The sequence below is a fragment of the Streptomyces capitiformicae genome, assembly GCF_002214185.1.
GTDB classification, from domain to species: domain Bacteria; phylum Actinomycetota; class Actinomycetes; order Streptomycetales; family Streptomycetaceae; genus Streptomyces; species Streptomyces capitiformicae.
This window is the reverse complement of record NZ_CP022161.1, coordinates 7447750-7561659: the sequence shown is the minus strand read 5'-3', so window position 1 is coordinate 7561659 and position 113910 is coordinate 7447750. Positions and strand designations below refer to the sequence as shown.

The window sequence follows — 113910 nt, the reverse complement described above, 5'->3', positions numbered from 1 at the left end:
CCACGCGGCGGGCCTGGTCGGCGATCGCGGCCCGGACTCGGGCGTGGGATCCGCCGAAGCCGCCGCTCGCGGCGTCCAGCAGGACTCTGCCGTCCCGGGTCTCGATCCGGGCCCCGTGCCGACGGTGCACCACGGGTGTTCGTCGGCCGGCGGACACGCCGTCGTGGATGAGGTGCCGGTGCACGACGGCCACGGGATCAGCCGGGTCGGTCACCTCGGGGGCGGGTAAATCTACTGCTCTCATCTTCTCTTTCCCATCGGACGGGTACCAGGCGGGTGCCGGGCAGCACGATTCCCCGGACCGGGGCGGCGCGGCGCGCGGCTGGACGGAGCACGGTCGAAGGAGCGTGAAGAAGTGAAGGCGTGCGGTGTTGGGGAGGGGCCGAAGCGGCGGGCGGAGCCGGACCGCCCGCCGCGCGAGTTCACATCTCGCGGGACAGGGTCGCGTCGCGGCCGGCGCCCACCCCGATCACGGCCATGAGGACGCAGAGCGCCACCAGCACCGCGAGCGGCACGCCCCAGCCACCGGAAAGCTGGTACAGCGCCCCGACGCCGAACGGCCCCGCGGCAGCCAGCGCGTAGCCGACGCCCTGCGACATGCTCGACAGGCCGGCGGCGGTGTCCCCGTCGCCCGCGCGCAGACCGATGAGCGTCAGCGCCAGGCTGAACGCCGCGCCGCCGATGATGCCGAGGACCAGCGCCCACAGCCAGATCGTCCACAGCGGAGCGACGACGATGCCGACGAGTCCCACCGCGGTGCCCAGTGCGACGACGACGCAGAAGCCGCGCTGCCCCCGGCCGCCGCGGTCGATGAAGAAGGGGACGACCATGGATCCGGCGGCCTGGAGGAAGGTGATCGCGGACATCATGTATCCCGCCGCGGCCTCGCTCATGCCGCGGCTGACGCAGATCGCCGGCAGCCAGCCGAAGATGACGTAGGCCAGGAGCGCCTCCAGGCCGACGAAGGCGGTGACCAGCCAGGCCAGCCGGTTCCGCAGCAGCGGACCGATGGGCGCGCGCCCGTCCGCACGCGTCCGCACGCGGCGCAGACCGAACGGCAACCAGGCGACGACACCCACGACGACCGGCACGGCGAGCAGTCCGAGGGACCCGCGCCAGTCGGTGTCCACGACGCTCTGGAGCGGGATGACGGCACCGGCCGCGGCGGCGCCGCCGAACGTGAGGGCCATGGTGTAGGTGGCCATCATCAAGGGGACGCGGTCGGGGAACTCACGTTTGATCAGGCTGGGCAGGACGACGTTGGCGACGGCGATCGCGCCACCCACGACCACTGTACCGACGTACAGCAGAGCCGTCGGGTCGAGCAGCCGCAGCAGGATCCCGCCCAGCAGGACGGGCAGGCAGCCGAGCAGCACCCGGTCCTCGCCGAAGCGGTGACGCAGCGTGGGCCCCAGCCCTGCGAAGACTCCCAGGCACAGCACCGGCAGCATGGTGAGCAGTCCGGCTCCGGTCCCGGAGAGCCCGAGGTCCTCCTCAATTTGCGGGAGCAGCGGTCCCAGACTGGTGATCGCCGGACGGAGGTTGAGGGAGACGAGGATGATTCCGGCGATCAGACCGGCTTTGCGAGCGGTGTGCGGCCCGGTCGTCGGGACAACGGTCGCGATTCCAGGTGCGGAACTGGATTGCTGAGTCACCGGACTTCTTTCCTTCCCTCAACGGAGAGGGCGTGATCTCGGTCTGTTTGATTGCCGACTCACCAATCCTTGCGGGACACCCGGAATCTCCCATCCCGTGAATACGTGTACGGTGCAAGACGTCCCGTAAACACGTGACGGCCGGACGGGCGAGGTCCCGCGGCCCGATGGAACCAGATCCTGACCGGACACCGCGACGGCCCGCCCTCGCGGAGCCGACCCGCACGACATCCCCATGGCTCCGCGGCCACGCGTGGAGCGTTGAGGGGGGGCTGGCAAGCGTCAGAGCGGTCCAGAGAAGCGGCTAGCGCCTGTTGCGAAAGTGGCGCCTGCCGCGCGACGCCCGGCACGCTCCCCCACTGCCTCAAGGGCGTGGGAGGTGCCCCCACTCGCCGCACCGCCCGAAAGCCCGAGTACACCCCGTACGAGGGCGTCCGGGCGGCACGCGGAGAGCACACACCGACACTCCCATCAGCCGCTGCCGCGGCGGGCGCGCGGCCGCCCTTCAGGCGACGACGCCACGTTCGCAACAGGCCCGAGCCCCGCCCTGAGGACGGGGCTAGCACGCAAGATCAGTGGTCACCGGGCCCGGAGGCGAAGCAGGTTCGGTGCGGTGTCCGGGGAGGGCAGCAGGGGCACGCGGTAGTGCCGTCCTTCGGTGTGGGCCGGGGTCTGGTCGTCGTAGTGGGGGGAGATCGGGTTGCCGGAGGCGCCGTGACGCAGGACGTCCCACAACTGCAGGCCGGAGGTGGACAGTTCGGCTACGAAGCGCCAGGGCGCTCCGTCCACCACGGCGCCCGAGGGGGCGGACGAGGTCAGGCCGACCGTGTGGGAACTGCCGCCGACCGGGGTCGAGGAGGTGCCGAAGAGCGGGGCGAGGATGGGGACGGCCTTCGCCAGCGGGTGCTGGTCGGTGGTCCTGTGTACTCGGTCGTACCGCCACCGCGACGGGTCCTCGCCCAGTTCCGCGGCGATCCGCCGTGCCGTTTCGGTCAGCGCACGGCACACCGCGGCCGGCAGTTCCTCCTGGTCGCCGAGTGCCGCCCTGGCGTCCGGAGTGAGCATCAGATGATCAACCTGGAGTGCGGCGTCCGGCATGGCGGCGGCCAGTTCCTGCCCCAGCCGGTCGCCGATCCAGTGCTCCGTGAGCACCTGCATGAGCCGGAAGAACACCAGGGGCGCCGCCATCTGACCGTGGTCGTGTCCGTCCCATTCTTCGAGGAGGCGACGGCAGGTGACGGCGAGCGGTGTTTCCAAAGACTGTCCGTCCAGCGCGGCAAGAAGGGTGGGGAGCACGTGGCGGGCCCGCCCGTCCAGGACGTCGGACTGCCAGCGGGCGCACGCGGCCGCGGTGACGACCGCGTCCGTGGTGATCAGTTCCTCGATCCGCTCCGCCCGGTAGGGCGGCAGCCAGTCCACCCCCACGTCGAGCGGGGCGTCGGCGGGCAGCAGCCGGTGGTTGGCGGAGACGATGTATCCCTCGGGCGGGTCGACCACCTCTGGCAGGTCGTCGAAGGCGAGGAACTCCGCCCAGGAGCGGGCGACTTCGGCGTGTCCGGCCGGCACCCGCCCGCTGCTGCCCGGCTCCCGGGCCGGGACGTTCCCCGCCGTCTTCAGGGCGATCGTGCCGTCCTGGCACGCGACCACCAGGTTGAGCACCGGCACTCCGAACGTCCGCAGGGCGTCCCGGAGTTGCGGGTAGTCACGCGCGCGCCACATCCGCTGACACGCCTCGATCTCCGCGGAGGGCACCAGGCCGCTCCAGAACAGGCCGTAGCGGCCGTCGCCGTCCGAGCCGGGAGGGTCCAGTTCGACGTGGCGCGCGCCGCCCGCCGCCCGCACTCGAACGGGCTCCGCGCCGCGCACGGTGATCACGCTCTCCTCGGTCCACGCCTCATCCGGATCCGTGGCCGGCAGCGTGCACAGGTCCTGGGTGTCCACGGTGGAGTTGGTGATGCCCCAGGCCAGATGACGGTTGGCACCGGCGATCAGACCCGGCAGGCCAGGGACGGTGACCCCGTAGCCGACCGCGTCGTCCGCCTCGTCGTCCAGCCGCAGGCCCATCTGGTACCAGAGGCTGGGCTGGGTGAGGACGATGTGCGGATCGTTGGCCAGCAGCGGGTTCCCGGAGGCCGTGCGGGAGCCCGAGACGGCCCACGCGTTGGAGCCCAGGGGATGCTCACCGCACAGCAGCGCGTCGAGCCAGGCCCTCGAGGCCCGCGGCAGACCGGACGGAGCGGGGGTGTCCACCCTGGCCGGCGTCTTTCCCGGCAGGGCCGTGCGGATGGTCACCGCTCCGTCGGCGGGATACTTGGGTGTCGCGAAAGCCGACACGTACTCGGGGTGTTCCCGGGCCAGCCTGGCGCGGAACGCCTCGTTGGCGAGGTTCCGGCCGAGGTCGAACCCAAGGTGTTTGACGATGGCGATCGAGTCCCGCGGTGTCCAGGGCTCGGGACGGTAGCGCAGCAGCAGGAACTCCACTGGGAGCCCGCCGCGCCGTCGCATCCGCCGTACGGCCGCGTCGACCCCGGCGCCGAACGCCACCAGGTTGGCCCGGTGACCGTCGGAGAGCAGCGCCTCGGAGGCGCCGGCGAACCCGGTCGATCCCGAGCTTCCGCGCCCGCACGTCCTCGTCGACCACGGCGGCGCCGAAGATCTCGGCCAGCCGTCCCCGGGCCCGGCGCCGAAGCGCGTCCATCTGCCAGAGCCGGTCGGTCGCCTGGGCGTAGCCGACGGCGAAGTAGAGGTCGCGTTCCTCGGCGGCCGAGACGAACGGGATGCCACGTTCGTCACGGCGGTCCCGGTTGAGCTCGGGGCGCTTGAGGTAGCCGAGGCTGACAGCCGACCCGGTCACCACGAGCTCGCCGATCTCGCCCTCGGACACGGCTGCCAGAGAGTCGTCCAGCAGCAGGAACCCGGTGCCGGCGAGAGGGCGGCCGATCAGCGACTCGTCCTGGCCGAGCTGGTCCGAGGTGACGCGGTGGAAGGAGGAGTGCACCGTCGTCTCGGTGATGCCGTAGTGGTTGATCAGGCGGGGGGAGTCGTCGCCGTACTTCGCGAACCACGGCACCAGGTCCGAGAAGTACAGGGTCTCCCCGCCGAAGATCACCCAGCGCAGTGACAGCCGGTCGGCGAAGCGGGTCTCCTCCGCGACGAGGTGGTGGAAGGCGGTCGGGGTCTGGCACAGGACCGTGATCCGCTCGTCGCGCAGCAGCCGCCTGAACGCCGCCGAATCCTTCGCCGTCTGCGCCGGTACGACGACCACCCGGCCGCCGTGCAGGGGGGCGCCCCCTCCCACACCGAGAAGTCGAAGGCGAACGAGTGGAACAGCGTCCACACGTCGTTCGGACCGAAGTCGTACACCTCCTGGCTCGCCACGAGAAGGCTCAGCAGATTGCCGTGCGAGACCTGCACGCCCTTCGGCCGACCCGTCGTCCCCGACGTGAAGATGATGTACGCCCGCGTGTCCCGGCCGACCGCCGCGGACGTGAAGTCCTCGGCAGCCGGCAGCGGATCGTCCACGTACACCACCGGTACCCCGTCGGGCACCCGCCCCGCCAGCGATCTGGACGTGATCATCGCCGCCGGCTCGGCGTCCTCGACGATCGACTCCAGACGAGCGGCCGGCGTCTCCGGATCCAGCGGCACGTACGACGAGCCCGTCCGCACCACCGCCAGCGCGGCCGCCACCATCCACACCGAACGCTCCAGCAGCACCGCCACGGGACGGGCGGGATCCGCGCCCACAGAATGCAGCGCAACCGCCAGGCCACCGGCGATCTCGTGCAACTGGCGGTAGGTCCAGCTCCGTTCGCCGTCCTGAACCCTTCTCAAATTCATCGGGTAGGTCACGAATAGATCGGTAGGAACAGGCCGGCGCACCTCCACAGGGGAATCGTGTGGGGAGCACATGCGCTGCCGTCGGGACTGAAGTACTTCAGTCTTTGATCTCGCAGATGGCCGCACCGGAGGTCAGCGATGCGCCGACTTCGGCCGTCAAGCCCTTGATCACGCCTGCTTTGTGGGCGTTCAGCGGCTGTTCCATCTTCATGGCCTCCAGGACGACGACCAGGTCGCCCTCCTTGACCTCCTGGCCCTCCTCGACGGCGACCTTGACGATGGTGCCCTGCATCGGGGAGGCGAGGGTGTCTCCGGAGGCGACGGGGCCGGACTTCTTCGCTGCCCGGCGCTTGGGCTTGGCGCCCGCCGCCAGGCCCGTGCGGGCCAGGGACATGCCCAGCGAGGCGGGCAGGGAGACCTCCAGGCGCTTGCCGCTGACCTCGACTACGACCGTCTCGCGGCCCGACTCCTCCTCCGCCTCCGTGGCGTCGGCGGGGGCGGCGAAGGGCTTGATCTCGTTGACGAACTCGGTCTCGATCCAGCGCGTGTGGACCGTGAAAGGCCCGTCCTGGCCGTGGACTTCCGGGGCGAAGGCGGCGTCCTTGACCACCGCGCGGTGGAACGGGATCGCCGTGGCCATACCCTCGACCTGGAACTCCTCCAGGGCTCGGGCGGCGCGCTGCAACGCCTCCTTGCGGGTGCGCCCCGTCACGATCAGCTTGGCCAGCAGCGAGTCCCAGGCCGGGCCGATCACGCTGCCCGACTCCACGCCCGCGTCCAGGCGGACGCCGGGGCCGGAGGGCGTGGCGAAGGTCGTGACCGTGCCCGGCGCCGGGAGGAAGTGGCGGCCCGGGTCCTCGCCGTTGATGCGGAACTCGAAGGAATGGCCCCGCAGTTCGGGGTCGTCGTAGCCGAGCTTGTCACCGTCGGCGATGCGGAACATCTCCCGCACCAGATCGATGCCGGCGACCTCTTCGGTGACCGGGTGCTCCACCTGCAGACGGGTGTTGACCTCCAGGAAGGAGACCGTGCCGTCGTTGCCGACCAGGAACTCCACCGTGCCGGCGCCGACATAACCCGCTTCGCGAAGGATCGCCTTCGACGCGCGGTACAGCTCGGCGGTCTGTTCCTGCGTCAGGAACGGGGCGGGGGCCTCCTCGACCAGCTTCTGGTGACGGCGCTGCAGCGAGCAGTCACGCGTCGAGACGACGACCACGTTGCCGTGCTGGTCGGCGAGGCACTGCGTCTCCACGTGCCGCGGCTTGTCCAGGTACCGCTCGACGAAGCACTCACCGCGCCCGAAGGCCGCCACCGCCTCGCGGACGGCGGAGTCGTACAGCTCCGGCACTTCCTCCAGCGTCCGCGCCACCTTCAGACCGCGCCCACCCCCGCCGAACGCGGCCTTGATCGCGATCGGCAGCCCGTGCTGCTCGGCGAAGGCGACGACCTCTTCGGCACCGGACACCGGGTCCGGCGTACCCGCGACGAGCGGGGCGCCCGCGCGCTGCGCGATGTGCCGGGCCGCCACCTTGTCGCCCAGGTCGCGGATGGCCTGCGGGGGCGGGCCGATCCAGATCAGGCCCGCGTCCAGGACCGCCTGCGCGAAGTCGGCGTTCTCGGAGAGGAAGCCGTAGCCGGGATGGATCGCATCCGCCCCCGACTCCCGCGCGGCCTTCAGCACCTTGTCGATGTCGAGGTAGCTGCTCGCGGGGGTGTCACCACCCAGGGCGAACGCCTCATCCGCGGCGCGGACGTGCAGAGCGTCCCGGTCCGGGTCGGCGTACACGGCCACGCTCGCGATCCCGGCGTCCCGGCAGGCCCGGGCCACGCGGACAGCGATTTCGCCACGGTTGGCGATGAGCACCTTGCGCACGAGGGTTCCTCCATACGAAATGGACGGATCTGACGGCACCGACGGCCTCACCGCGCCTTTCGCCAGGACGCCCGCCTTTCTCGCGAAGGCACATCTGCACGGCGCGATCGTCGAACCGCCACGCACCGAGGCTAACCAGACCCGCTCGTCGAACAATCACTGACAGGAAATTCTCCGGTTTTCCGCTCCGAGACTCACCAGTTACCGGCCTCGATGCCCGCGAGCGGCCGATTACCGCACGATGCCCAGGTCGTTCTGCGCGCCCCGTAGGTTCCACATCCATGGGACACCCGATGGGAGTGACATTCACCGGAGTGACGGTTCTGTCCACCGGCGGAGAACACATCCACGGAATGACCGCGAACGCGTTCACCTCTGTCCCGCTCGACCCGCCGTCCGTGCTGTGCTGTGCTGTGTCGACCGGAGCGCTGTGATGCACAAGGCCATCAAGACCGCGGGGCATTTCGGGGTGTCCATCATGGAGGCCGGCCAGGAAGGCCTGGTCCGTTTCTTCGCGGACAAGACGCGCCCGCTGGGGCCCGGGCAGTTCGCCGACGTCGACTGGTCCCCGGGGCCGCGTACCGGCGCGCCGCTGCTGTCGGGCTCGCTGGCCTGGCTGGAGTGCGAACTGTCCACCGCCTACGACTTCGGGACCCACTCGATCTTCATCGGCGAGGTGGTCGGAGCGAGCCACGGCGGCGCCCGGGACGGGCTGCCGTTCTTCCGCGGCGGCTTCCGGCGCGCCGTCCCGCTCTCCGCCTGACACCGCGCCAAAGCGAACCGGAGAGCGGCTCCCGGTGGGCCGAGGCGCACGGCGACCGTGTGCTCTCGCTGCATGCCCCGCTCCGCACGTCACTCCCAGGTGCGCACGGACCTCTCGAATGCCGTGCTCTTCGACCATCCGCACGACCGTGTTACCGGGCATCCTGCGGCTCGAAGCCGTGGCGCAGGCCACGCACGCGGCGGCACCGGGGCACCCGCGGCCCGACGACCTGGTGGGCTGCCCGGTCCCGCAGGAACCTGCGCATCTGAGGCCCGGAAGGCCGGGGCGATCTCATCGCTCACCCCGGCCTTCCACGCCTTCGGCCGCTCTGCGTAAAGTCCGGTACTCATTCAGAAAACCGATTCGCGTGTATATGACAGCCGTCGCCGAAAGCACAACGCGCAAAATTCGGTAATTCTCCTCTCATCACTCGATCTCTCCGCAATCAGAGGCTCTCCATATCGCCAGTTACTCACCCCTCACCTTTGCGATTCACCACCTTTTGCCCGGGTTGACATGCCCTACCCCCGTAGGGTTCTCTCGGTTGCTGCGCCAATCAAGCAGCCACAATCGGCTTGATCATCTCGCAGGACGAATCGCTTTCCAGTGAAGCCGGAATTCCAACATGAGCGCCATCAGAGACGGGGAGAACAAATCAGCAATGAACTGTCCCGCGTGCCGAGCGGTTTCTTCCCATCGATTTCCGTGATCGGCCACCGGGCCCAGTTCATGCGTCGACATGCAGGTCCGTCACGCCTTCAAGCCTTGACCGCCCGCTTTCCGCCGCTGACGACCGGTCAGCGTTCTTGGCAACGCGCATTGGACGAGAGGACTTATGGACATCATCGGGAAGCCGCTCATACATGATCGCTTCGCCGCCGTGGCGGCGGACCGGCGCGATGCGACTGCGGTGGAACACGACGGACACCGGATCAGCTACGCGGAACTCGACAAGCGCGCGGATCGATTGGCTCATCGCCTGCGGGCTCTCGGGGCCGGACGCGAATCGGTGATCATGGTCCACCTTGAGCGTTCCATCGACCTCATCGTGTCGTTCCTCGCGACGCTCAAAGCAGGCGCCGCCTACCTCCCCGTGGAGCCCGGGATCCCCGACGACCGGCTCTCGGCCTACGTCAAGGGGACCGACTGCGCCCTCGTCATCACGCGCTCCGACCACGAACACCGGTTCGCCGCTCTCCCGGTGCGGCCCCTCAGGGCCGACGCCGACCTCGCCGCCGGATCACCCGTCGACCCGCCCCCCGTCGCCGTCGAGGCCTCGGACACCGCCTACGTCATCTACACCTCGGGCTCCTCCGGCTCTCCCAAGGCCGTGAAGGTGGGCCACGCCTCGCTCGGCTATCTCTTCCGGCACGTGAGCGAGCGGTACGGCATCGGCCCGAAGGACCGGGTGCTGCAGTTCGCCGCCCTGTCCTTCGACACCTCCATCGAGCAGATCCTCGTCACCCTGCTCAACGGCGCGACACTCGTCCTGCCCGAGTACAACTGGGCGCCGAGCGAACTGCCCGGCCGGCTCACGGCACTCGGTGTGACGGTCATGGACCTGACCCCGCCCTACTGGCGCGCCTTCCTCGCCGAACTCGCCCGGAACCCGGTCGAGTTGCCGGTACGGCTCACCATCGTGGGCGGCAGCGCGGTGCACGCCGAGGACTGCCGTACCGCACTGCGCCTGCTGCCCGGCTCCCGGCTGGTCAACGCCTACGGCCTCACCGAGACGACGATCACGTCATGCACGATGGACATCACCCCGGAAGTGCTGCCCGCACAGGGCCCGGCACCGGTCGGACAGCCACTGCCGCACACTGTCGTCCACGTACTGGACCAGGACCTCAAGCCGGTCCCGCCCGGGCGGCACGGAGAGATCTACATCGGCGGTCCCGGCGTCGCACAGGGCTACCTGGCCGGCATGGCGCCGGGCGAGAAGCGCTTCCTCACCCTTCCCGGATCGACGGCGGACTCGGCACGCGTGTACCGGACCGGCGACCTCGGCGGCTGGACTGCCGAAGGCAACCTCGAAGTCGTGGGACGGGCCGACCGGCAACTCAAGGTCCGCGGATTCCGTGTGGAGCCCGCCGAGATAGAGGCCGCACTGTCGGCGCACGAGTTCATCGACGACGTCGCGGTGACGGCCTTCAGCCACCGGGGCGAACCCCTGATCGCCGCCTACTTCACCGCGAACCGCGCGCCGCACCGGCTCGACCCGGGCGAGCTGCGCGCCTTCGCCGCCCACCACCTGCCCGCCTACATGGTTCCGGCCAGGTTCGTCCAGCTCGACGAGATGCCGACGACGACCAACGGCAAGATCGACCTCGCCGCGCTGCCCGAGCCGCAAGAGCCGGGCGGCGCGTCCCCGACCGGTGACGACGCTCCCGCCGCGCGTCTGGTCGAGCGCGCTGTCGCGGGCCTGTGGTGCCAGGTGCTCGGCATCGACTCCGTCGCGCCCGGCGACAACTTCTTCGACCGCGGCGGGAACTCGATTCTCGCGGCCGAACTCCTCGCGAAGGTGCGGGCCTCGCTCGGCATCCTGATCACCCAGGTGCGCCCGCTGATCCGGATTCTCCTCGACGACGCCACCCTGCGCGGCTTCGCGTCGGCGGTCGAAGCGGCCCGAGCCGGCACGCTCAGCACCGACACCGCGACCCACGCCGCCCTCAGGGCCGACACCGCCGTCGGGGTACCCATCCAGTCCTCGCCGACACCGCCCACGGCGTGGGCCGATCCTGCCCACGTCTTCCTCACCGGAGCCACCGGTTTCCTCGGCATCCACCTCCTGCACCGGCTGCTGACGACCACCGAGGCCACCGTCCACTGCCTGGTGCGGGCCGACGACGCCCACCAGGCGCGAGAGCGCATCCGGGACAACGCGCGGCACTACCTGGACGACGGCCTGGACGCGTACCACGCCTCCGGACGCATCCGTGCCGTCCCCGGCGACCTCGCCCGACCGCTTCTCGGCCTCTCGGAGGAGGAGTTCGACCACCTCGCCGAGGTCGTCGACGTCATTCACCACCCTGGCGGACTGGTCAACTTCATCTACCCCTACTCCCATATGCGTCCGGCGAACGTCGAGGGCACCCGGGAGATCATCCGCATGGCCGGCCGCTACCGGAACATCCCGGTCCACTACGTCTCCACCATGGCCGTGATCTCCGGGTTCGGCACCGCCGGAGTCCGGCACATCACCGAGGAGACGCCTCTCGCCCACTCCGACCGGTTGTCCGTCGGCTACGTCGAGAGCAAGTGGGTCGCCGAGGAACTGCTCAGGAACGCGGCGAAGGAGGGCCTGCCGGTCACCATCTACCGCGCCGCCGACATCTCCGGTGACCGGGCGAGGGGGGCGTGGAACACGGCGACCGAGATGTGCGCGATGAAGAAGTTCATCGTCGATACCGGGACGTCGCCCATCGCCGAACTCCCCCTGGACTACACCCCGGTCGACTGCTACGCGGCCGCTTTGCTGCACATCGCCGCGAGCAGACTGCCCTCGGGGGAGGTCTACCACCTGACCAACCCAGGGAAGGTGAACATCTCCCTGCTCGCCGAGCGGCTTCGCGCGCATGGCCACGCGATCCGCGAGATCCCGTGGGAAGAGTGGGTCGAAGGCATCGTGTCGACGGCGATCGAACAGCCCGACCATCCCATGACGCCGTTCGCTCCCCTCTTCATCGACCGATGCTCCACGGGCGAGATGAGCGTGGCCGAGATGTATCTCGAAACGACGTTTCCCACCTTCTCCCAGGACAACGTCCGCGCCGCGCTGAGCGGCAGCGGGATCGAGATCCCTCCCGTGGACGGTGATCTGCTCGACCGCTACATCCGGTACTTGACCTCCATCGACTTCCTGTGAGGTGGGCGTGTACATCAGGACACAGGCTCGTCCCGAGACGCCCTGGGAATCTCTGAACGTCCTGGCCGCCCCCACCGAGGGACCGGCCGCCTTCGGCGGCGACCTCGGCCCGCGGTCCCTGCTCACCGCCTACCGGCACGGGCTGTACCCCTTTCCGGCTGAAACCGCCGAGCACTGCATCGTCAACGAACTCACCTACGAGGCCGATGTCGCTGCCGGGCGGGTGAAGCTGATACCCGGCTACGACGACCCCTTCTCGATCGCGTGGTGCTCACCGGACCCGCGGCCCGTCATCCTCGTCCAGCAGGCCCGGATCCAGCGCAGTCTGCGCCGGCAGCTACGCAAGGAGACCGGATGGACGACGACGGCGGACGTCTGCTTCGAGCGGGTGGCCCGCCAGTGCCGTGCGGGCCGCACCGAGCGCTGGCTGACCGACGACCTGCTGAGGGGCCTGTGCCTGCTGCACGAACTCGGCCACGCCCACAGCGTCGAGGTCTGGGACGGTGACGAGCTGATCGGCGGCGTCCTCGGCGTGCGGGTCGGCGCCGTGTTCAGCGCCGACTCCCAGTTCACGCTGCGCAGCGGGGCCGGCAAGGCCGCCGTCGCCGACCTGACGCGCCGCTTCGCCGAGGCCGGGGGGCTCGCCGTCGACGTCCAGCGCGACGGCGACCACGTCCGGCTGCTGGGCGCGCAGCCGATGTCCAGGCGCCAGTACTTCGGCCTGCTCTCCGCCCGCGACGAGGGCCGCCCGCTGGCCACCGGGAGACTGCCCGCCCGTCGGCTCGCCGACTGAGCCCCGCCCACCACACCCGCGCTCCGTCACCGGGAGAGACCTCATGTCCAGCACGACCGCCAGCCACGACCTGCGTGTGATCAGCATCGCCGGGAGGCCGGACCTCGCAGAGGCGATGCTCACGATGGAGTCGTCGTGGCCGGCCTACATCCGCCCCGACCCGCTCCTCGTGGATTGGGCCTTCGACCGCCACGCCGAGCACCAACTCGTATTGGTCGACGAGGACGACCGCGTCGTCGCCCGGGCCGCCTCCGTACCTCTGGCCTGGGACGGCGACCCCGGCCGACTGCCCGACACCGGCTGGGACGAGGCGCTGCGCCAGAGCCTGTCGGACACCTACGCCGGCCGGGCGCTCACCACGCTGTGCGCGCTGGAGGTAGCCGTCATCCCCGGCTACCAGGCGCGGAACCTGTCCGGGCACACCCTTCGGGCCCTCTTCGACCACGCGCGCGGCAAAGGGTTCCGCAACCTGGTCGTTCCGGTCCGCCCCAACGGCAAGCACCGGCGACCGGAGCTGCCGCTGGCCGAATACGTCGCGCTGCGCCGGCCTGACGGGCTGCCCGAGGACCCCTGGCTGCGTGTCCACGCCAGGGCAGGCGGCGAGGTGCTGCAGGTGTGTCCGGCGTCCATGACCATTTCCGGAAGCCTCGCCCAGTGGCGCGAGTGGACTGGCCTCCCGCTGGACGTCGACGGTCCGGTGGAGGTGCCCGGCGCCCTGACACCCGTAACCGTGAGCGTCGAGCACGACTACGCCGTGTACGTCGAACCGAACGTCTGGGTCAGGCACCGGTTCACCGCCCCGCGTCCCTGACGCCTCTTCGGCCGGCCCCGAGCGACACCGACGACAAGACGACAAGGAGTCTCCCCCATGAGCAGCACAGCTTCCCCGGACGTCCTGGCCACCGAGAAAATGAACCTCCGCGCGGCCCTGATCGAGCGGATCGGCGGATACATGACCGCGCACGCCATCGGCGTGGCCGCGGAACTGGGACTCGCCGACCTGATCGGATCCGGGTCCCGTACCAGCGAGGAGTTGGCCGCCGAGACCCAGACCCACGAGCCGTCACTGCGGCGGCTGCTGCGTACGCTGGTCGCGGTCGGCATCGCCGCGGAGCCCGAGCCCGGCCGCTTCACACTGACCGACATCGGCGCCCAGCTGCGTTCCGACTCCCCGGACTCCCTCCACAAGTTCGCCAGGATGTTCTGCCACCCCATCTTCTTCACCTCCTGGCAGAGCCTCCACCATGCCGTCACCACGGGTGAGCGCGCCTTCAACCACGCGTACGGCACGGGCATCTACGACTGGCTCGCCCAGCATGAGGAGACCAGCACGCTGTTCAACGAGGCGATGAGCGAGGAGTCCAGGATCTCGGCCGGACAGCTTGCCGCGGCCTACGCCTTCCCGGCGGCCGGAACGGTGGTGGACATCGGCGGCGGTGACGGCACCCTGCTCACGGCGATCCTGCTCGCCCGGCCCGGACTGCGCGGAATCGTCTTCGACAGCCCCAGCGGAGTTGCGGAAGCCCCCGCCGCACTGAGCAAGGCGGGCCTCACGGACCGGTGCGCCGTACAGGCCGGTGACTTCTTCCAGTCCGTACCGGGCGACGGCGACCTCTACATCATCAAGAGTGTCTTCCAGGACTGGGGCGACGAGGAGGCCCGCGCGATCCTGCGCACCTGCCGTGCCCACATGCCCGACTCCGCCACGCTGCTGATCGTGGGCACGGTGCTGCCCGAGACCGCCGACACCTCCGCGCCGGTCGCGTTCTTCACCGATATCAACATGATGGTCATGGCCGGCGGCCGGGAGCGCACCGAGAGCGAGTTCCGGGCGCTGCTCGAAGAGACAGGATTCACCGTGCGGTCGGTCGGCCTCGGGCAGGCAGGACCGCTGTCGGTCATCGAGGCCGTTCCCACGGCCGCGGCATGACCGCCCGAGAAGCGCCGGAGCACCCGTCCGGCCACGACACGACACCCCCTCTGCGCCGGCCGGGGTACGCCGCCGGGCTGTTCCTCGGACAGGTGAACACGGATCTCCTCGCCCTGCCCGAGGGCGATCCACGGCGTCTTGATCCCGCCGAGGAACGGTTCCTGTCGCGCCTGCGCGAGTTCTGCGAGAAAGAGGTCGACAGCGCCGGCATCGAGCGCGCGGACCGCATCCCCGACCATGTGATCGAAGGGCTCAAGGACATCGGGGCGATGAGCATCAAGGTCCCCCGGCAGTACGGCGGCCTCGGGCTGTCCTCCCGCTGCTACCACCGTGCCCTGATGCTCACCAGCACGACACACCCCGCCCTCAGCGAACTGCTCGCCGGCCACCAGGCCATCGGGCTCGCCCAGCCGATCGCCCTGTTCGGGACCGAGGAGCAGAAACGACAGTTCCTGCCCCGGTGCGTCAGGGAGATCTCCGCCTTCGCCCTCACCGAGGCCGACATCGGCAACGACCCGTTCCGCATGCACACGAAGGCCGTCCACGACCCGGCCTCGGACAGCTATGTGCTCGACGGCGTGAAAACGTGGACCACCAACGCCGTCGTCGCCGACCTGCTCGTCGTCATGGCGCTGGTACCCGCCTCGGAGAACGGCGCCGGGGGGATGACCGCGTTCGTGGTCGAGGCGGACACCCCCGGAGTCACGGTCGAGCACCGCAGTGCCTTCCTCGGCCTGCGCGGCCTGGAGAACGGCTCTGTCCGCCTGCACCAGGTGGTCGTCCCCGCCCGCAACAGGATCGGCGCGGAGGGCGAGGGCCTCACGATCGCCCTTGCCGCGCAGGACACGGGGCGGCTCTCACTGCCTGCGGTGTGCGCCGCCGCGGCGAAGTGGAGCCTGAGTACAGCCCGGCAGTGGAGCGCGGCACGGGTGCAGTGGGGCCGGCCGATCGGGCAGCACGACGCGGTCGCCGGCAAGCTGTCCTTCATCGCGGCAACGGCGTTCGCGCTCGAAGCGATGGTCGAGGTCATCGGCCGGCAGGCGGAGCAGGGGGACACCGACGCCCGGCTGGATGCGGAGCTCGCCAAGCTGTTCGCGACGGAGCAGGCCTGGGTCGTCGCAGACGAACTCGTGCAGATCCGGGGCGGGCGTGGCTACGAGACCGCGGAGTCGGCGGCCGGACGCGGCGAGCGGGGAATCCCGGTCGAGCAGCTCCTTCGCGACGTCCGGATCGGTCGCATCTTCGACGGCTCCAGCGAGGCGCTTCGCGGCTTCCTCGCCCACGACCTGATCGCGGCGCACCGCTCCTCGGCGGGGCAGCGGGAAGCGGTCCCGACCGGCCGCCGGGCACGTGGCGACGGAAGTGTCCTGGACACCCACCTCGCATTCGTCGAACAGACCTCCCGGCGTCTGGCTCGTGAACTCGCCGCGATCGCCGAGGGGCCGACGACGGAGATCGACGAGCGTCAGCGTTTCCTGGGCAGGATCGTCGACATCGGCGCCGAGTTGTACGCGATGAGCGCGAGCTGCGTCTATGCCGAAGCCCTCGATGCCGTCGGCGCCTCCGCGGCCCGGCTCGCCGACGCCTTCTGCCGGCAGGCGCGCCTGAGGATCGTGCACCTCTTCGACCGGCTCGCCGACAACACCGACGAGCAGGACCGGGGCCTCGCGCACAGCGTGCTGGGCGGTGACCACACCTGGCTCGAGGACGGTGTGGTCGACCCTTCCACCGACGGGCCCTGGATCGCCGAACCGGAGCCGGGGCCGGCGAAGGTGCCCAGTCTGCGGCGGGTCCTCCGGGCCGCCGACTCCCTGACCGCCACCCCATCGATGTCCGACGGACCGACGAGGAGGGCTCAGTGAATTCCGTGACGGATGTCGTCGCGGCGGCGCGGCAGCAGATTGCGGGGCAGGCCGGGCCTAACGGTTTCGTCGACGCGTTGGAGCACGGCCGGGTGCCCAAGGAACGGCTGGGGTGGCTCGCCGGGGAACTGCACCATCTCGTCAGCAGCGATCGCCGCAGTTTCGCGCTGCTCGCCTCCCGCTTTCCCTCCGCTCCGGCCGGAGACCTGTACCTGGCCATGGCCGAAGGCGAGGCCCAGGCGCTGAGGCTGCTCATGGAGTTCGCCGCGGCGCTCAACCTGGAGGAGCGGGACGTCCGAGCTTACGAACCGCAGCCGCTCGCGCAGGCGTATCCGGCCTATCTGACGCAGTCCGCGCTGTACGGCGCGTCCAGCGACGTCGCGCTCGCCCTCTTGGCGAACGTGAGGGAGTCCGGCGCGACGTACACCCGCGTGGCCGAGGCGCTTGCGTCCCAGTACGGGTTCGAGGAGAGGGCGCTCGGGCATTTCCTGTTCTTCGCCGACACTCCGCAGACGCTGCTGGACCAGGCGACGGCAACGCTGGAGGAGGGGCTGGCCGGCGGGGACGATCCGGCCGCCGCCGTGCGCTGCGCGCGGACGGTGCATGCCCTCGAAGAAGCGTTCTGGAGCTGCCTGGCCCGCGGCCTCGACGACGGCTGAGCGGGTCGACTCCGCAGTCCCGCACGACATTTCCAGCGTTCCGGTCCGCAACACCACACCGACGTACACCCACACGGCCGGACTGCGACGGTCGAGGCGGGCTTCAGGCCGCCTCGACCGTCGCAGTCCGGCCTCATCAGGAGGCAGACAGTGATCCACTTCAGCGCAGTCCCCACCGAGACGATCGAGAGTACGGGCGGCCGGTGCATGTACGCACAGGTCGAGCGCCTGCGAGCGTCGGGTCCGGCCGTCGCCGTGCAACTGCCCGAAGGGGTCGGAGCGTGGTCGGTGTCCCGAGGAGATGTCGTCCGCAGGCTCCTGACGCACCCCGGCGTCTCGCGGGACCTGAAGAAGACGGTGCCGAGCTACCAGCCGGGTTCCGTCCCCTGGCTGTCCCCGTGGGTGGACCTGGACTCCATGGCCACGACGGACGGCCGTGAACACACGCGGCTCCGCAAGCTGATCACCCCGGCGTTCAGCCCTCGCCGGGTGGAGATGCTGCGGCCGCACATCGAGGCCGATGTCGCCATGCTGCTCGACGCGTTGGCCGCGCACCCCGGCGACGAGCCTGTCGACCTGCATCAGGAGTTCTCCTACTGCGTGCCGACCCAGGTGATCTGTGACCTGTTCGGCATTCCGGACGACCAACGGCCTGAGGTGCTGCGGGTGTTCCGCGCCGTGGCCAGGACTGACTTGACCGAAGAGGAGTCGATCGCCCTCTATCACGACCTCGAAGCGGCGATGCACCTCCTGATCGGCACCAAGCGGCGTACGCCGGGAGAGGACCTGACGAGTTTCCTGATCAACGCGCGCGAGGAAGGCGAGGAGTCGCTCGACGAGCACGAACTCGTGTCAACGTTGCTTCTGATGATCGGCGGCGGCAGCCAGACGACCATCAACCTCCTCGACCACACCATCCGCGAACTTCTCGTCCGCCCCGACCAGCTCGCCCTGTTGAAGGCCGACCCGGCCCGATGGGACGACGCGATCGAGGAGTCGCTGCGCGTGCACTGCCCGGTGATGCACCTGCCCATGCGCTGGGCCGCGGAGGACATAGACCTCGGCGAAGGGGTCGTCATCCGCGCCGGGGACGCCATCCTCATCTGCTACGGAGCCCACGGCCGGGACCCCCAGGTCCACGACGATCCCGCCACCTTCGACATCGACCGCGAGGACAAGGAGCACCTCGCCTTCGGACTCGGCCCTCACTTCTGCCCCGGCTCGCGTCTCGCCCGCCTCGAGGCCCGTATCGCGCTGCCCGCGCTGTTCGACCGTTTCCCGCGCCTGACCCTCGCCGTCGAGCCCGAGGACGTGCCCCCGGGACCCACCTTCATCGGCAACGACATCGCGGCCCTGCCCGTCTTCCTGCGGCACAGGTGACGCCCGCCCCGGCTCCGCACGGCGGGTGAACCACCGTCGTGCCACAACAGCGAAAGGTCCCCGCATGGCGATCGAAGCGAGCCTGACCGACCGGACGGCGCGGCTGCTGAACGAGGCCCGGTATCTGAACCTGGCCACCACCTGGGACGGAACCCCCTGGGTGGCCACCCTGGAGTACGTCTGGTTCCCCGGTCCGCTGCGCCTCGTCTTCGGCTCGACCACCGGATCCCGACACAGCCGTGACATCGACCGCGAGCCCCGCGTGAGCGGTTCGCTGTTCGTCACGGCGGGCGCGGCCGGAGTGGCCATCGCGCCCGTCGACGGGGCTCAGTTCACCGGCCTGTGCTCCGAAATCGGCCCCGACCTGCTGGAGGAGTACTACACGCCGTTCTACGAGACGGTGTTCCCCGACGCCGAACAGCGTGCGCAGTGGCAGTTGCCGCGAGAACTGCTGCGACCGCCCGCCGCGCACCGGCTCTACGTGGTCACCGTCGAGCGCTGGTGGCTGATCGACACCCGCACATGGGCCGACGACCGCATCGACCGCCGTATCGAGTTGCCTCTCGACGCGACGACACAGACCCGGCTGTCCACCCGTCCGAGCAGCAACCCCCTGACGCGCTGAGGAAAAGGGCGAACCGGTCGGGCCTGGCGTCGGGAGCGCGGTCCGGCCGGTTGCGTTCCTCGCGCGCGACAAGGAATGGCTTGAGGAGCCGACATCAGGCCGTACCACCAGTGGAGTCGGCAGGCGGTGTCGTCGGCGCTTTCTTTCAACCGGGTGCTCCGGGTTCTCGACGGCCGGGGCGTGGCCGTCGGTGGATACGTCACGGCCGGCGGCCTCACCTCTCCCCGTCGGGCTCCGGGACCTGCTTCCCCGGCGGTGTGAAGGCGGCGAGCACCGTGGCGGTGATGTGGGCGGCGGCGCGGTCGGGGGTGAGGTTGCCGGTGCGGACCTCGTCGGCCGCGCCCTTCATGATCGAGTGCAGGACGGTGATGAGCCACGGGATCGGCAGGTCGGTCCGGAAGGCGCCTTCGGCGCGACCGCGGGTGATCAGGGTCTCGACCCGGGCGGCCGGGCCGTTGTGCAGCTCGCGGATGCGGCCCGGGGGGAGTTCCCGCTGGGCGGCGACGAGCAGGGCGCGCGCCTGGTCCACCAGGTGCCAGCTCTCGTCGACGAGGCGCGCGAGGGCCAGCTGCGGATCGCCGGTCAGGTCGACGGCGTCCAGCGCCGCGTTGCCCTGGTCGATGGCCCGGGTCAGCGCGGCGTCGACGACCTCGGCGCGCGAGGCGAAGTGGGAGTACAACGTCACCCGGCCCACGCCCGCGGCAGAGGCGATCTCACTGAGGCTCGCGTCCGGGTTGTGACCCAGGCATTCGGTGGCGGCCTGGACGATCGCGTCGATGCTCCGGAGGGCGTCCGCGCGTTTGGCGGTGCTTCTCGTGCTCATGCCACCCACACTACTTCATTAACACGAACACTGCTGTTTGGGTTAGCTCTCTGTATGCGCTAACCTGAACATCACTGTTCGGTTTACTGAGGGGTTGACAGTCATGAGCGAGACGAGAACCGCAGACACATACGCACCGGGAGCGCCCCACCCTCTCCGCTGGCTCGCCCTGGGCCTGCTGGGGCTGGCCCAGCTCATGCTGATCCTCGACCTCACCGTGGTCGCCATTGCGCTCCCCCATATGGAGGCCGACCTGGATCTGGGCCGCGCCGCCGTGACCTGGGTGGTCAGCGGATACGCACTCACCTTCGGCAGCCTGATGCTGCTCGGCGGCCGGGCGACCGACCTGTTCGGCGCCAAGGGGGTGGCCCTGGCCGGGCTCACGGTCTTCACCGTGGCCTCCCTCACGGCCGGACTCGCGACCAGTGCGCCCATGCTGCTCACCTCCCGAGTCGCCCAAGGCGTCGGCGCGGCGATGCTGTCGCCCGCGGCCCTGTCCGTGGTGGTGCGGCTCTTCGACGGCGACGAGCGCAACCGGGCGCTCGGGGTCTGGTCGGCGCTCGGCGGCGGGGGCGCCGCCCTCGGCGTGCTGCTGGGCGGGGTCATCACGGCCGGGCCGGGCTGGACCTGGGTGTTCTTCATCAACGTCCCCGTCGGCCTGGTCATCCTCGTCGCGCTCATCCGGATCCTGCCGGACCTCCCCAAGGTGGCCTCCGGCTCCCTTGACGTGCCCGGCGCGGCCCTGGTCGCTGCGGCGACCGGCGCCCTGATCTACGCCCTGATCCGAGCCGGTGACCACGGCTGGCTCAACGGCGTCTCCCTCGCCCTGCTCGCCGTCTCCGTCGTGCTCTACGCGGCTTTCGCGGCGTGGCAGCGCCGGGCGTCGGCGCCCCTGATGGACCTCGGACTGGTCGGCCGCCGCCCAGTGGTGGCGGGCACCTTCGTGATCACCGTGACCACGGCCCTGATGGTGGCCGTCTTCTTCCTCGGCTCCTTCTACCTCCAGAACCAGGAGAACCACGGCGCCCTGGCGGCCGGTCTGCTGTTCCTGCCCGTGGCGCTGCTGACCATGGCCTGCGCCACCGTCGCCGGCCGCCTGATCGGCCGTCTGGGAGCCCGGGCCATGGCCGCGGTGGCGCTGGTGATCGCGGCCGCCGGCTTCCTCATGCCGGTGTTCTGGGCCGGCACCGTCGCCATGGTCGCCGGGGTCAGCGTCTCCTCGGCCGGACTGGGCGCCCTGTTCGTGGTCGCCTCGGCCACGGCGCTGAGCAGCGTCGCCCCGCACGAAGCAGGCGTGACCTCCGGAGTCGTCAGCACCTTCCACGAGTTCGGCGCTGCGGCCGGGGCCGCAGCCGTTTCCAGTGCCGCCGCCGCGAGCATCGCCGGCAGCAGCTCGGCGTCCGGCTTCGACGACGCGTTCCTCGTGGCCATGGGCGTCGCCGCGGTCTCCGCACTCGTCTCGATGTGGCTGATCCCGCCGAAGGGCGAGTAGGACGAGCGGGACGGCCGAAGTCTCGGCGCGCGGCGGAGACTCCGGCCGTCCCTGTGCGTGCCGGTCGGCCGTGGCGTAGCCACCGACGTCGCGTCACCCGTGGTGGTGCTCCGCCGAGCGGCTGTCCGCCTCGTGGTCATCGCCTTCGGGGGCGGTTCCGAGGCCCGCCGGAACGGTGAAACTCGCGGTGTGCACTGTGCCGCCGTGCTGGAAGTCGAGGAAGAGGCGGTAGGCGTGCGCGCGGTGGCGGTGGCGGTGGGGGTGGCGGTGGCGGTGAAGGAGATGGTCGGCCTGGGCTTCGTCCCGGCTTCGTCGTTGGGGTGGACGTGCAGGTAGGCGAGGTCTCCGGCGCGCAGGGCCACCAGGTGCCCGTAGGCGCCGAGGTAGGGCTGGAGGTCGGTCACCGGCTTGCCGTGCTTGCTCACCTCGAAGGTCAGGTCCTCGACCTCGCGGCCGGTATGCGCATCCGACGTGGGGTATAGACTCGACGAACATGAAGATACCCCTAGGGGGTATAGAACACCGGCTCCTGCTGCTCCCCCGACGGTTCCTGTCACTCCGGCGACACGGTGGCCGTCCAGAGATGGGCGTGGTTGGTCCGCTCGCGTCGCTCGTGGAGGTGGCTGGTGCCCTCGGTGCTCGGTCTGCTGGAGGCTCGGGAGAAGAAGGCCCAGGAGGAGGTGGCGCGGTTGCGGGCTGCGCTCGACGAGGCGGAAGCTGCGCTTCAGCGGCTGGTGGATGCCCGAGCAACGGTGGCCGAGGTGCTGGCCGAGCCGTCTTGTGTTGTCGCGGAGCCGGCGCGGAGCGCGGTGGTGGATCGGTGGTGCCGCACCGGGCCGAAGGCATGGACGCGTCGGTCGCCGACGACGCAGATCAGCCTGGGTGCGCTGGCTGCGAGTGACGCAGTTTCAGCGTCTCTTAAAGGTAGTGCGGGAGCGCGGCGGCAACGGCACCCTGCGAGGCCGGCCGTGGTCGCTGCCGCTGACCGAGCGAGTGCTGGTGGTCGCGGTGTACTACCGCACCAACCTCACCATGCGGCAGCTCGGCCCTCTGTTCGGCGTCTCCTCCTCCGCCGTGTGCCGGATCATCCAACGGCTGGGGCCGCTGCTTGCGCTCGAGCCTGTCGACCGTCCAGACGATGATCCCGATCGGCTGTGGATCGTGGACGGCACCCTGGTCCCGGTCCGCGACCGGAGCGTGGGCGCGTCCTCGCGTAGTTACAGGTTCTCGGCGAACGTGCAGGTCATCGTGGACACCGACACCCGACTGGTGGTGGCCGCGGCCGGTGCGCCGACCCAGAAGATATACGCGCGCTGGTGCCGGCACATGTGCGGCATCACCTGCCTGCGCATGGTGCTCCTGCACCGTGACGGCCACGCGCCGAGCATGTTCGAGCTCCTCAACGGCGCCTGCCGTTACGGCGCGTACGTCAAGCAGGATGACGGCACGATCAAGGGCCTGATCTATGCGCCGTTCGTCGAGTACGTGGCGGACACACACCGGCTTCCCGGCGAAGTGCACGGGGAACTCGACCTGGACGGTCTCGTCGACCTCCTGGGCGCCGGCCGGATGGTGATGGTCTCGGTCTCCAAGGAGATCCGCCGCCCGGACATCGCCCCGGAGCGACGTGGCGGGCACCTCGTTCTGGCCATCGGCCGCCGAGACGGGCAGATCATCCTCCGCAACCCGAGCGGACACACCCCCGAGGCCCTTGCGCCCACCATGCCTCTGGACCGCTTCGGCGCATTCTTCGGCGGCCGGTGCCTCTCACTCGACCCTCGCAGCACCGTACGGCGCAGGACTGCCCTGACGGCCGCCTCCCGCCCGGGAGCGTCGCAACCATCCACCTGACCGGGGAGAACCACGTTGCACCCCATGTCTGTGACCACGATCGTCAGCGTCATCGGCGGCCGTCTCGCCGACGTCCTCGACCTCGAGGTCCAGATCACCGAACCCGCAGTGTTCGACTCCCGCGAAGCAGTGTTCGACTCCCGCGAAGCCATCCCCGGATCGCTGTTCCTCGCCCTCAAGGGCGAGCAGGCAGACGGCCACACTTATGCTGAGGCCGCCGTCAACAAGGGGGCCACCGCGGCCCTCGTCACCCATCCCGTCGGCGTCCCCGCAATCGTCGTGGACGACGGCGGGCGCGACCAGCGGTCTGTCGCCGACGGTCTCGGACCGGTCCGGCGCGATGTGCCTCGCGCTGCCGCCGGCGTTGTTGACCCGGGCAGACAACCTCTCCAGCGCCGCCCAGGTGACGCAGTGGGGGCTGCCCGTCAGCACGGCCTCGTCGCAGCTGGCCAGCGCCTTCCCGAGGTCGACGTCGAATGCCTCCAGCCGGGCCAGGTCGGACGGCTGGAACACCGCGATCACCCGGCCGTCCGGTTTGACGAGGGAGCGTGCGGCTGCCAGGTCCGCGCTGACCACAGGAGACCTCAGCGGCCAGCCCCGCCGCCAGTTCACAACGATGGAGTCAAGCGCCTGCAGAACGAGACGTTGGCCTGCGCAGCAGCCACTGTCCGAGCGTCCGACGCCTGGGCCGCACCACCACGCGGCCGTAGACCTTTTGACCGACCAGCTCCACTCGCAGAGTGACCGGCGTATCAGGGTTCGTCGGAGTCTGACGGTACTTGACCCTGCTGTGTACCAGCTGCAGACCATCCGTATCGACCACGATGCCCGGCCTCGTGACCAGCGTCAGGGTCTTCCCCGTCATGGCCACGTCGATCCGCAGGGTGTCGTGCGTGATCACTGCGTCAGTGAAGTCAAGTGTCACCTCGCAGTACGTCACCGCGAGCTCCAGCCTCCGCGGTACCACCCAGCGCCCCACGCGCTCGACCGCGCCGCTGTGGACCTGTTCGATCCGAACCACGTCCTTGACCTCTGGCACAGTCGCGCCAGCCGTAGCCGATACGGGCGGCAGGTCGGCGGTGAGCGCGGTCAGTTCGCTGACAGTCCGCGCCGACAGGGCAGCTTCCAGGCGCTCGTCCAACTCGTCCGCGGTCAGCAGGCCGTCCCCCGCCGCGATACGCAGCACATCCACCACCCGGTCCCGGTCGGCATGAGAGGCTCGCAGCCCGGGCGACGAGCTGGGGCCGGAGTGCTTCCCGGTGGGCGAAATCTCTCCCGACATGCCTTCCCATCCCGGTCCCGTCGAACGTCTCCGCGCGACGCAGGCAGCGACGCGCACAGAAGGCTAGCGCTATATCGCGACATGGATCCCGGCTGAGCCCCATCACGGAGAGGCGATGGTAGCGGCGATTCACGACATGCGACGTCCATCATGCCGAGGCCCCGATCGCGACAACAACCGCACCCCAGAGGCCCGTTCACACCGTTTCCCGAGGCCGCTTCAGCGCGTCCGAAATGCACAGAACCTTCGCCAACCAGGATCACCGCAGACCAGCATGCTGGAACCGCTGAACAGCGTCAGGGCAGCGCATCCGCAGCCGGGACCCGATGCATGTCCTCGGGGCCGCTGATCGCGCAACGAAGCTCAACAGAGGGCGCCGACGCACTGGTGGCGCGCTAGCAGACCCACATGGCGATCTTTGATCTTGCCTTGACGCGTTCTATACGGCATCTTTACTCGCGGAGTGCCGGGAAGCCTGGTCGGCAGCTCGGTCCGCCGTGGGCCGAGGCCAGCATGCTGTCGACCGAAGTGGGGGCCGATGTTCCAGCGCGTCGCCAAAGAGACTCTCTCCGGCCTGACTGTCGCGATCGTGGCGTTGCCATTGGCGATCGCCTTCGGCATCACCGCGACCGGCACCTCCGAGGGCGCGCTCATCGGACTGTACGGCGCGATCTTCGCCGGGTTCTTCGCGGCACTGTTCGGCGGGACTCCCGCCCAAGTGACCGGCCCCACAGGCCCCATCACCGTCGTCGCCACCGGAGTCATCGCCACGCATGGACTCGAGGCCGCATTCCTCGCGTTCATCATGGCCGGCGCGTTCCAGATCCTGTTCGGGCTGTGCAGGCTCGGATCCCTCATCCGCTACATACCCCACCCAGTGGTGTCGGGTTTCATGGGCGGGATCGCACTGATCATCATCCTGGGCGAACTGGACCAGGTGCAGAAGAGTTTCCTGGTGGTCGCGGGGACGATCGTGCTCATGCTCGTATCCACACGGGTGATCAAGTCGATTCCAGCGAGTCTGATCGCGCTCGTGGTCATGACCGTGGCTTTGCGGCTCGTGGACTCGCTGTTGCAGGACGTGCGCGTCGGACCGGTCTCGCTCAACACGGCGATCGACTACATAGGAAAGATCCCGGAGTCGATCCCTTCGATCACCCTTCCCGAGTTCAGCGGGTCGTTGATCCTCACCCTCGTCCTGCCCGCGCTCAGCATCGCACTGCTGGGCTCGATCGATTCGCTGCTGACCTCGGTCGTCATGGACAACATCACCGGCAACCGGCATCACAGCAACAAGGAGCTGATCGGCCAGGGACTCGGCAACGCGGCCAGCGGACTGTTCGGCGGCCTGGCCAGCGCCGGCGCGACCGTCAGGTCCGTGATCAATGTCAGAAGCGGCGGCCGCACCGCACTGTCGGCGGCCACGCACAGCGTCATCCTCCTCGCTCTCGTGGTCGGACTTGGGGCTGTCGTTCAGTACATTCCGCTGGCGGTGCTGTCGGGGATCTTGATTCTGACCGCGTTCGGCATGTTCGACTGGGAGAGCCTGCGCAAAGCGCACGTCTCTCCGCGAGGTGACGTCGCCGTGATGTTCGCGACGATGATCATCACCGTCGTCGTCGACCTGACCGTGGCGGTCGCCGTCGGCGTCGTCCTGGCACTCATCGTGCACGCCGTGAAATCGCGCCGGCACAAAGCCTCGATCGTCCACGACGGTACCGGGACCTACCACATCGAGGGACCGCTGTCGTTCCTGTCCATCGACCGTGTCTTCACCACCCTCCGCAACAACCGGTCGAACCTGTCGCTGAACCTGAAGCACGTCGACTACATCGACATGTCCGGGGCCAAGGCGTTGCTGACCTTCATCGACCACTCGCACAAGTCCGGCGTCGAACTTGGTGTCAAAGACCTGCCACTGCATGTCGAGAACAGACTGATCGCACTCGCGGACGAAGAACAACGCGACAAGCTCATGACCGTCGTTGAAAACCGCTAGCCGCCGAAAACCCCTGACCAACACCGCAGTGCTGCGGCCTGGGACCTGGGCAGGTCCTTGTGCGTGCCCGCGTTGGCGTGCAGCGTCTCCTCCTTCGAGGCGAGGCGTCGAACAGCGCCAGACCGGACTGGCGCGGGATGTGCTCATCGTCCCGCTGGAGCATGAATTCGATCGGGATGGCGATCTGCTTCGCCGTCTCGGCCAGGGCATCGGGCCAGTGGAGACCGAAGACCGCGGCGGTGATCCTGGGATCGGCCGCCGCCCATGGCACCTTGGGTTCGCCCAGGACGCGTTGGTCCACGTGAAGCACAACTTGACCTTGTTCTTCACCGCCCTCAGCGGTAGCGAAGCAGGAGCATGGCCGCGTCGTCGTGGAGTGGGCCCTTCACATGCTGCACCAGATCCTGCCGCAGCCGCTCCAGCGCGGCTTCGGGGTCATGCTCCTTCAGTACATGGGCGCGTTCGTCGAGAGGACAGAAGCGTCCGGCGGCGTCGCGGGCCTCGGTGACACCGTCGGTGTAGAGCAGTAGCTGGTCTCCAGCGGAGAAGCCGGTCCGGAAGGGCTGGGGGGCGGCCGTGTTGTGGGCGGCGAGACCGAGCGGGAGAGCATAGGCGGGCGGTTCGGGAAAGGTCACGGAGCCGTCGGCGCGAGTCACCATCGGCGCTGGATGACCGTAGTTGAGGAACGTCACCCCGTCGGTGGTTACTCCCGCGAGGGTTGCGGTCACGAACTTCTCCCCGTCCAGCTGACGGTTCACGGCCCGCTCCAGCCTCTGCCCCATCTCGGACAGATCAGGTTCCTCCGGCGGCGATTCCCGAAAGGCTCCCAGGACCACGGCCGCCGTCTCCACCGCTTCGAGCCCCTTGCCCTGCACGTCGCCGACGATCACACGCACGCCGTGGGGTGAGGCGACCATCTCGTACAGATCGCCGCCGATGCGGGCCTCGGCGACGGCCGACGTGTAGGACACGGCGGCCCGTAGTGGGCCGGCCTTGCGCGGCACGGGCTTGAGGAGAACGCGCTGCGCTGCTTCGGCGATGGAACGCACGTTGGCCAACTCCATCTCGCGTTGCTGACGCATCACCACGGCGACGATGCCGGCCGTCGTCACGCCGACGACGGAGGCGATGGTCATGTATCCGCGGCGTGCCGCGAGCATGTCGTTGTAGAGGCCGAGTGCGACACAGAGCAGCAGCGCGATGGCGCCGATGCACAGGGTGCGCCGTCAGCCACCGACCAGACTGGCGAATGCCGGGCCCAGCGACAGCAGCGGAAGGAATCCAACCCCTGGGCTCGCGGCGAGGTCGACCGCGGTGACGGCGGCCATCATGGCGAACGGGAGGGCAGACAGCACAGCAAGACGACGGCTGTTGTCGGACACGCTTCACCCCCGCTTGGCGACAGCACGTCCCGCGTCAGCGAGCGGGACCGCCGCCGTTGTTTCCCTCTCCGCGTTCTGAACAGTAGGCAGGTGCGGGATCTCCAGCAAGATCGGCACGGGCGTTCGACTGGAATCTCGCGGACCCGTTCCTGGACGGCCGTAGGGCAGGCCACGGCAGAGTCGGCATGGTCGGGGCGACCGCCTGGTGCCGGTCAGCGGCCGTCCGTTACAGCTCCCCTCGCGGCATCAAGTACAGGTCCGCCAGCAGGAAGTCGCGGATGCGGTCGGCGATGGTCGGCCAGTCCTGGCCGAACCAGATGAAGTGTCCGCCCGCCCAGCTTTCGATCAGCTCGGTTTGTCGGAGGGCTGCGACAAGTGCCCGGGCATGCGCGAACGGTACGGCACCGTCCTGGCAGGTCGCGATCACGAGACTGGGCTGGGAAACCTGGCCCGCATGACGGGTCAACTCCGCGGTGGTTTCCAGGGCTTTGAGATCGCGGAGGAAACCGTGGCCCGACCGCATTCGGGAGAAGAGCGCGATCAGCCTTGCCCGGTCCTCCGCCCCAAGACCCGACACGGCTTTCCGCGAAGGAAGCACCGTCAGGTCCCGCAGCAGCATGCGCAGGCCGACCTCGGGCGCGTGACGCATCAGTGTGCGCACCACAGCCCACAAGAGGGGCTCCGTCCGGGCCGTGAAGGCGACACGGGCAGCCATGCGCGTACGGCGGTCCGGCCAGGGCAGAGGCCCGACGGCGCTCTGCAGGATCATCCTGTCCACCAGGGCGGGATACCGCGCTGCCATGGCCACCGCTGTGGGTCCTCCGGCCGAGACACCAACTACCGCTGCGACGCTGGCGATACCGAGCTGCGAGCAGAGCGCGGCGGTGACGTCGGCGAATCCGCCCGCCGAGCCGCCGGTCGAGACCGGGGTGCGGCCGTACCCCGGACGGGACGGCACAAGCACCGAGCAGCCGGCGTCGGCGAACACCTCCTCGCCGAGCGAAAGTCCGGCCCGCATGTGCCCGCCGTGGAAGACGACGACCGTGTCCGGCCCGCGCCGATCGAAGCGGTACTCGACCGGTCCGTCCGCCAACTCGGCGATCTGCGTCGGGTGTTCGTCCAGGCCCATACCTGGTGTCGCCCTCACAGCAGCTCCTCGATCCGTAGGAGTTCTTTGCGGGCCGTGTCCAGATCCGCCAGGTCGCGGTCCAGGACCAGGTAGATGAACAGCCCGTCGTGTGCCCTGCGAGCGAGGGGACGCAGAAGGTGGTACTCGGTGTCCAGAGTGATCAGTATGTCCTCCACCCGCCTGGGCTCGTACCCCAGCTGAGCGAGCGCGGAGAGGTTCACGCGTACGACATCGGTGTCTCTCTGAGCGGCTTCCTCAAGGTCGAGACCTGCCGGGTTGCCGATGGTGCCGAGCGGCATGCGACTGACGTAGTCGACGATCGCGGCGCCCAGTACCCCTTCGACACTCATCGCACGGCGCAGAGCGCTCTGGATCGCGGACACAGCCTGCTCCCTCGTCGCGTTCAGGCACTGTGCCGACCAGACTTCCCGGCGCTCCAGGACCGGCCCCCGCCCTTCCACCGCAGGCGGAGAGCCGCACCATCCAAGCATCGTGTCATGATCCCGAGCCGGTTGTCGCCGGTCTGGTCAGCATCGCTGAGCTACCGCTCTCCGCGAGTTTGCGCTGGGCGCCGACAGCGGGCCGCGATCACACGGTCTTTCCGCCCCACCGAGCGTCAGCCTCTGCCCGGGCTTTGTCCCACTGCCGCAGACGCCGCCGGTCCAGAAGGGAGTGAACGGCCTGACCGCCACCCAGTACGACCGAGACCGCACAGGCCGCGGCGAGGGCGCCCGTCGCGCTCGCCTGAAGCGATCCGGCCGAGCTGGACAGCGGCCGGGCCGTGAGCTGATCCTGCATGTTCGTCCAGACCCGGAGGACGTCCCGGACACGCTGCCGACAGCGACCGCCCACCCCGGCACCCCGGCACCCCGGCACCGGAGGACCTGGCCACACCGGTCCCCCACACTGAGTGAGTCAGCCAGGCAGCCCCGGCAACGGGCCGCAGAGCGACCAGCAGATGGGGAGCCCATGGCCGTCGGAACGGCTGTCACTTGTCCGCGCGGTACAGCTTGATGTCCTTGTTCACGAAGAGGTGGACGAATCCGCACCGCCAGCAGATCAGGCCGGTTGCCGTCTCGTCCGCCCACGCCATCTTCATGAACTCCAGGCCGACGCTGTTCAGCAGCACGCCCCGTTCCCGGAACAGATCGCTCCTGCAGACCTGACAGCTGATCCAGATGTCCCCGACCGCTGCGCGAACCGGCTTACGCGCCATGACGGTTCCCCTCTCCCCATGTGATCACCGGCCTGATCAAGGCCGGTGATCACCGAGGGTATCGGGCATTTGTGCGCAAGGACTCCGCAGACCTGTCCGTTCGTCAGGCGTTGAGGTCACGGTGGTTGAAGCGGTACGCCCCCGCGGCTACCAGCACCGTGGACGCTACGACGAGGATGCCGGCGTGGCCCACTGGATGCCGTGCTTCAGCGGCTCGCCGCCTATGCACGCCGGGGACCTGGGGCCCCCGGACGAAGTCTGGGGGAGCGTCCAAGACCGTTCGGGGCGTGCGGCTGATTGGGATTACTCCCGCTCAGTCCCCAGGAACGGTAGAAGCTCGCGTACATGGCGGCGACCAGGGTGGTGCCGGCCGTCCAGCCGATGAGGGAGGGCGGTTGTCGTGGAGGGGCATGGTGAACACAGTGGCAGGCATGGCGAGTTGACTTCTTCGGCGAAGGTGAGGTGAGCGACGGGTGGCCGATCAGACGGCGGCGGTCGGACACGGCGCGGCCTCGGCGTCCGTGTAGTAGGCGTGGAAGAGGTCGTCCAGGGCGGGTTCGGTCACACGCAGCGCGGTGACGTGGTGCCGGGCGGCGGCCTTGACTAGCGCGTCGAGTTCGCCAGTGAGCTGTCCGCGCAGGGTGGTCCCGGCAGGGTCGAGCACGAGGTCGCGTAGGCCGGGCAGACGGGCGAAGCCCTCGGCCTGGACTTGCTCGGCGAAGATGAAACGGCCGCTCAGCAGGAGAACCAGACCCGCGAGCCCTCCGCCCAGCCAACTGGCCAGCATCGCCGTCTGGTGGCCGAGTGCCAACGTGGCCGGGAAGCCGACGAGCGCCGCGGTGACTACGGCAACGGCGGCGCGCTGGAGGTCGGCGCCCTCAGCCCACTCCCGGCGAAGCAGCCCGGAAGGCCGCCACGCCGTCCACAGCCCGAAGGCGCCGACGAGGACCACCGTCGCCGCGAGCGGTACGGGCAACTGTGGCAGCCGGTCGGAAGCTCCCTCGCCTCGAACCAGTTCGAGCAGCCCGCCGACGAGGACGGCAGGCCCGATGAGGGCGAACACACCGGCCAGGATTCTGAGGAAGCCGACGCCGACGAGTGGTGCCCTCCTCGCGCTGAACGGCACAGACCGCTGTGACAGCTCATAGAACCGGTGGGCTGCGCCTCGGAAGTCCGACGCGATGATCCAGCCGAAGCCGGTTGCCCATATTCCCCAGGCCATCGAGAAGAGCCCACTGCCCCCGCCACTCGCTGCCATTCGGCTCCCCCGCCTTGTTGCAGTACGTCTCCTCGAACACGTCAGGCGGCCGCATCAGCACCTGTTCATGCCGGATTCGGGAAGTGTTGAGGTCGCTTGATTGCAAAGGGTCAGCAGCTACTCGCCCTTGCATGACGAGCAACTTGACCTATCCCCTTCGTGCACCTCGAAGACGCGGAGCAGCCCCAGTCCTTCGAGGGTGGCCCGGGCTTGGGACCGGTGCGTGTGTGACGATTACGCGCGTGCCGTGCGCCCGGCGGCGCGCAGCGCCATGAAGAACACCGTTGCGCCATCGCTGCTGAGGTAAGTCACCTTGTTCAGGTCAATCTCAAGACGGGCGGTTCCCGAACGCAGGAGCGCTTCGAGAGCCCTCCCTATCTGGACCGCGTTTCTGGACCGCGTTCTTAGTGGACGGTTCGTAAGGCGATGTCCGTTTCCGGCTGAGGTTGGAGCAAGGTCGCTGGTGGGGATTCCGTCGGCTATCTCTTCGCGATGCTCCGCGACGGCACCTTCTACGAACCCCAGCCCGCCCCACCAGCTTGACGAAACCCATAGGGGCACCCCCCCCCGCATGCCGACCCGTGACGACCTGCTTACGGTCTCTTTAGCAGGGCCTAGACTCCCGTGCGTACAGATCGTCGAACAGCGGCGTATGTATGGCGCACGCACCGCGCGTACGTACAGGTCGCCAGGTCAGGGAGCGAGGGACGGACGTGCCGGAACCGACCGTGGCCGCCGCGGCGGAGGACGCGCAGTACATCGTCGCGGCGGACTACTTCCAGTCCTACTCGGTGGTCGGACTGCTCGCCGCGATCGGCGTGCTCTTCGTGGCCATCGCCTTCGGCGCGGGACGCCTGCTGCGCCCCGAGGTCCCGACCCGCGAGAAGCTCCTGACGTACGAGTGCGGCGTCGACCCGGTTGGCGAGGGCTGGGCCCACACCCAGGTCCGCTACTACGTCTACGCCTTCCTCTACGTCATCTTCGCCATCGACTCGATCTTCCTCTTCCCCTGGGCGACGGTCTTCGCCGCCCCCGGCTACGGCGCGACAACGCTCGTAGAGATGTTCGTCTTCCTCGGCTTCCTGGCCGTGGGCCTGCTCTACGCATACAAGAAGGGCGTCCTGGCATGGACGTGACGCCAAAAACCAACTCGCCGGAGCCCACCGCGTCGGCCCCTGCCGAACCCGTGTCGCTGCCGGAGCCGAAACGGCTGGGCACCCTCGCCCGCCTCGCCCCCGAGCCGATGAAGGTGATCCTGAACTGGGGCCGCCGCTACTCGCTCTGGGTCTTCAACTTCGGCCTCGCCTGCTGCGCGATCGAGTTCATCGCCGCGTCAATGGCCCGCCACGACTTCATCCGCCTCGGCGTCATCCCCTTCGCGCCGGGCCCCCGCCAGGCCGACCTGATGGTGGTCTCGGGCACGGTGACGGACAAGATGGCCCCGGCGGTGAAGCGCCTCTACGAGCAGATGCCCGAACCGAAGTACGTCATCTCCTTCGGCGCCTGCTCCAACTGCGGCGGCCCCTACTGGGACTCCTACTCCGTCACCAAGGGCGTGGACCAGATCATCCCCGTCGACGTCTACGTCCCCGGCTGCCCACCCCGCCCCGAGGCCCTCCTCCAGGGCATCCTCAAACTCCAGGAAAAGATCGCCCGAGAATCCCTGGGCGACCGCTACGGAACCGGAACCGCCACCCGCCCTTCAACAGCGGCACTGCAAAGCGCCCTGGTAAAGCCCCCAGCCCCCACGTCAGGCACCGAAAAGGCTGCCGATACGACCGCTGGCGGCACCGAAACGAATACCGAAGCGGCCGACAACGCATCAGGCACCGACACAACCGACCGCACCGACACAACCGACCGCACCGACACAACCGACCGCACCGACACAACCGACCGCACCGACACAACCGACCGCACCGGCACAACCGACCGCACCGGGGAGGCAGACCGATGACCGGCTGGCTCCCCGCCCCCGCCGAGGAACTCTTCGGCCCCGAAGCCACGGCCGAGGAGTCGTATGAGGTCCTCACCGTGGACGTCCCGCCCACCTCCTGGACCCAGGCTCTGCGCACCGCCCACTCCACCCTGGGCTGCACCTACTTCGACTGGCTGAGCGCGGTCGACGAACCCGGCACGGGTTTCCGAGTCTCGGCCCACGTCGTCGCTCTGAACCCGGTCCGACGCCTCCTCCTGCGCACCACGGTCCCGCACGAGTCCCCGGTCCTGCCCACCGCGGTCGACGTCTACGCCGGCGCGGCCTGGCACGAACGCGAGACCCACGAAATGTTCGGCGTCCGCTTCGAGGGCCACCCCGCCCTTGACCACCTCCTCCTCCCCGAGAACTTCGAGGGCCACCCCCTCCGCAAGGACTTCGTCCTGGCCGCCCGCGTGGTCAAGGCCTGGCCGGGCGCCAAGGAACCGGGCGAATCTGAACACGGCGGTCCCAAGCGCCGCCAAATGCTGCCCCCCGGTGTCCCCGATCCCAATGAATGGGGCCCCTTGAAGGGCCAACTCCCCCCGGCCCTCACCCGCCCCGCCCGAGGTACCGGCCCCCGCGCGGCAACCGGCGAACGCCCGCCCCGCCGTACCCGCACCGCAGCAGAGGGCTCCGCAACCCAGCCCCCGACCTCACCCGAGCCCACGGCCCCCGAAGCCCAGCCCGCTCCCGGCGAACCGCCCGCTCGGCCCGAACGAACGCGCCCCGCCGGACCTCGCCGTGCACGCACCGCGTCGGGTGGTTCAGCGAGCCAGCGCGCCACCTCAGCCGAAGCCCCTGCCTCCGGCGACCAGGCGGCAACCCCCCGCCCCACCCCCCGCACCACGGACGCCCCCTGGCACCACGCACGCCCAGCCTTCGACGAACCCGAGCCCACCCCGGAAGCTGCCCCCACCCCGAAGCAGCCGAAGACGCCCGACACCCCCGACCCCGAAACGCCCGACCCTGAAACGCCCGACCCCGAAACGCCCGACCCCGAAACCCCCGCAGGAGGCCAGCAGTGAACGACGCTCTCGACGTCGCCCTGCGACTCCTGCTGGTCTTCGTCGTCTTCCTCACCTTCCCCCTGATCATCGGCCAGACCGAACACAAGGTGATGGCCCACATGCAGGGCCGCCTCGGCCCCATGTACGCCGGCGGCTTCCACGGCTGGGCCCAACTCATCGCCGACGGCGTCAAGTTCGCCCAGAAGGAAGACGTCGTCCCGGCCGGCGCGGACCGCCGTATCTTCCAGCTCGCCCCCGCGGTCGCCCTCCTCCCGTACCTCCTCGTCCTCCTCGCCATCCCTATCGGCCCGGGCGAGGGCGCGGTCGGTGAGGTCATCGACGCGGGCATCTTCTTCGTACTCGCCGTGATGGGCGTGGGCGTCCTCGGCTCCCTCATGGCCGGTTGGGCCTCCGCCAACAAGTTCTCCCTCCTCGGCGGCCTCCGCACCGCCGCCCAGCTCCTCGCCTACGAACTCCCGATGCTCCTGACGGCCGCCTCCGTGGCGATGGCGGCCGGCACGGTCTCCCTCCCCGGCATCCTCGACGCCTTCGAGTGGTGGTGGCTGCCCTGGCAGATCGTCGGCGCGATCGTCTTCTTCGTCGCCGGCCTCGCCGAACTCCAGCGCCCGCCCTTCGACATGCCCGTCGCCGACTCGGAGATCATCTTCGGCGCCTACACCGAGTACACGGGCCTCCGCTTCGCCTTGTTCCTCCTCGCCGAATACGCCGGAATCGTCGTCCTGTGTGGCCTCACCACGGTCCTCTTCCTCGGCGGCTGGCACGGCCCCTGGGGCGCTGACGGCCTGGGCTGGTTCTGGACCCTCCTGAAGACCGCCGTCCTCGCCTTCGTCGTCATCTGGCTCCGCGTCACCTACCCCCGACTGCGCGAGGACCAGCTCCAGAAGCTCTCCTGGACCCTTCTCGTCCCCCTCTCCCTCACCCAGATCGCCCTCACCGGCATCGTCAAGGTGGTGATCCAGTAGCCATGGCTGAGCCTCTTCCGCCCACCCGGCCCCGCATCCCTGGTTCCGGCCTCGCCAAGGGCCTGGCCGTCACCCTCCGCACGATGGCCAGGAAGACCGTCACCGAGCAGTACCCGGACGCCCAGCCCGAGCTCCCGCCCCGCACCCGAGGCGTCATCGGCCTCTTCGAGGAGAACTGCACGGTCTGCATGCTCTGCGCCCGCGAGTGCCCGGACTGGTGCATCTACATCGACTCCCACAAGGAGACCGTCCCGCCCGCCGCCCCCGGTGGCCGCGAGCGCAGCCGCAACGTCCTCGACCGCTTTGCCATCGACTTCGCCCTCTGCATGTACTGCGGTATCTGCATCGAGGTCTGCCCCTTCGACGCCCTCTTCTGGTCCCCGGAGTTCGAGTACGCCGAGACCGACATCCACGAACTCACCCACGAGCGCGACAAACTCCGCGAGTGGATGTGGACCGTCCCGGCCCCACCCGCCCTCGACCCCGCCGCCGAGGAACCCAAGGAACTCGCCGCCGCCCGCAAGACCGCCGAAAAACTGGCAACCACCGAGGCAGAACAGGCGGAACAGACAGCCCAGGCGGAGAAATCCGACCCGACCAAGCCCACCCACCCGACCGACCCGACCAAGCCCACCCACCCGACCGACCCGACCAAGCCCACCGACCCGACCAAGCCGACCAAGCGCGCCGAACCACAGGAGGGAGACTCGTGAGCCTCGCCGCAGCCGCGCTCGCAGCCGCCACCACCACGACGCCCTCCACCCTGGCCGCCGTCGAGACGCGAGGCTTCCTCTCCCCGACCGGCGTCGAGATCGCCTTCCTTCTTGTCGGCCTGGTCACCTTCGGCGCCGCGATCGTCACCGTCACCACCCGCCAGCTGGTGCACGCCGCCCTCTGGCTGGTGGTGGCCCTCGGTGGCCTCGCCGTCGAATACCTCCTCCTCACCGCCGAGTTCATCGCCTGGGTGCAGGTCCTCATCTACGTCGGTTCCGTCGTCGTCCTCCTCCTCTTCGGTCTGATGCTCACCAAGGCCCCCATCGGCCGCTCCCCGGACGCCGACTCCGGTAACCGCTGGGCCGCCCTCACCGTGGCCATCGCCGCTGCCGCCGCCCTCGTCTGGGTCGTCGTCGACGCCTTCCGCACCACCTGGATCGACCTCGACGGCCCCGCCGCCGGCTCCACCAAGGCCACCGGCGAAAGCCTCTTCCAGAACTGGGTCCTCCCCTTCGAGGCCCTCTCCGTGCTCCTCCTCACGGCCCTGGTCGGCGCGATCGTCCTCTCCCGCAAGGCGAAGACGGAGTCGAGCTCTCCCCCTGTGAACTCCCGAGGCGCGACCGGGAGTTCCGCATCCGTACCGGATTCCCGTAATCACCCGATCGGGCGAAAAGGTCAGGCCGAGCAGGAAGGCGCCCGCTGATGCACCTCGCCTATCCCGTCGTCCTCTCCTCCCTCCTCTTCTGCACGGGCCTGTACGGAGTCCTGGCCCGCCGCAACGCGATCCTGGTCCTGATGTCCGTCGAGCTGATGCTCAACGCCGTCAACCTCAACCTCGTCGCCTTCGACGTCTGGCTCACCAAGGCCGCCGAGGAGACCCTGCACTCCGGCCAGGCCCTGACCCTGTTCACCATCACCATCGCCGCCGCCGAGATCGGCATCGGCCTGGCGATCGTTCTCGCCGTCCACCGCAACCGAGGCACCGCCGACATCGACAAGCTCCGCGACACCGCCGAGGGCCACGAGACCGACGGCCCGGGCGGCCCCGACGAGGCCACCGTCACCACTGAACCGGCGGCCGGACAGACGGAGAAGGCTGAGGCCACCGCGTGACCACGACCACCCTCGCCGTCCTCGTCCCCCTCCTTCCGTTCCTCGGCGCCGCGGTCGGCCTGCTCCTCGGCCGCACGGCCCCCGGCTTCGTACGCCCCCTCGCCGTACTGCCGACCCTCACCGCCTTCGCGCTGGCGGTACTGGTCGCCGTACGCCAGGGCGGCGACCGCCCCGTCAACGCCGCCACGGAGCTCACCCCCACCGGCTCGATCCCCATCGAACTCGCCCTGCACATCGACGGCTTCGCCGCCCTCGTCGCCGTCCTGGTCGGCCTGGTCGCGACCTGTGTGCAGATCTACTCGACGGGCTACCTGCGCGACGACCCGCGCTACCCCTCCTACGCCGCTCTCGTCTCCCTCTTCACCTCCGCGATGCTCCTCGTCGTCTACTCCGGCGACCTGATGGTGCTCATGGTCGGCTGGGAGATCATGGGCATCTGCTCGTACTTCCTGGTCGGCCACTACTGGGAGACCCCGGAGGCCCGCGCCGCCTCCCTCAAGGCCTTCCTGGTCACCAAGCTCGGTGATGTCCCCTTCCTGATCGGTCTGTTCGCCCTCGCCGCTGACTCGGGCTCATTCCGCATCACCCGGATCCTCTCCACCGTCGCCGACGGCGGCCTCGACCACCCGACACTCGTCGCCCTGCTGCTCCTCGCCGGTGTCGCGGGCAAGTCGGCGCAGTTCCCGCTCCACACCTGGCTGCCCGATGCGATGGCGGGCCCGACGCCCGTCTCCGCGCTGATCCACGCCGCGACGATGGTCGCCGCCGGTGTCTACTTCGTCGCCCGGCTCCTCCCGGTCTTCGCCGCCTCCTCAGCGGCCCTCGTCGTTCTCGCCGCCATGGCCGCGGTCACGATGGCCGGCTCGGCTCTCGCCGCCCTCGCCCAGGACGACATCAAGCGCGTCCTCGCCTACTCGACGATCGGCCAGCTCGGCTACATGACCGGCGCCCTCGCCGTCGGCGACCGCGGCGCCGCCGTCTTCCACCTCCTCTCCCACGGCGCCTTCAAAGCGCTGCTGTTCCTCGCCGCCGGCGTGATCATCCACGCCGCCGGCACCAACTCCCTGGCCGCCATGTCCCGCATGAGCAACTTGCGTGCCCGCGTCCCCGACGCCTACTGGACGATGACCATCGCCCTCCTCGCCCTGGCCGCGATTCCGCCGTTCAGCGGCTTCTTCTCCAAGGAGTCCGTCCTCGGCGCCGCCGAACACGCCGCCACCGGCCACGACGAGCACATCCCCGGCGCCGCGGGCTGGACCGTCCTCGTCGCCGGCCTCCTCACGGCCCTGCTCACCGCCGCGTACGCCACCCGACTGTGGCTGCTCGCCTTCCGGGGCAAGGGCGCCGAAGCCCCCGACCACGGCCGCCAGCCACGCACCATGACGCTCGTGCTGTGGGTGCTCGCCGTACCGTCCCTCGCCCTCGGAGCACTCGCCTACGGCACGCTGCCCGACTGGTTCGACGGCGACGACCTGGCTCCCACGCTCGCCACGTCCGTCCTCGGCACGGGCGCCGCCCTGGCCGGCGGACTCCTGACGTACACGGCCTGGCGCCGGATCACGGCAGCAGCGGCCCGAGTCCCGCTGGGCGCGGTCGCGGCCCACCCGGAGAGCGATGCCGCCACGGTCGAAGCAGAGGCGATCGCCAGCCACGCGCCCGCCTATGGAAACGTGGCCTCGGCGCCCGACCCGGCGGACCCGGCCCGCCTCCTGCTCGGCCCGCTGCACCGCCACGCCGCTGTCGGCTTCCACCTCGACGCCGTGTACTCGGCGCTCTTCGTCCGCCCGGTCCAGGCCGGCGCGAGTCTCGTCCGGTTCCTCGACCGCGAGGTCGTCGACACCTATGTCCACGGCGCGGGCGCTCTGCCTCGCCTGCTGGGCGCGGCCGTACGCCGGGCGCAGACCGGCAATGTCCAGACCTATGTGAGCGCGCTGCTCGCCGGCACCGTCGTCCTGGTGGTCGCCGCCCTCGTCGTCGCCACGGGAGCGTGAGCAGGCGTGATCGATATCAACGAGTCCGTGATGCAGTTCCTTCTGGCGTTTGTCGTCGTCGGCCCGCTCATCGGCGCCGCCGCCGCTCTCCTGCCGCCCCCGCCGGGGCTGAAGGGGAAGTCACCCGAGCAGGCCGTGCTCCGCCACGGTGTCACCGTGACCGGCGCGGTGCTCATCGCCGCGATCGTCCTCGCGCTCGGCTTCGACCACGACCAGCCGTCGAAGATGCAGGCCAGCACGGACATCAGCTGGATCCCCGCACTCGACGTGCGCATCCACCTCGGCATCGACGGCATCTCCCTCCCCCTTCTGGTCCTGACCGCGCTGTTGACCTTCCTTTGCGCGCTCTACTCCTATTTCAAGATGCCTGCGGGCCCGTCCCCGAAGGCCTTCGTCGCACTACTGCTCGTTCTGGAGTCCGGCACTCTCGCGACCTTCGCCGTCCTCGACCTGCTTCTGTTCTTCCTCGCGTTCGAGATGGTGCTCATCCCGATGTACTTCCTCATCGCCCGCTGGGGCGGTGAGCAACGTACGCAGGCCGCTTGGAAGTTCATCCTCTACACCCTGCTCGGTTCCGTGGTCATGCTGCTCGGCCTGCTCCTGATCGGAATTACGGCGGGCACATTCGACATGGTGGCACTCGCCACTGACAATCGCCCCGAGCTGACCGCATCCGTGCAGGTCATCGCTGTTTTGTCGATCGGGATCGGGCTCGCGGTCAAGACCCCGATGTGGCCGTTGCACAGCTGGCTGCCGGACGCCCACACCGCCGCCCCGACCGTCGGCTCGGTCCTGCTGGCCGGCGTCCTGCTCAAGATGGGCACGTACGGGTTCGTCCGCATCCTGCTGCCGATCACGCCCGACGGCTTCCGTACCTTCGCGCCCTACCTCGCCGCCTTCGCGGTCGTCGGAATCATCTACGGATCCCTCGCCTGCCTCGCCCTCGCCAAGCAGGGGGCGAAGGGCGACCTCAAGCGCCTCATCGCGTACTCCTCCGTCGGCCACATGGGCTTCGTACTGCTCGGCATCGCGACGATGACCCCGACCGGCGTGAACGGCGCCCTCTTCGCCAACATCGCGCACGGCCTCATCACCGGCCTGCTCTTCTTCCTGGTCGGAGCGCTGAAGGACCGCACCGGCACCACCGACCTCGACTCCCTCGCGCAGGAAACCGGCGCCGCCCTCTACGGCAAGGCCCCGCGCCTCGGCGGCCTGCTCGCCTTCGGCGCCGTGGCCTCGCTAGGACTGCCGGGCCTTGCCGGGTTCTGGGGCGAGATGCTGGCGCTGCTGGGCGCGTTCGAACCCGCCGACGGCCTCAGTCGCCCGGCCTTCCTCACCTACATGACCATCGCCGCGTTCGGCACGCTCCTGACCGCCGCCTACCTGCTGATCGTGGTCCGCCGCGTCTGCATGGGCGCCACCTCGCAGGAGGGGCCGCGGCTGGCGGACGTACAGACGTACGAGTTCGCCGCGTGGACCCCGCTCGTCGCCCTCACCGTTCTCGCCGGCCTCTGGCCCGCGGCCCTGCTCGGCCTGACCGACCCGGCCGTGCAGCAGCTCCTCGCAGGAGGCACCCGATGAGCTCCCAGGCCCAGCCACTGGCCGAGTCCGTGGTCCAGTCCGTCGACTGGCTCGCCATCGCGCCGCCCACGATCGCCGCGGTCGTCGGCCTCGCCGTGCTCGTCGCCGACCTCTTCGTGGGCGACACGAAGAAGGCCCTGCTCGGCTGGACCTCGGTCGCGGGCCTCACCATCTCCCTGCTAGCCCTCCTGCCGCTCCTGGACGGCGACCGCGCCACCTTCTGCCTGACCAGCACGCCGGACGTCTGCAGCTACACCGCGGACCGCTTCACTCTTGTCATCCAGTTCCTCGTCCTCGGCGGCGCCCTGCTGGCGGCCCTGCTGTCGATGACGGCCCTGAAGGACGCGAAGAAGGAACTCCCCGAAGGGGAGTTCTGGTTCCTGCTGCTGTCGTCCGCCGCCGGCGCCGCCCTGCTGCCCGCCTCCCGCGACCTCGCGACGCTCATCGTCGCCCTGGAGGTCGCCTCCCTGCCCGCCTTCGCTCTCGTCGGCATCCGGCACGGCGACAAGCGGTCCTCCGAGGCGGCCCTGAAGTTCTTCCTGTCGTCCGTCACCGCGACCGCCGTCAGCCTCATGGGCATCAGCTTCGTCTACGCCACCACGGGAACCCTGTACCTCACCGAGATCGCCGACCGGATCCAGAACGTCGACGGCGACCTGCACACCGTCACCCAGGCCGGCGTCGTCCTCACCCTCATCGGCTTCGCCTTCAAAACGGCCGCCGTACCGTTCCACTTCTGGGTCCCCGACACCTACGTGGGCGCCCCGCTGCCCGTGGCCGCCTACCTGTCGGTCGTCGGCAAGGCGGTCGGGTTCTCCGGCCTGATCCTCGTCACCGTCGTCGCCCTCCCGTCGTACGCCGACGCCTGGGGCCCGGCACTCGCCGCGCTGGCCGCCCTCACCATGACCGTCGGCAACGTCGGTGCCCTGAAACAGCAGTCCACGCGCGCGTACAGCGCGGTCCGCCTACTCGCCTGGTCCTCGGTCGGCCAGGCCGGCTACCTCCTGGTGCCGATCGCGGCGGCCGCGTACTCCGACGACGCCGAGCAGGCGATCGGGTCCACGGTCGCCTACGCCCTCATGTACGCGGCGGTGAACCTCGGCGCCTTCGCCGTGGCCGCCCTCGTCGGTCGTACGAAGCACTTGAACCGCGTCAGCGACTACCGCGGCCTGTACGCGTCGAGTCCTGCGACCGCCCTGCTCCTGGCCTTCTTCCTGCTCTGCCTCGCCGGGCTGCCGCCGGGCATCATCGGACTGTTCGCCAAGGTCATCGTCTTCTCCGCGGCCGTCGACGCGGGCCTCGGCTGGCTCGCCGTCGTCATGGCCGTCAACGTGGTGATCGCGCTCTTCTACTACCTGCAGTGGACAGCCCTGCTGTTCCGCGCCCCCGAGGGCGCACCTGAACCGCACCGCGTCCCGGCACCTCTGACCCTGGCGATCGCCCTCACCGGAATCGTCGGAATCGTCCTCTCCGGAGCACCCCAGCTGGTCCTGCGCTTCGCCGACACGGGTCTCTTCTAGCGCGGCCCGCCGTCACCCGGACGGCTCACCGGCCGCCCCCCGCGCACAAGGGAACTAGTACTCCCCGCCTGGCGTTGACCAGTACGGGAGGGTCCACTGAGAAGTGGAGTCAACAGCAACAGCAAGCAAAGGGTTCCCCTGCCGCACGACTTGGAGGGCGTACCGTGCACCGCCGGCACAACGGGCTCAGGACCGCCGTACTCCTCGGGGGACTGTCCGCACTCATCATCGTCGTAGGAAGCCTCTTCGGCCGTACGGGTTTGGTCGTCGCGGTCTTCCTGGCCCTCGGCACGAACGCGTACGCGTACTGGAACAGCGACAAGCTGGCTCTACGCGCGATGCGCGCCCGCCCGGTGAGCGAGTTCGAGGCCCCGGCGCTGTACCGCATGGTCCGTGAGCTCTCCACCCAGGCTCGCCAGCCCATGCCCCGCCTGTACATCTCCCCGACGGATGCCCCCAACGCGTTCGCGACCGGCCGCAACCCGCGCAACGCGGCCGTGTGCTGCACAGACGGCATCCTCCGCCTCCTCGACGAGCGTGAGCTGCGCGGCGTCATCGGCCACGAGCTGAGCCATGTCTACAACCGCGACATCCTGATCTCGTCGGTCGCCGGCGCCCTCGCCTCCGTGATCATGTTCCTGGTGAACTTCGCCTGGCTGATCCCCATCGGCCGCTCCGATGACGACGACGGCCCGGGTCTCCTCGGCATGCTGCTGATCATGATCCTCGGCCCACTCGCCGCGTCCCTCATCCAGGTCGCGATCAGCCGTTCCAGGGAGTACGAGGCGGACGCCTCCGGCGCCCAACTCACCGGCGACCCACTCGCCCTCGCCAGTGCCCTTCGCAAACTGGAAACAGGCACCAAGCAGCTCCCACTGCCCCCCGAGCCCCGCATCGAGACCGCGAGCCACATGATGATCGCGAACCCTTTCCGGCCGGGCCAGGGATTCTCCAGAATGTTCTCGACGCACCCTCCGATGGCGGAACGCATCGCCCGACTCGAGAAGATGGCAGGTCGCCACCAATGAAGACCATTCTCAACATCATCTGGCTGATCCTCAGCGGCTTCTGGCTCTTCCTCGGCTACCTGTTCGCAGGCTTGCTCCTGTGCATCACGATCATCGGCATCCCCTTCGGCATCGCGTCTTTCCGCATCGGCATCTACGCCCTGTGGCCCTTCGGGTACACCGCGGTCGAGCGCCGTGACGCGGGCGCCCCCTCCTGCCTCGGCAACATCCTCTGGCTGATCCTCGCGGGCTGGTGGCTCGCACTGACCCACATCTTCACGGGCCTCCTGCTCTGCGTCACGATCATCGGCATCCCCTTCGGCATCGCCAACTTCAAGCTCGTCCCGGTCTCGCTGATGCCCCTGGGCCGCGAAATCGTGCGCTCGAACCAGCCGTTCGCCCAGCAGCGCTGGTAGAGCGGCGAACCGGGGGTGGAGCGACCACCGGGACCCGGCGGCTACTTCGGCCGTTGCCTCGGCAGCGCGGGCGATGTGGGCGTCGTGCCAGCCACGACCCCTGAGCCACCCCTGCCCATATCCTGAGCGCCCGCTCACTTATCCACAGGCTGCCCGAATGTCAGCGCTGCCGTGCATCATGAATCCATGACCGAGATCGAGCAGCCGCAGAACAGGGCACCGGAGGAGTCCCACAACACCCGCCCCCGGGGAAGGACTTCAGGCGCCACCCCCATGGCCGACTCCGCGCGTGCAACCCGCACAGCCGTGACCATGCGCCAGCAGGTTTACATACGCCCGGCGGTAGCGCACGCCTCGTGAGCCGTCGGCCTCAGGCGCCCCGGCCCGGCCCTCGCCCGGCCCACCACCGCCGTACGCCGTACGCCGCCGCCCCCAGGCCCAGTACACCCGCGCCCACGGCCACAGACGCCCCGGGCAGCGCGAACGCCAGCATCACGCACCCGACGAGACCGACCACGGGCACGACCCGCGAGACGGCCGCCGAACTCAGCGTCCAGGCCGACGCGTTGGCGACCGCGTAGTACGCGAGCACACCGAAGGAGGAGAAACCGATCGCGCCCCGGACGTCCACCGTGGCGGCCAGGACGGCGACCACGGCACCGACAGCCAGTTCCGCCCGGTGCGGCACCTGGAAACGGGGATGCACGGCGGCGAGAGCGCCGGGGAGATGCCGGTCCCGGGCCATGGCGAGCGTAGTGCGCGAGACACCCAGGATGAGCGCCAGCAGCGACCCGAGCGCGGCCACCGCGGCGCCGACCCGCACCACGGGCACCAGCCCAGGCACCCCTGCCGCCCGCACCGCCTCGGCCAGCGGAGCCGAGGCCTGCCCCAGATCACCCGAGCCCAGCACGGAAAGGACGGCGACAGCGACAGCCGCGTACACGACCAGCGCGATGCCCAGGGCGAGCGGGATCGCGCGCGGGATGGTGCGCGCCGGATCCCGCACCTCCTCGCCCAGGGTCGCGATCCGCGCGTACCCGGCGAACGCGAAGAACAACAGCCCGGCCGCTTGCAGCACCCCGCCCACGCCACCCGACGCCCCGATGTCCAGTCGCCCGGCATCGGACTCACCGGACCCCAGACAGACGACCACCACGGAAGCGAGGACCGCCAACACCACAGCGACGATCACCCGCGTCAGCCAGGCCGACTTCTGTACGCCGCCATAGTTCACGGCGGTCAGTGCCACCACGGCGGCCACCGCCACGGCATGCGCCTGCCCCGGCCAGACGTACGCCCCCACGGTGAGTGCCATAGCGGTGCACGAGGCCGTTTTGCCGACGACGAACGACCAGCCGGCCAGATACCCCCAGAAGTCGCCCAGCCGCTCACGCCCGTACACATACGTGCCGCCCGAGGCGGGATACATGGCAGCCAGCCGTGCCGACGACATGGCGTTGCAGTACGCAACGACGGCGGCGACCCCCAGCCCGAGCAGCAGCCCGGACCCGGCAGCGCGTGCCGCGGGGCCCAGCGCCGCGAAGATGCCTGCGCCGACCATCGACCCGAGGCCGATGACCACCGCGTCACCGATCCCGAGGGTGCGCCGCAGCCGAACGTCCGAAACGGGCTGTGTCATGGACCGCACCCTACTGATCAACGCAACCGACAGACATCACCGAGCGTCATCCAGAACAACACGTGACGGAGACAACAGGCCGGCACAGCACAGGTACAGCACGAAAGGGCAGGTTCACGGCATGAGCATCATCGGCTGGATCGTTCTGGGACTGTTGGCCGGCGCCATCGCCAAGTTCCTGCTGCCGGGCCGGGACCCAGGCGGCTTCATCGGCACGACTCTCATTGGTGTCGCAGGGGCCTTCATCGGCGGCTGGATCTCCGCCCGCTGGCTGGATCACCCCATCACCAAGGACTTCTACGACGGCGCGACCTGGGCGGCCGCGATAGGCGGCTCCCTGGTCCTGCTGATCGTCTACCGCCTGCTGTTCGGCCACTCCCGCAACTGACCGCGCACGCCACCACCCGAATCCGCAGCCGACAGGCGAGAAGGGCGGACACCTCGGCCGGAGCCGGGGCCCACCCTTCTCCCCGGCGATTACCGGTAGTTGACGAACTGCACCGCGAAGTCGAAGTCCTTGCCCTTGAGGAGGGCGATCACGGCCTGCAGGTCGTCGCGGCTCTTGGAGCTGACGCGGAGCTCGTCGCCCTGGACCTGGGCCTTGACGCCCTTCGGACCCTCGTCGCGAATGATCTTCGCCACCTTCTTGGCGTTCTCCTGGGAGATGCCTTCCTGGATCGACGCGAAGATCTTGTACTCCTTGCCGGACAGCTGGGGCTCACCCGCGTCCAGCGCCTTCAGGGAGATCCCGCGCTTGATCAGCTTGGACTGGAAGACGTCGAGGATGGCCTTTACCCGGTCCTCGGAGTTCGCCTCCATCAGGATCTTCTCGCCGGACCACGAGATCGAGGCGCCGACGCCCTTGAAGTCGTAGCGCTGGGAGATCTCCTTGGCGGCCTGGTTGAGGGCGTTGTCGACCTCCTGCCGCTCGACCTTCGAGACGATGTCGAAACTGGAGTCGGCCATGTCCTGTGGCTCCTTGTATCGGGGTATCGGGGGGCGTGTCGGGACCATCGGATGCGTGTCGGCGCGCGCGGAAGACGACCGCCGAGCCCGGACTCAGGTCCCGGGCCGCATCCGGACAAGCCTAGCCACCCCGTCCCCTCCGAGTACTGATCAATCAGGTGGCGAAGCACCCCCGAGCATCAGGTATCGTTTACGTCGTCGCCACGGAGCACCGCAGAAAAGCGGTTCGAAGGGCGGCAAATCCCAGGCGGTGTGCCCGAGTGGCCAATGGGAGCGGACTGTAAATCCGTCGGCTTAGCCTACCCAGGTTCGAATCCTGGCGCCGCCACGTGGAGGGAAGCCCCTTCTGGACTGCGAGAGCAGTGTGGAAGGGGCTTCTTCATATACGGCTTCGTACATGGCGAGTGCGGCGATACCGGGAATCGGTCGACCGTGAGGCACACCGCACAGGTCACACTGACCCCATGTCACCGCGTCGCAGGAACTGCCCCGAGTGCCGTCGTGAGATCGCCGTCGTGGCAGGGCGGTTCGCGCGGCACGATCCGCCGGGAGCGAGCGGAGGGCTCGTGTCATGCCCCGGTTCGCGCAGACCGGCGCAGATGGGGGAGGCCCAGCCGCCACTCGACGGGTACGTCGTCCCCGACTTTCCCGGTCAGCTCCCCCTCTTCTGAGCCTCCTGACCGGACTGGGCCGTCAGTTCCCGGCCACCGACTTCACCGCCACCCCGACCGGCGTCGAGCCGCTGATCACTTCCAACGTCAGCCCGGCCGTGGCGGGGGTGTCCAGCAGTTCGGCGAGGACAGCCGCCACGTCGGCGCGGGGGATCGGGCCGCGCCCCGTGGAAGCCTCCAGGCGCACGAGACCGGTGCCGGCGTCGTCCGTGAGCATTCCGGGCCGCAGGATCGTCCAGTCCAGGGCGTCCAGGCCCTGCACATACGCGTCCGCCTCGCCCTTCGCCCGCAGATACGCGTCGAAGACCTCGTTGCCCTCGTGCTTCGGGTTCGCGCCCATCGACGACACGACCAGATGGCGTCGTACACCCGTGCGTACCGCCGCGTTCGCGAACAGGACCGCGGCGCCACGGTCCACCGTGTCCTTGCGGGCCGCCCCGCTGCCCGGACCGGCGCCCGCCGCGAACACGGCGGCGTCCGCGCCCTGCAGATGCGCGGCGACCTCCTCGACCGAGGCCGACTCCAGATCGCACAGCACCGGCTCGGCACCGGCCGCGCGCAGATCGTCGGCTTGTTCGGAGCGGCGGATGATACCCGCGACCTCGTACCCGCGCGCGGCGAGCAGTCGCTCCAACCGCAGCGCGATCTGACCATGGCCTCCAGCGATGACAATGCGCATGTTTCCGACCGTACGCCCGAACGGGCTCCTTCGCCGCGCAACGGTCCGCACGCCGCGCAACCTTCGGGAGGCCCCACAGGTCTCACCCATGTTCGCCGTTCCGGCGAGCGCGGAGACACAGGGGGGACGCGTCACCGTCATGCACACATCAGTCGTACGTACGTCGAAAGCGCGCGCATCCGCCGCCGGGGCACCTGTCATCCGTCGCACCGTCACCGGAGTGGGCTGTGCCGCCGCCGTGCTCGTCACGGTGGCCGCGTGCGGCACGGTCCAGAACCTCACCGCGGGCCAGAAGGTGGACAACGCCGTCGAGCGGCTCGGCGAACAGAAGTCCCTGGCCTTCGGACTGCGACTCGACGCCGACCCGGACGACCTCACCGCGCTGGCGGGCGAGGAGAGCGAGGAAGTGCCGCCTGAGATGGCGGAGTTCTTCACCGGCCTGCGCGTCGACGTGTCTGTCAAGTCCAGGAAGGCGCTGGCCGATTCGGGCGAGAAGGACATCGTCGGCGTCGGCATGAAGGTCTCGGGCGACGACGGCGCGCTCATCGAGTACCGGGTCGTCGGCGACTACACGTACTACCGCGCCGACATGGAAGCCATGGGCGAGGCGATGGGCGTGCCCTTCCCCACGGCCGACGAACTCGACGAACTCCCGGAGAACGAGCAGGACGTCCTGCGCCCCTCCCGGAAGGCGAGTGGGTCAAAATCGCCACCTCCGAACTGGAAGACGCCAGCGGGGACTCCGGCTCGGCCGATTCCGGCGAACTCGACGCGAAGGCCCAGAAGAAGATCCTCGACGCCGTACGCGGCGTCGTCGCCCGCGAGCTCACCTTCAAGACCAAGGAGGGCAAGGACGGCACCGAGGTCATCACCGCCAAGGCCAACTTCCGCGACCTCCTCACGGGCGTCTTCGACAAGCTCCAGCCCCTGAAGGACGACCTCCCGCCGGGCGCCGAACTCCCCACCGCCAAGGACCTGAAGGACGCCCCGAACAGGAAGGTCGCGGTCGACTTCACCCTCAAGAACGGCGACCTGACCCAGATCGAGACCGACCTCGCCGTCCTCGCCGACGACCCGAAGGGCGCCAAGGCCCCCCTGATCCTCACCTTCGACAAGGCCGCCGACGTCAGCGCCCCCAAGGACGCCACCGAAATCCCGGTCGACGAGTTCGGCGACCCCTTGACCGGCGGCATGCTGGGCGTCTGACCCCCGGGCCGGGCGAGGGCGGGCTGCGCAACTCGGCACCACGAGGCGCCGCCGCGCCCACCCGTGCCGCCCACTGCCCGCAGCTACGGCGGTGGGCCAGTCGCGAGACGGCGGAAGGGGCCGTGCCGGTACGTCATGCCCGTCGCGTGGAGCGGCCCAGAGAACCTCAGCCCATCAACCCCGAGCAGTAGGGCAGCAAGCGGCGGCCAAACGTACCGGCACGGCCCCGACCCCAACGAAACCCCACGGGCCCCGCCGCTATGAGGGCTCCCCCCGCCCCTGCCGAGGCAAATCCCGCCCCCAGATCACTCCCGACCCACAAAACTCCCGCACCGCGCTCGTCCGCGCCACCACACGCCCCCCATGCACCACAACCCGGCTGTACGCCAGAGACAGGACCCCCGCCAACCGATCCCCCCGCACGGCGAGCAGCTCAGCCGGAAACCCCGCCTCCACCCGCACCTCCGGCAACCCGAGCGCCGCCCGAGCCGCACCGCTCACCGCGTCGTACGCCTCCTCAACCCGCACCCCATACCGCGACGCCAGCAAATACGCCGCCTCCAGCGGATCCCCCCGCCCCACCGGATTGGACACATCCCGCAACGCCCCGCTACCCGCCGCAACCCGCACCCCGGCCGCCCGCAACAGCCGTACGGGCGCGGTCCCCCGGCGATCCATTGCGCCGCACCCACCCTGAGGCAGACACACGACACCGACCCCGGCCGCCGCGAGCTGATCCGCGGCCCGGGACGCGACCTGGGCCGGCAACCGCCCGAGCCCACCGCACGGCCCGAGCGTGACACCGCCCCGCAACCCACCCGCCATCGCAGCCAGCCGAGCGAGCCGAGCCGGATCACCACCATCGGTGTGCAGATCCACCGGACATCCGTGCTCGGAGGCGATGCCCAGCACAGCCTCGACATACCCGGTGGGATCGGGATCCAGATCCGGACAGCCCCCCACCACCGAGGCCCCCATCTTCACCGCGTCCCGCAGCATGGCCAGCCCGTCCGCCCCGGCCACCCCGGTCAGCACCCGAGGCATCGCCACCGCCGTCAGCTCCACGAGCCCTCGCAACGCCCGCTGAGCCTCGAGCACCGCCGTCAACGCCTCCAGCCCCTGTACATCACCCACGTGGACATGCGAGCGCAGCGCGGTGGCACCGTGCCCGAGCTGGAGCAGCGCGGCCTCGGTGACCCGCCGCTGGACGTCCTGACCGTCGTACGAGACGGGTCCTTCGACATCGGCCGACAGCGCCGTGTCACCGTGGGCGTGCGGCTCCACAGGAGCCGGCAGGAGCAGATGCCCGCCGAGATCCACACGGGTGACCGGCATCCCGGACGCGACCGTTCCGCCCGTCCCCAGACTGCCCGCCGTGCCGACCGCCTCGATACGTCCGCCGCCCAGTCGTACGTCCACGGCCCGGCCGTCGGTGAGCCGCGCACCGCACAGCAGAAGGGCGCCCGCATCGTGCGGCCCGAAGGGCGGGCCGGACGACGAATGGGACGGCTGCGGCTGACTGTCGGGCATCGCGCTCCTGGCTCGACGACGGCGGCACGGTGAGATTGAGGGACTGAGTGAGGGACACAAGATCACGCAGAGTGAGTCGAGCCTAGGCGGGTCGAACGCCCTCATCACGCAGGAGCGCAATAGTCGTACCGGTGCGGTTCACCTGGCCGGTGGCCGCGGGGAAAGCCGGGAACGGTGGCGCATGGGGCCTGCGGAGCCCCGGTGAACAGAGCGGAGAACGCGCACGGACTGCTCCGGCTGGAGGCCGGGAAACGGATTTGGGCGAACGGCGGTGGGCCGTGTAATGTCTTCATCGCTCGCCCCAATAGCTCAGTCGGCAGAGCGTCTCCATGGTAAGGAGAAGGTCTACGGTTCGATTCCGTATTGGGGCTCTGGTGTGAAAGGTTCCCGCCGCAAGGCGGGGCCCGATCGCATCACAGCGGTGTAGCTCAGTCGGTAGAGCAAGCGGCTCATAATCGCTGTGTCACCGGTTCAAGTCCGGTCACCGCTACTGACAGTAGCCGATTGCGGGGTCGGTCCTTCGATCGGCTACTCTTTCTTGCGTTAAACCAATCCCATCCGTTCGTCAAGGAGCACTCACGTGGCTGCCACCGACGTCCGCCCGAAGATCACGCTGGCCTGCGTGGAGTGCAAGGAGCGGAACTACATCACCAAGAAGAACCGGCGTAACAACCCGGACCGTCTTGAGATGAAGAAGCACTGCCCGCGTTGCAACGCGCACACCGCGCACCGCGAGACGCGATAAATCAGGCTCGTACGCGAGGCCGTCCCCGAGTGATCGGGGGCGGCCTCGCGTCGTTACACCGACCAGTACCGGTCAGTAGAGCAGGAGGTGCCGAGCCATGGCGCTCGACCAGTCCTTCGTGGGGCGGTCCTACCCGCCCACCGACCCCTACGAGGTCGGCCGGGAGAAGATCCGCGAATTCGCGGAAGCCGTGGGGGACGCCAACCCGGCATACACGGACCCCGACGCCGCCAAGGCGCTCGGCTACCCCGATGTGATCGCCCCGCCGACCTTCGTGTTCTCGATCACCTTCAAGGCCGCGGGCGTCGTCGTCTCGGACCCTCAACTGGGCCTCGACTACAGCCGCGTGGTGCACGGCGACCAGAAGTTCGCGTACACGCGCCCGGTGCGCGCCGGTGACCGGCTCACGGTCACCTCGACGATCGAGGCGATCAAGTCCCTGGCGGGCAACGACATCCTGGACGTCCGCGGCGAGGTCCACGACGAGGCGGGCGAGCACGTCGTCACGGCCTGGACCAAGCTCGTGGCCCGTGCGGCAGAGGGGGCGTGAGAAACCGATGACCGCGAAGATCTCTTACGACGCCGTCGAGGTCGGCACGGAACTGCCGGCCCAGACCTTCGGCGTGACCCGTGCCACGCTCGTTCAGTACGCGGGTGCCTCCGGCGACTTCAACCCGATCCACTGGAACGAGAAGTTCGCCAAGGAGGTCGGTCTCCCCGACGTCATCGCGCACGGCATGTTCACCATGGCCGAGGCGATCCGCGTCGTCACCGACTGGGTCGGCGACCCGGGCGCGGTCGTCGAGTACGGCGTCCGCTTCACCAAGCCGGTCGTCGTCCCCAACGACGACCAGGGCGCCACCATCGAGGTCACGGCCAAGGTCGGCGCCAAGCTCGACGACAACACCGTCCGCGTCGACCTCACGGCGATGAGCGCCGGTCAGAAGGTGCTGGGCATGTCGCGAGCGGTCGTACGACTGGCCTGAGCCGCACCGGGCGAGGGGCGAGGTGCGCGGGTGTAAGGGGCGTTCTCCATTGTGGGGCGCTCCTTACGCGCGCTGGGCCCCCGGCCTGGACAACGGGACTGGCCGTGGCGGAGTTCCAGGGCCGAGGTGCGGGGCGGAGTTCCAGGGCGGCCCTTCGCCGGCATGGCCGTCTCGTAGTCTTGAGCCCGTGCAGGAACTCCACGACGCCCCCCTCGCCCCGTTGACCACCTTCCGGCTGGGCGGGCCCGCGCGGCGGCTGATCACCGCCACCACCGACGACGAGGTGATCGCCGCCGTCCGCGAGGCCGATGACACCGGTACACCCCTGCTGCTGATCGGCGGTGGCTCGAACCTGGTCATCGGTGACAAGGGCTTCGCCGGAACCGCGCTGGTCATCGCGACCAAGGGGTACTCGCTCGACGGCACGAGGCTGGAGCTGGCCGCCGGCGAGGTGTGGACCGACGCCGTCGCCCGTACCGTCGAGGCCGGCCTCGCGGGCATCGAATGCCTCGCCGGAATCCCCGGCTCCGCCGGCGCGACACCGATCCAGAACGTCGGCGCGTACGGCCAGGAGGTCGCCTCCACCATCACCGAGGTCGTCGCCTACGACCGCCGCACCCACGAGACGGTCACCGTCCCGAACGCGGAGTGCGCCTTCTCGTACCGCCACAGTCGCTTCAAGGACGACCCCGAGCGATACGTCGTCCTGCGCGTCCGGTTCGAACTGGAGGACGCGGACGGGCTGTCGGGGCCCATCAAGTACGCCGAGACGGCCCGTGCGCTGGGCGTCGAGCCCGGTGACCGCGTGCCCCTCGCCGACGCCCGCGAGACCGTCCTCAAGCTGCGCGCCGGGAAGGGCATGGTGCTCGATCCCGAGGACCACGACACCTGGTCCGCCGGGTCGTTCTTCACCAATCCGATCCTCACCGACGAGGAGTACGCCGCGTTTCACGCGCGCGTGCGGGAGCGGCTGGGCGACGACGTCACCCCGCCTGCCTACGCCGCCGGTGACGGCCACACCAAGACCTCCGCGGCCTGGCTGATCGACAAGGCCGGCTTCACCAAGGGCTACGGCACCGGTCCTGCCCGCATCTCCACCAAGCACACCCTGGCCCTTACCAACCGGGGATCGGCCACCACGGAGGATCTGCTCGCACTGGCCCGTGAGGTTGTGGCCGGGGTTCGGGACGCCTTCGGGATCACGTTGGTGAACGAGCCGGTGACGGTGGGTGTGAGTCTGTAGGGAGTTTCCCCCGCCGCCCCTATCCGTCCCGTCCCCAGGGGCTGCCGCCCCGGGTGCGGGGCGACTGACCGCCCCTTCACCTCGCTTCCGCCTTCGAGCTCGGGTGGGTGGGGTGGTGTGGCGAGTGCGGGTTGTGTGTGGTTGCTCGCGCAGTTCCCCGCGCCCCTTACGGGCTGGTGAGCCAGTCGTCTACGCCGGTCAGTAGCTTCTGCCTGGTCTCCTCCGGGGCCGCCGATGCTCGGATCGACTGGCGGGCCAGTTCTGCCAGTTCCTCGTCCGTGAAGGCGTGGTGGTGGCGGGCGATCTCGTACTGGGCCGCGAGGCGGGAGCCGAAGAGGAGGGGGTCGTCGGCGCCCAGGGCCATGGGGACGCCGGCGTCGAACAGGGTGCGCAGGGGGACGTCCTGGGGCTTCTCGTAGACGCCCAGGGCGACGTTGGAGGCCGGGCAGACCTCGCAGGTCACGCCCCGGTCTGCGAGGCGCTTCAGCAGGCGCGGGTCCTCCGCCGCGCGCACTCCGTGCCCGACCCGGTTCGCGTACAGGTCGTCCAGGCAGTCGCGGACCGAGGACGGCCCGGTCAGCTCGCCGCCGTGCGGGGCCGACAGCAGGCCGCCCTCCCGGGCGATCGCGAAGGCCCGGTCGAAGTCCCTGGCCATGCCCCGGCGTTCGTCGTTGGAGAGCCCGAAACCGACGACACCCCGGTCCGCGTACCGCACCGCCAGCCGGGCCAGCGTGCGCGCGTCCAGAGGGTGCTTCATACGGTTCGCGGCGACCAGGACCCGCATGCCCAGTCCGGTTTCCCGCACGGTCGTGTCCACCGCGTCCAGGATGACCTCCAGCGCCGGGATCAGCCCGCCCAGCCGGGGGGCGTACGACGTCGGGTCGACCTGGATCTCCAGCCAGCCCGAGCCGTCCCTCACGTCCTCCTCCGCGGCCTCCCGCACCAGCCGCTGTATGTCCTCGGGCTGCCTGAGGCACGAGCGCGCCGCATCGTACAGCCGCTGGAAACGGAACCAGCCCCGCTCGTCCGTCGCCCGCAGGCTCGGCGGCTCCCCGCTGGTCAGCGCCTCCGTCAGCGCCTCGGGCAGACGCACGCCGTACTTGTCGGCCAGTTCCAGAACGGTCCCCGGGCGCATCGAGCCGGTGAAGTGCAGATGCAGATGGGCCTTCGGCAGCGCAGAGACATCACGTACATGCTCCATTCGAGGATCCTGCCGTACGCCGACGCCGTCCCGGTAGCGGAATCCCTGAACGTGGTCTTGCTCGCACACAGGAACGGGCCCACCTACGAAATTTCGTAGGTGGGCCCGGACGGGGGAGGGAGCGTGACGTCAGTCCGTCGCCTCCGCCAGCAGCTTCTGGATCCGGGAGACGCCCTCGACGAGATCCTCGTCACCCAGCGCGTACGACAGCCGCAGGTAGCCCGGCGTGCCGAACGCCTCGCCGGGTACGACCGCGACCTCGGCCTCCTCCAGGATCAGCGCGGCCAGCTCGACCGTGTCCTGCGGGCGCTTGCCGCGGATCTCCTTGCCGAGCAGGTCCTTGACGGACGGGTAGGCGTAGAACGCGCCCTCGGGCTCCGGGCAGAGGACACCGTCGATCTCGTTGAGCATCCGCACGATGGTCTTGCGGCGCCGGTCGAAGGCCTCGCGCATCTTCGCGACGGCGTCCAGGCCGCCGGAGACGGCGGCGAGGGCCGCCACCTGGGCGACGTTCGACACGTTCGACGTGGCGTGCGACTGCAGGTTCGTCGCGGCCTTCACGACGTCCTTCGGGCCGATGATCCATCCGACCCGCCAGCCGGTCATGGCGTACGTCTTCGCCACACCGTTGACCACGATGCACTTGTCGCGCAGCTCGGGCAGCAGCGCCGGGAGCGACACGGAGGCCGCGTCACCGTAGACCAGGTGCTCGTAGATCTCGTCCGTCATCACCCACAGGCCGTGCTCGACGGCCCAGCGGCCGATCGCCTCGGTCTGGGGCTCCGTGTAGACCGCGCCGGTCGGGTTCGACGGGGAGACGAACAGGACGACCTTCGTCTTCTCCGTGCGGGCCGCCTCCAACTGCTCCACGGAGACCCGGTAGCCGGTCGTCTCGTCCGCGACGACCTCCACCGGGACACCGCCGGCCAGGCGGATCGACTCCGGGTACGTCGTCCAGTACGGAGCCGGGACGATGACCTCGTCGCCCGGGTCGAGGATCGCGGCGAACGCCTCGTAGATGGCCTGCTTGCCGCCGTTGGTGACCAGGATCTGCGAGACGTCGGGCTCGTAGCCGGAGTCGCGCAGGGTCTTCGCGGCGATCGCGGCCTTCAGCTCGGGCAGACCGCCGGCCGGCGTGTAGCGGTGGTACTTCGGGTTCTTGCAGGCCTCGACGGCCGCCTCGACGATGTAGTCCGGAGTCGGGAAGTCGGGCTCACCTGCGCCGAAGCCGATCACCGGACGCCCGGCGGCCTTGAGGGCCTTGGCCTTGGCGTCCACGGCGAGGGTGGCGGACTCGGAGATCGCGCCGACTCGGGCGGAGACCCGGCGCTCGGTGGGAGGGGTTGCAGCGCTCATGGGGCCCATCGTTTCAGACACGAAACCCGGCCGGCACGCGGGTTTCACAGACTGAACAGCGACTGAACAACCGTCCGTGTCCGGGCCCGGCGACGGGCGATCTTCGACCGGCAACGCCCCCAGGGACACTTTCTGTTCGACGTCGGCCGCTGGACCACGTACACTCTCACCTCGTTGGCCTCCACCGGCCGCGCCCACCAGGTGCACACCGAGCACCTCGCCGGATGCGGTACGTTTGTGGAGAACCACAAAGGGTCGTAGCTCAATTGGTAGAGCACTGGTCTCCAAAACCAGCGGTTGGGGGTTCAAGTCCCTCCGGCCCTGCTACACACTCCTCACGCCAGGATGTGTGCGCATGTACGTACAGCAATGTTCCGCCGTGCGGCTCAGACCGGGCGCGGCACGGCCACGACCCGGACCGGACGGAATCAGGTGAGGATGAATGACGGACGCCGTGGGCTCCATCGACACGCCTGATGCCCAGGACGAGGCGCCGGAGGACAAGAAGAAGACCCGCAAGGGCGGCAAGCGTGCCAAGAAGGGCCCGCTGAAGCGTCTCGCGCTCTTCTACCGTCAGATCGTCGCGGAGCTGCGCAAGGTCGTCTGGCCGACCCGCTCCCAGCTCACGACCTACACGACGGTGGTCATCTTCTTCGTCGTCATCATGATCGGTCTCGTGACTGTGATTGACTTCGGACTCGACAAGGCCGCCAAGTACGTCTTCGGCTGAGCCGAAAGCGAAGGGCGCCCTACCCGGCGCCCCTTTCGCGCGTTCCACCCCCATGTATCCAGGAAGAAGCAGCCACGTGTCTGACCCGAACCTGAACGACGCCATCGAGCCGGACAAGTCCGTGGATGATGAGCTCGACATCGTCGAGGGAGCGGACGAGGTCGACGAGTTCGAGGCTGCCGAGGCCGAGGCGGGGGAGCCGGCCGAGGAAGCGGCCGTGCATGTCGAGGACGACGACGAGGCCGCGGCTGACGAGGCCGACGAGGAGGAGGCCGAGCCGGTCGACCCCGTCGAGGCCCTGCGTGAGGAACTGCGGACCCTGCCCGGCGAGTGGTACGTGATCCACACGTACGCCGGTTACGAGAACCGCGTGAAGACCAACCTCGAACAGCGCGCCGTCTCGCTGAACGTCGAGGACTACATCTTCCAGGCCGAGGTGCCGCAGGAAGAGGTCGTCCAGATCAAGAACGGCGACCGCAAGACCATCCGTCAGAACAAGCTCCCCGGCTATGTGCTGGTGCGCATGGACCTGACGAACGAGTCCTGGGGCGTCGTCCGCAACACCCCCGGTGTCACCGGCTTCGTGGGCAACGCCTACGACCCGTACCCGCTGACCCTGGACGAGATCGTCAAGATGCTCGCCCCGGAGGCCGAGGAGAAGGCCGCTCGCGAGGCCGCCGAGGCCGAGGGCAAGCCGGCTCCGGCCCGCAAGGTCGAGGTCCAGGTGCTGGACTTCGAGGTGGGCGACTCGGTCACCGTCACGGACGGTCCGTTCGCCACGCTGCAGGCCACGATCAACGAGATCAACGCCGACTCCAAGAAGGTCAAGGGTCTGGTGGAGATCTTCGGGCGTGAGACGCCGGTCGAGCTTTCCTTCGACCAGATCCAGAAGAACTGAGTTTCTTCGGACCGACCGTACGCTTCCGTCCAGGTCAGGCGAGACCTCCACGTCTTGTCTGACCTGCTCGGTTTTTGGCCGCGCATCTATACCCGTTATCGTTGTGCGGTATGCCTTCATCCGGGACGCGAACCTGGATGGGGCGCACTCGAATCGAAAGGACCCGGAGAGTAATGCCTCCCAAGAAGAAGAAGGTCACGGGGCTCATCAAGCTCCAGATCCAGGCCGGCGCGGCCAACCCGGCTCCGCCGGTCGGCCCGGCGCTGGGTCAGCACGGCGTCAACATCATGGAGTTCTGCAAGGCCTACAACGCCGCGACCGAGTCGCAGCGCGGTTGGGTCATCCCGGTGGAGATCACGGTCTACGAGGACCGTTCCTTCACCTTCATCACCAAGACGCCGCCGGCCGCCAAGATGATCCTCAAGGCCGCGGGCGTGGAGAAGGGCTCCGGCGAGCCGCACAAGACCAAGGTCGCCAAGATCACCGAGGCGCAGGTCCGCGAGATCGCCACCACCAAGATGCCCGACCTCAACGCTAACGACCTGGACGCCGCCGCGAAGATCATCGCCGGTACCGCGCGTTCCATGGGCATCACGGTCGAGGGCTGAACCCCACCTTCGTAGAACCACCGTGGTAGGGCCTGCTCGGCCCGTACACCACGACTCCTTTCAGAACACACAGGAGCAGTTGTGAGCAAGCGCAGCAAGGCTCTCCGCGCTGCGGACGCCAAGATCGACCGGGAGAAGCTGTACGCCCCGCTCGAGGCCGTCCGTCTCGCCAAGGAGACCTCCACGACCAAGTTCGACGGCACCGTCGAGGTCGCCTTCCGTCTGGGTGTCGACCCGCGCAAGGCCGACCAGATGGTCCGTGGCACCGTGAACCTCCCGCACGGCACCGGTAAGACCGCCCGGGTCCTGGTCTTCGCGACCGGTGACCGTGCCGAGGCCGCTCGTGCCGCGGGCGCCGACATCGTCGGCGCCGACGAGCTCATCGACGAGGTGTCGAAGGGCCGTCTGGACTTCGACGCCGTCGTCGCCACCCCGGACCTCATGGGCAAGGTCGGTCGCCTCGGCCGCGTGCTCGGTCCCCGTGGTCTCATGCCGAACCCCAAGACCGGCACCGTGACCCCGGACGTCGTGAAGGCCGTCAACGACATCAAGGGCGGCAAGATCGAGTTCCGCGTCGACAAGCACTCGAACCTGCACTTCATCATCGGCAAGACGTCGTTCGACGACACCAAGCTGGTGGAGAACTACGGCGCGGCCCTGGAGGAGATCCTCCGTCTGAAGCCGTCCGCCGCCAAGGGCCGCTACATCAAGAAGGCCGCCATCAGCACCACGATGGGCCCCGGCATCCCGGTCGACTCCAACCGCACCCGCAACCTCCTCGTCGAGGAGGACCCGGCCGCCGTCTGAGCCCTCCGCTCACCACGCAGCCGCGTCGCGCACGCGTAGTCGAGGACGAGCCCCGCAACCTTTCGAGGTGCGGGGCTCGTCCCTTTTTGACATACAGGCCTTTTGTCATACCGGTGGGCATACGCACGCAAGTGTGCTGCGCTGGTGTGCGGAGGACGGCAATCTCCATGGGGGTGGGGACGAATGACCAGCACGACCAAGTGCCGCCGTACGGTCCTGTCGATCGCGGTGGTGGCCGCGCTGACGGGGGTGGCGGCCTGCGGTTCCTCGGACTCGGGCAAGGAGGGCGGGGGAGACGATCCGTTCGCGGCTCTGAGGCTGGCGGACAAGTCCACGGACGACGCCGACTCGGTGAAGATCGAGTCCACCGGGGACATGGGCGACCTGATGTCCATCAAGGCGGACGGTGAGGTGGACTGGGCCGACGGCCTCCACGGCACGCTGACCATCACGTACACCGGCGGTCAGGCGGCCGACCAGATGAACCAGCTGGGCATCACGTCGACGGAGGCCCGCTACCTGCCCGACGCCTACTACGCGAACATGGGCGACCTGTTCGCCGGGCAGTACGGCGGCAAGCAGTGGATCAGGTACGGGTACGACGATGTCGAGGACATGATCGGCGGGGCCTCCGGCGCGTATGTGAAGGAGCACCTCCAGAGCGTCACGCCGAACCAGTCCGTGCAGCTTCTGCTGGCCTCCGGTGACGTCGAGAAGGTGGGCGAGGAGGAGGTGCGCGGCGAGCAGACCACGCACTACGCGGGCACGGTGAACGTCGCCGACATCCAGGAGCAGAACGCGAACCTCGGCGAAGAGATGCGGGCCGAGCTGGAGGAGCAGCTGAAGGCGTCCGGCATCACCACCGCGGACATCGACCTCTGGATCAACGACGACAACCTGCTGGTCAAGAAGGTGGAGCGGGGCGACACGGCGAACGGCGAGCTGAACTCGACGGTGTACTACAGCGACTACGGCGTCGAGGTCTCCGTCGAGGAGCCGCCGGCGAGCCAGACCGTCGACTACAAGGACCTGATGAACGACCTGCCGACGAGCTGAGGGGCTGCGGCACGGATTTGCTTGACAGGGATGTGGTCCCGTACTCTTCCGGAGAAGCCAAAGACCGCTGGTCGTTGCCGTGCGCTCGCGAGAGGGCGCGGTGGCCGAAGGATCCGCTGAACTGCGGACGACCCGCGCAGGTGACTGTGGAAGTTGCTCCTGGTCCGGTTCCGTTCCCTTACGGAATTCGTCCGGTCGAGCTACGCCCCGTGCGCCTGCGCCGGGGCGTTTCGTTTTGCCAAGCCCCTTCCGAGCGGTCCTCATCACCCGGAAGGAGGCCGACGCTCTATGGCAAGGCCCGACAAGGCTGCCGCGGTGGCCGAGCTCACGGAGCAGTTCCGTAGCTCGAACGCCGCCGTGCTGACCGAGTACCGGGGTCTCACCGTGGCGCAGCTCAAGACGCTGCGTCGTTCGCTCGGTGAGAACGCCCAGTACGCCGTGGTGAAGAACACGCTGACCAAGATTGCGGCCAACGAGGCCGGGATCTCGACGCTCGACGACCTGTTCAACGGTCCGACGGCGGTCGCCTTCATCACCGGTGACCCGGTGGAGTCGGCGAAGGGTCTTCGTGACTTCGCCAAGGACAACCCGAACCTCGTCATCAAGGGCGGTGTCCTTGACGGCAAGGCGATGTCCGCCGACGAGATCAAGAAGCTTGCGGACCTCGAGTCCCGCGAGGTTCTGCTCAGCAAGCTGGCGGGTGCCTTCAAGGGCAAGCAGTCCCAGACTGCTCAGCTCTTCCAGGCGCTTCCCTCGAAGCTCGTCCGCACCGTGGACGCTCTTCGCGCCAAGCAGGCCGAGCAGGGCGGTGCCGAGTAATTCGGCTCGCGAAATGACCGCCGCCGCCTGAGGCGGAGGTCGTAGCGGGCCAACGTACGCCCGCCAGACATGTACATCCGGCACCAGCCGAATTAGTGGAAGGAAAGCCATCGTGGCTCTCACCCAGGACGAACTGCTCGCCGAGTTCGAGTCGATGACCCTCATCCAGCTCTCCGAGTTCGTGAAGGCGTTCGAGGAGAAGTTCGACGTCACCGCCGCCGCCGCGGTCGCCGTTGCCGCTCCGGGTGCCCCGGGCGCCCCCGTCGAGGCCGAGGAGGAGAAGGACGAGTTCGACGTCATCCTCACCGGTGCCGGCGACAAGAAGATCCAGGTCATCAAGGTCGTGCGTGAGCTGACCTCGCTGGGTCTGAAGGAGGCCAAGGACCTCGTGGACGGCGCCCCGAAGCCCGTTCTCGAGAAGGTCGCCAAGGACGCCGCCGAGAAGGCCGCCGAGTCCCTCAAGGGCGCCGGCGCCTCCGTCGAGGTCAAGTAAGACCTTCACGGGTCCGCACGGACTCGCTCGCGGCACGGCTCTGAACACGGGGCTGTAACGCAGACGTACTGAAGGGCGATCACCCATGTGGGTGGTCGCCCTTCGGCGTTCCGGTACGTCGAGCGACGGCTGCCTTGCACTGTCGGTGGCGGCGAGTATGGTGATCTTCACCGTGCCTCCGAACCCCCTGGTGACCGGCCGCGAGTGACGATCGCAGCATCTGGTTCGGGCATGGGGGGCCTTGACGAACTGCACGCAGCGCGCAATTCTCAGGACGCGTCGTCACACGGATCCGAACTCCGAGGCATGGATCGGCGACGAAGAGGGCAGTATCGATGTGCATCAAGGGCGTGGCTTGCCGCAGGTGTTGAGGAACAAAGAGGGTTTCCGAGGGTGTCCGCAAACCCGCACTGGACATCAGTGGGCCAAGTGGCTACACTGACCCTTTGCGCTGCCTGTTAGCTGCCTCCTGCCCGTCACCAGGGGCATGCCCTCGCTCGAGCACAGACGATTGGACCGTCCCCGACCTGGGACTTGTCCTCTCTGCGCCCGGTCGAGGGGGCCGGTACGCGCGTAGTGAGTCCGAGCCCTCGGAAGGACCCCCTCTTGGCCGCCTCGCGCAACGCCTCGACCGCGAATACGAACAACGGCGCCAGCACCGCCCCGCTGCGCATCTCCTTTGCAAAGATCAAGGAGCCTCTCGAGGTTCCGAACCTGCTCGCGCTGCAGACCGAGAGCTTCGACTGGCTGCTCGGCAACACCGCCTGGCAGAGTCGGGTCGAGGAGGCTCTGGAGAACGGACAGGACGTCCCCACCAAGTCCGGCCTGGAGGAGATCTTCGAGGAGATCTCCCCGATCGAGGACTTCTCCGGGTCGATGTCGCTGACCTTCCGCGACCACCGCTTCGAGCCGCCGAAGAACAGCATCGACGAGTGCAAGGAGCGCGACTTCACGTACGCCGCCCCGCTCTTCGTCACGGCCGAGTTCACCAACAACGAGACCGGGGAGATCAAGTCCCAGACGGTCTTCATGGGCGACTTCCCGCTCATGACGGGCAAGGGCACGTTCGTCATCAACGGCACCGAGCGTGTCGTGGTGTCGCAGCTGGTCCGTTCGCCCGGTGTCTACTTCGACTCCTCGATCGACAAGACGTCCGACAAGGACATCTTCTCCGCCAAGATCATCCCGTCCCGGGGCGCCTGGCTGGAGATGGAGATCGACAAGCGCGACATGGTCGGTGTCCGTATCGACCGCAAGCGCAAGCAGTCCGTGACCGTCCTCCTCAAGGCCCTCGGTTGGACGACCGAGCAGATCCTGGAGGAGTTCGGCGAGTACGAGTCCATGCGCGCCACCCTGGAGAAGGACCACACCCAGGGGCAGGACGACGCGCTGCTCGACATCTACCGCAAGCTGCGTCCGGGCGAGCCCCCCACGCGTGAGGCCGCGCAGACGCTCCTCGAGAACCTGTACTTCAACCCCAAGCGCTACGACCTCGCCAAGGTCGGCCGCTACAAGGTCAACAAGAAGCTGGGTGCGGACGCCCCGCTCGACGCGGGCATCCTGACCGTCGAGGACATCATCTCGACGATCAAGTACCTGGTGAAGCTGCACGCGGGCGAGACCGAGACGGTCGGCGACAGCGGCGGCAACATCGTCGTCGAGACCGACGACATCGACCACTTCGGCAACCGTCGTCTGCGCAGCGTCGGCGAGCTCATCCAGAACCAGGTCCGTACGGGTCTGGCGCGTATGGAGCGTGTCGTCCGTGAGCGCATGACGACCCAGGACGTCGAGGCGATCACGCCGCAGACCCTGATCAACATCCGGCCGGTCGTCGCCTCCATCAAGGAGTTCTTCGGCACCAGCCAGCTCTCGCAGTTCATGGACCAGAACAACCCGCTGTCGGGTCTGACGCACAAGCGTCGTCTCTCGGCACTGGGTCCCGGTGGTCTGTCGCGTGAGCGGGCCGGCTTCGAGGTCCGTGACGTGCACCCGTCGCACTACGGCCGTATGTGCCCGATTGAGACCCCCGAAGGTCCGAACATCGGCCTGATCGGTTCGCTCGCCTCCTACGGCCGCGTCAACGCGTTCGGTTTCGTGGAGACGCCGTACCGCAAGGTCGAAGGCGGTCAGGTCACCGACGAGGTGGACTACCTGACGGCCGACGAAGAGGACCGGTTCGTCATCGCGCAGGCCAACGCCACGCTCAACGACGACATGCGGTTCGCCGAGAACCGTGTCCTCGTTCGTCGTCGTGGTGGCGAGGTCGACTACGTCGCCGGTGACGACGTGGACTACATGGACGTCTCGCCGCGCCAGATGGTGTCGGTCGCGACGGCCATGATCCCCTTCCTCGAGCACGACGACGCCAACCGTGCCCTCATGGGCGCGAACATGATGCGTCAGGCCGTGCCGCTGATTAAGTCCGAGTCCCCGCTCGTCGGCACCGGCATGGAGTACCGCTCCGCCGTCGACGCCGGCGACGTGGTCAAGGCCGAGAAGGCGGGTGTGGTCCAGGAGGTCTCTGCGGACTACATCACCACCGCCAACGACGACGGCACGTACATCACGTACCGCCTGGCCAAGTTCGCCCGCTCCAACCAGGGCACCTCGGTCAACCAGAAGGTCATCGTCAACGAGGGCGACCGCATCATCGAGGGCCAGGTCCTCGCCGACGGTCCGGCCACCCAGAACGGTGAGATGGCGCTCGGCAAGAACCTGCTGGTCGCGTTCATGCCGTGGGAGGGTCACAACTACGAGGACGCGATCATCCTGTCGCAGCGCCTCGTCCAGGACGACGTCCTCTCCTCGATCCACATCGAGGAGCACGAGGTCGACGCCCGTGACACCAAGCTCGGCCCCGAGGAGATCACCCGGGACATCCCGAACGTCTCCGAGGAGGTCCTCGCCGACCTCGACGAGCGCGGCATCATCCGTATCGGTGCCGAGGTCATCGCCGGTGACATCCTCGTCGGCAAGGTCACCCCGAAGGGTGAGACCGAGCTGACGCCCGAGGAGCGCCTGCTCCGCGCGATCTTCGGTGAGAAGGCCCGTGAGGTCCGTGACACCTCGCTGAAGGTGCCGCACGGCGAGACCGGCAAGGTCATCGGCGTCCGCGTCTTCGACCGCGAGGAGGGCGACGAGCTTCCCCCCGGTGTCAACCAGCTGGTGCGCGTGTACGTGGCGCAGAAGCGCAAGATCACCGACGGTGACAAGCTCGCCGGCCGTCACGGCAACAAGGGTGTCATCTCCAAGATCCTGCCCATCGAGGACATGCCGTTCCTCGAGGACGGGACCCCGGTCGACATCATCCTCAACCCGCTCGGTGTCCCGTCCCGAATGAACCCGGGACAGGTCCTGGAGATCCACCTCGGCTGGCTCGCCAGCCGCGGCTGGGACGTCTCCGGCCTCGCGGACGAGTGGGCGCAGCGCCTCCAGGCGATCGGCGCCGACTCCGTCGCCCCCGGCACCAACGTCGCGACCCCGGTCTTCGACGGTGCCCGCGAGGACGAGCTGGCCGGTCTGCTCCAGCACACCATCCCGAACCGCGACGGTGAGCGGATGGTGCTCCCCTCCGGCAAGGCGCGCCTGTTCGACGGCCGCTCCGGCGAGCCGTTCCCGGACCCGATCTCGGTCGGGTACATGTACATCCTCAAGCTGCACCACCTGGTCGACGACAAGCTGCACGCCCGCTCGACCGGTCCGTACTCGATGATCACCCAGCAGCCGTTGGGTGGTAAGGCCCAGTTCGGTGGCCAGCGCTTCGGTGAGATGGAGGTGTGGGCGCTGGAGGCTTACGGCGCCGCGTACGCCCTCCAGGAGCTGCTGACCATCAAGTCCGACGACGTCACCGGCCGCGTGAAGGTCTACGAGGCCATCGTCAAGGGCGAGAACATCCCCGAGCCCGGCATCCCCGAGTCCTTCAAGGTGCTCATCAAGGAGATGCAGTCCCTGTGCCTCAACGTGGAGGTGCTGTCCTCGGATGGCATGTCCATCGAGATGCGCGACACCGACGAGGACGTCTTCCGCGCTGCGGAGGAGCTTGGCATCGACCTGTCCCGGCGTGAGCCGAGCAGCGTCGAAGAGGTCTGACGGGAGTTCGGCGGCCTTCGTCATGAAGGCCGCCGGCCCCAGGACCCCCGTATCAGACCCCATGACTTACAACCCTGAGAGGGATTGACGCATAGTGCTCGACGTCAACTTCTTCGACGAGCTCCGGATCGGTCTGGCCACCGCTGACGACATCCGTCAGTGGAGCCACGGCGAGGTCAAGAAGCCCGAGACCATCAACTACCGCACCCTCAAGCCCGAAAAGGACGGACTCTTCTGCGAGAAGATCTTCGGTCCGACCCGGGACTGGGAGTGCTACTGCGGCAAGTACAAGCGTGTCCGCTTCAAGGGCATCATCTGTGAGCGCTGTGGCGTCGAGGTCACTCGCGCCAAGGTGCGCCGTGAGCGGATGGGCCACATCGAGCTGGCCGCTCCCGTCACCCACATCTGGTACTTCAAGGGCGTTCCGTCGCGGCTGGGCTACCTCCTCGACCTCGCCCCGAAGGACCTGGAGAAGGTCATCTACTTCGCGGCGTACATGATCACGTACGTCGACGAGGAGCGCCGTACGCGTGACCTGCCCTCCCTGGAGGCGCACGTCTCCGTCGAGCGGCAGCAGATCGAGAACCGCCGGGACGCCGACCTGGAGGCCCGCGCCAAGAAGCTCGAGACCGACCTGGCCGAGCTGGAGGCCGAGGGCGCCAAGGCCGATGTGCGCCGCAAGGTGCGCGAGGGCGCCGAGCGTGAGATGAAGCAGCTGCGCGACCGTTCGCAGCGCGAGATCGACCGTCTCGACGAGGTGTGGACCCGGTTCAAGAACCTCAAGGTCCAGGACCTGGAGGGCGACGAGCTCCTCTACCGCGAGCTGCGTGACCGCTTCGGCACGTACTTCGACGGTTCCATGGGTGCCGCTGCCCTGCAGAAGCGTCTTGAGTCCTTCGACCTGGACGAGGAGGCCGAGCGCCTCCGCGAGATCATCCGCACCGGCAAGGGCCAGAAGAAGACCCGTGCGCTGAAGCGGCTGAAGGTCGTGTCCGCGTTCCTGCAGACCTCCAACAGCCCCAAGGGCATGGTCCTCGACTGCGTCCCGGTCATCCCGCCGGACCTTCGCCCGATGGTGCAGCTGGACGGTGGCCGCTTCGCGACCTCCGACCTGAACGACCTGTACCGCCGTGTGATCAACCGGAACAACCGACTGAAGCGGCTTCTCGACCTCGGCGCGCCCGAGATCATCGTGAACAACGAGAAGCGCATGCTCCAGGAGGCCGTCGACGCCCTGTTCGACAACGGTCGTCGTGGTCGTCCGGTCACCGGTCCCGGTAACCGCCCGCTGAAGTCCCTCAGCGACATGCTGAAGGGTAAGCAGGGTCGATTCCGTCAGAACCTGCTCGGCAAGCGTGTGGACTACTCCGCGCGTTCCGTGATCGTCGTCGGTCCGCAGCTGAAGCTGCACCAGTGCGGTCTGCCGAAGGCGATGGCGCTGGAGCTGTTCAAGCCGTTCGTGATGAAGCGCCTGGTCGACCTGAACCACGCGCAGAACATCAAGAGCGCCAAGCGCATGGTGGAGCGCGGCCGCACGGTCGTGTACGACGTCCTCGAAGAGGTCATCGCCGAGCACCCGGTTCTGCTGAACCGTGCTCCCACCCTGCACCGCCTCGGCATCCAGGCCTTCGAGCCGCAGCTGGTCGAGGGCAAGGCCATCCAGATCCACCCGCTCGTCTGCACCGCGTTCAACGCGGACTTCGACGGTGACCAGATGGCCGTGCACCTGCCGCTGTCCGCGGAGGCGCAGGCCGAGGCCCGCATCCTGATGCTGTCCTCGAACAACATCCTCAAGCCGGCCGACGGCCGCCCGGTGACGATGCCGACCCAGGACATGGTCCTCGGTCTGTTCTTCCTCACCACCGACGGCGAGATGCGTGACGTGAAGGGCGAGGACCGCTCCTTCTCGTCCGTGGCCGAGGCGATCATGGCGTTCGACGCCGGCGAGCTCTCGCTGCAGTCGCGCGTGGACATCCGCTTCCCGGTGGGCACCATCCCGCCGCGCGGCTGGACCCCGCCGGTGCGCGAGGAGGGCGAGCCGGAGTGGCAGCAGGGTGACAGCTTCACCCTGAAGACCACGCTGGGCCGCGCGCTCTTCAACGAGCTGCTGCCCGAGGACTACCCGTTCGTCGACTACGAGGTCGGCAAGAAGCAGCTCTCCGAGATCGTCAACGACCTCGCCGAGCGCTACCCCAAGGTCATCGTGGCGGCGACGCTCGACAACCTGAAGGCGTCCGGCTTCTACTGGGCGACCCGTTCCGGTGTCACCGTGGCCATCTCCGACGTCGTCGTTCCCGAGGCGAAGAAGGAGATCGTCAAGGGCTACGAGGCGCAGGACGAGAAGGTCCAGAAGCAGTACGAGCGTGGTCTGATCACCAAGGACGAGCGCACGCAGGAGCTCATCGCGATCTGGACCAAGGCGACCAACGAGGTCGCCGAGGCGATGAACGACAACTTCCCGAAGACCAACCCGATCTTCATGATGGTGAACTCGGGTGCACGAGGCAACATGATGCAGATGCGTCAGATCGCCGGTATGCGTGGTCTGGTGTCGAACGCGAAGAACGAGACGATCCCGCGTCCGATCAAGGCGTCGTTCCGTGAGGGTCTGTCGGTGCTGGAGTACTTCATCTCCACGCACGGTGCCCGTAAGGGTCTGGCGGACACCGCCCTGCGTACCGCCGACTCGGGTTACCTGACCCGTCGTCTGGTGGACGTCTCGCAGGACGTCATCATCCGCGAGGAGGACTGCGGCACCGAGCGCGGTTTGAAGCTGCGGATCGCCTCGAAGGACGAGACCGGTGTCCTGCGCAAGGCCGACGACGTCGAGACCAGCGTCTACGCCCGCATGCTCGCCGAGGACGTCGTCATCGACGGCAAGGTGATCGCGCCGGCCAACGTGGACCTGGGCGACGTGCTCATCGACCAGCTCGTGCACCACGGTGTCGAGGAGGTCAAGACCCGCTCGATCCTGACCTGTGAGTCCAAGGTCGGCACGTGCGCCATGTGCTACGGCCGCTCCCTGGCCACCGGCAAGCTGGTCGACATCGGTGAGGCGGTCGGCATCATCGCCGCCCAGTCCATCGGTGAGCCCGGTACCCAGCTGACGATGCGTACCTTCCACACCGGTGGTGTGGCCGGTGACGACATCACCCAGGGTCTGCCGCGTGTCGTCGAGCTCTTCGAGGCCCGTACCCCGAAGGGTGTCGCCCCGATCTCCGAGGCCTCCGGCCGCGTGCGGATCGAGGAGACCGAGAAGACCAAGAAGATCGTCGTCACCCCGGACGACGGCAGCGACGAGATGGCCTACCCCATCTCGAAGCGTGCCCGTCTGATGGTCAGCGAGGGCGAGCACGTCGAGGTGGGCCAGAAGCTCACCGTGGGTGCCACCAACCCGCACGACGTGCTGCGCATCCTGGGCCAGCGTGCCGTCCAGGTCCACCTGGTCGGCGAGGTCCAGAAGGTGTACAACTCGCAGGGTGTGTCGATCCACGACAAGCACATCGAGATCATCATCCGGCAGATGCTCCGCCGTGTGACGATCATCGAGTCCGGCGACGCCGAGCTGCTGCCCGGTGAGCTGGTCGAGCGCTCCAAGTTCGAGACCGAGAACCGTCGTGTGGTCCAGGAGGGCGGTCACCCCGCCTCCGGTCGTCCGCAGCTGATGGGTATCACCAAGGCCTCGCTGGCGACGGAGTCCTGGCTGTCGGCCGCCTCCTTCCAGGAGACGACCCGAGTCCTGACGGACGCGGCGATCAACGCCAAGTCCGACAGCCTCATCGGCCTCAAGGAGAACGTCATCATCGGTAAGCTCATCCCGGCCGGTACGGGCCTGTCCCGCTACCGCAACATCCGGGTCGAGCCGACCGAGGAAGCCAAGGCCGCGATGTACTCGGCCGTCGGCTACGACGACATCGACTACTCGCCGTTCGGCACGGGCTCCGGTCAGGCCGTCCCGCTGGAGGACTACGACTACGGTCCGTACAACCAGTAAGTCCTTCCGGGCGTACGTCCACTGAAGGGCGGCCACTCCGTTTCGTACGGGGTGGCCGCCCTTCGGCGTTCTCACGGGCGCCCGGTGTGTGGCCGGTGTGGCAAAACCGGGACAGAAGTGGGGCCGGGAACCGATGCCGTGGGCCGTGCGTTGCAGCATCATGGAGGCACAACCAGTCCGGGGGAGTGTTCTCGTGTCAAATCCTTCGTGGCAGCCGATGCCGTGGCAGGCCCAGAGCAGTGCTCCGTCGATGCTCGCCGCCCATGCCGATCGTGAGCGTGCCGTGGATGTTCTGCGGGCCGGCTTCAGTGAGGGCCGTCTTCAGCAGGACGAGTACGAGAAGCGGATCGAGAGGGCCTACCAGGCGCGCACGGTGGGAGAGCTGGCCCTGCTCGTCGCCGATCTGCCGCAGGGCCCGTCCGCGATGCAGCCGCCGGCCATGGCGCCGGGCGTCCCGAGAACCTTCATGCCGGTGCCCCTGCCGCCTCCGGCCACCAACGGCAAGGCCGTCGGGGCGATGGTGTGCGGCGTGCTGACGACCATGACCATGGGGCTGACCGGCATCCCCGCCGTCATCCTCGGCCACACCGCCCGCGCCGAGATCAAGCGCAGCGGCGAGGGCGGTGAGGGCTTCGCCCTGGCCGGGATCATCCTGGGGTGGCTGTCCGTCGCCGGCTGGGCGTTCTTCCTCACGATCATGGTGCTCGCGGGAGTCTCCTCGGGCAGCTGATGCGGGGGCCGGCCGCTCCTGGGCGCCCGGCCCTTAAACCACCGCACGCCCATTTGTTTTGACCGTAGGCAATGCGATAGGTACGCTCAGACCTTGTGCCTGGGGTGTGCCCTGGCTCCCGTGCGTGCCTTCAACCGCACAGGGGGAGCCGTAAGCGGCCGCCGTAATCTGCGCCCTTTTGCCTCGCGGCGGGAGTTTGCAGCTTCGACACACCCGACCGCGTGGGTCGGCGATGTTCCGGGTTAGCTTCACCATTCGGCACACAGAAACCGGAGAAGTAGTGCCTACGATCCAGCAGCTGGTCCGCAAGGGCCGGCAGGACAAGGTCGAGAAGAACAAGACGCCCGCACTTGAGGGTTCCCCTCAGCGTCGCGGCGTCTGCACGCGTGTGTTCACGACCACCCCGAAGAAGCCGAACTCGGCCCTGCGTAAGGTCGCGCGTGTGCGTCTGACCAGCGGGATCGAGGTCACCGCTTACATTCCGGGTGAGGGACACAACCTGCAGGAGCACTCCATCGTGCTCGTGCGTGGTGGCCGTGTGAAGGACCTGCCGGGTGTTCGCTACAAGATCATCCGTGGCTCGCTCGACACCCAGGGTGTCAAGAACCGCAAGCAGGCCCGCAGCCGCTACGGCGCCAAGAAGGAGAAGTAAGAATGCCTCGTAAGGGCCCCGCCCCGAAGCGCCCGGTCATCATCGACCCGGTCTACGGTTCTCCTCTTGTCACGTCGCTCATCAACAAGGTGCTGCTGAACGGCAAGCGCTCCACCGCCGAGCGCATCGTCTACGGCGCCATGGAGGGCCTGCGCGACAAGACCGGCAACGACCCGGTCATCACGCTGAAGCGCGCTCTCGAGAACATCAAGCCGACCCTCGAGGTCAAGTCCCGCCGTGTCGGTGGCGCCACCTACCAGGTGCCGGTCGAGGTCAAGCCCGGCCGCGCCAACACCCTGGCGCTGCGCTGGCTGGTCGGTTACTCCCGCGCCCGTCGCGAGAAGACCATGACCGAGCGTCTGCTCAACGAGCTTCTCGACGCCTCGAACGGCCTCGGTGCGGCCGTGAAGAAGCGCGAGGACACCCACAAGATGGCCGAGTCCAACAAGGCCTTCGCGCACTACCGCTGGTAGTCGCAGACCCCATCGAGACCGAGAGAAGACCGAAGCCTTATGGCTACCACTTCACTTGACCTGGCCAGGGTCCGCAACATCGGGATCATGGCCCACATCGACGCGGGCAAGACGACCACCACCGAGCGGATCCTCTTCTACACCGGCGTCAGCTACAAGATCGGTGAGGTCCACGACGGCGCTGCCACCATGGACTGGATGGAGCAGGAGCAGGAGCGTGGCATCACGATCACCTCTGCTGCCACCACCTGTCACTGGCCGCTCGAGGGCGTCGACCACACCATCAACATCATCGACACCCCGGGTCACGTCGACTTCACCGTCGAGGTGGAGCGTTCGCTCCGCGTCCTCGACGGCGCCGTGACGGTGTTCGACGGCGTTGCCGGCGTGGAGCCCCAGTCCGAGACGGTGTGGCGTCAGGCCGACCGTTACGGTGTGCCGCGCATCTGCTTCGTCAACAAGCTGGACCGCACCGGCGCCGAGTTCCACCGCTGCGTGGACATGATCTCGGACCGCCTGGGCGCCCAGCCGCTCGTCATGCAGCTCCCGATCGGCGCCGAGGCCGACTTCAAGGGCGTCGTGGACCTGGTCCGCATGAAGGCGCTCGTGTGGTCCGCCGAGGCCGCCAAGGGCGAGATGTACGACGTCGTCGACATCCCGGCCACGCACACCGAGGCTGCCGAGGAGTACCGCGGCAAGCTGATCGAGGCCGTCGCGGAGAACGACGAAGAGATCATGGAGCTGTACCTGGAGGGCGAGGAGCCCACCGAGGAGCAGCTGTACGCCGCGATCCGTCGCATCACCATCGCGTCCGGCAAGTCCAGCGACACCACGGTCACCCCGGTGTTCTGTGGCACCGCGTTCAAGAACAAGGGCGTCCAGCCCCTGCTCGACGCGGTCGTGCGCTACCTCCCCACCCCGCTTGACGTCGAGGCCATCGAGGGTCACGCCGTCGACGCCCCGGAGGAGGTCGTCAAGCGCAAGCCGTCCGACGACGAGCCGCTGTCCGCGCTGGCGTTCAAGATCATGAGCGACCCGCACCTCGGCAAGCTCACCTTCGTCCGGGTCTACTCGGGCCGTCTGGAGTCCGGCACCGCCGTGCTGAACTCCGTCAAGGGCAAGAAGGAGCGCATCGGCAAGATCTACCGCATGCACGCGAACAAGCGTGAGGAGATCGACTCGGTGGGCGCCGGCGACATCATCGCCGTCATGGGTCTGAAGCAGACCACGACCGGTGAGACGCTGTGCGACGACAAGCAGCCGGTGATCCTGGAGTCCATGGACTTCCCGGCGCCGGTCATCCAGGTCGCCATCGAGCCCAAGTCCAAGGGTGACCAGGAGAAGCTGGGTGTCGCCATCCAGCGTCTCGCGGAGGAGGACCCCTCCTTCCAGGTCCACTCGGACGAGGAGACCGGCCAGACCATCATCGGTGGTATGGGCGAGCTGCACCTTGAGGTGCTGGTCGACCGTATGCGCCGTGAGTTCAAGGTCGAGGCCAACGTCGGCAAGCCGCAGGTCGCGTACCGCGAGACGATCCGCAAGGCCGTCGAGCGCGTCGACTACACGCACAAGAAGCAGACTGGTGGTACCGGCCAGTTCGCCAAGGTGCAGATCGCGATCGAGCCGATCGAGGGCGGCGACGCGTCGTACGAGTTCGTGAACAAGGTGACCGGTGGTCGCATCCCGAAGGAGTACATCCCTTCGGTCGACGCCGGTGCGCAGGAGGCCATGCAGTTCGGCGTCCTCGCCGGCTACGAGATGACGGGCGTCCGCGTCACGCTCATCGACGGTGGCTACCACGAGGTCGACTCCTCCGAGCTCGCGTTCAAGATCGCCGGTTCGCAGGCCTTCAAGGAGGCCGCACGCAAGGCCAGCCCCGTGCTGCTCGAGCCGATGATGGCCGTCGAGGTCACCACGCCCGAGGACTACATGGGTGAGGTCATCGGCGACATCAACTCCCGCCGTGGCCAGATCCAGGCCATGGAGGAGCGGGCTGGTGCCCGCGTCGTGAAGGGTCTCGTGCCCCTCTCGGAGATGTTCGGCTACGTCGGAGACCTCCGCAGCAAGACGTCGGGTCGCGCGAGCTACTCGATGCAGTTCGACTCCTACGCCGAGGTTCCGCGGAACGTCGCCGAGGAGATCATCGCGAAGGCCAAGGGCGAGTAACGCACCGCGTTCACACGCTTTAGGCTTGACTCCGGAGCCTTGAGGGGCAAACACCCGCAAACACGAGTGTTTGCCCCGGGGCCCGGGCTTTCCAGCAAAGATCACCTGGCGCCGATGAAGTAAGGCGTACAGAACCACTCCACAGGAGGACCCCAGTGGCGAAGGCGAAGTTCGAGCGGACTAAGCCGCACGTCAACATCGGCACCATCGGTCACATCGACCACGGTAAGACGACCCTCACGGCCGCCATTACCAAGGTGCTGCACGACGCGTTCCCGGACCTGAACGAGGCCTCGGCGTTCGACCAGATCGACAAGGCTCCCGAGGAGCGCCAGCGCGGTATCACCATCTCCATCGCGCACGTCGAGTACCAGACGGAGACCCGTCACTACGCCCACGTCGACTGCCCCGGTCACGCGGACTACATCAAGAACATGATCACGGGTGCGGCGCAGATGGACGGCGCCATCCTCGTTGTCGCCGCCACCGACGGCCCGATGCCGCAGACCAAGGAGCACGTGCTCCTGGCCCGCCAGGTCGGCGTTCCGTACATCGTCGTCGCCCTGAACAAGGCCGACATGGTGGACGACGAGGAGATCCTGGAGCTCGTCGAGCTCGAGGTCCGTGAGCTGCTCTCCGAGTACGAGTTCCCGGGCGACGACGTTCCGGTCGTCAAGGTCTCCGCGCTCAAGGCGCTCGAGGGCGACAAGGAGTGGGGCCAGTCGGTCCTGGACCTGATGGCCGCCGTCGACACCGCGATCCCGGAGCCGGAGCGCGACGTCGACAAGCCGTTCCTGATGCCGATCGAGGACGTCTTCACGATCACCGGTCGTGGCACCGTCGTCACCGGTCGTATCGAGCGTGGTGTCCTCAAGGTCAACGAGACCGTCGACATCATCGGTATCAAGACCGAGAAGACCACCACCACGGTCACCGGCATCGAGATGTTCCGCAAGCTGCTCGACGAGGGCCAGGCCGGTGAGAACGTCGGTCTGCTGCTCCGCGGCATCAAGCGCGAGGACGTCGAGCGCGGCCAGGTCATCATCAAGCCCGGTTCGGTCACCCCGCACACCGAGTTCGAGGCCCAGGCCTACATCCTGTCCAAGGACGAGGGTGGCCGCCACACGCCGTTCTTCAACAACTACCGTCCGCAGTTCTACTTCCGTACGACGGACGTGACGGGCGTTGTGACCCTCCCCGAGGGCACCGAGATGGTCATGCCGGGCGACAACACCGAGATGAAGGTGGAGCTCATCCAGCCCATCGCCATGGAGGAGGGCCTGAAGTTCGCCATCCGTGAGGGTGGTCGGACCGTGGGCGCCGGCCAGGTCACCAAGATCAACAAGTGAGTTCACTCGCTTGAGGGTCGCTTGACCTGAGAGGGCCCGTACGACTTCGGTCGTACGGGCCCTTTCGTCGCTCCGAAACTATTCGACGGTGACGACCCATTCCCCTCATGGGTCACTCCCTCCACTATTTGTCATGCCGCTGACCAAATTCGGGGTGGAGGGATGTGCCATGGAGGGGTACGTGGGCCGCAGAACCGTGCTCGGTGCCGGTCTCGCCGCGTTACCGGTGCTGTCCGGCGGGATGGCGTGGGCTGCCGGGGGCGGTGCGACCCGTCCCACGGACCCCGGTGCCTACATCTCCTTCAACGGCGGGGCCATGTCGCTGGTCGGGGTGCCGGTGGTCGTCAGCCCCGAGGATCACCCCGGAGTCGTACGGGTCGCAGGGGATCTCCGGGACGACATCGAGCGGGTGACGGGGGTACGGCCGGGGAGTGCGGTCGCGCGGGAAGTGGTCCTGGTGGGGACCATCGGGCGGAGTCCGCTGATCGACGCACTGGTGGCGTCGGGGAAGCTGGACGTCCGCGGGGTGCGGGGGAAGTGGGAGACCTCGCTGCAGACGGTCGTCGAGCGGCCGATGCCCGGGGTCGAGCGGGCGTTCGTCGTCGCGGGCAGCGATCCGCGGGGCACGATCTTCGGGGCGTACGACGTCTCGTACGGCATCGGGGTCTCGCCCTGGTACTGGTGGGACGATGTGCCGCCGGTGCACCGGGACCAGGTGTACGTGCTGCCGGGGCGGTTCAGCCAGGGCACGCCGGCCGTGAAGTTCCGGGGGATCTTCATCAACGACGAGAACCCGGCGCTGGGGACGTGGGCCCCGGCGTTCTTCGGCCCCGGGAAGGCGCCCGGGTATCCCGGTGGCTTCAACGCGGACTTCTGGGCCAGGGTCTTCGAGGTGCTGCTCCGGCTGAAGGGCAACTATGTCTGGCCGGCGGTGTGGGGGCGGGCCTTCGCCGAGGACGATCCGGAGAACCACAAGCGGGCCTCGGAGTACGGCATTGTCATGGGCACGTCTCATGAGGCGCCCATGATGCGGGGGATCGAGGAGTGGAACCGGCATGCGGTGCCGGCGGTGCGGGACAGCGCCGGGAATGTGGTGACCCCCGGGCGCGACCCCTACGGGGGCACGGGGGAGTGGTCGTACCGGCGGAACGCCGAAGCCATCAAGGCGTACTGGCGCGACGGCATCCGTCGAATGGTGGACGAGGGCTTCGAGGGCGTCGTCACGCTCGGTATGCGGGGGAACGGCGACACGAGCCTGCCGGACGGCGACGGCATCGAACTGATGACGGAGATCATCGAGACCCAGCGCCGGATCATCGCGGAGGTGACCGGGAAACCGGTGGAGGAGACCCCGCAGGTGTGGACCCTGTACAAGGAGGTCCAGCGGTACTGGGACCGGGGCATGCGGGCGCCGGACGATGTGACCGTCGTCCTCACGGACGACAACTGGGGGAACATCCGTAAGCACCCGGACCCGGGGGAGCCCGTACGACGTGGGGGTTACGGGTTGTACTACCACTTCGACTATGTCGGGGTCGGGCGCAACTACAAGTGGGTCGACACGGCGAACCTCGCGAATCTGTGGGAGCAGCTGCACGAGGCGGATGCGTATGGCAATCACGGACTGTGGGTGGCGAACGTCGGCGACCTGAAGGGGAACGAGCTGCCGACCGAGTTCTTCCTGAACTACGCCTGGAGTCCGGGGCGTTGGGGACTGGAGCAGCTGGAGGAGTGGGAGCGGGGGTTCGCGCGGCAGAACTTCGGGGCGGGGGCCGCCGCGGAGATCGCCGGGGTGCTGAGCGCGTACGGACAGCTTCAGGCCCGTCGTAAGCCCGAGTTGCTGAACCGGCGGATCACCGTGGACGCGGCGAAGGACCCGACGAAGGACGAGGGCGCGATCGTCTACGACGACCAGGAGACGCCCTTCTACTTCGGCCACCGGGAGCTGGAGCGGGTCACGGAGGAGTGGGGGGCGCTGGCGAAGCGGGCCGAGCGGGTGGGGCGGCGGCTGCCTGCGAGGGTGCAGGACGCGTGGTTCGAGCTGGTCGGGTACGAGGTGTCGGCGACGGCGAACCTGTACGGGTTGCGGGAGGCCGAGTTCAAGAACCTGCTGTACGCCGGGCAGGGGCGGGCGGCGACGAATCGCTGTGCGGCGGAGGCGGAGGCGGGGCTGGAGCGGGACTTCGCGCTGGCGGATCGCTTCAATGTCCAGGTCGCGGGCGGGAAGTGGCGGGGTTTCCAGACGCAACCGCACATCGGGTACGGGGATGTGGAGCGGTACGGCCCCAATGCCGGATGGCAGCAGCCCGAGAAGGATCACGTGGCGCTGCCGGACGAGATCTTCCCCAAGGTACGGCGGATCGAGGTGCCGGAGGCCGCGGAGCTGGGGGTGGCGGTGGACGGTTCCGAGGACTCGGGGCAGTGGTGGCCCGGCGGTGCTTCCGGGGAGGCGGTGCTGCCGGTGTTCAGCCCGTATCAGACCCGGCCTCAGCAGTATGTCGAGATCTTCAACCGGGGGCGTACGCCCTTCTCGTACCGGATCGAGTCGTCGGTGCCGTGGCTGGTGGTGGAGCGGTCGCGGGGGCGGGTCGATGAACAGGTGCGGGTGGGGGTGCGGGTGGATTGGAGGCGGGTGCCGGGGGGTGGTGACCGGGCTGAGGGTTCGTTGACGGTGAGCGGAGCGGGCGCGTCGGTGGTGGTGAGGGCCGTCGCGGAGAAGCCGTCGGGGAGAGGGCTGAAGGGCTTCGTCGAGGCGGGCGGCTACGTGGCGATCGACGCGGAGCACCACGTGCGGGCGGTGGGCGCCAAGGGGGTCGGCTGGCGGCGGATCGAGCGGATCGGTCGTACCGGGGCGGGGATGACCCCGTGGCCGGTGACGGCCTCGCGGCAGACGCCGGGTGGGGCCGGGCCGCGGCTGGAGTACGAGGTCAGCCTGCTGTCAACGGGGGAGGTGACGGTCTGGGCGTATGTCTCGCCACGGAACCCGGCGCTCGCGACGGGCGGCCTGCGGTATGCGGTGTCCTTCGGTGACGACGCCCCGCAGACGGTCGACATCAACGCCGTCACAGGCGCCGACGACGGGCTGATGAACAAGCAGTGGGCGCGCAGCACCTCGGACAACGTGAATGTGACGTCGACCAGGCATGTGGTTCGTGCGGCCGGGGTGCACCGCCTGAGGTTCTGGATGGTCGACCCGACGGTGGTGTTACAGCGCCTGGTGATCGACACAGGTGGGCTGGAGCCGACGTATCTGGGGCCGCTGGAGAGCCACCGCATTCGCTGATCGCTGACTGCCGAGAACTGAGAAGGGACCCGCACATGAAGCACTCGAACCGCTTCCGCATGCCCATGCTTACTTTGCTGAGCGGTGCGCTCCTGGCCACGGGTGTGGCTGTGCAGCCGGCTTCGGCGCACAACCCGTCGTTGAGGGCGCTCGCCGAACGGGCCGGCGTACGTATCGGCACGGCCGTCGACATGGCGGCGCTCGCGGACGACAGGACGTACCGCAGAACGACGGCCCGCGAGTTCAACTCCGTGACCGCCGAAAACGTCATGAAGTGGGAGTCGGTGGAGCCGCAGCGCGGGGTCTACGACTGGAAACCGGCCGACGACCTGGTTCGCTACGCCCACGCGCACGGACAGGTGGTCCGGGGCCACACCCTGGTCTGGCACAGCCAGCTGCCGGGCTGGCTGACGACAGGTGTGGCGGACGGCTCGATCGATGCGACGGAACTGCGCGGCATCCTGCGGAACCACATCACCACCGAGGTGAAGCGGTACAAGGGCAGGATCCAGCAGTGGGACGTGGTGAACGAGGTCTTCGAGGAGGACGGCAGCCTGCGGAACTCGATCTGGCTGCAACAGCTCGGTCCCTCCTACATAGCCGACGCCTTCCGCTGGGCCCACGCCGCCGACCCCAAGGCCAAGCTCTTCCTCAACGACTACAACGTCGAGGGCGTCAACGCGAAGTCCACGGCGTACTACGAACTGGTGAAGGAGTTGAAGGCCGTGGGCGTCCCCGTGCAGGGCTTCGGCATCCAGGGCCACCTGGCGATCCAGTACGGCTTCCCGGGGCAGGTCGCCGAGAACCTCGCCCGCTTCGAGGCGCTGGGCATGCAGACCGCGTTCACCGAGGTCGACGTGCGGATGATCCTGCCGGTGGACGAGGAGAAGTCGGCCACCCAGGCGTCGTACTTCCGACGGCTGCTGGACGCGTGCCTGGGAGCCCGCAGCTGCAAGTCCTTCACGGTGTGGGGGTACACGGACAAGTACTCGTGGGTGCCGGGTGTCTTCGAAGGGCAGGGCGCGGCTACGCCGATGGACGAGGAGTACGGGCGGAAGCCGGCGTATGGGGAGCTGCGGGAGGGGTTGGCGGCGGGGCGGTGAGGCCGACGGCGGCAGGGCGGGGAGGGGCTGGCTGTCGCTCGCCCCTCCCGGCGTGGCTCACTCCTCGGCGAGGAGTTCCGCTGTGGAGGTGGCCGTAATGGCCCGATCGAACCAGCGACTCAGTGTCTCCAGGTCATCGCATGAGGTGACGCGCTCGCGAGCGTCGTTGGAGACGTCGATGCCGCGACGGTCCAAAAGCCGCAGGATGTCCTCGGTCCGGCCCTCGGCCCGGCCCTCGGCCCGGCGGCACCATGGTGTGGCGGCAGCAGCTCGAACGTCTGCTGGGGGTGGGCGGGTTGCGCGACGTCACGGCCGTGGGGCGCTCCGACGGTGCGTTCAGCTGCCGACCGGTGTCCGATCCGAGGCAGCTCCGAGTCCCTGAGCCGCGGTAGGGAACCATCCGTGCGCGGGCTCTCCCCTCGCGGGAGTCACCTCGCCTCACCTTCACCCCCGCCACCTGGGCCCACTTCGTCTCGTACGCCTCGCGTGCGTGAGGTGATCACGCCATTGTTAGGCTGCGGCGTTTCGTATCCCGCAACCTATGCGCGAGGTGTGAATGAACGCTGGCAGACGAACCGTGTCCGTGGCGGCGCTCGTGGGGGCGTTGGCCCTTTCGGTGCTGAACGCCCCGGCGGCCAACGCGGCGGACACCGGTATCACTGTGTCGGACATCGTCATCAACAAGGGCAAGCCGATCGTGGTCGGCACGTCGCAGGTGGTGGAGCCGCCCATCTCCTTCAACATCGCTCTTCCGACCGGGTACAGCACCGCTGACCCGTCCCGCTACGACGCGTACCCCTTCCTCTACCGCGGCACCATCACGACGGCGGCCGACACCGGAGAGAACTTCATCCAACCGGGCAGCTACACCTGCTACGAGATCGACTCCAAGCACGCTCGCTGCGAGGGAAACCTCTACATCGACCCGCACCCGAGCCAGGAGCACGTCGACTCCAACAGTGACGCCACGACGTGGAAGGTCGGCGTCTCGCTGCGGCTGTGGAAGGCCGACGGCGGTCTGAAGACCGAGGAACTCGAGACACGGTCCAAGACCGCCCAGCTCAAGCGCGCGGCCAAGGCCACCGTCAACGCCTCGCCGGAGCCGGTCGCCAAGGGCAGGACGATCACCGTCACGGGCAAGCTGACCCGGGCGAACTGGAGCACCAAGACGTACGACGCCTACGGCGGCCGCACGGTCAGCCTCCAGTTCCGCGCCAAGGGCACCGACACCTTCACGACGGTCAAGAAGGTCACCACCAGCAGCACCGGCGGCCTCAAGACGACCGTCACCGCCTCCACCGACGGTTCCTACCGCTGGGTGTACTACGGCAACTCGACGACCGGCAGGGCGACCAGCGCGGCGGACTACGTCGACGTGCTCTGACCTACGGCTGACTCAGTACAGGGTCGGGACCTCGCCCCCCTCCGCCCACGTCAACGTGACGCCCGCCAGGCCGCGTAGCCGGCGTTCCGCCACGGCCTTCAGGGCGTCGGCGGCCGGTGGGGTGGCGCCCAGGCCGATGGCGTAGCGGGCGGGGGCCGTGGTGAAGGGGCGGGGCCAGGCGTGGCAGTCGGGTGCCGACTCCGCGAGGTCGGTGATCAAGGCCCGCATCCTGCCCCGTACCCGGCCCTCGTCCGCGCCCCCGCCCACCGTCACGATCGCCCAGGCGGCGTGACGGCGGTGGAGCGGGGGAGGGGCGAGGAGTTCGGTCCAGGGGGACGTGTCCTTCTCTTCCAGCAACTCCCAGGCGCGGAAAAGCTCTTGGGTGACCAGATCGCGCATGCCCGGCGTCACCTGGTCCGTGCACGGGCGTACCGGGGCGGACGGGGTCGTGATGGTGAGGGGGAGATCCCGGGGCGGTTCGCCCGTGGGTGTCACCGGGGCGCGCCAGTCCCACGCCGCCCACGTCGCGAAGAAGTGCCGTAGCAGATCGGTCGGCGGCAGACTGCCCGCCTCGCTCGCCGTGCGGGCCGCCAGTACGGACCAGGCCAGGCCCGGCAGCCCACCGAACGGCGCCGAATCCAGGCCGCGCGCCCTCGCCCAGGCCTTGACCTGCCTGGCCAGCCGGGTGAAGGCCGGGCCATGGGCGCCCGCCGCCGCGAGCACCGCGTCGGCGTCGCTCACCGCGCTGAGCGCGATCGCCGCCGCCTCGCCCAGTTCGGCCCGGCGGTTCACCGCCTCGGCGGGGTCCATCGATCCGGTGGCCACGACGACCACGTCCACGTCCAGCCCGTCCAGCCACAACCGCAGGCCGGGTACGCGCGCCCCGACCACCTCCCGTACGTCGGTCGCCTCTGGGAGGGCCTTGGCCAACTCGGTCTGTACGGCGGCGAGTTCGACCGTGCCGGGGAGCGCCGCCACCAGGTCCAGGTCCGCACCCGGCAGTGCGCAGCCCATGCGCCGGGAGCCGACGACGTGCACGACACCGTCGGGGAACGCGGCAGCGATACGGCGCGTGATCCGGTCGGCGGCCCCATCGCCGTCGTCATCTGCGACCTCGAACCCGCCCTCGTACCGCGCTGCGGTCTCCTCCCTCCACCGCACCTCGCCCGTCCCCAGCGTCACCGTCCCCCGCACCCGCATCGGCTCGTCCCCGCGCCGCGACAGCAGCGCCAGCTCGCCGATCCTGACCCGCATGGGGGTGAGCCGGGCCTCGCAGGTGGCGGCCAGGGTGTTCGGGTCGGTGGTCCGGCCCAGGCTCAAATGGGGGGTGAACCCCTCGTGGCGGCCCCGGCAGCGAGGGAAGGCGTGCAGCAGCATGCGGTGCAGTTCGGCCCATGGCTCCTCACCGCCGGCCGCCGGGTCGAGCCAGACCGTCGCGTCGTCCCGATGGCCGAACCAGTTCACGCCCTCCAACCGGGCGTCGAAGGGGGCCGTCGTGGCCGTCGCGAAGACGGATGCCGCCTGTTCGAAGGTGTGTTCCGGTACGAAGCCGAAGAGCACGTTCACATGTGGGGGCCAGCGGTGGATCTGCGGGTCGTGGACCCGGCGGATGTCCTGCAGCGGAGGCCACAGCTCCTCGGGAGGGAGCCACGCCAGTGCCGTACGGGGCGTCGGGCGTACGTCGAGACGATCGAGTCCGTCGAGGACGGCAGCTTCCCGCCCGTCGACCCCCGGGCCTTCCAGAGCCACCTCCGCCCGCACTCCGTAGTGATCAGAGATGTACAGCCCTTCAGCCGTCGGCACCTCCCCGTACAGGTCGGCCCGCCGTACCCGCAGCTCCTCCCCGCGCACCAGCACCCGGTCCAGCCTCGACGCCCGCCCCGTCAGGGACGAGACCGCGGCCAGCGGGTTGGCGCCCGGATCGAAGGTCGGCGTCGTGTCGTCCGGGCCGTGCGTCTCGCTCCACGCGTCCCGCATGCCGAGCGTCAACTGGGGGGTGTCGCCGCCGTCGTTGAAGTCGCCCAGCAGGATCACTTCCGCGTCCAGGCCGGCCAACCCCTCGGCGACACGGGCGAGTTCCGCATCGCGTCGACCGGCGCCGTTCTCGGAGTGGTCGCTGCTCAGGTGGGTCGCCGCGACCACGAGGGGCCGTACTCCCGTCTCCACGACCACCGCGGTCACCGCCTTGTGCGGCCCCAGCTCGTGGAACGCGGCCTCGCGGACCGGCAGCCGGCTCAGCAGCAGCAGACCGCACTCGTCCACGTCCCGCGCCCGAGGGTCCGTGGCCAGCGTCCAGCCCGCCCGCACCCAGGGCTCGCGCAACAGCATGACCAGGAGTTCCGCCTCGACCTCCTGCAACGCGATCACGTCCACGTCGGCGTCCCGCAGGGCCCGCAGCAGCAGCGGCCTGCGCTGGGCGCTGTCGATGCGGTCGGCGTCGTAACGGTCCCAGAGGGTGTTCCAGGTCAGCACCCGCACACAGCCGGAACCGGCACCGCCGGAGCCGGGCGCCGCCCCGCGCGGCGCACGAGCCGAGGGCATCCAGGCCTCCCCGCCCCACGCGTACGGCGTACGAGCCGTGAAGAACGGCGCGCGAAGCAGCCGGGCCTCCTGTACGCGGCCCGCCTCCGTCGCGTCGATCCGGTCCACGCCCGTGGCCCGGTCCCACACCACCTCGCCGTCCGCCTCGAAGAACAGCACCCGGTGCCACGGGATCTCGCCGCCCGGCACGAACGCGGGCAGCGGCACCCGCTTGGGCGCGGCGTTGCGCTGCAGCACACCCAGCACGAAACGGGCCGGGTCGAAGCGCGCGTCCCAGCGCACCCGGTGGTAGATCTCCTCGCTCGTACGCACCGTTCCTCAGACCTCTTCCTCTATGGTCCCGCTCGCCCCGACGTACCAGGTGCGATGCGCGTCGCCCGGATACGGCGGCCCGAAGCGGCGCAGCTGGGCGGTGAGCACGTCGGGCGGCACCGGGTGCTCGCGGCGGGCGTTGCGCCGTATCAGCTCGTCCTCGTCCACCAGGACCACGGCGTGGGTGATCAGGGCGTCGCGGCGGTGGGCGACCGCGTGCACCAGCGAGCGCTGCTGCTTGTTGAGGGAGGTGGCGTCCCACACCACCGTGCGACCGGTGGCCAGCGCCTCGCCCAGCAGGTCGAGCCCTTCGCGCAGGACCTCCGCGTTGGCCCGCTGGTCGGCACGCGAGCCACGCGCCTCGCGCAGATCGTCCAACGAGACGTACGCGTCCACACCCGCGAGCCCCCGGGCGAAGGTGCTCTTGCCGCTGCCCGCCGGACCGACCGTCTGGATCAGCCTCGGGAAATCGCCCGACCGCCACCGCCAGGTCGCGGCGACGGCCTCGTCGACACCGCCGACGCGCCCCCGCGCGCACGCCTCCCGTGCCTCGGCCCGGCAACGGACGGCCGCGTCGGCCGGCAGATCGGCGAACGCTTCCCGCAAGGCCCCCTCGTCCAGGCCCCGCACGTCCTCGGCGTGCAGCGCGGACCACTCCACCTGCTCGCGCGCCTCGTCCGTCACCGCCGTGGCCCGGGCGACCGCGTGCAGCAGACCGAGGTCGACGGCGTACGACATCCGCACCAGTCCGGCCCGCCGCTCCTCGTCCGGGTACGGCCGGTGCAGCGCCGGGTGCAGCCCGACGAGGTCGGCTACCCGGCGGGCGAGCGGCATCCCGATGACCCCGGCCAGCCGGGCCGCGACCCGAGCCCTCCGGCCTCCCCGCAACAGCGCGGCCAGTACGCCGACGAGCCGGTCGTCCCCGGTCGGCCCCGCCGCGTCGAAGTGGGCGACGGCCTCCCGATCCCCCTCACCGGGCAGCCCGACGGCCTCCGCCAGCGCCGCCCCGTCCCCGGTCGCACCCGAACGCACCGCCCACAGCGCGGCCCGCGGTCCGAGCCCGTTCTCGACGACGGCCGCGTGCATCCAGTGCGTGTCCGTCCGTACGTGCCCGGCCCGCACCCACTTGGCCACCCGCGCCCCGAACTCCTCCGCGCCGAACCCGCCCACGACGCGGACGACGTACCCCTCCTGCCGCACCCGATCCAGCCGCAGTGACAACGCCCGCAACGCCCGCTCGTCGAACACGCCCCGCCACAGCACACGCGGCACGGGAACCCCGAGCCCGCGCAGAAACGCGACCGTCCGGTCCCAGTCCAGGCAGCGCCCGTCCCCGTCCCACACGGAGAAGCCGTAGAACCAGCTCTCCAGGTCCTCGTACGCGATCGAGTGCCGGGCGAACATGTTCTCCCCGCACACCCGCCAGCCCTCCGGTATCGCATGCCCGATCCGCGCCTGGAGCGCCTTGACCCAGGTACGCGACGGATGATGCGCGGAATCCAGCGACCGGGCATGCAGCCCGTCGGCGTACAGCGTGGTGTTCTCCCCGTCGAGCTTCTCGGTGACCACGACCTCGCGGCCATGCAGCCCGGACAGGTCGGTGACCCGGAGGTCATCGGCGGTCGCGCCGGGGGACCAGGGCAGATGCCGGGTCCGTGGATAGTGCGTACGCATGATGAACGTTCCCCCGTGACAGCCGTCGTACCTGATCAGCGTAGGAGCGGGGGTGGCGGCGGGCGAGCGGATTACGCGAGGCCGAGCAGGGGGGAAAGGGGCGCCCGGTGTGGGCAGGGTTTGACCTCTGTCACTCTCGGGGTAATCTCTCCGGCTCGATTGGCGGAGCTGGTGGGCCGTATGGCAGACTAGCGGGGTTGCTCGGTCGAGTGTTGATGCTGCGCGCCTCCCGCCGGGAGGACCGGAAGCGAGTCCCACAGTACTCGTCGCCCTAACTGCCTGATGGCAGCGCTGGGGCGGACGTACGGGAATCTTTCGGGAAGTGTCAGTGCGGCGCTGACCAGGCACCCGGTGGGCCTTTCGTCCCCGGCTTGCGGTTCCGGAAGGGCCGTGCTTCCCGGCAGGGATGTTCGAACAAGGGGCATCTGTGTCAGTGACAGCACGACACGCCCGACCGCGTGGGTCGGAGGATCGGGTGAAGGAACACCGGGTTCCAGAGCGTTATAACGAGACAAAGGACTACTGAGTAGCCATGGCGGGACAGAAGATCCGCATCCGGCTCAAGGCCTACGACCACGAGGTCATCGACTCCTCGGCGAAGAAGATCGTCGAGACGGTGACCCGCACTGGTGCGTCGGTCGCGGGCCCGGTGCCGCTGCCCACTGAGAAGAACGTGTACTGCGTCATCAAGTCGCCGCACAAGTACAAGGACTCGCGCGAGCACTTCGAGATGCGCACGCACAAGCGCCTGATCGACATTCTCGACCCCACCCCCAAGACCGTTGACTCTCTGATGCGACTCGACCTCCCGGCCGGTGTCGACATCGAGATCAAGCTCTGAGGGTCGGTGAGCTGAGAATGACCAAGCAGATCAAGGGCATCCTGGGCGAGAAGCTCGGCATGACGCAGGTGTGGGACGAGAACAACCGCGTTGTTCCGGTCACCGTCGTCAAGGCCGGCCCGAACGTCGTCACCCAGGTCCGTACGAACGACGCCGACGGCTACGAGTCGGTCCAGATCGCCTTCGGCGAGATCGACCCGCGCAAGGTGAACAAGCCCCTCAAGGGCCACTTCGCCAAGGCCGACGTCACCCCCCGTCGCCACCTCGTCGAGATCCGCACCGCGGACGCCTCCGAGTACACGCTCGGCCAGGAGATCACCGCCGAGGTGTTCGAGGCCGGCGTCAAGGTCGACGTCACCGGCAAGAGCAAGGGCAAGGGCTTCGCCGGTGTCATGAAGCGCCACAACTTCCGTGGCCTCGGCGCCGGGCACGGTACCCAGCGCAAGCACCGCTCCCCCGGTTCCATCGGTGGCTGCGCCACCCCGGGCCGTGTGTTCAAGGGCCTCCGCATGGCGGGTCGCATGGGCAACGAGCGGGTCACCACCCAGAACCTGACCGTCCACGCCGTTGACGCGGAGAAGGGTCTGCTGCTCATCAAGGGCGCGGTTCCCGGTCCGAACGGCGGCCTCGTCCTGGTCCGCACCGCGGCCAAGGGGGCCTGAGGTACCGATGAGCACTGTTGACATCCTTTCGCCTGCCGGCGAGAAGACCGGAAGCGTCGAACTCCCCGCGGAGATCTTCGGCGTGGAGAAGGTCAGCATCCCGCTGATCCACCAGGTCGTCGTCGCGCAGAACGCTGCTGCCCGCCAGGGCACGCACAAGACCAAGACCCGCGGTGAAGTCCGTGGTGGCGGTAAGAAGCCTTACCGGCAGAAGGGCACCGGCCGCGCCCGTCAGGGCTCGACCCGCGCGCCGCAGTTCGCCGGTGGTGGCGTCGTGCACGGTCCCGTGCCGCGTGACTACTCGCAGCGGACCCCGAAGAAGATGAAGGCCGCGGCCCTGCGCCACGCCCTCACCGACCGGGCCCGCCACAACCGCATCCACGTCGTCACCGGCGTGATCGAGGGCGAGACCCCGTCCACCAAGGCCGCCAAGTCGCTGTTCGGCAAGATCTCGGAGCGCAAGAACCTGCTCCTGGTCGTCGACCGCGCCGACGAGGCCGCGTGGCTCTCCGCCCGCAACCTGCCCCAGGTCCACATCCTGGAGCCGGGCCAGCTGAACACGTACGACGTGATCGTCTCGGACGATGTGGTCTTCACCCAGGCCGCCCTTGAGTCCTTCGTGTCCGGCCCGAACAAGGCCAACGACACCGAAGGGAGCGAGGCCTGATGGCTACGCGTCACCCGAGCATTGCCTCCAAGGCTGCGAAGGCCGCCAAGGCCGCGCGCGTCGCCAAGGCGCGTCGCCACGCCACCGAGGGCAAGAACACCGTCGTCACCCCGGCGAGCAAGGCGTACACGGACCCCCGTGACGTCCTGATCAAGCCGGTCGTGTCGGAGAAGAGCTACGCGCTCCTCGACGAGAACAAGTACACGTTCATCGTCGACCCGAACGCCAACAAGACCCAGATCAAGCAGGCCGTCCAGGCGGTCTTCTCGGTCAAGGTCACCGGGGTCAACACGATCAACCGCCAGGGCAAGCGCAAGCGGACCCGCACGGGCTTCGGCCAGCGCTCCGCCACCAAGCGCGCGATCGTGACCCTCGCCGAGGGCGACCGTATCGACATCTTCGGCGGTCCGACCGCCTAAGGGCGGTCCGGATCGTCCGATATCGGACGAGGACTGAGAAATGGGAATCCGCAAGTACAAGCCGACTACGCCGGGCCGCCGTGGCTCCAGCGTCGCCGACTTCGTCGAGGTCACGCGGTCCACGCCGGAGAAGTCGTTGGTCCGCCCCCTGCACAGCAAGGGTGGCCGTAACAACTCCGGTCGTGTGACCGTCCGCCACCAGGGCGGTGGCCACAAGCGCGCCTACCGCGTGATCGACTTCCGTCGTCACGACAAGGACGGCGTGCCGGCGAAGGTCGCGCACATCGAGTACGACCCCAACCGCACCGCGCGCATCGCGCTGCTGCACTACGCCGACGGCGAGAAGCGCTACATCCTCGCCCCGCGCAACCTGCAGCAGGGTGACCGCGTCGAGAACGGTCCCGGGGCCGACATCAAGCCGGGCAACAACCTGGCCCTCCGCAACATCCCGGTCGGTACGACGCTGCACGCGATCGAGCTCCGTCCGGGCGGCGGTGCCAAGTTCGCCCGCTCCGCCGGTGCCTCCGTGCAGCTGCTCGCGAAGGAGGGCGCCTACGCCCACCTCCGCATGCCGTCCGGTGAGATCCGCCTGGTCGACGTGCGCTGCCGCGCCACCGTCGGCGAGGTCGGCAACGCCGAGCAGAGCAACATCAACTGGGGCAAGGCCGGCCGCAAGCGCTGGCTGGGCGTCCGCCCGACCGTTCGCGGTGTGGCGATGAACCCGGTTGACCACCCCCACGGTGGTGGTGAGGGCAAGACCTCCGGTGGTCGCCACCCGGTCAGCCCCTGGGGTCAGAAGGAAGGTCGTACTCGTTCGCCCAAGAAGGCGTCGAACAAGTACATCGTCCGCCGCCGCAAGACGAACAAGAAGCGCTAGGAGCGGGTTTAGATGCCGCGCAGTCTCAAGAAGGGGCCCTTCGTCGACGACCACCTGATCAAGAAGGTGGACGCCCAGAACGAAGCCGGCACCAAGAACGTCATCAAGACCTGGTCCCGTCGCTCCATGATCGTGCCGGCCATGCTCGGCCACACGCTCGCGGTGCACAACGGCAAGACCCACATCCCGGTGTTCGTCACCGAGTCGATGGTCGGCCACAAGCTCGGCGAGTTCTCGCCGACGCGCACCTTCCGGGGCCACGTCAAGGACGACCGGAAGTCGAAGCGCCGCTAGTAGCGGATCGCATTCAGACACGTAAGTAACTGAGAGGGACAACCATGGAAGCCAGGGCCCAGGCGCGGTACATCCGCGTCACGCCCATGAAGGCCCGCCGCGTGGTGGACCTTATCCGTGGCATGGACGCCACGGAGGCTCAGGCTGTTCTGCGATTCGCTCCGCAGGCAGCCTCCGTGCCCGTCGGCAAGGTGCTCGACAGCGCCATCGCCAACGCCGCGCACAACTACGACCACCCGGACGCCACTTCGCTGTTCATCAGCGAGGCGTACGTCGACGAGGGTCCGACCCTGAAGCGGTTCCGTCCGCGTGCCCAGGGCCGTGCCTACCGGATCCGCAAGCGGACCAGCCACATCACCGTGGTCGTCAGCAGCAAGGAAGGAACCCGGTAATGGGCCAGAAGGTTAACCCGCATGGGTTCCGGCTCGGTGTCACCACGGACTTCAAGTCCCGCTGGTACGCCGACAAGCTGTACAAGGACTACGTCAAGGAAGACGTCGCCATCCGTCGGATGATGACGTCCGGCATGGAGCGCGCCGGTATCTCGAAGGTGGAGATCGAGCGCACCCGTGACCGCGTGCGGGTGGACATCCACACCGCTCGTCCGGGCATCGTCATCGGCCGCCGTGGCGCCGAGGCCGACCGCATCCGCGGTGACCTCGAGAAGCTCACGGGCAAGCAGGTCCAGCTGAACATCCTCGAGGTCAAGAACCCCGAGACCGATGCTCAGCTGGTTGCCCAGGCCGTCGCCGAGCAGCTCTCCTCCCGCGTCTCCTTCCGTCGGGCCATGCGCAAGAGCATGCAGTCCGCCATGAAGGCCGGCGCCAAGGGCATCAAGATCCAGTGCGGTGGCCGCCTCGGTGGCGCCGAGATGTCCCGCTCGGAGTTCTACCGCGAGGGCCGTGTGCCCCTGCACACGCTCCGCGCGAACGTGGACTACGGCTTCTTCGAGGCCAAGACGACCTTCGGCCGCATCGGTGTGAAGGTCTGGATCTACAAGGGCGACGTCAAGAACATCGCCGAGGTCCGCGCCGAGAACGCTGCCGCCCGTGCGGGTAACCGCCCGGCCCGCGGTGGCGGTGCCGACCGCCCGGCCCGTGGTGGCCGTGGTGGCGAGCGGCGCGGTCGCAAGCCGCAGCAGGCTGCTGCCGAGGCCCCCAAGGCTGAGGCTCCCGCCGCTCCGGCTGAGAGCACCGGAACGGAGGCCTGACCGACATGCTGATCCCCCGTAGGGTCAAGCACCGCAAGCAGCACCACCCCAAGCGCAGCGGCGCTGCCAAGGGTGGCACGACGGTTGCGTTCGGCGAGTACGGCATCCAGGCGCTCACCCCGGCGTATGTGACGAACCGTCAGATCGAGGCCGCTCGTATCGCCATGACGCGTCACATCAAGCGTGGTGGCAAGGTCTGGATCAACATCTACCCGGACCGTCCCCTCACCAAGAAGCCTGCCGAGACCCGCATGGGTTCCGGTAAGGGTTCTCCGGAGTGGTGGATTGCCAACGTCAAGCCCGGACGCGTGATGTTCGAGCTGTCGTACCCCAACGAGAAGATCGCCCGTGAGGCTCTGACTCGCGCCGCCCACAAGCTGCCGATGAAGTGCCGGATCGTCAAGCGCGAGGCAGGTGAAGCGTGATGTCGGCCGGTACCAAGGCGTCCGAGCTGCGCGAGCTGGGCAACGAGGAGCTTCTGGCGAAGCTCCGCGAGGCCAAGGAAGAGCTGTTCAACCTCCGCTTCCAGGCGGCGACCGGACAGCTTGAGAACCATGGCCGTCTGAAGGCGGTCCGCAAGGACATCGCGCGGATCTACACCCTGATGCGCGAGCGTGAGCTGGGCATCGAAACGGTGGAGAACGCCTGATGAGCGAGAACAACGTGACTGAGACGAACACTGAGGCGCGGGGCTTCCGCAAGACCCGTGAGGGCATCGTCGTCAGCGACAAGATGGACAAGACCGTCGTCGTCGCCGTCGAGGACCGAAAGAAGCACGCCCTGTACGGCAAGGTCATCCGCAGCACGAGCAAGCTCAAGGCGCACGACGAGCAGAACGCCGCCGGCGTCGGCGACCGTGTCCTCCTCATGGAGACCCGGCCGCTGTCCGCGACGAAGCACTGGCGCGTCGTCGAGATCCTCGAGAAGGCCAAGTAATTCCTGCGGGGCAAACCCGCAGGTCAGTTCCGCCAGGCTCGGCAGGGGCTCCCCTCGTGACGAGGCGGCCCCTGCCGGGAACCGGCAGACAAACAGGAGATAGACGTGATCCAGCAGGAGTCGCGACTGCGCGTCGCCGACAACACTGGTGCGAAGGAAATCCTTTGCATCCGTGTGCTCGGTGGCTCCGGTCGCCGCTACGCGGGCATCGGTGACGTCATCGTCGCCACCGTCAAGGACGCGATCCCCGGTGGCAACGTGAAGAAGGGTGACGTCGTCAAGGCGGTCATCGTTCGCACCGTCAAGGAGCGCCGCCGTCCGGACGGCTCGTACATCCGCTTCGACGAGAACGCCGCCGTCATTCTGAAGAACGACGGCGACCCTCGTGGCACCCGCATCTTCGGCCCGGTCGGCCGTGAGCTGCGCGAGAAGAAGTTCATGAAGATCATCTCGCTCGCGCCGGAGGTGCTGTAAGCATGAAGATCAAGAAGGGCGACCTGGTCCAGGTCATCACCGGTAAGGACAAGGGCAAGCAGGGCAAGGTCATCGCGGCCTTCCCCCGCGAGGACCGTGTCCTGGTCGAGGGTGTCAACCGGGTCAAGAAGCACACCAAGGCCGGTCCGACCGCTCGCGGTTCGCAGGCCGGTGGCATCGTCACCACCGAGGCGCCGATCCACGTCTCCAACGTGCAGCTGGTCGTGGAGAAGGACGGCAAGAAGGTCGTGACCCGCGTCGGTTACCGCTTCGACGACGAGGGCAACAAGATCCGCGTTGCCAAGCGGACGGGTGAGGACATCTGATGGCTACCACCACCACTCCGCGTCTCAAGACGAAGTACCGCGAGGAGATCGCGGGCAAGCTGCGTGACGAGTTCAAGTACGAGAACGTCATGCAGATCCCCGGCCTCGTCAAGATCGTGGTCAACATGGGTGTGGGCGACGCCGCCCGCGACTCCAAGCTGATCGAGGGCGCGATCCGCGACCTCACCATGATCACCGGTCAGAAGCCGGCCGTCACCAAGGCCCGCAAGTCCATCGCGCAGTTCAAGCTGCGTGAGGGCCAGCCGATCGGTGCCCACGTCACGCTCCGTGGCGACCGCATGTGGGAGTTCCTGGACCGCACCCTGTCGCTCGCGCTCCCGCGCATCCGCGACTTCCGTGGTCTGTCCCCCAAGCAGTTCGACGGCCGTGGCAACTACACCTTCGGTCTCACCGAGCAGGTCATGTTCCACGAGATCGACCAGGACAAGATCGACCGCGTCCGGGGTATGGACATCACCGTGGTGACCACGGCGACCAACGACGCTGAGGGCCGTGCGCTCCTTCGTCACCTCGGCTTCCCCTTCAAGGAGGCGTGAGCGAGATGGCGAAGAAGGCTCTGATCGCGAAGGCTGCTCGTAAGCCTAAGTTCGCCGTGCGCGCGTACACCCGCTGCCAGCGGTGTGGCCGTCCGCACTCCGTGTACCGCAAGTTCGGCCTGTGCCGCGTGTGCCTCCGTGAGATGGCTCACCGTGGCGAGCTGCCGGGCGTGACCAAGAGCTCCTGGTAATCCCCCTAATCAGGGATTCCGGAAGCTCTCGGTAAGCACTGGGCGTGTCAGGCGCCCTCCCTTCCATGGCTTAGGCTTGGAGGGTTGGGCGCCTGATGGTCGCCCGTACGACTTACTACGCCGTAGGTCCACCGCACCGCACCCGCCTCGTCTCGGATCGAGGAGAGGGATGGGCACCTGGAAACCCCGGCGAGAGAGGCCGAAGGCCAATTCATGACCATGACTGATCCGATCGCAGACATGCTTACGCGTCTGCGGAACGCGAACTCGGCATACCACGACTCCGTGACGATGCCGGCATCGAAGATCAAGTCGCACATCGCGGAGATCCTCCAGCAGGAGGGCTTCATCACGGGCTGGAAGGTCGAGGACGCCGAGGTCGGCAAGAACCTCGTCCTGGAGCTGAAGTTCGGCCCCAACCGTGAGCGCTCCATCGCGGGCATCAAGCGGATCTCCAAGCCCGGTCTCCGGGTGTACGCGAAGTCCACCAACCTGCCCAAGGTGCTGGGCGGCCTCGGCGTGGCGATCATCTCCACGTCCCACGGGCTCCTCACCGACAAGCAGGCCGGCAAGAAGGGCGTGGGTGGGGAAGTCCTCGCCTACGTCTGGTAGCGGAAGGGAACGGAGGAAACAGCTATGTCGCGCATTGGCAAGCTCCCCATCACGGTTCCCGCCGGCGTGGACGTCACCATCGACGGCCAGACGGTCTCGGTCAAGGGCCCTAAGGGCACGCTGACCCACACCGTCGTGGCGCCGATCGAGATCGCCAAGGGTGAGGACGGCGTCCTGAACGTCACCCGCCCCAACGACGAGCGTCAGAGCAAGGCCCTGCACGGCCTGTCCCGCACGCTGGTGGCGAACATGATCACCGGCGTGACCCAGGGTTACGTGAAGAAGCTCGAGATCAGCGGTGTCGGTTACCGCGTGACGGCCAAGGGCTCGAACCTGGAGTTCGCGCTCGGCTACAGCCACCCGATCACCGTCGAGGCGCCCGAGGGCATCTCCTTCAAGGTGGAGACCCCGACCCGCTTCCAGGTCGAGGGCATCGACAAGCAGAAGGTCGGCGAGGTTGCGGCCAACATCCGCAAGCTGCGCAAGCCCGACCCGTACAAGGCCAAGGGCGTCAAGTACGAGGGCGAAGTCATCCGCCGCAAGGTCGGAAAGGCGGGTAAGTAAGCCATGGCATACGGCACGAAGATCGCTAAGGGCGACGCTTACAAGCGTGCTGCCATCAAGCGGCGCCACATCCGTATCCGTAAGAAGGTCAACGGTACGGCTGAGCGTCCCCGCCTGGTCGTGACCCGCTCGAACCGCCACATCGTGGCCCAGGTGATCGACGACCTCAAGGGTCACACCCTTGCGTCGGCGTCGACCCTGGACGCGTCCATCCGTGGTGGCGACGACGACAAGTCGGCGCAGGCCGGCAAGGTCGGCGCCCTGGTCGCCGAGCGTGCCAAGGCCGCCGGTGTCGAGGCCGTCGTGTTCGACCGTGGTGGTAACCGGTACGCGGGTCGCATCGCGGCCCTGGCCGACGCCGCCCGCGAGGCCGGGCTCAAGTTCTGAGCTCGCTGCGTAGCTAGCGGAAAAGAGAGAGGTAAATCCAATGGCTGGACCCCAGCGCCGCGGTGGCGGTGCCGGTGGCGGCGAGCGGCGGGACCGGAAGGGCCGTGACGGCGGCGCAGCTGCCGCCGAGAAGACCGCGTACGTTGAGCGCGTCGTCGCGATCAACCGCGTCGCCAAGGTTGTGAAGGGTGGTCGTCGCTTCAGCTTCACCGCGCTGGTCGTGGTGGGCGACGGTGACGGCACCGTGGGTGTCGGTTACGGCAAGGCCAAGGAGGTGCCGGCCGCCATCGCCAAGGGCGTTGAGGAGGCCAAGAAGCACTTCTTCAAGGTCCCTCGTATCCAGGGCACCATCCCGCACCCCATCCAGGGTGAGAAGGCTGCCGGCGTCGTTCTGCTCAAGCCCGCGTCCCCCGGTACCGGTGTTATCGCCGGTGGTCCGGTGCGTGCCGTGCTCGAGTGCGCCGGTATCCACGACGTGCTGTCGAAGTCGCTCGGCTCCGACAACGCCATCAACATCGTGCACGCGACCGTGGAGGCCCTGAAGGGCCTGCAGCGTCCCGAGGAGATCGCGGCTCGCCGTGGTCTGCCCCTCGAGGACATCGCCCCCGCGGCTCTGCTCCGTGCGCGTGCCGGGGCGGGTGCGTAGGTCATGGCGCAGCTCAAGATCACGCAGGTCAAGTCCTACATCGGCAGCAAGCAGAACCACCGCGACACCCTGCGCTCCCTTGGTCTCAAGGGCATCAACACGCAGGTCGTCAAGGAGGACCGCCCCGAGTTCCGCGGCATGGTGCACACCGTCCGCCACCTCGTGACGGTCGAGGAGGTCGACTGATCATGGCGGAGAACAACCCGCTCAAGATCCACAACCTCCGTCCCGCCCCGGGTGCCAAGACCGCCAAGACCCGTGTCGGTCGTGGTGAGGCCTCGAAGGGTAAGACGGCCGGTCGTGGTACCAAGGGTACGAAGGCCCGCTACCAGGTTCCGGAGCGCTTCGAGGGTGGCCAGATGCCGCTCCACATGCGTCTCCCGAAGCTGAAGGGCTTCAAGAACCCCTTCAAGACGGAGTACCAGGTCGTGAACCTGGACAAGCTCGCCGCCCTCTACCCCGAGGGTGGGGAGGTCACCGTTGCCGACCTGGTCGCCAAGGGTGCCGTCCGCAAGAACAGCCTCGTCAAGGTCCTTGGCCAGGGCGAGGTCTCCGTGGCGCTGCAGGTGACGGTCGACGCCGTCTCCGGCTCCGCCAAGGAGAAGATCACCGCCGCCGGCGGCACCGTCACCGAACTCGTCTGAGATCGGACGGCGTCGGCTGACGTCAGCAGCACCGGCCGGGTGTGGCCCTCATGAGGAGGGGCATGCCCGGCTGTTGGCGTGAAGGGGACGGAAGTGGCCGCGGATCGGTATGCCGAGCGACCCCGGATATAGGTAGGCTGTGCCGCTGGCGCCCAGTGCCGTCCTGGCATGCCGTAATCTCGTTCCTCAGGCCATCAACCCAATTAGTCGTCACCTCACGCGCGCACACGCGGGGGTCGCAGGAGGCACCGTGCTCACCGCGTTCGCCCGGGCGTTCAAGACGCCCGACCTGCGCAAGAAGCTGTTCTTCACGCTCGGCATCATCGTGATCTACCGGATCGGTACGCATATCCCGATCCCCGGCGTCGATTACAGCGCCGTCCAGTTCTGCGTTAACGCGGCTCAGACCAACCAGGGCATCTTCGGTCTGGTCAACATGTTCAGCGGTGGTGCGCTCCTTCAGATCACGATCTTCGCGCTCGGCATCATGCCGTACATCACGGCGAGCATCATTCTGCAGCTGCTGACCGTGGTGATCCCGCGCCTGGAAGCCCTCAAGAAGGAGGGACAGTCCGGCACGGCGAAGATCACGCAGTACACCCGCTATCTGACCGTGGCGCTGGCGATCCTCCAGGGCACCGGCCTGGTCGCCACCGCCCGCAGCGGCTCGCTGTTCCCGAACTGCGCGATGGCCAACTCGATCGTGCCGGACCGCTCGATCTACACCACCATCGTCATGGTGATCACCATGACCGCCGGTACGGCGCTCGTCATGTGGCTCGGTGAGCTCATCACCGACCGCGGCATCGGCAACGGCATGTCGATCCTCATGTTCATCTCGATCGCCGCCACCTTCCCGGGCGCCCTGTGGGCCATCAAGGAGCAGGGTGACCTGGCGGACGGCTGGATCGAGTTCGGCACCGTCATCGCCGTCGGCCTCGTCATGGTCGCGCTCGTGGTCTTCGTCGAGCAGGCCCAGCGCCGTATCCCGGTCCAGTACGCGAAGCGCATGATCGGCCGCCGGTCCTACGGTGGTACCTCGACGTACATCCCGCTCAAGGTGAACCAGGCGGGTGTGATCCCCGTCATCTTCGCGTCGTCGCTGCTCTACATCCCGGCGCTGATCGTCCAGTTCTCCGACTCTCAGGACGCCGGGTGGGCGACTTGGATCACACGGAACCTGGCCGACACGGCGGCGCCCGTACACATCACGATCTACTTCTTCCTAATTGTCTTCTTCGCCTTCTTCTACGTGGCCATCTCGTTCAACCCCGAGGAAGTCGCGGACAACATGAAGAAGTATGGTGGCTTCATCCCGGGCATCCGGGCTGGCCGACCGACCGCTGAGTACCTTTCCTACGTGCTCAACCGGGTCACCTGGCCGGGTTCGCTGTACTTGGGTCTGATCGCTCTCGTCCCGACGATGGCGTTGGCTGGTTTCGGTGCAGACCAGAACTTCCCGTTCGGCGGTACCAGCATCCTCATCATCGTGGGTGTGGGTCTGGAGACGGTGAAGCAGATCGAGAGCCAGCTCCAGCAGCGCAATTACGAAGGGTTCCTCCGCTGATGCGAATCGTCCTCGTCGGGCCGCCGGGTGCGGGTAAGGGAACGCAGGCCGCGTTCCTGGCCAAGAACCTGTCGATCCCCCACATCTCCACGGGCGACCTGTTCCGGGCCAACATCAGCAAGAAGACGGAACTCGGCAAACTCGCGAAGTCCTACATGGACAAGGGCGAACTGGTGCCGGACGAGGTCACCATCGCGATGGCGAAGGACCGCATGGACCAGCCGGACGCCGTGGACGGCTTCCTGCTGGACGGCTTCCCGCGCAATGTCTCGCAGGCCGAGGCGCTGGACGTGACGCTCCAGGACGCGGGCATGAAGCTGGACGCGGTGCTGGACCTGGAGGTCCCCGAGGAAGAGGTCGTCAAGCGGATCGCCGGTCGGCGCATCTGCCGGAACGACTCGGCGCACGTCTTCCACGTCACGTACAAGCAGCCGAAGGCGGAGGGCGTCTGCGACGTCTGCGGCGGCGAGCTGTACCAGCGCGACGACGACTCCGAGGAGACCGTCCGCAAGCGTCTGGAGGTCTACCACACCCAGACCGAGCCGATCATCGACTACTACAAGGCCCAGGGCCTCGTGGTGACGATCTCGGCCCTCGGCAAGGTGGAGGAGGTCACCACGCGCGCGATGGAGGCCCTCAAGCGCGACGAGAAGTAGTTGTCTGTAGTACGTCGGCCGCGGTGCCCTGGATGGGCGCCGCGGCCGTACTGTTGTGTAGGTAAAACCCCGAGCCCGATGGGTTCGTAGGCTTCGTAGGCAGAGAAGACGGAGAGCGCAGGCCCCCATGGTGCAGATCAAGAGCCCCGAGCAGATCGCCAAGATGCGCGAGGCGGGGCTGGTCGTCGCCGCCATTCACGCGGCCACCCGGGAGGCCGCTGTGCCGGGCGCCTCCACGAAGGATCTCGACGACGTGGCCCGCAAGGTGATCGCGGAGCACGGCGCCAAGTCGAACTTCCTCGGGTACGGCGGTTTCCCGGCGACCATCTGCACATCGGTCAACGAAGTCGTGGTGCACGGGATCCCGAGCGACGAGGTCGTCCTCAAGGACGGGGACATCATCTCCATCGACTGCGGCGCCATCGTCGACGGCTGGCACGGGGACGCGGCGTACACCGCGTTCGTGGGGTCCGGGCACGCTCCTGAACTCCTTGAGCTGTCGCGGGTGACCGAGGAGTCGATGTGGGCCGGGATCGCCGCCATGAAGCAGGGGAACCGGCTGGTCGACGTGTCCCGGGCGATCGAGACGTACATCCGCCGGCAGCCGAAGCCGGGGGGCGGGAAGTACGGGATCGTCGAGGACTACGGCGGCCACGGGATCGGCACCGAGATGCACATGGACCCGCACCTGCTGAACTACGTGGAGCGGCGGCGGGGGAAGGGGCCGAAGCTGGTGCCGGGGTTCTGTCTGGCCATCGAGCCGATGGTGTCCCTGGGGACGCCGAAGACCGAGGTTCTGGCGGATGACTGGACCGTGGTGACCACGGACGGTACGTGGTCGTCCCACTGGGAGCATTCGGTGGCGCTGACGGAGGCAGGGCCGCTGGTACTCACGGCTCCCGACGGGGGCAAGGCGAAGCTGGCCGAGCACGGGATCACTGCGGCGCCGGATCCGTTGGGCTGAGCCCCGCGCCCTTCGGGGCGCGTAATGATCTCCCTCGTTGGGCATCCTTAGCCGAATTCGTGTTTCCGGGAGCCCTGACGTAGACTGACTCGTCGGCTCTCGTGTTTCCGTGTGTCCTCATTCGGTTACGTGGAGTCGATCAAGGTAGTCGATTCGAAGGGCGAAGCGTGGCCAAGAAGCAAGGTGCCATCGAGATCGAGGGCACTGTCGTTGAGTCTCTGCCGAACGCCATGTTCAAGGTCGAGCTCCAGAACGGCCACCAGGTCCTGGCACACATCAGCGGCAAGATGCGTATGCACTACATCCGCATCCTCCCTGACGACCGGGTCGTGGTGGAGCTGTCTCCGTACGACCTGACGCGTGGCCGGATCGTCTACCGCTACAAGTAGATCTTGCCCCCGCACTCCGTGGCCCGGTCACCGGGACGCGGGTGGTGGCACTGACCCGGAGAACCTCACCCCATGAAGGTCAAGCCGAGCGTCAAGAAGATCTGCGACAAGTGCAGGGTGATCCGCCGTCACGGTCGGGTCATGGTCATCTGCGAGAACCCGCGCCACAAGCAGCGCCAGGGCTGACGCACGACCGATCCCTCTGCTCGATTCGCAGAGATTCGCGCGACGCAAGCTGAATATGTTCATACGCAGGATCCAGGCGCTTCGGTGTCTGACACCCCCGGCTCGGAGGCCGGGGACCCAGTTCGTACCTGGTACGGCGGCTGGGAACCGGTTCTGCGGAAGACCTCCGAAGATCACCAGGAGCCATTGAATGGCACGCGTTTCCGGTGTTGACATCCCGCGCGACAAGCGCGTGGAGGTCGCCCTCACCTACGTGTTCGGCATCGGCCGGACCCTCTCCCAGGAGACGCTGGCAGCGACCGGCGTCGACCCGAACACCCGCGTTCGCGACCTCTCCGAGGAGCAGCTCGTCGCGATCCGCGAGTACGTGGACAACAACATCAAGACCGAGGGTGACCTCCGTCGTGAGATCCAGGCCGACATCCGCCGCAAGGTGGAGATCGGCTGCTACCAGGGTCTCCGTCACCGTCGTGGTCTGCCCGTCCGCGGTCAGCGCACCAGCACCAACGCCCGCACCCGCAAGGGCCCGCGTCGCGCCATCGCCGGTAAGAAGAAGCCGGGCAAGAAGTAGTCCTCAGCGGACAACGCTTCATCAGCGGTCTTCGCTGTAGGACCGACCACCTCCCCGTAGGAGTTAGTAGATGCCCCCCAAGGGTCGTCAGGGCGCTGCCAAGAAGGTGCGCCGCAAGGAAAAGAAGAACGTCGCTCACGGCCACGCGCACATCAAGAGCACGTTCAACAACACGATCGTCTCGATCACGGACCCGTCCGGCAACGTGATCTCCTGGGCCTCCGCCGGCCACGTCGGCTTCAAGGGCTCCCGGAAGTCCACGCCGTTCGCCGCGCAGATGGCCGCCGAGTCGGCTGCCCGCCGCGCCCAGGAGCACGGCATGCGCAAGGTCGACGTGTTCGTCAAGGGCCCGGGTTCCGGTCGTGAGACCGCCATCCGTTCGCTCCAGGCGACCGGTCTCGAGGTCGGCTCCATCCAGGACGTGACCCCGACCCCGCACAACGGGTGCCGTCCGCCCAAGCGCCGTCGCGTCTGATCTTCGACGCAGGCTGCTTGGTCTGAGGATTTCGGGCGGTACGGCTCTTCGGGGCCGTATCGCCCGTACCCTTGTAACACAGTTTCCATATCGGGTTACCGCCCGGTGGCAGGGCGTCAAATAGCGGGCGCCCCTGACAGAAGGAACGCAACATGCTGATCGCTCAGCGTCCCTCGTTGACCGAAGAGGTCGTCGACGAGTTCCGCTCCCGGTTCGTGATCGAGCCGCTGGAGCCGGGCTTCGGCTACACCCTCGGCAACTCCCTGCGCCGTACGCTCCTGTCGTCGATCCCCGGTGCGGCTGTCACCAGCATCCGCATCGACGGTGTCCTGCACGAGTTCACCACCGTGCCGGGCGTCAAGGAGGACGTCACCGACCTGATCCTCAACATCAAGCAGCTGGTCGTCTCCTCGGAGCACGACGAGCCGGTCGTGATGTACCTGCGCAAGCAGGGCCCGGGTCTGGTCACCGCCGCCGACATCGCGCCCCCGGCCGGTGTCGATGGGCGCAGCCATGGTCATAGGTCCTCTCATGAGTCCCATCTGACCCTCTGTCACCATCCTCCGCATCTCGGGGGAACCTCACACGTGCGGCATCCGGCTCAGGCGCGGCAACCACAGCAACCAACGTGGCCTGCTCTCGCGGCCTCCGCTGCCTGGTCCCGGTGAATGCGGCAATCGTCCACCTGGCGGGCCGTCAGCCCGTGGTGGTCGCCGCGGCGGACTGTGCCCGCAGCAGTACAAGGACATGCCGACAGTAGCCGTGAACGACTCCTTAGCTGTTCTCCAGCTGCGGGTACTTGCCATCGCAGACGGAGCTGAAGGGTCCGTGGCAGGTACGTCTGTCTCCTCGAGCGAATGGTTTGCTTCCCTACGACTGCTGACAGCCATGGCCCGTCTCGCCTCTGATGAGACCGATGTCTCCGTCTTCCCGGGCTACATGGCCCAAGCGGTGGCAGAAGACCGTCGACGGCGCCAGGCCATCCGCAGCGGTAGTGCGAGTCACCTCGGAGCAATGCCTGCAACAGCCGCTCACGCCATGGCCTATTTGGCGCTGGCTTCCGCTGTCCTCGATGCCCCGAACTTCGAGAGCGGTGCACAAGTACTGGCTCCATGGGCCCGGCGCCTGGCGGACCTGCAACGGGCCGCCGGTGTCGGAGACCGGCTTCGCAAGATGCGCCGCCCCACCGTCATCAACGAAATGATGGCTGCCGTTGCTCCTCGTTCCTCACGTGTTGTCGGCGCCCTCACAGCCGTCAGACCAGTGGGAATCAGTCCCTGTCACGTTCCTCATCTCACTGATGCTGCGGACTACAGCGAGCTGGTTGCCGCGCATCTGCCCGGAACCAGTCCGTTGTGGGGAAGGCGGTTCACCGCCCTGGCCCTGGCCCGCCTGGCGGGCGCATCCAGTTGGCCGCGCGCCGCGGAGGTATTGGACATGGACGGCGGCAAGGCCATACGTGCCGCCACCAAGGTTGTCCGGCGAATCTCCGACGCGGACGCGTTCTGGGAGTCGGTGACGCTGGTGGCGGAACGTCTTCAGGAACGCGGGCTGGTCGACTATGCCGCCCGCAGAGCTGCTCTTGCAGACCTGTGTGAACTCCCCGCGGGCGTACTCACGCCTGTCTTCCGTCCCCTTGGGATGTCCGTCACTCCTCAGCGACGGCGCCACGCTGCGGCCTGGATCTGGCAGCGCTTCACCAGTGGTGATCCGCACGAGGCGCCCGCCTACAGGCAGGAATGGGGTAACGCCACGGCGGAATCGATACGCGTGGGCTGGTGGCGCTTCCAAACCCGTCTGCCCCCGCAAGCCGCTACTGCCCTCGTTGTCTGGGGGACGACCCACCTTTCCGACAAGGGGATCTCATGAGCCCACGGCGAACACGCACGCTTCGACCGGTGCGCGCCGCTCCCGACCGAACTTTCCTCCAGTACTACGACCCCTGCGGCACGGAACGCCTCATCCCTGCCTCCCAGGCTGCCGCAGTGACCTTCGAGGACGCACTCCCCGCCCGCAAGATCCCCTCTCATGCAGGACAACACCACACCCCCGGCCACTACTGGTCGGCGACGACAGACCGGATGATCGACTACGAGTCGTACCTGGAGTCGAAATGGATGAAGCTGCTCGACTTCGCCCCTGAGGTGGTTTCATTCAGCGCCCAGCCCTTCACCATCGACGGCCACGATACTGAGGGCCCCTGGCGGCACACGCCAGATCTTTGCGCTCGTCGGCGCGACGGCTCGGTGCTGCTGCTGGACGTGAAGGAAGACGGGCGTATGGCAGTGCCCGCCGTTATCTGCCAGGCCCGTCGGACAGCCGAGCTGTGCCAGCGGATCGGCTGGGACTACGCCATGGTGGGCGAACCCGATGCGCTGCGCTGGGCCATCGTTTCCTGGCTCGCCGGCTACCGCCGGCCCCTGTTGGCCGGGAAGGCTCTCGTCGATCGCTTGCTAATACTCGCCCAAAGATCCGTGGCCATTGGCGACTTGGTGAGCTTCCAGCCTGTGCCCGAACTCGCGCGGTCCGTGATCTACCACCTCATGTGGCACCACCGGCTTGCCTTCGACCAGACCCGCCCTCTGCGCGATCACACCCATGTGCGAGCCGCAGACCTACGGAGTCCCGCATGAGCAGCCACCGGCTCGCCGTCACCGACTGGATCGAGTTCGAGGAGGAACGGCACCAGGTCGCGGGGCTCGACGGTGCCACCGTGCGCCTGCGGTCGGAGAACGGCCGCGCGCAGACCATCATGCTGTCGGTCCTGCTCGCTGACAGCAGCTTCCGTGCGGCGGTCGAACCGCCGCCCACGGCACTGATGGATGCCGATGCCCACCCCGATCCAGCCGGCGTCCTGGCAAGCCTGGACAAAGCTGTGAAGGACGCCGCACTGAAACTAGAGGCCCATCTACTGGAGGCCATGACGGGCTACCGCTCCGGTGACCCGCTCAGCGCTGCCGCGGACGAGCCCCGCCCGCAATACGATCCTGCGCTTCCCCAAGTCGTCCGTGTTCAGGCCAAGGCACAGGAGCTCGGCGTGACGGAACGGTGGATGTGGAAGCTGTGGGCACGGCGCACGGAGAACGGTCTCTGAGGGCTCGTGGACAAGCGCAAGGCCCGCGTGCCAAACCCCTTGAGGAACCTCGATCCACGTGTGGTCCAGGCCATTCGCGATCAGGCGGCCGCCGAACGCGCTGACAGCTCCGCGACCATCGGCAACCGCTTCTACCGGCGTACTCAGAACCGTCTCGATGCCGACCACGGCGCCGGTGCCGTTGCGCTGCCGAGCCGGGACATCTTCCGACGCGCGGTCGCCCACTTGCTGGACATCAGCCCCTCTGCCCCGGCCTACCAGCGGTCCTCGGCCGCGAACCAGCCCGACCGGCCCTTCGGCAACGTCATCGCCACCCGCCCCGGCGAAGTGGTCATGCTCGACACCACCCCGCTCGACGTCCTCGCCTACGACCCCGGTACCACGAGCACGATCCGCGTGGAACTCACCATCGCCCTCGACGTGGCCACCCGTTCCCTCCTGGCTTGGCGGCTCACGCCCGAGGGGACCAAGGCCATCGACATCGGTCTGTTGCTGGCCGACGTCATGACGCCGGAAATGATGCGACCCGGCTGGTCTGATGCCCTGCGCTATCAGATGCTCCGCGTCCCATACGAGCGGCTGCTGACCGTGGACGAGCGTCTGGCCGAGGCCGCCGCTCGGCCGGTCATCTACCCCGAGACGCTGCTCTACGACCACGGCAAGCCCTACAAGTCCGACGTTGTCTGGCGCGCCTGCACCCGCTGGAAGATCGACCTTCAGGACGCGCGCAAGCTCAAACCCACTGACAAGCCGAACGTGGAAAGACTCTTCAAGACCATCCGCGAGCAATTCGCCGAGCACGTAGCCGGCTACAAGGGCCTCAACGTCGCACACCGCGGCCGCACTGCCGAAGAGCAGGCCCGGTGGACCATCGACGAACTCACCGAGTTCTTCGCGGAGTACGTCATCGCCGTCTACCAGCGCAGACATCATCGCGGGCTCACCCTGCACGGCTTCCCAGACCTGCGCGTCTCCCCGAACGAGGCGTACGCCATGGCGCTCGGCTCGGCTGGCTACGTGGACTGTCCCCGCGAAGCCAACGTGTACTTCGAGCTGCTGCCGATTGCCAAGCGCGTAGTCCACCCCTACGGGGTCGAGCTGAACCACCTGACGTACAACGCCGACATCCTGTACCGCTACTGGAAGGCCAAGGCTCCCTACCCCGGCGAACTGTGGCCCATCCGCTATGACCCGCGGAACCTGCTGCACGCCTACTTTCTTGATCCCTCCGACGGCCGCTGGCACGTACTGCGCTGGACGCATGCGCTCGGAGAGCACCAGCCGTTCACCGACATCACGCTGCGGGAGGCGAAACGGCTCATCACCCTGCGCGGCCGTGCACCCGAGGACCAAGAAGCGGTAGCTCAGGCTCTGACCGACCTGCAGAACCGCACAGACGCGCCTGAGACCTGGACCGCTGCCGACCGCAAGCGTCACACGCGGGACGCACACCGAGGGGCGGCGCAGAGCCGCGACGTGCAGCGCGACGACGCACCCGTCAACAACCACCCTCCGCTGACCGCCGTGCCCGACGCCGCGGACGAGGAAACAGAGCCCGGCGAATGGGGCGACCTCGACTTGAGCAAGGTCAGGGCCGCAGATGTCTGGGACCCCGACGCGATCTAGGAGCCTGTGTGAGCACCTTCCGACACCCCGGCCTAGCCGAACCCCGCAATAAGGAGGAATGGCGGCGCTACCGCGATAGTCGCGCCCCCGAGCAGCCCGTCATGCCGCCGTACGAGGAGTACTTGAAGCTGTCGGATGACGACAAGGACGACCTCAATGAGGATCGCGACAACTATCACAGTGCGCTCACGATCATCGACACTTCCCAGGTCAAGCGTCTGCACTACCTGATGGGACGCAGGATGAAGGCCAACGCCCGGCGGGCTGCGGGGGCCAGAGCCGGCCTTGTCTTCGACGGCCCTCCCACTGTCGGCAAGTCCACCCTCGTCAAGTTGTTTGCCGCCCGCTATGAGAGGCGGCTGCGCCGCAAGCACCCGGAGCGGTTTCAGGACGGCTATGAATCCAACGGGATGATCATCGACTACACACCCGTCGTCTATCTCAGCATTCCGGCCAGAGCCACGCCCAAGGACCTCTCGGTACTGTTGGCCGACTACCTCGGCATGGTGCAACGCGGCCGGGATACGCAGACCGACATCACCAACCACGTGCTCTCCGTCCTGTCGGACGTCGGCACGGAGCTCGTGATCATTGATGATGTGCACTTCTTGGACATGTCCGCAAAAGAGGGCCGAGTGGTCAACGATCACTTGAAATACATCGCCAACGAAACCGCGGCAACGTTCGTCTACACCGGCGTCGACCTTGAGAAATCCGGACTGTTCCTCGAAGGCCAGGCGGCCTCGCGGGCCACCCAAACCTCAGGACGAAACACTCGCTACCCGGTCCGCGAGTTCGGATGAAAAACTGCTCAGGAAAAGCTCGAATGGGCGGAGACCGTCAAAGCGCTGGAGGACACTCTCGTGCTGTACAGGCACAGGCCCGGCCAACTCGTGAAGCTGTGTTCCTACTTCTACGACCGCACCGATGGCAGCATCTGTGCCCTCACCGATCTGTTCCGTGAATCCGCAATCGAAGCCGTCATGAGCGGGGAGGAAGCGATCACACGCAAGCTCATGGACCGCATCGAGATTAGCGAATACGCTCAGGCCACGTACCGGAGAGTCGTACAGCAGCGCCGCCAGAAAGCCGCAGTAGGATCGAAGGTGGCGGCAAGTTAAACATGAGCAACGCGCACTTGGCGGGACCCACCGCTGCCCGACGGCGGGGCGCCGACCACCCCCAGCTGTCAGCTCACGCGACGCGGCTCCGCCGCCTTCCCGTTGTGCCCGCCCCTGTGGAAGGCGAGGCGTTCCACTCCTGGGTGGATCGCGCTGCGATCAAATTGGACGTGCCGCCGGGTATCGCAGCCCGGGCACTGGGACTTGAATTCAGCTCGGCAGGGAAAATGAGGCGACCGCTATTCTTCGGCGTCACCCTTACACCGGCCAGCCTGGCTGGCCTGCAGCTGACGACTGGGCTGACCACCAAAACACTGCGACAGATGCAGCTTGCTCGATATGACGGAACTGCCCTCAATTTTTCGCGTTGGCAACGCCACGCCGCAGCGTGGATCTGGGAAGCCCTCACAGGCAGCCCAGCCCGTGACTCCCCTGTCTACGCCGGAGGCTGGGAAGGACTGAGCGTGGCCTCGGTGACCGAAGCCCGGCGGAAGTTCCACGATCGCGTTCCGGAATCTGCCGCCAGGGCGTTGACGCTGTGGGGGCTGGAATGGCTGGACGAGAAGGGCACTGGACCCCAGTCTGACTCGAGAGCCGCTGGTGCCGTGGGCGGCCCGGTGCGATCGTGGTCTGCGCACTGAACTGTTCCGCGCGAGGGTTGCTACTTCCTTCTATGCAGAGAAGAGTTCAGTGCCCAGGTCAGGGCCACGGGAACTGAACTTTTTCCTTTCGTCCGACATGCGGGCGCGTACGGATCCGGTCGGCGGTACCCCGTGTCGGCTGCGGGCCTTGGGGTACGCGGTGGGCCACGAAGATCTGGAGGGATCCATGCAGCGAGGCAGCGACCGGCTGAGCGTCCACCGTGACGACGAGATGAAGCACGAACTGCAGGGGCTGCTCCGTTCGGGGCACCCCACCCGGGTCGAGGAGTGGCACGACCCGGAACCGCCCGCCGAGGACGACCCGGACGTCGCGTACGGGCCGGTGACGCCGGGCCGGGCGCGGGAGCGCGTCGAGACGGTGCGGTTCGAACTGGCCCGGCTCCTGGGCCGTACGTCCTTCCCGGCGGGCCCTGGTGAACTGATCCGCGTCCTGCGCGACCGGCACGCTCCGGACGGGCTCGTCGAGCCGCTGGAGCGGTTGCCGAGGAGGGAGCGCTACGACTCCGTGCACCAACTCGCGCAAGCGGTGGTGCGTGCCCAGGAGGGAAGAGGGCGAGGCGCTCGGCGATCCACGGCACAAGGCACGGAACCCGCACACGGCTCCGGCGCATAGCCGCCCTGCGCGGGGGTACTGCGGGCGTCGTCACGCCACCGCACATCGTGCCCCCGCGGCCGGGAGCACGTAAGGAGGCCCAGAACCATGGCCGATTTCGTAAGGGAAGTCATGACGCCGGGTGTCGTCGCGGTCCGCCCGGACGCCTCACTCGTCGAAGCGGCGCAGCTGATGCGCGCACAGGACATCGGCGACGTCCTCGTCGCCACGGACGGTCAGCTCGTCGGCGTCCTGACCGACCGCGACATCACGTTGCGCGCCGTCGCCGACGGCGCCGATCCGCTGACGGTGAGCGCCCAGGCCGTGTGCACCCCGAACCCCGTGGTGATCGGGCCCGACGACGCGGTGTCGGCCGCGGTCGAGCTGATGCGCGACCACGCGGTACGCCGGCTGCCGGTGCTGGAGGACGGCCATCCCGTGGGCATGGTGAGCCTCGGTGACCTGGCCGTCGCACAGGACCCGGGTTCCGCGCTCGCCGACATCAGCCGCGCCGAACCGGACAGCTGGCCGGGCGTGGCCCCCGGCTGACGAGCGAGCGACCGTACATCGACGACATGACGACACGGACGAGCGAGCGCACATGACCTACGCAAGCGCACATGAACGGAAGCTCGACCATTCCAGGGCCCCTGTCCTGGAGGCGCTGGAGCAGCACCGGCGTTCCGGTCGGCACGCGTTCACGCCACCCGGACACAAGGGCGGTACGGGTGTCGACGCCCGGGTCGCCCTGACCCTCGGCCCCGATGTGTTCGCCTCCGACGTACTCGCCCTCAACGGCCTGGACGACCGGCGGATGTCCGGCCGGGTCCTGGAGCGGGCCGAGGAGCTGATGGCGGACGCGGTGGACGCGGACCGCGCGTACTTCTCCACCTCGCCGCCGCCCATCCGGCTGCCGTCGCCCGAGGGACTGGAACTCGCGGAGGTGATGTCGCCCCGTGACGCCTTCTTCGGGCCCGTCGAGGAGGTGCCGGTCGCTCAGGCCGTGGGGCGGGTGGCGGCGGAGCCCGCCAGCCCGTATCCGCCCGGCGTGCCGGTCGTCTGTCCGGGCGAGCGGATCAATCGGGAGGTGGTCGAGTACCTCATGTCCGGTGTCGGACACGGCATGTACGTGCCCGACCCCTCCGACCCGGAACTGCGCACACTGAGGGTGGTGGCGGCATGACCCGTGACCAGGCAGCCGAGATCAGCGCGACGTCCCACTCGGTCGACGTCGGCGAGGTGACCACCCGGTATCTGCTGTACGGCCTGCTGCCGTCCTGGTTCGTCCCGGGCGTGGCCGACTGGATGATGCACCGGCGTACCCGTATCGAGGAGACGGCGGGTACGAAGGAGTCGCTGATCCACTCGCTGATGATGACCGAGGTCGGCGTCCCCATCGCGCTGACCCTGCGCTATGAGATCAACCCCCTGCTGCTGTCGGTGCAGTTGGCCGGAGCGGCCGCACACGAGGCGACCGCGCTGTGGGACGTGCGGACCGCCGTGGACAGCGACCGTGAGGTCAAGCCGATCGAGCAGCACATCCACAGCTTCCTGGAGTCGCTGCCCTTCGGGGCGCTGGCCGCCCTGATGTGCCTGCGCAACGACCAGGTCGAGTCCCTGCTGCGGGGCGGGCGTGGGGACCCGGACGCCTGGCGGCTCGTACCGCGCCGAAGGCCCCTGTCGCGGGGCTATCTCACGGGCATCGGCCTCGCGATCGGCGCTTGCGTCCTGCTGCCGTACGGCGAGGAGCTGCTGCGCTGCGTACGGGCGGCGCGTCGGCGGCGCCGGGACGAGAAGCACGAGAAGCACGGGAACCACCTGCAGTACACCACCGCAGACGCGGCCACGTGGCGGGCGGCGGAACACGGAGCGAAAGGAGACTGAGCACCCATGCGTATCGCATTCCTGACCGCACCCCAAGGCGTCGAGCAGATCGAGCTGACCGACCCCTGGCAGGCGGTGACGGACGCCGGTCACGAGCCCGTCCTGGTGTCGACGAGGCCCGGCCACATCCAGGCCTTCCACCATCTCGACAAGGCGGACACCTTCCCCGTGGACGACGTCGTGGGAGAGGTGCCGGTCGAGTCGTTCGACGGGCTCGTGCTGCCGGGCGGTGTGGCCAACCCCGACTTCCTGCGGATGGAGGACAAGGCGGTGGCGTTCGTCCAGGACTTCTTCGAGCAGGGCCGACCGGTGGCGGCCATCTGCCACGCCCCGTGGACGCTGGTCGAGGCCGATGTCGTACGCGGCCGAGTGCTGACCTCGTGGCCGAGCCTGCGCAAGGACATCCAGAACGCGGGCGGCACCTGGATCGACGAGCAGGTCAAGGTGTGCGACCACGGCCCCAACAAGCTGATCACCAGCCGTAGGCCGGACGACCTGAAGGCGTTCTGCGAGGCCTTCCTGGACGTGTTCACCGAGGAGGCCGCCTGATGGATCCGGTGTCCGATCGCAAGCAGCGCCAGCGTGAGGCGTTCCACGCGGACGACCCGGCATCGGGTCCGCTCACCACCGACCAGGGCGTGAGCGTCGATCACACCGACGACTCGCTGACCGTGGGCGAACGTGGGCCGACCCTGATGGGGGCGGTCCTTCAGGGCGTACGCCCAGGGCGGTCCTTCAGGGCGCACGCCGCCCAAGAAGACACAGCAACCTCGTCTGTTCATCCGCCCCCACCGGCGGCTCCACCGGTGCCGCGAACAACCCACTCTTCTCCAGATCCCCGGCGTACGGGGTGATCTCCTCCACCGCGAACTTCAACAACTCCCTGGGAAGCCGTTCCTCGAAGCCGATCGCCCGGGACAGATCCCACGCGTGGACCACGAGATCCGCGATCGTCTGCGCACAGTACGCGGTCGCCGGCGTGTCGCCGTACGAGAGATGCACCGTACGCTCCAGCGCTCCCGGCGCCGCGAACGCGTCGCGCGCGGAGTGGGCCGCCGTGTCCCAGGAGGCGGCCGGGTCGGGCCCCAGCAGGTCCCCGTCGAACGTGTCGCCGACCTCCTCGATCATGCACCCGTCCCGTACCAGCACGGGCACCCAGAGCTGCTCGGAGACGAGGTGGTTGACGAGGTCACGGACCGTCCACTCGTGGCATGGCGTAGCCACGTCCCACTGGTCGTGACGGACGGCGTGCACCCGGTCACCGAAGAGGTCCTGTGCCTCGGCGTGCCGGGTGAGCAGCGGATTCGGTACCGCCGCGTCGCTGGTGTCGGCCGTGTCGGAAGTCGTACGGGTCATGGCGTCGCACATCCTCGCTCCCGGGCGCCCTCGCGCGTGCGGCCCGAGACGATCGGGCGGCGCGGGTGGCGGCGCAGATACTCCCCCTCCAGTTGCGCCATCCGTTCGTTGTGGGTGCGCAGCGCTTCGCTCGATCCGTGCAGCAGCGTGTCGTGACGCGTGCGGTGGATCGACTCCAGCTCTTTCATCAGCTGCTGGTCGTCCAGCTGGTCCGGGTGCACTCCGGTCATGGTGGTACCCCGATCTTCGTGTTCCTCCATGAGGTCCGGGTACCCGCCCGGCAATCGTTACCCCGAGCGGCCTCCGGGAGGGAGCCATGGATCTCGCGTTCCTCAATCCACTGTACGAACATCCCGGGCCCTGGGCCTCCGTGTACGTCGGTCCGGCCGTCCCCTCGGAGTCCACGGCCCATGAGCAGTCCCTGGCGGCGGCGGCCATATCGCGTGAGCTGGCCGAGCAGGGAGCGGACGGGGCGACCTGCCGGGCCCTGCACGAGGCCGTGGACGAGCTGCGGCACGCGGCGGAGCCGCACGGCCGGGCGTTCTTCGCGCGCGACGGCCAGGTGGTCCTTGATCCGCCGCTGGCCTCGCCGCCCCCGGCGCCGGAGGCCTTCTGGACCCCGCTGCCCCGTACGGCGCCGTTGCTGGACCTGGCCGGGGAGGACCCGGTGTGTCTGGTGGCGTACGTGGACCGGCGGGGCGCGCGGTTCGAGCTGCGCGGCGCCCTGGGCAGCGAGGACGCCGGGGTGGTGGCCGGGCGGCAGTGGCCCCTGCACCGTACGAGCACGGTCGACTGGTCCGAGCGGCACTTCCAGCTTCGGGTGGAGAACACCTGGGAGGACAACGCGGCGGAGGTCGCCGAGGCGCTCGCCGTCTGTCAGGAGGAGACCCGCGCCGATCTGCTGATCCTCGTGGGTGAGGACCGTGAGCGGCACGCCGTGCGGGACCGGCTGCCGCAGGCGCTCCTCGACCGTGTGGTGGAGGCCCCGCACGGGCCCGGCAGCAGGCTGCTGGACGAGGACGTGGCGCGGGCCCGCGCCGAGCATGTACGCCGACGGGCCTCGGACGAGGTCGAGCGGTTCCTGGCAGCTCGTGGCCCGGACGCCGAGGGGCGCCGGGGTGCCGTCGAGGACGTCGCCGATCTGGTGGAGGCGGCGCGCGAGCACCGTATGGACGAGCTGCTCGTCCGCCCGGCGGGGCCCGACACGCATCGGGCGCTGTGGGTCGGCGAGGATCCCGACCAGCTGGCCGTACGCCGTACGGAGCTGCGCACGCTCGGGCAGGGACGCGGGCTCGACGAGGAACACACCTGGTCGGCGCGTGCGGACGACGCGCTGCTGCGGTCCGCCGTGACCACGAACGCCCCGGCGATCTCGGTGACGGCGGCCACGGGGGCGACGGAGCGTGAAGTGCCGGTCGGCGGCCTGGGCGCGCTGCTGCGCTGGACGTAGCCGCGCCCAGGCCCTGGGGGGTGCTTTGAAAGCCCGCCTGGCGGGCTAGCGGGCCCGCTCGACCCGCCGCTCGTCCCATACCGGCTCCGGGGTCTCCCGCACCCGGCCGTCGGAGCCGAAGACGAGATAGCGGTCGAACGAACGAGCGAACCAGCGGTCGTGTGTGACCGCGAGGACCGTACCGTCGAAGGCCTCCAGGCCCTCCTGGAGAGCCTCCGCCGACTCCAGGTCGAGGTTGTCGGTCGGCTCGTCGAGCAGCAGGGCGGTCACGCCCTGGAGCTCAAGGAGCAGGATCTGAAAACGCGCCTGCTGGCCGCCGGAGAGCCGGTCGAAGGGTTGCTCGGCCTGCTTGGTCAGCTCGTAGCGGCGCAGCCGGGACATGGCGGCACCGCGGTCCTGGGCGTGCTCCTTCCACAGGATGTCGAGCAGCGTCCGGCCCTCCAGCTCGGGATGCGCGTGCGTCTGCGCGAAGTGCCCGGGTACGACCCGGGCACCGAGCTTCCACTCCCCCGTGTGCGCCACGTCGTCGCCGGCGAGCAGGCGCAGGAAGTGGGACTTGCCGGAGCCGTTGGAGCCGAGGACGGCGACGCGTTCGCCGTAGAAGACCTCCAGGTCGAAGGGTTTCATCAGGCCGGTCAGCTCAAGTCCCGCACAGGTGACGGCCCTTACGCCGGTACGGCCGCCCTTGAGCCGCATGGTGATGTCCTGCTCGCGCGGCGGCTCCGGCGGCGGCCCGGCCTCCTCGAACTTGCGCAGCCGGGTCTGGGCGGCGGCGTAGCGCGAGGCCATCTCATGGCTGACGGCGGCTGCTTGACGGAGGTTCAGCACGAGCTTCTTCAGTTGGGCGTGCTTCTCGTCCCAGCGGCGCCGCAGTTCCTCGAACCGCTCGAACCGCTGCCGCCGCGCCTCGTGATACGTGTCGAAGCCGCCGCCGTGCACCCAGGCGTCGGCGCCCGCGGGGCCCGGCTCCACGCTGACGATCTTCTCGGCGGCGCGGGCGAGGAGTTCGCGGTCGTGCGAGACGAAGAGGACGGTCTTGCGGGTCTCCTTGAGCCGCTCCTCCAGCCAGCGCTTGCCGGGTACGTCGAGGTAGTTGTCGGGCTCGTCGAGGAGGAGCACCTGGTCGGTGCCGCGCAGCAGCGCCTCCAGTACGAGCCGCTTCTGCTCACCACCGGAGAGCGTCCGCACCTGCCGCCACTGCGCTTTCTCGTACGGCACGCCGAGGGCGGCCATGGTGCAGATGTCCCACAGCGTCTCGGCCTCGTAGCCGCGCACCTCGGCCCAGTCGGAGAGGGCCTGCGCGTACTTCAGCTGGGCGGCCTCGTCGTCCACGGTCATGATCGCGTGCTCGGCGGCGTCGACCGCCCTGGCCGCCTCCCGGATCCCCGGCTGCGCCACCGACACGAGCAGGTCCCGCACGGTCGTCTCGTCCCGCACGGACCCCACGAACTGCCGCATCACCCCGAGGCCACCGGTGACGGTGACCGACCCCCCGTGCGGCTTCAGCTCCCCCGAGATCAACCGCAGCAGAGTGGTCTTCCCGGCCCCGTTCGGCCCGACCAGGGCCACCACGGCCCCCTCCCCCACCCGAAACGAGACATCACCGAGCAACGCCCGCCCGTCAGGTAGGTAGTACT

General features: G+C 68.4%; 111 protein-coding genes, 4 tRNA genes and 8 pseudogenes (2 of these 123 cut by a window edge). 97 read left to right on the top strand and 26 right to left on the bottom strand.

All coding sequences use genetic code 11. The features are described 5' to 3' along the window. The 5 genes and pseudogenes from CES90_RS33860 to CES90_RS33840 form a co-directional block, all read right to left on the bottom strand. Window positions 1-244, bottom strand: partial view of an aminotransferase class III-fold pyridoxal phosphate-dependent enzyme gene (locus tag CES90_RS33860; protein WP_189787356.1) — the 5' portion only. 1001 nt of this gene lie to the left of the window's left edge; the window shows 244 of its 1245 coding nt (coding positions 1-244); the start codon lies at window positions 242-244; its stop codon lies beyond the left edge, outside the window. A 178-nt stretch (window positions 245-422) separates the two neighbouring features. Beyond that, window positions 423-1655, bottom strand: a complete 1233-nt coding sequence (locus CES90_RS33855) for a CynX/NimT family MFS transporter (RefSeq protein WP_189787355.1) — start codon at window positions 1653-1655, stop codon at window positions 423-425. A 579-nt stretch (window positions 1656-2234) separates the two neighbouring features. Further along, on the bottom strand, window positions 2235-4199 hold the full coding sequence (locus tag CES90_RS33850; protein ID WP_189787354.1) for a penicillin acylase family protein: 1965 nt from the start codon (window positions 4197-4199) through the stop codon (window positions 2235-2237). Window positions 4200-4257: 58 nt separating this feature from the next. After that, window positions 4258-5495, bottom strand: a pseudogene (locus tag CES90_RS52115) (AMP-binding protein); the annotation flags it as partial. Between the two features lie 97 nt (window positions 5496-5592). Continuing rightward, window positions 5593-7368, bottom strand: a complete 1776-nt coding sequence (locus tag CES90_RS33840) for an acetyl/propionyl/methylcrotonyl-CoA carboxylase subunit alpha (RefSeq protein ID WP_189787352.1) — start codon at window positions 7366-7368, stop codon at window positions 5593-5595. Between the two features lie 433 nt (window positions 7369-7801). Here CES90_RS33840 and CES90_RS33835 point away from each other — a divergent pair, with 433 nt between their 5' ends. After that, window positions 7802-8131, top strand: coding sequence for a flavin reductase family protein (locus CES90_RS33835; RefSeq protein ID WP_229914344.1), 330 nt, complete (start codon window positions 7802-7804; stop codon window positions 8129-8131). Window positions 8132-8858: 727 nt separating this feature from the next. Here CES90_RS33835 and CES90_RS50215 read toward each other — a convergent pair. After that, complete coding sequence (locus tag CES90_RS50215; protein WP_229914351.1) at window positions 8859-9155, bottom strand: hypothetical protein; 297 nt, start codon at window positions 9153-9155, stop codon at window positions 8859-8861. Here CES90_RS50215 and CES90_RS33830 point away from each other — a divergent pair. From CES90_RS33830 to CES90_RS33795, 8 genes are all read left to right on the top strand, one after another. Continuing rightward, a complete protein-coding gene (locus CES90_RS33830; protein WP_229914349.1) occupies window positions 9042-11996 on the top strand; it encodes a non-ribosomal peptide synthetase family protein in 2955 nt (984 codons plus the stop codon). The two genes, CES90_RS50215 and CES90_RS33830, sit on opposite strands and share 114 nt — an antisense overlap. Window positions 11997-12003: 7 nt before the next feature. Next, complete coding sequence (locus CES90_RS33825) at window positions 12004-12789, top strand: leucyl/phenylalanyl-tRNA--protein transferase (protein WP_208921477.1); 786 nt, start codon at window positions 12004-12006, stop codon at window positions 12787-12789. Window positions 12790-12832: 43 nt separating this feature from the next. After that, window positions 12833-13600 carry an N-acetyltransferase gene (locus CES90_RS33820; RefSeq protein ID WP_189787349.1) on the top strand — a complete coding sequence of 256 codons (768 nt, stop codon included), beginning with the start codon at window positions 12833-12835 and terminating at the stop codon, window positions 13598-13600. A gap of 57 nt (window positions 13601-13657) precedes the next feature. Further along, window positions 13658-14719 carry a methyltransferase gene (locus tag CES90_RS33815; RefSeq protein WP_189787348.1) on the top strand — a complete coding sequence of 354 codons (1062 nt, stop codon included), beginning with the start codon at window positions 13658-13660 and terminating at the stop codon, window positions 14717-14719. After that, complete coding sequence (locus tag CES90_RS33810; RefSeq protein WP_189787347.1) at window positions 14716-16581, top strand: acyl-CoA dehydrogenase family protein; 1866 nt, start codon at window positions 14716-14718, stop codon at window positions 16579-16581. Before CES90_RS33815 ends, CES90_RS33810 begins: the two co-directional genes overlap by 4 nt. Window positions 16582-16586: 5 nt before the next feature. Beyond that, window positions 16587-17240 carry a thiaminase II/PqqC family protein gene (locus CES90_RS33805; RefSeq protein ID WP_189787346.1) on the top strand — a complete coding sequence of 218 codons (654 nt, stop codon included), beginning with the start codon at window positions 16587-16589 and terminating at the stop codon, window positions 17238-17240. A 150-nt stretch (window positions 17241-17390) separates the two neighbouring features. Further along, window positions 17391-18620 (top strand): cytochrome P450 family protein, encoded by a 1230-nt coding sequence (locus tag CES90_RS33800; protein ID WP_229914343.1) that lies wholly within the window; start codon window positions 17391-17393, stop codon window positions 18618-18620. Between the two features lie 64 nt (window positions 18621-18684). Beyond that, entirely contained in the window at window positions 18685-19245 is a 561-nt protein-coding gene (locus CES90_RS33795) for a pyridoxamine 5'-phosphate oxidase family protein (RefSeq protein ID WP_189787345.1), read from the top strand. A 214-nt stretch (window positions 19246-19459) separates the two neighbouring features. On the opposite strand, the gene CES90_RS33790 is transcribed toward CES90_RS33795, so the two are convergent. Further along, a complete protein-coding gene (locus CES90_RS33790; protein WP_189787344.1) occupies window positions 19460-20068 on the bottom strand; it encodes a TetR/AcrR family transcriptional regulator in 609 nt (202 codons plus the stop codon). A gap of 103 nt (window positions 20069-20171) precedes the next feature. Here CES90_RS33790 and CES90_RS33785 point away from each other — a divergent pair, with 103 nt between their 5' ends. Continuing rightward, window positions 20172-21560 carry an MFS transporter gene (locus tag CES90_RS33785; protein ID WP_189787343.1) on the top strand — a complete coding sequence of 463 codons (1389 nt, stop codon included), beginning with the start codon at window positions 20172-20174 and terminating at the stop codon, window positions 21558-21560. Between the two features lie 93 nt (window positions 21561-21653). Here the strand turns inward: CES90_RS33785 and CES90_RS50210 are convergent. Continuing rightward, a pseudogene (locus CES90_RS50210) lies at window positions 21654-22003 on the bottom strand (hypothetical protein); the annotation flags it as partial. Between the two features lie 439 nt (window positions 22004-22442). Between CES90_RS50210 and CES90_RS52110 the strand changes: the two are divergent. Next, complete coding sequence (locus CES90_RS52110; RefSeq protein WP_373313584.1) at window positions 22443-23411, top strand: transposase family protein; 969 nt, start codon at window positions 22443-22445, stop codon at window positions 23409-23411. A gap of 24 nt (window positions 23412-23435) precedes the next feature. Then, window positions 23436-23612: pseudogene (locus CES90_RS50205) on the top strand (hypothetical protein); the annotation flags it as partial. A gap of 421 nt (window positions 23613-24033) precedes the next feature. On the opposite strand, the gene CES90_RS33760 reads toward CES90_RS50205, so the two are convergent. Then, window positions 24034-24693 carry a DUF1707 SHOCT-like domain-containing protein gene (locus tag CES90_RS33760; RefSeq protein WP_189787379.1) on the bottom strand — a complete coding sequence of 220 codons (660 nt, stop codon included), beginning with the start codon at window positions 24691-24693 and terminating at the stop codon, window positions 24034-24036. A 538-nt stretch (window positions 24694-25231) separates the two neighbouring features. Here CES90_RS33760 and CES90_RS33755 point away from each other — a divergent pair. After that, entirely contained in the window at window positions 25232-26692 is a 1461-nt protein-coding gene (locus CES90_RS33755; protein ID WP_189787340.1) for a SulP family inorganic anion transporter, read from the top strand. Here CES90_RS33755 and CES90_RS52105 read toward each other — a convergent pair. From CES90_RS52105 to CES90_RS33730, 6 genes and pseudogenes are all read right to left on the bottom strand, one after another. Continuing rightward, a pseudogene (locus tag CES90_RS52105) lies at window positions 26689-26963 on the bottom strand (alpha/beta hydrolase); the annotation flags it as partial. The gene CES90_RS33755 and the pseudogene CES90_RS52105 overlap by 4 nt on opposite strands. Before the next feature lie 64 nt (window positions 26964-27027). Then, a pseudogene (locus tag CES90_RS33750) lies at window positions 27028-28023 on the bottom strand (PP2C family protein-serine/threonine phosphatase). A gap of 277 nt (window positions 28024-28300) precedes the next feature. After that, a complete protein-coding gene (locus tag CES90_RS33745; protein ID WP_229914342.1) occupies window positions 28301-29221 on the bottom strand; it encodes an alpha/beta fold hydrolase in 921 nt (306 codons plus the stop codon). Next, window positions 29218-29586, bottom strand: coding sequence for a hypothetical protein (locus CES90_RS33740; protein WP_189787339.1), 369 nt, complete (start codon window positions 29584-29586; stop codon window positions 29218-29220). Before CES90_RS33740 ends, CES90_RS33745 begins: the two co-directional genes overlap by 4 nt. A gap of 605 nt (window positions 29587-30191) precedes the next feature. Continuing rightward, window positions 30192-30332: a hypothetical protein gene (locus tag CES90_RS50195; protein ID WP_229914341.1), complete on the bottom strand. Its 141-nt coding sequence runs from the start codon at window positions 30330-30332 to the stop codon at window positions 30192-30194. 568 nt (window positions 30333-30900) lie between these two features. Beyond that, window positions 30901-31677 (bottom strand): hypothetical protein, encoded by a 777-nt coding sequence (locus CES90_RS33730; RefSeq protein WP_189787337.1) that lies wholly within the window; start codon window positions 31675-31677, stop codon window positions 30901-30903. Between the two features lie 713 nt (window positions 31678-32390). Here CES90_RS33730 and CES90_RS33725 point away from each other — a divergent pair. The 12 genes from CES90_RS33725 (at window position 32391) to CES90_RS33670 (ending at window position 43987) form a co-directional block, all read left to right on the top strand. Then, window positions 32391-32813 (top strand): NADH-quinone oxidoreductase subunit A, encoded by a 423-nt coding sequence (locus CES90_RS33725; protein WP_189782174.1) that lies wholly within the window; start codon window positions 32391-32393, stop codon window positions 32811-32813. Continuing rightward, complete coding sequence (locus CES90_RS33720) at window positions 32804-33634, top strand: NADH-quinone oxidoreductase subunit B (protein ID WP_229913716.1); 831 nt, start codon at window positions 32804-32806, stop codon at window positions 33632-33634. The genes CES90_RS33725 and CES90_RS33720 overlap by 10 nt, the downstream gene beginning before the upstream one ends. Further along, window positions 33631-34680 carry an NADH-quinone oxidoreductase subunit C gene (locus CES90_RS33715; RefSeq protein WP_189782175.1) on the top strand — a complete coding sequence of 350 codons (1050 nt, stop codon included), beginning with the start codon at window positions 33631-33633 and terminating at the stop codon, window positions 34678-34680. Before CES90_RS33720 ends, CES90_RS33715 begins: the two co-directional genes overlap by 4 nt. Beyond that, a complete protein-coding gene (locus CES90_RS33710) occupies window positions 34677-35645 on the top strand; it encodes a complex I subunit 1/NuoH family protein (protein WP_189782176.1) in 969 nt (322 codons plus the stop codon). Before CES90_RS33715 ends, CES90_RS33710 begins: the two co-directional genes overlap by 4 nt. Window positions 35646-35647: 2 nt before the next feature. Continuing rightward, window positions 35648-36358: a NuoI/complex I 23 kDa subunit family protein gene (locus tag CES90_RS33705; RefSeq protein WP_189782177.1), complete on the top strand. Its 711-nt coding sequence runs from the start codon at window positions 35648-35650 to the stop codon at window positions 36356-36358. Then, window positions 36355-37062: an NADH-quinone oxidoreductase subunit J family protein gene (locus tag CES90_RS33700; protein ID WP_189782178.1), complete on the top strand. Its 708-nt coding sequence runs from the start codon at window positions 36355-36357 to the stop codon at window positions 37060-37062. Before CES90_RS33705 ends, CES90_RS33700 begins: the two co-directional genes overlap by 4 nt. Continuing rightward, window positions 37062-37472 (top strand): NADH-quinone oxidoreductase subunit NuoK, encoded by a 411-nt coding sequence (nuoK, locus tag CES90_RS33695; RefSeq protein WP_189782179.1) that lies wholly within the window; start codon window positions 37062-37064, stop codon window positions 37470-37472. Before CES90_RS33700 ends, nuoK begins: the two co-directional genes overlap by 1 nt. Next, window positions 37469-39463, top strand: coding sequence for an NADH-quinone oxidoreductase subunit 5 family protein (locus CES90_RS33690; protein ID WP_189782180.1), 1995 nt, complete (start codon window positions 37469-37471; stop codon window positions 39461-39463). Before nuoK ends, CES90_RS33690 begins: the two co-directional genes overlap by 4 nt. 6 nt (window positions 39464-39469) lie before the next feature. Beyond that, window positions 39470-41044 carry a complex I subunit 4 family protein gene (locus tag CES90_RS33685; protein ID WP_189782181.1) on the top strand — a complete coding sequence of 525 codons (1575 nt, stop codon included), beginning with the start codon at window positions 39470-39472 and terminating at the stop codon, window positions 41042-41044. Beyond that, on the top strand, window positions 41041-42564 hold the full coding sequence (locus CES90_RS33680; RefSeq protein ID WP_189782182.1) for an NADH-quinone oxidoreductase subunit N: 1524 nt from the start codon (window positions 41041-41043) through the stop codon (window positions 42562-42564). The genes CES90_RS33685 and CES90_RS33680 overlap by 4 nt, the downstream gene beginning before the upstream one ends. Before the next feature lie 164 nt (window positions 42565-42728). After that, window positions 42729-43592 (top strand): zinc metalloprotease HtpX, encoded by an 864-nt coding sequence (htpX, locus tag CES90_RS33675; RefSeq protein ID WP_189782183.1) that lies wholly within the window; start codon window positions 42729-42731, stop codon window positions 43590-43592. Beyond that, window positions 43589-43987 carry a YccF domain-containing protein gene (locus CES90_RS33670; RefSeq protein ID WP_189782184.1) on the top strand — a complete coding sequence of 133 codons (399 nt, stop codon included), beginning with the start codon at window positions 43589-43591 and terminating at the stop codon, window positions 43985-43987. The genes htpX and CES90_RS33670 overlap by 4 nt, the downstream gene beginning before the upstream one ends. A 370-nt stretch (window positions 43988-44357) precedes the next feature. On the opposite strand, the gene CES90_RS33665 is transcribed toward CES90_RS33670, so the two are convergent. Then, complete coding sequence (locus CES90_RS33665) at window positions 44358-45626, bottom strand: APC family permease (RefSeq protein ID WP_189782185.1); 1269 nt, start codon at window positions 45624-45626, stop codon at window positions 44358-44360. A 121-nt stretch (window positions 45627-45747) separates the two neighbouring features. On the opposite strand from CES90_RS33665, the gene CES90_RS33660 reads away from it, so the two are divergent. Continuing rightward, window positions 45748-46014 carry a GlsB/YeaQ/YmgE family stress response membrane protein gene (locus CES90_RS33660; protein ID WP_189782186.1) on the top strand — a complete coding sequence of 89 codons (267 nt, stop codon included), beginning with the start codon at window positions 45748-45750 and terminating at the stop codon, window positions 46012-46014. 89 nt (window positions 46015-46103) lie between these two features. Here CES90_RS33660 and CES90_RS33655 read toward each other — a convergent pair whose 3' ends face one another. After that, the gene (locus CES90_RS33655; RefSeq protein ID WP_189782187.1) at window positions 46104-46592 is read right to left on the bottom strand and encodes a YajQ family cyclic di-GMP-binding protein; all 489 of its coding nucleotides are present in this window, start codon (window positions 46590-46592) and stop codon (window positions 46104-46106) included. A 246-nt stretch (window positions 46593-46838) separates the two neighbouring features. Between CES90_RS33655 and CES90_RS33650 the strand changes: the two genes are divergently transcribed. Both CES90_RS33650 and CES90_RS50190 read left to right on the top strand, forming a co-directional pair. After that, window positions 46839-46920: transfer RNA gene (locus CES90_RS33650), tRNA-Tyr, on the top strand. Between the two features lie 136 nt (window positions 46921-47056). Then, on the top strand, window positions 47057-47263 hold the full coding sequence (locus tag CES90_RS50190) for a hypothetical protein (protein WP_229913717.1): 207 nt from the start codon (window positions 47057-47059) through the stop codon (window positions 47261-47263). A gap of 22 nt (window positions 47264-47285) precedes the next feature. On the opposite strand, the gene CES90_RS33645 is transcribed toward CES90_RS50190, so the two are convergent. Next, window positions 47286-47942 carry an SDR family oxidoreductase gene (locus CES90_RS33645; RefSeq protein ID WP_189782188.1) on the bottom strand — a complete coding sequence of 219 codons (657 nt, stop codon included), beginning with the start codon at window positions 47940-47942 and terminating at the stop codon, window positions 47286-47288. Between the two features lie 139 nt (window positions 47943-48081). On the opposite strand from CES90_RS33645, the gene CES90_RS33640 reads away from it, so the two are divergent. Then, window positions 48082-48873: a hypothetical protein gene (locus CES90_RS33640; RefSeq protein ID WP_229913718.1), complete on the top strand. Its 792-nt coding sequence runs from the start codon at window positions 48082-48084 to the stop codon at window positions 48871-48873. Between the two features lie 533 nt (window positions 48874-49406). On the opposite strand, the gene CES90_RS33635 is transcribed toward CES90_RS33640, so the two are convergent. Further along, window positions 49407-50678, bottom strand: coding sequence for an amidohydrolase family protein (locus tag CES90_RS33635; protein ID WP_189782189.1), 1272 nt, complete (start codon window positions 50676-50678; stop codon window positions 49407-49409). Window positions 50679-50976: 298 nt separating this feature from the next. Here CES90_RS33635 and CES90_RS33630 point away from each other — a divergent pair. From CES90_RS33630 to CES90_RS33605, 6 genes are all read left to right on the top strand, one after another. Continuing rightward, window positions 50977-51049, top strand: a tRNA-Thr gene (locus CES90_RS33630). A gap of 46 nt (window positions 51050-51095) precedes the next feature. Next, a tRNA-Met gene (locus CES90_RS33625) sits at window positions 51096-51168 on the top strand. Window positions 51169-51258: 90 nt separating this feature from the next. Continuing rightward, window positions 51259-51423, top strand: a complete 165-nt coding sequence (rpmG, locus tag CES90_RS33620) for a 50S ribosomal protein L33 (RefSeq protein ID WP_003948671.1) — start codon at window positions 51259-51261, stop codon at window positions 51421-51423. Between the two features lie 97 nt (window positions 51424-51520). After that, a complete protein-coding gene (locus tag CES90_RS33615; protein WP_189782190.1) occupies window positions 51521-51973 on the top strand; it encodes a MaoC family dehydratase N-terminal domain-containing protein in 453 nt (150 codons plus the stop codon). A 7-nt stretch (window positions 51974-51980) separates the two neighbouring features. Then, window positions 51981-52409 carry a MaoC family dehydratase gene (locus tag CES90_RS33610; RefSeq protein WP_189782191.1) on the top strand — a complete coding sequence of 143 codons (429 nt, stop codon included), beginning with the start codon at window positions 51981-51983 and terminating at the stop codon, window positions 52407-52409. Between the two features lie 187 nt (window positions 52410-52596). Beyond that, window positions 52597-53652, top strand: coding sequence for a UDP-N-acetylmuramate dehydrogenase (locus CES90_RS33605; protein WP_189782192.1), 1056 nt, complete (start codon window positions 52597-52599; stop codon window positions 53650-53652). A gap of 166 nt (window positions 53653-53818) precedes the next feature. On the opposite strand, the gene CES90_RS33600 is transcribed toward CES90_RS33605, so the two are convergent. Further along, the gene (locus CES90_RS33600; RefSeq protein ID WP_189782193.1) at window positions 53819-54853 is read right to left on the bottom strand and encodes an adenosine deaminase; all 1035 of its coding nucleotides are present in this window, start codon (window positions 54851-54853) and stop codon (window positions 53819-53821) included. Window positions 54854-54982: 129 nt separating this feature from the next. Beyond that, complete coding sequence (locus tag CES90_RS33595) at window positions 54983-56209, bottom strand: pyridoxal phosphate-dependent aminotransferase (RefSeq protein WP_189782194.1); 1227 nt, start codon at window positions 56207-56209, stop codon at window positions 54983-54985. 251 nt (window positions 56210-56460) lie between these two features. On the opposite strand from CES90_RS33595, the gene CES90_RS33590 reads away from it, so the two are divergent. The 19 genes and pseudogenes from CES90_RS33590 to CES90_RS33505 all read left to right on the top strand — a co-directional run bounded on the left by CES90_RS33590 (window position 56461) and on the right by CES90_RS33505 (window position 80846). Then, a tRNA-Trp gene (locus CES90_RS33590) sits at window positions 56461-56533 on the top strand. A 118-nt stretch (window positions 56534-56651) separates the two neighbouring features. Continuing rightward, window positions 56652-56939: a preprotein translocase subunit SecE gene (secE, locus tag CES90_RS33585; protein ID WP_149825937.1), complete on the top strand. Its 288-nt coding sequence runs from the start codon at window positions 56652-56654 to the stop codon at window positions 56937-56939. A 76-nt stretch (window positions 56940-57015) separates the two neighbouring features. Then, complete coding sequence (gene nusG / locus CES90_RS33580) at window positions 57016-57837, top strand: transcription termination/antitermination protein NusG (protein ID WP_189782195.1); 822 nt, start codon at window positions 57016-57018, stop codon at window positions 57835-57837. A 173-nt stretch (window positions 57838-58010) separates the two neighbouring features. After that, on the top strand, window positions 58011-58445 hold the full coding sequence (gene rplK, locus CES90_RS33575; RefSeq protein ID WP_028805116.1) for a 50S ribosomal protein L11: 435 nt from the start codon (window positions 58011-58013) through the stop codon (window positions 58443-58445). An 81-nt stretch (window positions 58446-58526) separates the two neighbouring features. After that, window positions 58527-59252: a 50S ribosomal protein L1 gene (rplA, locus tag CES90_RS33570; RefSeq protein WP_189782196.1), complete on the top strand. Its 726-nt coding sequence runs from the start codon at window positions 58527-58529 to the stop codon at window positions 59250-59252. Between the two features lie 183 nt (window positions 59253-59435). Then, window positions 59436-60308, top strand: coding sequence for a hypothetical protein (locus CES90_RS33565; RefSeq protein WP_189782197.1), 873 nt, complete (start codon window positions 59436-59438; stop codon window positions 60306-60308). A gap of 288 nt (window positions 60309-60596) precedes the next feature. After that, window positions 60597-61127 (top strand): 50S ribosomal protein L10, encoded by a 531-nt coding sequence (gene rplJ, locus CES90_RS33560; RefSeq protein ID WP_189782198.1) that lies wholly within the window; start codon window positions 60597-60599, stop codon window positions 61125-61127. Window positions 61128-61236: 109 nt separating this feature from the next. After that, window positions 61237-61620, top strand: a complete 384-nt coding sequence (rplL, locus tag CES90_RS33555; RefSeq protein WP_189782410.1) for a 50S ribosomal protein L7/L12 — start codon at window positions 61237-61239, stop codon at window positions 61618-61620. A gap of 606 nt (window positions 61621-62226) precedes the next feature. Continuing rightward, the gene (gene rpoB / locus CES90_RS33550) at window positions 62227-65712 is read left to right on the top strand and encodes a DNA-directed RNA polymerase subunit beta (protein WP_189782199.1); all 3486 of its coding nucleotides are present in this window, start codon (window positions 62227-62229) and stop codon (window positions 65710-65712) included. A gap of 94 nt (window positions 65713-65806) precedes the next feature. Continuing rightward, window positions 65807-69706 carry a DNA-directed RNA polymerase subunit beta' gene (locus tag CES90_RS33545; RefSeq protein ID WP_189782200.1) on the top strand — a complete coding sequence of 1300 codons (3900 nt, stop codon included), beginning with the start codon at window positions 65807-65809 and terminating at the stop codon, window positions 69704-69706. Between the two features lie 250 nt (window positions 69707-69956). Continuing rightward, window positions 69957-70436, top strand: a complete 480-nt coding sequence (locus CES90_RS33540) for a DUF1707 and DUF4190 domain-containing protein (protein WP_189782411.1) — start codon at window positions 69957-69959, stop codon at window positions 70434-70436. A 280-nt stretch (window positions 70437-70716) separates the two neighbouring features. After that, window positions 70717-71088: a 30S ribosomal protein S12 gene (gene rpsL, locus CES90_RS33535; protein ID WP_003948652.1), complete on the top strand. Its 372-nt coding sequence runs from the start codon at window positions 70717-70719 to the stop codon at window positions 71086-71088. Between the two features lie 2 nt (window positions 71089-71090). After that, on the top strand, window positions 71091-71561 hold the full coding sequence (gene rpsG / locus CES90_RS33530) for a 30S ribosomal protein S7 (protein WP_009330725.1): 471 nt from the start codon (window positions 71091-71093) through the stop codon (window positions 71559-71561). A gap of 39 nt (window positions 71562-71600) precedes the next feature. Further along, window positions 71601-73727 carry an elongation factor G gene (fusA, locus tag CES90_RS33525; RefSeq protein ID WP_189782201.1) on the top strand — a complete coding sequence of 709 codons (2127 nt, stop codon included), beginning with the start codon at window positions 71601-71603 and terminating at the stop codon, window positions 73725-73727. Window positions 73728-73882: 155 nt separating this feature from the next. Continuing rightward, the gene (gene tuf, locus CES90_RS33520) at window positions 73883-75076 is read left to right on the top strand and encodes an elongation factor Tu (protein ID WP_115906452.1); all 1194 of its coding nucleotides are present in this window, start codon (window positions 73883-73885) and stop codon (window positions 75074-75076) included. A 169-nt stretch (window positions 75077-75245) separates the two neighbouring features. Then, window positions 75246-78359 (top strand): glycosyl hydrolase 115 family protein, encoded by a 3114-nt coding sequence (locus tag CES90_RS33515; protein ID WP_189782412.1) that lies wholly within the window; start codon window positions 75246-75248, stop codon window positions 78357-78359. Between the two features lie 35 nt (window positions 78360-78394). After that, complete coding sequence (locus CES90_RS33510) at window positions 78395-79462, top strand: endo-1,4-beta-xylanase (protein ID WP_189782202.1); 1068 nt, start codon at window positions 78395-78397, stop codon at window positions 79460-79462. A 242-nt stretch (window positions 79463-79704) separates the two neighbouring features. Continuing rightward, window positions 79705-79851: pseudogene (locus CES90_RS50185) on the top strand (transcriptional regulator); the annotation flags it as partial. 167 nt (window positions 79852-80018) lie between these two features. Continuing rightward, window positions 80019-80846 carry a hypothetical protein gene (locus CES90_RS33505; protein WP_189782203.1) on the top strand — a complete coding sequence of 276 codons (828 nt, stop codon included), beginning with the start codon at window positions 80019-80021 and terminating at the stop codon, window positions 80844-80846. Window positions 80847-80858: 12 nt separating this feature from the next. Here CES90_RS33505 and CES90_RS33500 read toward each other — a convergent pair whose 3' ends face one another. Continuing rightward, window positions 80859-83699: a poly(A) polymerase gene (locus CES90_RS33500; protein ID WP_189782204.1), complete on the bottom strand. Its 2841-nt coding sequence runs from the start codon at window positions 83697-83699 to the stop codon at window positions 80859-80861. Between the two features lie 6 nt (window positions 83700-83705). Beyond that, window positions 83706-85373 (bottom strand): RNA ligase family protein, encoded by a 1668-nt coding sequence (locus CES90_RS33495; protein WP_189782205.1) that lies wholly within the window; start codon window positions 85371-85373, stop codon window positions 83706-83708. Window positions 85374-85905: 532 nt separating this feature from the next. Between CES90_RS33495 and rpsJ the strand changes: the two genes are divergently transcribed. The 42 genes and pseudogenes from rpsJ (at window position 85906) to CES90_RS33295 (ending at window position 110016) form a co-directional block, all read left to right on the top strand. Beyond that, the gene (rpsJ, locus tag CES90_RS33490; RefSeq protein ID WP_003948644.1) at window positions 85906-86214 is read left to right on the top strand and encodes a 30S ribosomal protein S10; all 309 of its coding nucleotides are present in this window, start codon (window positions 85906-85908) and stop codon (window positions 86212-86214) included. A 17-nt stretch (window positions 86215-86231) separates the two neighbouring features. Further along, window positions 86232-86876 (top strand): 50S ribosomal protein L3, encoded by a 645-nt coding sequence (rplC, locus tag CES90_RS33485; protein ID WP_189782206.1) that lies wholly within the window; start codon window positions 86232-86234, stop codon window positions 86874-86876. A 7-nt stretch (window positions 86877-86883) separates the two neighbouring features. After that, complete coding sequence (gene rplD / locus CES90_RS33480) at window positions 86884-87543, top strand: 50S ribosomal protein L4 (protein ID WP_189782207.1); 660 nt, start codon at window positions 86884-86886, stop codon at window positions 87541-87543. Next, complete coding sequence (gene rplW, locus CES90_RS33475) at window positions 87543-87962, top strand: 50S ribosomal protein L23 (RefSeq protein WP_189782208.1); 420 nt, start codon at window positions 87543-87545, stop codon at window positions 87960-87962. The genes rplD and rplW overlap by 1 nt, the downstream gene beginning before the upstream one ends. A gap of 40 nt (window positions 87963-88002) precedes the next feature. Beyond that, window positions 88003-88839, top strand: coding sequence for a 50S ribosomal protein L2 (rplB, locus tag CES90_RS33470; protein ID WP_189782209.1), 837 nt, complete (start codon window positions 88003-88005; stop codon window positions 88837-88839). Between the two features lie 12 nt (window positions 88840-88851). After that, entirely contained in the window at window positions 88852-89133 is a 282-nt protein-coding gene (rpsS, locus tag CES90_RS33465) for a 30S ribosomal protein S19 (protein ID WP_003992359.1), read from the top strand. A gap of 44 nt (window positions 89134-89177) precedes the next feature. Continuing rightward, window positions 89178-89525: a 50S ribosomal protein L22 gene (gene rplV, locus CES90_RS33460; RefSeq protein ID WP_030046377.1), complete on the top strand. Its 348-nt coding sequence runs from the start codon at window positions 89178-89180 to the stop codon at window positions 89523-89525. Then, window positions 89525-90343 carry a 30S ribosomal protein S3 gene (gene rpsC, locus CES90_RS33455; protein WP_189782210.1) on the top strand — a complete coding sequence of 273 codons (819 nt, stop codon included), beginning with the start codon at window positions 89525-89527 and terminating at the stop codon, window positions 90341-90343. Before rplV ends, rpsC begins: the two co-directional genes overlap by 1 nt. Before the next feature lie 5 nt (window positions 90344-90348). Then, on the top strand, window positions 90349-90768 hold the full coding sequence (gene rplP / locus CES90_RS33450; RefSeq protein WP_030967307.1) for a 50S ribosomal protein L16: 420 nt from the start codon (window positions 90349-90351) through the stop codon (window positions 90766-90768). Continuing rightward, window positions 90768-90992 carry a 50S ribosomal protein L29 gene (rpmC, locus tag CES90_RS33445; RefSeq protein ID WP_007494763.1) on the top strand — a complete coding sequence of 75 codons (225 nt, stop codon included), beginning with the start codon at window positions 90768-90770 and terminating at the stop codon, window positions 90990-90992. The genes rplP and rpmC overlap by 1 nt, the downstream gene beginning before the upstream one ends. Further along, window positions 90992-91279, top strand: a complete 288-nt coding sequence (gene rpsQ / locus CES90_RS33440; protein WP_006130775.1) for a 30S ribosomal protein S17 — start codon at window positions 90992-90994, stop codon at window positions 91277-91279. Before rpmC ends, rpsQ begins: the two co-directional genes overlap by 1 nt. A 105-nt stretch (window positions 91280-91384) precedes the next feature. Then, entirely contained in the window at window positions 91385-91753 is a 369-nt protein-coding gene (gene rplN, locus CES90_RS33435) for a 50S ribosomal protein L14 (protein ID WP_003998823.1), read from the top strand. A 2-nt stretch (window positions 91754-91755) separates the two neighbouring features. Next, complete coding sequence (gene rplX / locus CES90_RS33430) at window positions 91756-92079, top strand: 50S ribosomal protein L24 (protein WP_010036713.1); 324 nt, start codon at window positions 91756-91758, stop codon at window positions 92077-92079. Next, a complete protein-coding gene (rplE, locus tag CES90_RS33425) occupies window positions 92079-92636 on the top strand; it encodes a 50S ribosomal protein L5 (protein ID WP_189782211.1) in 558 nt (185 codons plus the stop codon). The genes rplX and rplE overlap by 1 nt, the downstream gene beginning before the upstream one ends. A gap of 5 nt (window positions 92637-92641) precedes the next feature. Further along, complete coding sequence (locus CES90_RS33420; protein ID WP_004571834.1) at window positions 92642-92827, top strand: type Z 30S ribosomal protein S14; 186 nt, start codon at window positions 92642-92644, stop codon at window positions 92825-92827. A gap of 213 nt (window positions 92828-93040) precedes the next feature. Next, window positions 93041-93439 (top strand): 30S ribosomal protein S8, encoded by a 399-nt coding sequence (gene rpsH / locus CES90_RS33415; protein WP_007384075.1) that lies wholly within the window; start codon window positions 93041-93043, stop codon window positions 93437-93439. Between the two features lie 24 nt (window positions 93440-93463). Beyond that, on the top strand, window positions 93464-94003 hold the full coding sequence (rplF, locus tag CES90_RS33410; protein WP_189782212.1) for a 50S ribosomal protein L6: 540 nt from the start codon (window positions 93464-93466) through the stop codon (window positions 94001-94003). A 3-nt stretch (window positions 94004-94006) separates the two neighbouring features. Beyond that, window positions 94007-94390 carry a 50S ribosomal protein L18 gene (gene rplR, locus CES90_RS33405; RefSeq protein WP_159771704.1) on the top strand — a complete coding sequence of 128 codons (384 nt, stop codon included), beginning with the start codon at window positions 94007-94009 and terminating at the stop codon, window positions 94388-94390. Window positions 94391-94430: 40 nt separating this feature from the next. Next, complete coding sequence (rpsE, locus tag CES90_RS33400) at window positions 94431-95036, top strand: 30S ribosomal protein S5 (protein WP_189782213.1); 606 nt, start codon at window positions 94431-94433, stop codon at window positions 95034-95036. Window positions 95037-95039: 3 nt separating this feature from the next. Next, window positions 95040-95222 (top strand): 50S ribosomal protein L30, encoded by a 183-nt coding sequence (gene rpmD, locus CES90_RS33395; protein ID WP_003974250.1) that lies wholly within the window; start codon window positions 95040-95042, stop codon window positions 95220-95222. Between the two features lie 2 nt (window positions 95223-95224). Further along, window positions 95225-95680: a 50S ribosomal protein L15 gene (gene rplO, locus CES90_RS33390; RefSeq protein WP_189782214.1), complete on the top strand. Its 456-nt coding sequence runs from the start codon at window positions 95225-95227 to the stop codon at window positions 95678-95680. Window positions 95681-95930: 250 nt separating this feature from the next. Then, window positions 95931-97247, top strand: coding sequence for a preprotein translocase subunit SecY (gene secY / locus CES90_RS33385; protein WP_189782413.1), 1317 nt, complete (start codon window positions 95931-95933; stop codon window positions 97245-97247). Beyond that, entirely contained in the window at window positions 97247-97903 is a 657-nt protein-coding gene (locus CES90_RS33380) for an adenylate kinase (RefSeq protein ID WP_189782215.1), read from the top strand. The genes secY and CES90_RS33380 overlap by 1 nt, the downstream gene beginning before the upstream one ends. 127 nt (window positions 97904-98030) lie before the next feature. Then, complete coding sequence (gene map / locus CES90_RS33375; RefSeq protein ID WP_189782216.1) at window positions 98031-98867, top strand: type I methionyl aminopeptidase; 837 nt, start codon at window positions 98031-98033, stop codon at window positions 98865-98867. A gap of 167 nt (window positions 98868-99034) precedes the next feature. Next, a complete protein-coding gene (infA, locus tag CES90_RS33370; RefSeq protein WP_003948620.1) occupies window positions 99035-99256 on the top strand; it encodes a translation initiation factor IF-1 in 222 nt (73 codons plus the stop codon). Between the two features lie 72 nt (window positions 99257-99328). Then, entirely contained in the window at window positions 99329-99442 is a 114-nt protein-coding gene (rpmJ, locus tag CES90_RS33365) for a 50S ribosomal protein L36 (protein ID WP_003998809.1), read from the top strand. A 190-nt stretch (window positions 99443-99632) separates the two neighbouring features. Then, complete coding sequence (rpsM, locus tag CES90_RS33360) at window positions 99633-100013, top strand: 30S ribosomal protein S13 (RefSeq protein WP_030788235.1); 381 nt, start codon at window positions 99633-99635, stop codon at window positions 100011-100013. A 70-nt stretch (window positions 100014-100083) separates the two neighbouring features. Beyond that, complete coding sequence (gene rpsK / locus CES90_RS33355; RefSeq protein ID WP_003956432.1) at window positions 100084-100488, top strand: 30S ribosomal protein S11; 405 nt, start codon at window positions 100084-100086, stop codon at window positions 100486-100488. Between the two features lie 152 nt (window positions 100489-100640). Next, a pseudogene (locus CES90_RS33350) lies at window positions 100641-100988 on the top strand (DNA-directed RNA polymerase subunit alpha); the annotation flags it as partial. Between the two features lie 538 nt (window positions 100989-101526). Then, window positions 101527-102357: a hypothetical protein gene (locus CES90_RS33345; RefSeq protein WP_189787329.1), complete on the top strand. Its 831-nt coding sequence runs from the start codon at window positions 101527-101529 to the stop codon at window positions 102355-102357. After that, a complete protein-coding gene (locus CES90_RS33340; RefSeq protein WP_189787328.1) occupies window positions 102354-103121 on the top strand; it encodes a TnsA-like heteromeric transposase endonuclease subunit in 768 nt (255 codons plus the stop codon). Before CES90_RS33345 ends, CES90_RS33340 begins: the two co-directional genes overlap by 4 nt. Further along, entirely contained in the window at window positions 103118-103582 is a 465-nt protein-coding gene (locus CES90_RS50180) for a hypothetical protein (protein ID WP_229914339.1), read from the top strand. Before CES90_RS33340 ends, CES90_RS50180 begins: the two co-directional genes overlap by 4 nt. 60 nt (window positions 103583-103642) lie before the next feature. Then, window positions 103643-105208: a Mu transposase C-terminal domain-containing protein gene (locus CES90_RS33335; RefSeq protein WP_229914338.1), complete on the top strand. Its 1566-nt coding sequence runs from the start codon at window positions 103643-103645 to the stop codon at window positions 105206-105208. Window positions 105209-105216: 8 nt separating this feature from the next. Then, entirely contained in the window at window positions 105217-106011 is a 795-nt protein-coding gene (locus CES90_RS33330) for a TniB family NTP-binding protein (protein WP_189787327.1), read from the top strand. Window positions 106012-106071: 60 nt separating this feature from the next. After that, window positions 106072-106329, top strand: a complete 258-nt coding sequence (locus CES90_RS33325) for a hypothetical protein (RefSeq protein ID WP_189787326.1) — start codon at window positions 106072-106074, stop codon at window positions 106327-106329. Window positions 106330-106331: 2 nt separating this feature from the next. Beyond that, on the top strand, window positions 106332-106970 hold the full coding sequence (locus CES90_RS52100) for a TniQ family protein (protein WP_373313582.1): 639 nt from the start codon (window positions 106332-106334) through the stop codon (window positions 106968-106970). 187 nt (window positions 106971-107157) lie between these two features. Next, window positions 107158-107604, top strand: a complete 447-nt coding sequence (locus CES90_RS33315) for a DUF2795 domain-containing protein (RefSeq protein ID WP_189787324.1) — start codon at window positions 107158-107160, stop codon at window positions 107602-107604. Window positions 107605-107691: 87 nt separating this feature from the next. Then, on the top strand, window positions 107692-108132 hold the full coding sequence (locus CES90_RS33310) for a CBS domain-containing protein (protein ID WP_189787323.1): 441 nt from the start codon (window positions 107692-107694) through the stop codon (window positions 108130-108132). A 52-nt stretch (window positions 108133-108184) separates the two neighbouring features. After that, window positions 108185-108475 (top strand): annotated as a pseudogene (locus CES90_RS52470) (hypothetical protein); the annotation flags it as partial. Window positions 108476-108529: 54 nt separating this feature from the next. Next, window positions 108530-108766: an Orn/Lys/Arg family decarboxylase gene (locus CES90_RS52465; protein ID WP_456300564.1), complete on the top strand. Its 237-nt coding sequence runs from the start codon at window positions 108530-108532 to the stop codon at window positions 108764-108766. Further along, window positions 108763-109467: a diguanylate cyclase gene (locus tag CES90_RS33300; protein ID WP_229914336.1), complete on the top strand. Its 705-nt coding sequence runs from the start codon at window positions 108763-108765 to the stop codon at window positions 109465-109467. Before CES90_RS52465 ends, CES90_RS33300 begins: the two co-directional genes overlap by 4 nt. A 6-nt stretch (window positions 109468-109473) precedes the next feature. After that, the gene (locus CES90_RS33295; protein ID WP_189787322.1) at window positions 109474-110016 is read left to right on the top strand and encodes a type 1 glutamine amidotransferase domain-containing protein; all 543 of its coding nucleotides are present in this window, start codon (window positions 109474-109476) and stop codon (window positions 110014-110016) included. 186 nt (window positions 110017-110202) lie between these two features. Here the strand turns inward: CES90_RS33295 and CES90_RS33290 are convergent, their stop codons facing one another. Further along, window positions 110203-110823: a TIGR03086 family metal-binding protein gene (locus CES90_RS33290; RefSeq protein WP_189787321.1), complete on the bottom strand. Its 621-nt coding sequence runs from the start codon at window positions 110821-110823 to the stop codon at window positions 110203-110205. Continuing rightward, the gene (locus tag CES90_RS33285) at window positions 110820-111053 is read right to left on the bottom strand and encodes a DUF6158 family protein (protein ID WP_229914335.1); all 234 of its coding nucleotides are present in this window, start codon (window positions 111051-111053) and stop codon (window positions 110820-110822) included. Before CES90_RS33285 ends, CES90_RS33290 begins: the two co-directional genes overlap by 4 nt. A gap of 86 nt (window positions 111054-111139) precedes the next feature. Between CES90_RS33285 and CES90_RS33280 the strand changes: the two genes are divergently transcribed. Beyond that, window positions 111140-112273, top strand: a complete 1134-nt coding sequence (locus tag CES90_RS33280; RefSeq protein ID WP_189787319.1) for a baeRF2 domain-containing protein — start codon at window positions 111140-111142, stop codon at window positions 112271-112273. Window positions 112274-112318: 45 nt separating this feature from the next. Here the strand turns inward: CES90_RS33280 and CES90_RS33275 are convergent, their stop codons facing one another. Next, window positions 112319-113910: the 3' portion of an ABC-F family ATP-binding cassette domain-containing protein gene (locus tag CES90_RS33275; protein ID WP_189787318.1), read on the bottom strand. 28 nt of this gene lie beyond the right edge of the window; the window shows 1592 of its 1620 coding nt (coding positions 29-1620); its start codon lies beyond the right edge, outside the window; its stop codon occupies window positions 112319-112321.

Excerpts from the sequence above, each read along its gene's own strand:
- CES90_RS33835 (WP_229914344.1), top strand. The coding sequence starts at position 7,802 with ATGCACAAGGCCATCAAGACCGCGGGGCATTTCGGGGTGTCCATCATG.
- CES90_RS33820 (WP_189787349.1), top strand. The coding sequence starts at position 12,833 with ATGTCCAGCACGACCGCCAGCCACGACCTGCGTGTGATCAGCATCGCC.
- CES90_RS33815 (WP_189787348.1), top strand. The coding sequence starts at position 13,658 with ATGAGCAGCACAGCTTCCCCGGACGTCCTGGCCACCGAGAAAATGAAC.
- CES90_RS33810 (WP_189787347.1), top strand. The coding sequence starts at position 14,716 with ATGACCGCCCGAGAAGCGCCGGAGCACCCGTCCGGCCACGACACGACA.
- CES90_RS33795 (WP_189787345.1), top strand. The coding sequence starts at position 18,685 with ATGGCGATCGAAGCGAGCCTGACCGACCGGACGGCGCGGCTGCTGAAC.
- CES90_RS33790 (WP_189787344.1), bottom strand. The coding sequence starts at position 20,068 with ATGAGCACGAGAAGCACCGCCAAACGCGCGGACGCCCTCCGGAGCATC.
- CES90_RS33785 (WP_189787343.1), top strand. The coding sequence starts at position 20,172 with ATGAGCGAGACGAGAACCGCAGACACATACGCACCGGGAGCGCCCCAC.
- CES90_RS33760 (WP_189787379.1), bottom strand. The coding sequence starts at position 24,693 with ATGTCGGGAGAGATTTCGCCCACCGGGAAGCACTCCGGCCCCAGCTCG.
- CES90_RS33755 (WP_189787340.1), top strand. The coding sequence starts at position 25,232 with ATGTTCCAGCGCGTCGCCAAAGAGACTCTCTCCGGCCTGACTGTCGCG.
- CES90_RS33730 (WP_189787337.1), bottom strand. The coding sequence starts at position 31,677 with ATGGCAGCGAGTGGCGGGGGCAGTGGGCTCTTCTCGATGGCCTGGGGA.
- CES90_RS33720 (WP_229913716.1), top strand. The coding sequence starts at position 32,804 with ATGGACGTGACGCCAAAAACCAACTCGCCGGAGCCCACCGCGTCGGCC.
- CES90_RS33715 (WP_189782175.1), top strand. The coding sequence starts at position 33,631 with ATGACCGGCTGGCTCCCCGCCCCCGCCGAGGAACTCTTCGGCCCCGAA.
- CES90_RS33705 (WP_189782177.1), top strand. The coding sequence starts at position 35,648 with ATGGCTGAGCCTCTTCCGCCCACCCGGCCCCGCATCCCTGGTTCCGGC.
- nuoK (WP_189782179.1), top strand. The coding sequence starts at position 37,062 with ATGCACCTCGCCTATCCCGTCGTCCTCTCCTCCCTCCTCTTCTGCACG.
- CES90_RS33680 (WP_189782182.1), top strand. The coding sequence starts at position 41,041 with ATGAGCTCCCAGGCCCAGCCACTGGCCGAGTCCGTGGTCCAGTCCGTC.
- CES90_RS33670 (WP_189782184.1), top strand. The coding sequence starts at position 43,589 with ATGAAGACCATTCTCAACATCATCTGGCTGATCCTCAGCGGCTTCTGG.
- CES90_RS33665 (WP_189782185.1), bottom strand. The coding sequence starts at position 45,626 with ATGACACAGCCCGTTTCGGACGTTCGGCTGCGGCGCACCCTCGGGATC.
- CES90_RS33660 (WP_189782186.1), top strand. The coding sequence starts at position 45,748 with ATGAGCATCATCGGCTGGATCGTTCTGGGACTGTTGGCCGGCGCCATC.
- CES90_RS33655 (WP_189782187.1), bottom strand. The coding sequence starts at position 46,592 with ATGGCCGACTCCAGTTTCGACATCGTCTCGAAGGTCGAGCGGCAGGAG.
- CES90_RS50190 (WP_229913717.1), top strand. The coding sequence starts at position 47,057 with ATGTCACCGCGTCGCAGGAACTGCCCCGAGTGCCGTCGTGAGATCGCC.
- CES90_RS33645 (WP_189782188.1), bottom strand. The coding sequence starts at position 47,942 with ATGCGCATTGTCATCGCTGGAGGCCATGGTCAGATCGCGCTGCGGTTG.
- CES90_RS33640 (WP_229913718.1), top strand. The coding sequence starts at position 48,082 with ATGCACACATCAGTCGTACGTACGTCGAAAGCGCGCGCATCCGCCGCC.
- CES90_RS33635 (WP_189782189.1), bottom strand. The coding sequence starts at position 50,678 with ATGCCCGACAGTCAGCCGCAGCCGTCCCATTCGTCGTCCGGCCCGCCC.
- CES90_RS33615 (WP_189782190.1), top strand. The coding sequence starts at position 51,521 with ATGGCGCTCGACCAGTCCTTCGTGGGGCGGTCCTACCCGCCCACCGAC.
- CES90_RS33610 (WP_189782191.1), top strand. The coding sequence starts at position 51,981 with ATGACCGCGAAGATCTCTTACGACGCCGTCGAGGTCGGCACGGAACTG.
- CES90_RS33600 (WP_189782193.1), bottom strand. The coding sequence starts at position 54,853 with ATGGAGCATGTACGTGATGTCTCTGCGCTGCCGAAGGCCCATCTGCAT.
- CES90_RS33595 (WP_189782194.1), bottom strand. The coding sequence starts at position 56,209 with ATGAGCGCTGCAACCCCTCCCACCGAGCGCCGGGTCTCCGCCCGAGTC.
- secE (WP_149825937.1), top strand. The coding sequence starts at position 56,652 with ATGACGGACGCCGTGGGCTCCATCGACACGCCTGATGCCCAGGACGAG.
- rplK (WP_028805116.1), top strand. The coding sequence starts at position 58,011 with ATGCCTCCCAAGAAGAAGAAGGTCACGGGGCTCATCAAGCTCCAGATC.
- CES90_RS33565 (WP_189782197.1), top strand. The coding sequence starts at position 59,436 with ATGACCAGCACGACCAAGTGCCGCCGTACGGTCCTGTCGATCGCGGTG.
- rplJ (WP_189782198.1), top strand. The coding sequence starts at position 60,597 with ATGGCAAGGCCCGACAAGGCTGCCGCGGTGGCCGAGCTCACGGAGCAG.
- CES90_RS33540 (WP_189782411.1), top strand. The coding sequence starts at position 69,957 with ATGCTCGCCGCCCATGCCGATCGTGAGCGTGCCGTGGATGTTCTGCGG.
- rpsG (WP_009330725.1), top strand. The coding sequence starts at position 71,091 with ATGCCTCGTAAGGGCCCCGCCCCGAAGCGCCCGGTCATCATCGACCCG.
- fusA (WP_189782201.1), top strand. The coding sequence starts at position 71,601 with ATGGCTACCACTTCACTTGACCTGGCCAGGGTCCGCAACATCGGGATC.
- CES90_RS33515 (WP_189782412.1), top strand. The coding sequence starts at position 75,246 with ATGGAGGGGTACGTGGGCCGCAGAACCGTGCTCGGTGCCGGTCTCGCC.
- CES90_RS33510 (WP_189782202.1), top strand. The coding sequence starts at position 78,395 with ATGAAGCACTCGAACCGCTTCCGCATGCCCATGCTTACTTTGCTGAGC.
- CES90_RS33505 (WP_189782203.1), top strand. The coding sequence starts at position 80,019 with ATGAACGCTGGCAGACGAACCGTGTCCGTGGCGGCGCTCGTGGGGGCG.
- CES90_RS33495 (WP_189782205.1), bottom strand. The coding sequence starts at position 85,373 with ATGCGTACGCACTATCCACGGACCCGGCATCTGCCCTGGTCCCCCGGC.
- rpsJ (WP_003948644.1), top strand. The coding sequence starts at position 85,906 with ATGGCGGGACAGAAGATCCGCATCCGGCTCAAGGCCTACGACCACGAG.
- rplC (WP_189782206.1), top strand. The coding sequence starts at position 86,232 with ATGACCAAGCAGATCAAGGGCATCCTGGGCGAGAAGCTCGGCATGACG.
- rplD (WP_189782207.1), top strand. The coding sequence starts at position 86,884 with ATGAGCACTGTTGACATCCTTTCGCCTGCCGGCGAGAAGACCGGAAGC.
- rplW (WP_189782208.1), top strand. The coding sequence starts at position 87,543 with ATGGCTACGCGTCACCCGAGCATTGCCTCCAAGGCTGCGAAGGCCGCC.
- rplB (WP_189782209.1), top strand. The coding sequence starts at position 88,003 with ATGGGAATCCGCAAGTACAAGCCGACTACGCCGGGCCGCCGTGGCTCC.
- rpsS (WP_003992359.1), top strand. The coding sequence starts at position 88,852 with ATGCCGCGCAGTCTCAAGAAGGGGCCCTTCGTCGACGACCACCTGATC.
- rplV (WP_030046377.1), top strand. The coding sequence starts at position 89,178 with ATGGAAGCCAGGGCCCAGGCGCGGTACATCCGCGTCACGCCCATGAAG.
- rpsC (WP_189782210.1), top strand. The coding sequence starts at position 89,525 with ATGGGCCAGAAGGTTAACCCGCATGGGTTCCGGCTCGGTGTCACCACG.
- rplP (WP_030967307.1), top strand. The coding sequence starts at position 90,349 with ATGCTGATCCCCCGTAGGGTCAAGCACCGCAAGCAGCACCACCCCAAG.
- rpmC (WP_007494763.1), top strand. The coding sequence starts at position 90,768 with ATGTCGGCCGGTACCAAGGCGTCCGAGCTGCGCGAGCTGGGCAACGAG.
- rpsQ (WP_006130775.1), top strand. The coding sequence starts at position 90,992 with ATGAGCGAGAACAACGTGACTGAGACGAACACTGAGGCGCGGGGCTTC.
- rplX (WP_010036713.1), top strand. The coding sequence starts at position 91,756 with ATGAAGATCAAGAAGGGCGACCTGGTCCAGGTCATCACCGGTAAGGAC.
- rplE (WP_189782211.1), top strand. The coding sequence starts at position 92,079 with ATGGCTACCACCACCACTCCGCGTCTCAAGACGAAGTACCGCGAGGAG.
- CES90_RS33420 (WP_004571834.1), top strand. The coding sequence starts at position 92,642 with ATGGCGAAGAAGGCTCTGATCGCGAAGGCTGCTCGTAAGCCTAAGTTC.
- rpsH (WP_007384075.1), top strand. The coding sequence starts at position 93,041 with ATGACCATGACTGATCCGATCGCAGACATGCTTACGCGTCTGCGGAAC.
- rplF (WP_189782212.1), top strand. The coding sequence starts at position 93,464 with ATGTCGCGCATTGGCAAGCTCCCCATCACGGTTCCCGCCGGCGTGGAC.
- rplR (WP_159771704.1), top strand. The coding sequence starts at position 94,007 with ATGGCATACGGCACGAAGATCGCTAAGGGCGACGCTTACAAGCGTGCT.
- rpsE (WP_189782213.1), top strand. The coding sequence starts at position 94,431 with ATGGCTGGACCCCAGCGCCGCGGTGGCGGTGCCGGTGGCGGCGAGCGG.
- rpmD (WP_003974250.1), top strand. The coding sequence starts at position 95,040 with ATGGCGCAGCTCAAGATCACGCAGGTCAAGTCCTACATCGGCAGCAAG.
- rplO (WP_189782214.1), top strand. The coding sequence starts at position 95,225 with ATGGCGGAGAACAACCCGCTCAAGATCCACAACCTCCGTCCCGCCCCG.
- CES90_RS33380 (WP_189782215.1), top strand. The coding sequence starts at position 97,247 with ATGCGAATCGTCCTCGTCGGGCCGCCGGGTGCGGGTAAGGGAACGCAG.
- map (WP_189782216.1), top strand. The coding sequence starts at position 98,031 with ATGGTGCAGATCAAGAGCCCCGAGCAGATCGCCAAGATGCGCGAGGCG.
- rpmJ (WP_003998809.1), top strand. The coding sequence starts at position 99,329 with ATGAAGGTCAAGCCGAGCGTCAAGAAGATCTGCGACAAGTGCAGGGTG.
- rpsM (WP_030788235.1), top strand. The coding sequence starts at position 99,633 with ATGGCACGCGTTTCCGGTGTTGACATCCCGCGCGACAAGCGCGTGGAG.
- rpsK (WP_003956432.1), top strand. The coding sequence starts at position 100,084 with ATGCCCCCCAAGGGTCGTCAGGGCGCTGCCAAGAAGGTGCGCCGCAAG.
- CES90_RS33345 (WP_189787329.1), top strand. The coding sequence starts at position 101,527 with ATGGCCTATTTGGCGCTGGCTTCCGCTGTCCTCGATGCCCCGAACTTC.
- CES90_RS33340 (WP_189787328.1), top strand. The coding sequence starts at position 102,354 with ATGAGCCCACGGCGAACACGCACGCTTCGACCGGTGCGCGCCGCTCCC.
- CES90_RS50180 (WP_229914339.1), top strand. The coding sequence starts at position 103,118 with ATGAGCAGCCACCGGCTCGCCGTCACCGACTGGATCGAGTTCGAGGAG.
- CES90_RS52100 (WP_373313582.1), top strand. The coding sequence starts at position 106,332 with ATGAGCAACGCGCACTTGGCGGGACCCACCGCTGCCCGACGGCGGGGC.
- CES90_RS33315 (WP_189787324.1), top strand. The coding sequence starts at position 107,158 with ATGCAGCGAGGCAGCGACCGGCTGAGCGTCCACCGTGACGACGAGATG.
- CES90_RS33310 (WP_189787323.1), top strand. The coding sequence starts at position 107,692 with ATGGCCGATTTCGTAAGGGAAGTCATGACGCCGGGTGTCGTCGCGGTC.
- CES90_RS52465 (WP_456300564.1), top strand. The coding sequence starts at position 108,530 with ATGTCGCCCCGTGACGCCTTCTTCGGGCCCGTCGAGGAGGTGCCGGTC.
- CES90_RS33300 (WP_229914336.1), top strand. The coding sequence starts at position 108,763 with ATGACCCGTGACCAGGCAGCCGAGATCAGCGCGACGTCCCACTCGGTC.
- CES90_RS33295 (WP_189787322.1), top strand. The coding sequence starts at position 109,474 with ATGCGTATCGCATTCCTGACCGCACCCCAAGGCGTCGAGCAGATCGAG.
- CES90_RS33290 (WP_189787321.1), bottom strand. The coding sequence starts at position 110,823 with ATGACCCGTACGACTTCCGACACGGCCGACACCAGCGACGCGGCGGTA.
- CES90_RS33285 (WP_229914335.1), bottom strand. The coding sequence starts at position 111,053 with ATGACCGGAGTGCACCCGGACCAGCTGGACGACCAGCAGCTGATGAAA.
- CES90_RS33280 (WP_189787319.1), top strand. The coding sequence starts at position 111,140 with ATGGATCTCGCGTTCCTCAATCCACTGTACGAACATCCCGGGCCCTGG.